Genomic DNA, 115,343 nt, shown 5'->3' on the forward strand with positions numbered 1-115,343 from the left:
CCTACTACAACCGCGGCAATGCCTATACAGATAAAGGTAACTTTGACCAAGCCATCGCGGATTACACCAAAGCGATTGAACTTGCCCCCAAGTATGCTAACGCCTACTACAATCGTGGCATTGCATATAAAGCCAAAGGCAACCTCGACCAAGCCATCACCGATTACACCAAAGCGATTGAACTCGACCCCAAATATGTGAATGCCTACAACAATCGCGGCAATGCCCATTCCGCCAAAGGCAACCTCGACCAAGCCATCGCGGATTACACCAAAGCGATTGAACTTGACCCCAAGTATGCAGGTTTCTACTACAACCGCGGCAATGCCTATACAGATAAAGGTAACCTCGACCAAGCCATCACCGATTACACCAAAGCGATTGAACTCGACCCCAAATATGTGAATGCCTATTTGGGGCGTGGGCTTGTTTATCGTCAAAAAGGAATGAAAGCCCAAGCCATTGTAGACTTGGAAACCTATCTTCGCCTTGTTCCCAACACGTTAAATCGCGCTCAAGTTGAGCAATTGATTCAGGAAATGAAAAAACCATAATCATATTTCTTACACACCATCACTTTTACCTTTTAGCTTTTCACTTTTAACTTGCTTCCAAAGGAGGAAGACACATGAAACCGATTGCCCTCACCATCTCGGAAAGATGACAACGGACAAAATCGAATTAACCGGACAAACCTTGCACCGCACTGTCCGTTAAATCCGCACTTGTCCGTTGTCATCATTCGCAATTCCTAATTCGCAATTCGTAATTCACATCACGCATCACGTTTTACGTTTTACCAATTCCCAATTACCTTTTTTCGGAGGAGAACATGAAACTGATTGACCTCACCATCCCGCTCGGCATTCAAACGCCGGCATGGCCCACGTACGAACCGCTGCAACTCAAGTATTTCAAGCGACTCGCACCCAACGGCGCGAACGGGCAACTGCTCACGCACTCGAACCACCTCGGCACACACCTTGACGGCGAGATTCACTTTTACACGCCGGGCAAGGACATTGCTTCGCTCGACCTCAACGATTTCCTCGTCGGTCCCGGCGTCGTCGTTGACCTCTCCGACATCGCCGGCGATTACGACATCTACACATCCCAGATGGTCGAAGAGCGCGTCGAGGTGCGCGAGGGCGACATCCTCATCATCCACACCGGCTATCATCGTTACGGCTGGGATCAACCGCTCGCCGACGAAGTGCGCTACATGGTCAAGCATCCCGGTCCCGATCGCGAATTTGCAGAATGGGCGAAGAAGAAAAAAATCAAATGGATTGGCGTGGACTGCGGAAGCGCGGACCATCCGATGAACACGATCATTCGCAATTGGATGCCGCGCCAAGCCGCCGAAGCCGATGAACATTTCAAGAAAAAGTACGGCAAGACGGTTGAAGAAATTTTCACCGGCGACAAGTATCAACTGATGCACATTGAAATGTTTCCCGAACACATCATCCACCTCGAATGCGCGGGCGGCGACCTTGATCTGTTGTTGAATCAACGCGCGACGATTGGCTGTTTCCCCTGGCGATTCGTGGATGGCGAATCCTGCATCTGCCGTCTCGTCGCGTTCGTCGAAGATGATCGCTACGCCGAGTTGATGAAGAAAAAGGAGGCGATGCAGAAAACCAAGTATGGTGATGGCGTCGCAACTTGTAAACAAGTTTAGAAATTGGAAATTGGAAGTTGGAGGTTGGAAAATGCCAGTCCAAAGTTACCGAGACCTCGATGTTTACCAACGCGCTCGCAAACTCATCTTGCCGGTTTATCGGATCGCAGAACAACTTCCGAAGGATGAAAAATTCGACTTGACCGATCAAATCCGCCGCGCGTGCAAATCGGTGGTGGATAATATCGTCGAAGGATACAGTCATAAGGATACGCCAGCCAAAGCCAAATCATTCTGGCGCATCTCAATGGGTTCAGCCAACGAAATGGTTGAACATTTAGAACAAGTCGTTTTATTGAGTTACGCGACTGCCGAAATCATTCAGCCGATCACGGATGAATACACGGTGATCGCCAAACAACTCAACAAGCTCATCAAAAACTGGAAAAAGTACTGACATGATCTAACTTCCAACATCCAACTTCTAACATCCACTTTGGAATAACCAAACAGAAGGAGAATCGAAAATGCCCTTCGACATGGAATTGGAAAGTAAACTGCGCCCACCGGAATTACCGATGGCGCCGTATCCGCCGAAACTGATTACGTTGGCGAACGGCAAGCACATGGTCGTGCGCGAGATCACACGCGACGAAGTGCCGCGCGTCCTCGAAGCCGTGCGCCCGATCACGACGTATGAGCGCGATTACTATGACATTGTCGCCTCGCGCGTGTACGCGGAATTGCTCGCGTGGTATCGCTGGCGCATCGTCAACGAATTTTGTTTGATCGCACAGATCGAGGGAATGCTCGTCGGGCTTGTCAACAGCCGGATGCTCAACGCAAAAACCGGGATGAGTCTGCACACGCTCACGACGGATCGCGGTCTCCGCATCGGCTCGCACATGTTCGCCGCGAAGATGGAGCATCACATCGAGTACTTAAATCAAGAAGAAGTGCTCATCGTCGCGGAAAGCCCGATCGGGTTTCGTCGCTGGATGATCGAGTACGGACTCGAACCGACCGACATTCCGCACGAACTCGGCGGCGCGCCCTCGTTCCGCCTTTCGAAAGAATTGTACTATGCGACGAAAGATCGTCTCGTCGTCGGTGATCGCCCGGTGCCGAAAGACATTCTCGACCAAGCCCTGGACGAGATCATTGTCGTTGACGAAAAAACGGTCGCCGAAAAAATCTGCGGCGTGAAAGGCAGGTAACGATGAACGTATCAATGAGAAGATCACCCCTCCCTCACCCTCCCCTTGCCAAGGGGAGGGCAGGGGTGGGGTCGGAGGTAACACGATGAGACCCGTCGCAATTGTTGGCGCAGGAATGATTCCGTTCGGTCGGCGCGACGATGACAACTTGATGGACATGCTCGCGTACGCGTCGCTAAACGCCTTGGACGATGCAGGGTTGGGCGACAAGGGCGTAGACGCAGTCTACGTCGCGAACATGGGCGCGGGCATGTTGAATCACCAAATGTCCGTCGCGAGCGCGCTCGTAGATCGCTTGAGTTTGTTGCCCGCCGCGGCGGAAGCGATTGAGAACGGTCCGGCGTCCGGCGCATCCGCGATCAAGAACGGCTTGCTCGCGGTCGCGTCCGGCTACTACGACGTCGTCCTGGTCGTCGGCGGCGAAAAAATGCGCGATGTGTCCGGTTGGCGCGCGACCGATTTCGTCGCTTCGATGACGCACCCAACCGCCGAGTACATTTACGGCGTCACGCTGCCTGGGATGGCTGGGATGTTCACGCGCTTGTACATGGAAAAGTACGGCGTCACACGCGAGCATCTCGTCCAGGTCGCGATCAAGAATCAAGAGATGGGCGCGCTCAATCCATACGCGCACGTCGAATCGCGCATCACGCACGAAGGTATCATGGACTCGTGGCACTCGCGCGTGAACAATCCGCCCGTCGCCGATCCCTTGCATCTGTATGACGTGTGCCCGGTCAGCGATGGCGCGGCGGCAGTCATTCTCGCGCCGCTCGATCTCGCCAAGCAATTCAAGAAAACGCCCATCGTCATTGCTGGGTTCGGTCAAGCGACCGATACGCACTCGTTGCAAGAACGCGAAGACCCCACCGATTTGAAAGCCGTCACGCTCGCCGCGCAAAAAGCGTTGGAGATGGCGAAACTCAAACCGAGCGAGATTGACGTCGCGGAATTGCACGACGCGTTTACGATCCTCGAAATCGCCGAGAGCGAGCATGTCGGTTTCTTCCCGAAAGGGCAAGGCGCACAAGCGGTCATCGAAGGCAAGACGCGACTCGGCGGACAAATCCCGATCAATGTGTCCGGCGGATTGAAAGCGCGCGGGCATCCGGTCGGCGCGACCGGCGTCGCGCAAGTGGTTGACCTAGTGTGGCAGTTGCGCCACGAATTGCCGGAGACGCGCCAAGTGAAAAACGCGCAAACTGGGCTCTCGGTCAACTTTGGCGGATTTGGCAATAATGTGGTATCGTTCGTTTTGCGGAGAGGTGAGCCATGAAGAAAATAAACATCGTCGCGTACAAATGCAAAGCGTGCGGCAAGATTCACTTTCCGTTTCACGACCGTTGCTTGGCGTGCAAGGGTCGCGCGTTTGAAGAGATCAGCCCGCAAGGCAACGCCAGACTCATCACCTTTTCGCAAATCTTTAATCTGCCCTGGGGTTTTGACAATCGTTTCATTTTCGTCGGCGTCGCCGAATTTGAAAACGGCGTCAAGGCGATGGGGCAAATCGTCGCGAACGCGCCGGAAGAATTGAAACTGGGCATGACGATGAAGCCAACCTGGGGACCCGTGCGCGTGATCGGCGGCGAGGATGTGTACGGGTTGATCTTCAAGCCGGTGGGGTAGAGGTTGGAAGTTGGAAGTTGGGTGATGTGAGTCATCGCCAAGCAACTCAACAAACTCATCCAGAACTGGAAAAAGTTCTAGCGCTCTAGAATTCCAAATCCAACTTCCAACATCTAATTTCCAACTTCTTTGTTAGAAAGGAGGATTCGCGCAAAACGCGTGCCTCGCGCGCACACCATTATTATCAATCGTGATCGCGTTTTCTTCAAGGTAGAGGAGAATTCCAATGTCTGCTGAAGCTAAATCCAAAATCCTCGGCTTTATGCCAGAGGACGTACCCGATTGGGGCGCGATGCTCAGTCTGGGCTTTCAACAAGTCCTGACCATGTTTCCTGCCACCGTGCTCGTGGCGATCTTGACCAAATTCGATGTGGGCGTCACGCTGACGGCAAGCGGGCTGGGCACGATTATCGCCTTGCTCGTGGCAGGTCGCAAAATTCCACTGTACTATGGTTCGAGTTTTAGTTACATCGCCGTGGTCATCGCCGCGATGAAGTTGTACGATCCCACGTGCTTTAACGCCAAAGACACCGTCTACTGCGCGCAAGGGGTGCAAATCGTGCAGGTTGGCATCATCGGCACGGCGATCTTTGAAATTCTGATCGGCTTGCTGATCATGCGCATCGGCAAAGCGTCGCTCGACAAGGTATTGCCGCCGGTCATTACCGGCAGTGTCGCCATCGTCATCGGCATCGCGCTCGCAGGCGCGGCGTTAGGTATGGCAGGCGCGCACTGGGGCGTTGCGTTCATCACGCTCATCATCACCGTCGCGTTCTCGGTGTACTTGCAAGGCAAGGGGCTGATCGGCATGTTGCCGATTTTGCTGGGCGCGGTTGTCGGCTACATCGTCGCGATTCCGTTTGGCTTGGTCAACTTTGATCGCGTCGCGCAAGCCGCGTGGATCGAAATTCCGAGATTCACGCTCCCAGCATTTGGCGATCCCCGCGCGTGGGGTTCCGTCATCGGCATCGCGCTGATCGCGATTGCGACGATTCCGGAATCTACCGCGCACCTGTACCAAATGAGTCTGTACATTGATCAACTGGCGAAAGAACTGGGGCGCAAGCCGCTCGAAATCAAAAAATTGATCGGCTTGAACCTCGTCGCCGATGGCAGCGATGACGTGGTCGTCGGTTTCCTCGGCGGTTGCGCCGGCACGAATTACGGCGAGAACAATTCGCTGATGGCGATCACGCGCAACTATTCCGTGCCGGTGTTGATGGCGGCGGGCGTTATTGCGATCCTGCTCGGCTTTGTCGGCAAACTCGCCGCGCTCGTCAACACACTTCCCGTCGCGGTCACCGGCGGGCTGGCGATCTATCTGTTCGGCGTGATCGGGATGCAAGGTATCGCGCTGATCCAATCCGAGCGCGTCAACCTGTTCGATCCGCGTCAACTCGCGGTCGGCGCGATCGTCCTGATCACCGGCATCGGCGGCAACCTGGCTCTGCCGAACGGCTACTTCCCGTTCAACGTGCCCGTGCTCTTCCCCGATGGCATCCCGGCAATTGTGTTCGCGGCGATTGTCGGTATCTTGCTCAACCTGTTGTTCCTCATTCTTCCGCCCAGCATGTTCGGCGTGGCGGAACGCGAGAATCTCAACTGATTGGAAGTTTGAAGTTGGAAGTTGGAGATTGGAGAACGCCTTCCAATTTCCAACTTCCAATCTCCAACATCTAATTCGCAAGGAGACACGATGCTCCCCACTCCCGGACTCCCTTCCTTCGATTACGTGCGACCCGCGTCGCCGGCAGAGGTGACGAAACTTTTATTAAAGAGCAATGGCGACGCGCGATTATTTATGGGCGGCACCGATGTGTTCGTCCGAATGCGTGATGGATTTTTCGCGCCGAAATTTTTGATTGATGTAAAACGCCTCCCCGGTATGGACGCGATCAAATTCAGCAAACGCGCCGGGCTGACGATTGGCGCAGGTGTGGATATGAACACGATTGCGCGACATTTGGCAGTCGCGGAAAATTATCCGATCCTGGTTGAAGCGATTGACTCGGTTGCATCGTACCAACTCCGCACACGCGCGACGATGGGCGGAAATTTGTGTAACGCCTCGCCCGCCGCCGATACCGCGCCTGCCGCGATGGTTCTCGGCGCGAATCTCGTTTTGCACGGACGGCGTGGTGAACGCGTCGTGCCGATTGCGAAATTTTTTGTCGCGCCTGGCAAGACGGCGATGAAACCCGGCGAGTTTCTACTTCGCATCGAAATTCCCCCGCCGCCCGCGCAGCGAGGCGCGGTCGGCAGATATTTGAAACTGGGTCGCAACGCGCACGGCGATCTCGCGATTGTCGGCGTCGCGGTGCTCGGCTATCCGGACAAGCGCGCCAAGTCCGGCTATGCGTTCCGCATCGCGCTCGCGTCCGTCGCGCCCACGCCCATCCGTTCGCCGAAGGCGGAAGCCGTTTTGTCATCGTCGCCCATCACACCCGAAACGATAGAAGCCGCCGCCGATGCCGCGATGGAAACCGCGAAACCGATTGACGATGTACGTTCTAGTGCGGAATATCGCAAAGCGATGGTGCGCGCGCTGGCGAAACGCGCGGTGAATGAGGTGTGGCGCGCGATCAGTGGTGCGTGAGACGTGATGCGTGGTGCGTGAAACGTAAAACGCAAACGATATGGCGATGGAGGAAAAATGCAAGTCAGCCGACGCATTGGGTGCAAAATGTTTCCGTGCGCGGGTGTGAATCACGACAATTACCTTGTTCCCAAAGTTGACATTGTGCCCGAAGCCGTCTCGATTGTGATGATCGCCGAAGCGTCGCCCGCCGATTCGCGCGATTACTTTTACGCGCGCGGCAAGCCGCTCTTCGCGCAGACCACGCTTCAAGCGTTCAACGATGCCGGTGCGGATGTTTCGTCCGTGCGCGACATTCTCAACCTGGGTGTGTACCTGACGACCGCGGTGAAATGCGGCAAGACCGGTTATGGCATCGCGACGAGTACGATCAAGGAATGTTCGCTCATTTTCGAAAAAGAGCTGGCGTTGTTTCCAAATGTGAAAGTATTTCTGCTGATGGGCGATGTTGCGATCAAGGCGGTCAATTACATCGCACAGCGAGCCGGCGAAGCAAGAGTGATTCCCGCCGGTTCGACGTACAAGATTCGCGGGGAGAAATATTTCTGGAACGGGAGACGCGCGTTCCCTTCGTACCTCCAAGCCGGTCCCAGTTTCTTCATCGAAAAGAGCAAGCGCAAGATGATCGCGCAAGATATTGCGGACGCGCTAAGGTTGGTGAAACGTGATGCGTGATGCGTGATGCGTCAAAAAATCAAAATTGGAGGAGACTGTGACGAAGTGTTTTCTAGTGTACTTAACGATTGTTCTGGTTCTTGCTACGGGTTGTGGAATTCAAATTGACGAACATGCAACTGAAACACGTGTCGCAGCAAAGATTTATGCTACTCAGACGGCAAACGCGCCTACAGTTACTCCGCAGCCGACAGTTACGTGTCCTACTCCATCTGTGGCGACTCGCCGGAGTACTACAGCCACACAAGTCTATCGGACGATCCTGACAGGCAAACACTTGAGCGAAGTTAGTCTTGGAGTAAGTCAATTAACCAATGTTCCTTACATTAGATTTTCCCTGACCCAGGATGGCACTGATATTTTGTCCGATTTTACACTCAAGCACACTGATGAATATTTGGGAATCACGGTGAACAAGATTGTAATCTCTTCGCCCATCATCCGTACGCCTATTCTGGAGAGTTCAGGCATCATCGAAGGAGCATACACACTGAAAGAAGCTCGAGAGATCAAAATGTTGCTTGAGTCTTGTCCATCTGTGTTGGAATTCGTTGAATTCGGCAACACACCATTGCCAATCGGCGAGATTATCCAAACCACCGGCTTTTAGTCACCACGCAATTTGAAATTGAGCGTATTACCCATTCAGCAATAGATATTCCTGGCAATTCACACATCACGCAATATGCCATTCGCAATTTGCAATTCGCCATTCACCATTCGCCCATTCAAACCAAGCGACCAAGCCCCAGTTCGCCGGCTAATTCTCGCCGGCTTGGGCGAACATTTCGGCTGGATTGACGAGACGCGCAACCCAGACCTGGACGACATAACTACTCACTACATCGCACGCGGCAACACTTTTCTCGTCGCAGAAAACAATGGAGAGATCGTCGGCACCGGCGCACTGATTGCCGAGAGCGAAAATACCGGACGCATCGTTCGAATGTCCGTTAGTCGGATGTGCCGACGCGAAGGAATTGGACGCGCGTTAGTCAAGCATCTGCTCGATGTCGCGCGCCAGGAAGGTTTCATCCAAGTCCGCGTCTCCACCGAACCCGATTGGCAAGACGCGATTGGTCTCTACAAACACTGCGATTTCACCGAATACAAGCACGATGAAATCGGCGCTTACTTTTCTCTCGCGCTTGACGAGTGATTCACGTGTCTCGCATCACGCAATTTGCAATTCGCTATTCGCCATTCGCAATTCGCCACTCGCAATTCGCAATTCGCATACGGAGTAACCCATGTCCCAACACGAAATCACCTTAACCGTCAACGGTTCGCACGAACGCGTAACCATCCCGTCGAACATGACCTTGCTCACGATGCTGCGCGAAGTACTTGTCCTTACCGGCACCAAGAACGGGTGCGCGGCAGGTGAGTGCGGCGCGTGCACCGTTCTGCTCAACGGCGAGCCGGTCAACTCGTGCATGATGCTCGCGGTCGAAGCCGACGGCGCAAACATCGTCACCGTCGAAGGTCTCGCGCGCGACGGCACACTCGACAAGATTCAACAAAAATTTGTCGAACTTACCGGCGTCCAGTGCGGCTTTTGCACGCCGGGAATGTTGATCAGTGCGCGCGCGTTGCTCGACCGCAATCCGCATCCAAGCGAAGCCGAAATCCAAGATGCCCTGCGCGGCAATTTGTGTCGTTGCACCGGCTACACGCGCATTGTGCAAGCAGTGCAAGAAGCGATATGAGGCGAAAAGCGAATAGCGAATAGCAAATAGCGATCTACTATCGGCTATTAGCCATCTGCCATTCGCTATCCGCCATTCGCCATTTGCGATACGCAAGAGGAGACGCAATGACTGAGATAATTGGTGAAAGCATTCCACGTGTTGATGCCGTTGACAAAGTGACCGGCGCGGCGAAATTCGCGGACGATTTTCAATTCGGACCTGGGTTGCTGTACGGGCGACTCGTCCGCAGTCCACACCCGCACGCGCGCATCAAAAAGATTGACGCGACCAAGGCGCTCGCACTTGCCGGCGTTAAAGCGATTGCAACCGGCGCGGACACGCCCGGTTATATCGGTTTGTATCTCCAAGACCGCCACATCTTTGCGACCAACCGCGTCCGCTACATCGGCGACCCGGTCGCGGGCATTGTCGCGACGAGTGAAGAGATCGCGGAGCAAGCGGTGAAATTGGTCGAGGTCGAGTACGAAGTTTTACCTGCGGTGACCGATCCGCTCGACGCGATAAAACCCGATGCGCCGATTCTGCATCCTGACCTCGGCGCGTACACCGTCGCGAATTTTATTTTTCCAAAACCTGGGACGAACATTTCGAATCACTTCAAGGTTCGCAAGGGCGACATCGAAAAAGGGTTCGCGGAATCCGATGTGATCGTCGAAGGTGAATTTCGCGTGCCGCACATTCAACACGTCCCCATCGAACCGCACATCGCGGTCGCGCAAGTGGATTCAGGCAAGGTGACGTTGTGGGGCAGTAGCCAGTCGCCGTTCGCGCAACGCAACTTGATCGCGAAAGCATTGCACATCAGTCAGGGCGATTTGCGCGTGATCGCGCCGTACATCGGTGGCGGATTCGGCAGCAAAGCCGGCGTTTCGATGGAAGCGTGCGGGGTCGTGATGGCGATGAAAGTTCCCGGTCGTCCAGTTAAATTGCGCCTCACGCGCGAAGAAGAATTTTTCACGACGTTCGTGCGCCAAGGTCTCGTCGCGCGCACCAAGGTCGGCGCGAAAAAAGACGGAAAACTCGTCGCGATGAAAACCGAGTACTACTGGGACGCGGGTGCGTATACCGAGTACGGCGTGAACATGACGCGCGCCGGCGGCTACTCGTCCACCGGTCCGTACGAAATCCCAAACGTCCACGCCGATTCGTACTGCTGTTACACGAATCATCCGGTCGGCGGACCGATGCGCGGATTCGGGATGCCGGAAATTCACTGGGGCATCGAGCAAGTGATGGATCAGGTCGCGGAAAAACTGGGCATGGATCCGCGTGCGTTTCGGTTGAAGAATTGTGTCAAGACCGGCGGCGATATCGTCACTGGTTGGAAGATGCACCCGATCGGTTTGGATCAGTGCATCGAAAAAGCCACCGCCGCGATTGACTGGGGCAAAAGAGAACCGGCGTCCGCGCCGCACAAGAAACGCGGCAAGGGTCTCGCGATCATGTGGAAAGCGCCGGCGATGCCGCCGAATGCTGGGTCGTCGTCGTACGTGCGACTCAACGAAGACGCGACCGTGACCCTGGGTCTCGGCGGACAAGAGATCGGGCAAGGCACGCACACCGTGATGGCGCAGATGGCGGCGGCGGCGCTCGGCGTGCCGATCAGTTGGATTCGCATCGCGACGCCGGTGGACACGCAGTACTCGCCGTACGAATGGCAAACCGTCGCGTCGCGTCTTACGTGGAGCATGGGCAACGCCGTCGCCGAAGCGGCGCGTCACGCGCGCCAACAAATTCTCGAACTCGTCGCGGAACACTGGAACGAGAAAATCGAAAACCTCGATATCAAAGATGGCAACGTGATATCGTACCAGTCCGAGCAATCGCTCCCGCTCAAAGACATGGTGATTTACGGTTTGCCGAAAGAAGGCGATTGCGGTTGGCGCGGCGGTCCGATTGTCGGGCGTGGCAATTTCATGCCGACGTACGTCACGCGTCTCGACCCGGAAACCGGGCAAGGTCCGCGTTCGGTTGTGCATTACACCGTCGGTTGCCAGGCAGTTGATCTCGAAGTGGACACGGAGACCGGGCAGATCGAAATTCTGCGCGTCGCCGCCGCGTTCGACGTCGGCAAAGCGATCAATCCCGACCAAGTGCGCGCGCAGATGGAAGGCGGCGTCGTGCAAGGCGCGTCGTCCGCGCTGTTCGAAAAACTTGATCTACGCGAGGGCAAGCCGCGCAATCCATCGTTCGTGGATTATCGCATCGCGACGAGTGTGGACATGCCGCACAAAATCATTCCGATCATCGTCGAGACCGCGCAGGACGATGGACCCTGGGGCGCGCGCGGCATCGGCGAGCACGCGATGGTGCCGACCGCGCCGGCAATTGCGAACGCGGTCTACAACGCGGTGGGCATTCGATTACCCAGCCCGCCGTTGAGTGCGGAGCGCGTGTACTTGGAAATGCAAAAATAGTTGGATGGTTGGATAGTTGAATCGTTTGCTGGTCAGGTCTCGCAATATCGGCACAGCCAATTTAATCGGCGCGACCGCGCGCGAGTTGCTCGCGCGTTCGGATTTTTCCGGGCGCGTGATTGCGGTTGTGTCGGGCGCGGTGTACGTGCAAACAGACCCCCACCCCAACCCTCCCCCGTTCGCCAAAAGCGGGCGAACAAGTGAGGGAGAAATTGTGTGGCTCGCGCAAATGCATTTGCCGATGCACGCGCGCGCGATCCTGGGTGCGTTCGATTTTTCCGCGTTGCGTGTGGGGATGGAATTGTATTTGGCTGTAGGGGCGACGCATGCATCACCTCTACACATCGCCAATGCACGCGTGTGGCAACCGGCGACTATTGACCTGGCGCGTGTTGCACCGCGCCAGGTTGTGATCGCGCGAATACAAGACCTGACAGGTTTTGGAAAACCTGTCAGGTCTTCGTTGTGCGATCTTATCGGCTTGGGCGAAGGATTAACACCAGCAGGCGACGATTTTGTCGGCGGATTCTTGTTCGCGCGGTGGCATTTGCACGCGGCGTATCCCGCTACGACGACCTGGGATCAACGCGCGGTGGATGACTTGCTCGAGTACGCGCGCACGCGGACGAACGACATCAGCCACACCATTCTGCGCGACCACGCGCGCGGGCAAAGCGTCGCGCCGATACACGATCTTATTGCGGCGTTTCTCGCGCCGCAAACGAAAACGCCGAACGCGATTCAACACCACGTTCAGCGTTTGCTTGCAATCGGCAGCACATCCGGCAAAGAAATGCTCGCCGGGTTGCTAAATGGAATTACGAATTACGAATTTTGATTTTCAACTTTCGATTTGCTCCACCTTCCTCTGCTCCGCCGACTTGAGCATCAAATAGGTCACGAGCATCAACCCCGCAAATAGCATCGTCACGCCGTACGTTTGTGAATGACGAATCGGATGCGCGAGCCGGATAAGAATATCCGCGAGAATGTTGTGCGGCTCGAAGAACACATCCCAGGAATTCCAATCGAGGAATCGCCCCAGGTAGATGCCGAATCCAGACGCGCCAATCGCGCCGAGTGCGAACAGCCAACCGATGACGCGTCCCAGAATTTTTTCGACGATGCTATGCATCGTGCGGAGCGACGCGACACCCAGGAACAACCCCATCCACGCGAACGACGCGAGCATGCCAACATCGTACCACAGCGGCACCGGCTTGCGTTCGTGCAAATGCCACCAATCGGTAAGGAGGTACGGCGCGTTCGGCAAAAAAAGCAGCCACACGAAACTGGGGATCACGATCAGCCAAACGCGACGCGGGTAGCGCTGATGCAAAATCGCGATCGTCAGCGCGCTGAGATACGGTACCCACGCGAGGAAACTGTCCCAAACGAGAAAGCGGAAATCCCATCGGCGCGTCAAGTAGAAACGTCCGAGCAACAGGGCACCGGCGAGCAACGCGGAGAGCACGAGCGGATAGACGAGGTGATTCACGCAAAAGCGGTGCAGGCGGCAAAGAGACGCAAACGGATTCGACATCACAGACCTCCCAGGTTGAAATCACAAACGAGCAGAGTGAGGCGGAACATTCGAAGATTGCTTTTGCGAAGACGCTCGCGAGTATAACCCAGCCATTTTGAAAAGTCAAACCCCGTTGACAAAATGTATCGCTTCGTGGTATCTTGGTAACAACTGACCTGGCACTTGATTCATCTGCAAGGAGGCAAAATGGACAAGCCCTGGCTCTCAAGTTACGAACCCGCTGTTCGTCCCAACCTCGAGTATCCCCCCGTGCCGATGCACCAATTCCTCGAAGACTCGGCGTCCAAGTACCCCGACCGTGCCGCCACCATTTTTGGTAATGTAGTCCATCAACTCGGCGGCGCGTTGATGGATGCGAAAATGTCGTATCGCCAACTGAATGATCTCGCGAATCGGCTGGCGAACGCGTTCATCGCGATGGGCATCAAGCAAGGCGACCGCGTCGCGATCTTTTTGCCGAACTGTCCCCAGTATCCCATCACGTATTACGCCATCCTCAAAGCGGGCGCGGTCGTCGCGCCGAACAATCCGCTCTACGTCGCGCGCGAACTCGAACATCAACTCAACGATGCTGGCGCGGAAACGATTGTGTGCCTCTCGCGCTTTTATCCGACCGTGCAAGCGGTGCGCGCGAAAACGAAATTGAAGAACGTCATCGTCGCAAACATCAAAGAGTATTTTCCGCCCGTGCTCAAAACGCTGTTCTCGCTCGCGGTCGAAAAGAAAGAAGGACACCGCGTCACGCTCGACCCAGGCGACAAGTGGTTTCAGGATGTACTGGCGAGCGCGCCCGCGACGAAACCGAATGTCACCGTGAAACCGGAAGATACCGCGGTGCTGCTCTACACCGGCGGCACGACCGGCGTTTCCAAAGGCGCTGAAATCACGCACAAGAATCTCGTTGCGAACACACTGCAGACGCGCGCGTGGATGACCGGTTCGCGCGAGGGACAAGACGCGATCATGACCGCGCTCCCCTTGTATCACTCGTATGCGATGACCGTCTGCATGAACTTTGGCATCGCGATTGGCGCGACGCTTATCCTGATCCCCAATCCGCGTGAACTGGAACACGTTTTGAAATCCATTGACCGGCATCAACCGACGATGTTCCCCGGCGTGCCGACGATGTACGTCGCGATCAACAATTTCAAAGACCTCGCCAAGTACAACGTTCGCTCGATCAAAGCGTGCATCAGCGGCGCGGCGGGGTTGCCAGTGCAGGTGCAACAAAAATTCCAGGAACTTACCGGCGCGCGGTTGGTCGAGGGGTATGGCTTGAGCGAAGCGACGCCGGTCACGCACGCGAATCCGATTTTCGGCGAGAACCGCATTGGTACGATTGGCTTGCCCTGGCCCGACACGCTTTGCAAGTTGATGGATATCGAGACGGGCACGAAAGAGGTGCCAATCGGCGAACCGGGCGAGTTGGCGATTCAGGGTCCGCAAGTGATGAAAGGGTACTGGAACAAGCCGCAAGAAACCGCGAACACGTTACGGAACGGTTGGCTCTACACCGGCGACATTGCGGTGATGGACGAGCAAGGTTATTTCAAGATTGTGGATCGCAAAAAGGATATGATCATCGTCGGTGGGTTTAACGTGTACCCGCGTGACGTTGAAGAAGTTTTGTTCAAGCATCCCAAAGTGTTAGAAGCCACCGTCGCCGGCATTCCCGATCCGAAGAGCGGTCAGCGCGTCAAGGCGTATGTCGTGCTCAAGCCAGGGCAGACCGCCACGGTCGAAGAGTTGATGGCATTCTGTAAAGAGAACCTCACCGGCTACAAACGTCCATCCGTCATCGAGTTCCGCGATTCGTTGCCCAAGACAATGGTCGGCAAAGTGTTGCGGCGCTACCTGGTCGAGGAAGATCAGAAGAAGGCGGCGCAGAATTAGCGCGAATGGCGGATAGCGGATAGTGGATAGCGAATGGCATGTTGCGTATGGCGTGATGCGTGATACGTGATTCGTAATGAAAGCACAACCCCCGCGATTTGCATCGCGGGGGTTGTTGTTTTCTCGCGCAGAAATATTGTTACTTTTTCTTGTACGGGATCGGGTGCGGGTCGTGGCACACGACACAATCTTCTTCGCCGCGAATGTTATTGCCAATCGCGTAATCCTTGCCGGTCGTGTGGCACACCGTACACCCAGCATCCACCGCCGCCGACTTGGCGACCGGTTTGAACGTGGTCGTATCGGCAAACTGGTTCAGATAGATGACCGCTTGCGCGGCGACATCGCCAGTCAATCTACCGCATCGCTCCGAACGTTCATCCGAGCCAGACGCGAGCTTTGACGCCAGACACCAATTCGTCACGGACACGTGGCACAGCGTCGAGTTCGACACGCTTGCCACCAGCACCTTGTCGGATTTGTACTTGTCAACCAGGAATTTGTGGTCTTTGGCGTACTGATTGCTCAGGTCGCTAGGGAATGGCGTTTTGGAATACCAGAGCGCCAATTCCTTGACGATTTTGCGCCAGGTGTCTTTATCCACTAACAAGTTGATCGCCGCGCCCGCGCCGTTCAGCGCGCCGCACAGACTACCCATCCCAGCAAAGCCAGTCTCACCGAACATCATCAGTTCACTCGGAACCTGGGTGTACGGAAATCCGACTACTTCTTTCAGCGTGTCCATGATCGCGCCAAACGCGCCATAGCAACACGCGCCGTTGTAGTAACCCAGGTGCCCTTTTTTTCGAACGAGTTCCGGATCAAGTTTTTTGTAGGGCCATGGTACTTTCGGAATCGCCTTGACCACCTCTTTCATCACTTCGACCGGAACTTCTTTGACGACTTCTTTGATTTTCTCGACCGGGACTTCCTTTGTGACCTCTTTGATCTTCTCGACCGGCACCTCTTTGATGATTTCTTTCGGCGCACAGCCCGCCAAGCCCAGAACACCGGCTCCCGTCACCACGCCCGTCGCGAGCGTACCTGCTTTGATCAAGAATCCTCGACGCGAAATTGTCTGCTCGTCCATTACTACGACCTCCTCATTGAAGTTAGGGCACTTGCTGGTCGTGAGTGTATAGGGAATCTGGGTTAGCGTCTATCGGGTAAGAACCGGAAATCCCCTAGAGTGATTTACCTATTTTGAAAAACCAAAGGGCGAGAATTGTCTTCTCGCCCCATGCCGGAAAAACCTGGATCATATTCAAAAAACTTTATCTTTGTGTGCGCCATTCGACGCCGACAAAGCCAGAGTCATATTCAAAAAGCATAATCCTTTGCCCGATCAATCTGCTCGCACGACCGCATCGCCCACGTGAATCGCGCCGCCTTCAACGACGCGCGCGAGCATCCCGCGCTGATTCTCCATCGCCGCGCGCAACCCAGGACGCAGGTCTTCGACAAACTCACACGGCACACAGAACTTGGTGATCTCGAACAGCGCATCGCCCACGCGCAAGCGCGTACCCAGCGCGAGCGAATGCAAAACGATGCCGCGCGTCGTGATATTCTCGCGCACCACACCGGCTTGCAATCCAAACGCACCGAGCGTCTCTTCGTCCATCAGCAAGACCTGCCGCGCGCTGCCCTGCCGCGCGTGCGCGTCGCCCTCCAGACCCAGGTCGGCAATCGCGCGCACGGATGTTTTGCTTTGCATCGGTTGACCGCGCGTCGCGCAGATTTGCAGATTGATTATCGTTCCCGTACTCAAGTTGCCCTCCTGTTGTGACCGCCGCTCTTGATTTGGCGGCGGTCGGCAGTCGGCGGTCTGCCGTCACCCCGGCAATATCTCCCAGCGATTCGCGCGCGCGTGTTCGGCTAGATGCGCGTCGGGGTACACCGCAACCGGATGCCCGACCATTTCGAACAGCGCCATATCGCTGATCGAATCCGCGTACGCGTAACTCGCGGCGAAATCAATTTCGATGCCGCGCGCGGCGAGAAACTCGCGGGTCAACAATTGCTTTTCGGTACCCATACACACGCGCGAACTAACGCGCCCAGACAGGTGTCCATCCTTCATTTCGATGGACGTGCCGATGACACCCGTCGCGCCGAGCGCCTCGCCGATCAACCGCAACGTCGGCTCAAGCATCGCGGAGACGAGAAAGACCGGATGATCTTGCGCGAGGTGTTCGCGCAACTTTGCAATGATGTCGTCGCGCGCGGTCGGGCGAATGTATTGCTCGGCGACCCAGCGAAACGCCGCGTCGCCCTGCGTCGCGCTCCACCCTTGCACGAGCGAACCCAGGTGCGTGACCCAGGGTTTGCGAAAATCTTCTTCACTGATGAGGCGCAACTTGCGGAAAAAGTACAGCGGCAACAAACCATAAAAGTACATGCGCGTGCGTGTCTTGTAGCCGTGCTCGGCAACGTACTGCATCAACCCGCGCCACATGTTCGCGGTGTAGAGTGTACCATCAACATCAAAAAAAGCGGCTGTTTGCATAGGGGTTGTTAGGTTTCAAGTTTCAGGTCTTGGTGGCGCGCCGTCGGTGGCGAGGCGAAAGTCCGGTAGCATTCGCAAGTGTTTCTTTCGCGGTTGTTTGTGCTTCGCTCGTCGAACCCAAGTAATCGGTGATGCGTAGCTCGTCGTTGATGGCGCATTTGTCCGGGTTCCACACGATCATTTGTTGGTCACGACTGATTTCGTACTTGACGCGCTCTTCTGCCGCGGCGTGATACACCGATGGAATCCAGCGCAACGGAATCGAAAGCACGCGTGCGTCAGTCAATTCAATGTGCACATAATCGGAATCGAAACGCGCGGTCTTAATTCGTGCTTCTTTTGGAAACGTGTATGCTGATGCCGGGTAAGGAATATCGTACCAAACGGCTTGGGCGGTTCTAGCCCGCTTGACGTTTGTGTACATGCCACGCTTGGAGTAAGCGTGTGCGATTCTTTTTGATGATTCTGAGCGCATCATTCAACTCCTTTTAATCCAGCGTGTGTCCGATTTGCGCAATTTCGATTTCAGGTTCTAGCCAAATCTTCGGGTCGCCAGCATCATTTTGCGATCCTTTGCCAATATGCACGCTCGCACGATCTTCATTCAGGGCGTCGTAACTATGAAACCAGAAAACGAATTGACCCTGCTTGAATACACGCGGACTCATTGGATTCTCCGTGAGCTAATTTTATCACCAATTTGGTAGAACGCGCAACGCGAAATGTGCCGGCTCGCGAATGGAACATCACAATACGCGAGTTACGCGACGGTGGCGGATCGGTGGTCAGGTGTTCCCAGACACGCATCTACTTGCGAAAGACGAGATTGAGTACGATGGTTGCGATGACAGCCAAAATGAAGAACGTAGCTGCCGATGCTACTGTCACGGCTGCGGTCATGAGGTATTTCACAGCACCGCTCTTTTGCGAGCGAAAAATACGCGCATTGATTGCAAAAGCAGTTGCACCGCATAACGCCCCTAGCCCACCGCCGATAAAAAGCAAGAGAATAGGAATTCCTGACCATAGTAACTGATACCATTTGAACGGTTCGGCGATGTGGATCGTCTTTCCATCGACCACAAGTTGTGGAACAGGGTCAAGCCCCAGTACCGCACTATGAATTTGCGCCACTATTTCGGTGCCGTCATTTCTGCGAAGTATGAACTGACCTCTCTTCTTCCCTTTGGGCGCCGGTTGACCGTCAACTAAGAGTTTAGACCCTGTGAAAAATCCTTGCGGAGTCAATGACAGATGTTGTCCTTCAAATCCTTCGATGGCAACTAGGTATTCCATGATGCTCCTTGAAAATAATGATTTTGAGTCTGGCGTGACTTTCCTTGTAGCTGAGCGTGCTACTCCACCGCAGCAGGATGTCTGGGAACCAGGGCTTTCCCACCCAGACGCGAGAAGCATCTCACCGTGGTACGCTTCGCGCACCCAGGATTCAGCAATCCACACTCTCACTTTGAACTTTTGACTTGCAACTTTTAACTTGACATCCTCTTCGCCCCCGCCATCATCAAACCCAGCTCGTCCACGGGTGTGGTCGGCGGAACGATGCCGACGATCTCGCCTTCGTACATCACCGCGATGCGGTCCGCCAACGCGAGCACCTCATCGAGGTCTTCGCTAATCAGCAAAATCGCCGTGCCCTGGTTGCGCTGTTCGATCAATCGCTTATGGATGTACTCGGTCGCGCCAATGTCCACGCCACGCGTCGGTTGCGCCGCGATGAGCAATTTCGGTTGGCGCGTGAGTTCACGCGCCATAATCAATTTCTGAATGTTGCCGCCGGACAATGCCTTGACCGGCGTATCGAGCGTCGGTGTTTTCACATCGTACTCGCGCACGAGTGTCGCGGCGTGCGCCTGGATTTTTCCGAAATCGAAAAACGTCGCGCGTGCGAGTGGCGCGTCCGCGTGCGTTTCGAGAATCGCGTTTTCCTGGACGGTGAAATCGCGAATCACGCCCATCGTCATTCGTTCTTCGGGAATGAACGCGACGCTTGCCGCGATGATTTCGGCGGGCGCATGATTCGTCAAATCGCGACCGTTGACGACAACCGTGCCGTTCTCCGCGCGACGCAAACCGGCAATCGTCTCGGCGAGTTCACGCTGACCGTTGCCGGACACGCCCGCAATGGCGACGATTTCTCCGGCGCACACGTCGAGCGCAAGATTCTTGACGGCGGGCAAACCCTTGTCGCTCAACGCGGTCAAGCCGCGCACCTGCAACACATTCGCGTTCGCGGTGACCTGGGGTTTGTCCCACGCGGTCACCACATCGCGCCCGACCATCATCCGCGCGAGTTCTTTCTGCGTCGTGTTCTTCGTCGCGACGGTGCCGACGACGCGACCATCGCGCAAGACCGTGACGCGATGGCTAATCTGCATCACCTCGTGGAGTTTGTGGCTGATAAAGATGAGCGCGTGCCCCGTGTCGGTCAATTTTTTCAGCGTGCCGAACAACTCATCCACTTCTTGCGGCGTCAGTACTGCGGTCGGTTCGTCGAGAATCAACACCGCGGCGTCGCGATACAACGCCTTGAGAATTTCGACGCGTTGTTGTTGCCCGACCGCAAGTTGCCACACGAGCGCGTGCGGGTCCACATTCAAACCGTACTGCGATGCCAGGTCGCGGATACGCGCACTCACCTTGTCGAGGTCGGTCATCGGTTCACGCGAGGAGGCAAGCCCCAGCGCGATATTTTCCGCGACGGTGAACGGCGGCACGAGCTGAAAGTGCTGGTGCACCATCCCGATGCCTTGCCGCAACGCGTCGGTCGGCGATTTGATTTTGATTGGCGCGCCATTGATGAGAACTTCGCCCTCGTCCGGTTTATACAAACCGTAAAGAATTTTCATCAGCGTGGACTTGCCCGCGCCATTCTCGCCAAGCAATGCGTGAATTTCGCCCGCGCGCACGTCGAACGACACGCGATCATTCGCGAGCACACCGGGAAAACGTTTCGTGATGCCGCGCAGTTCGACGGATTGAATAGTCGGTCGGGATGTGGACATAGAGTTCCTAAAGTTCCCTCAGTTCCCTTGCTTCCCTTTGAAGGAAATGAGGGAACTGAGGGTAATGTGTTCGTGCTTACTTGACGCCCGTTTGAATCTTGCCGTCAATCAAACCCTGGACGGTATCGTCCGCGAGTTTCTTGACATCGGCAGGCAAGGTGTAATCCTTGTTGTATTCGACGACGAGCACCTTGTTCTTGAGCGTGCCGATCATCACCTCGCCGCCCAGCTTGCCGGCTTTGGTGTTATCAATCATTTGCTTGACGAACGGCGTCCAATCGTAAACCTGGGTCGCGACGACGTTCTTGGGCGCGAGCGATGCTTGCGACGATTGATTGCCGAACCACGCGGCGTTCTTTTCTTTCACGACGCCGATCGCGCCGACGACCGCTTGCGACGTGCCGGTCAACATATCCGCGCCGTTCGCGATCATTGTTTGCGCGGCTTGCGACATCAACGCGACATCGCTGAACGATTGCGTGAACGTCTTGGCGATTTTGGCGTTCGGGTTGGTCGCTTTGACGCCGGCTTCAAAGCCGTTGATGTGCAACGCGCCATCACCTGCGGGAATGGGTCCGATGAGACCGAAACCGCCGGTCTTGGACAGTTTCGCGGCGATCACACCCAGCACGTAACCGCCCTGATCGGCTTGCACAGTGTAGGCGTTAATGTTCTTGACGCCCTTTGCCGCGAACGTGTCCACGGCGGTGCCCCACGCAAACGCGACTTTGGGGAAATCGGGCGCGATGTCCGCGAGCGACGCGCCGTATTGCGAACCGTGCGCGATCACGAGGTCAAAACCCTTGCCGGCGTAATCGCGAATCGCGGCGGCGGCATCCGGGACGTTGCCCAGGTTATCGGTGAAAACGAAATCAAACTTGTCCTTACCCATTTCGGTTTGGACTCTTTTCAACGCGTCTACCATGCTCTGGCTGAACGCGAGATCGTTCGCCGCGCTCGGCATAATCACCGCGACGCGGAACGGTTTCGCCGGCACCGCGGTCGGCTTGGGCGCTTCGGTCGGCGGCGCGGCGCACGCGACCAACGTAATCGTCGCGATGACCAGCAAAACAAAAATCAGTCGTTTCATTTTTTCTTCTCCTCCGGAAATAGTTGGTTAGTGCGTTAGTGCGCTAGTTCGGTAGTGCGATAGTTGGTTCCTGGGAACATCACCTCCTCGTCAGTGAACAGTGAACAGTCAGCAGGCAACTATCAACAGTCAGCAGTCAACTGTCAACAGTCCGCGCGATGTCTCCATCCACTTATCCGTTGCCATCCGCTTGTCCGTTTGTCTTCCGTTTTCACTCTCCCCGCTCGAACGGTTTCGTCAGCGCGGCGGGTTGCGCGATCACCTGGCGCGCCGCAAACATCAACGCGATGATCGTCAAAATATACGGCATCATCAACGCGAGATCGGAGGGAATCGGAATGCCGAGCGTTTGAATCCACAACTGCAACGCGTTGACCATACTGAACAGCAAACAACCCAGCATCACCCGAAACGGTTTCCACGCGCCAAAGTACACGAGCGCGACCGCGATGAATCCTTGCCCGCTGGTAATGTTTTGTTGAAACACATTCAGCAGCGCAATCGAGAGCGAGGCGCCAGAAAGACCGGCGAACGCGCCGCCGATGATGACGGTGATGTAGCGCACGCGCGCGACGCTGATGCCGAGCGTGTCCGCGGCTTCCGGGTTTTGTCCGACCGCGCGCACCTTCAATCCGAACGTCGTCTTGTTCAGCACCCACCAAGCAATTGGCACGAGCGCAAACGCGAGGTAGACCAGCAAATTCTGATTGAAGAAAATTGGACCGACAATCGGCAAATCGGTCAGCACCGGAATTTTGATGTCGGTGAAACCCTGGACGGTTTGCGGCGATTTGATCGTGATGCGATAGAGCAAATCGCTCAAGCCAAGCCCGAACAAATAAATGCCGATGCCGCTGATGCCTTGTTCCGCTTTGAGCGTGACACTGATGAACGCCGTGCCCAAGCCCATCAACGAGCCGACGACGAGCGCGGCAAGCAGTCCAAGCCAGGGATCGCCGGTTTGCAAAACGGTGTAGTACGCGGCATACGCGGCGACGAGCATAATTCCTTCGACGCCGAGATTTAGCACGCCGCTGATCTGCCCAAACGTTTCGCCAATCGCGGCGTAGAGATACGAGGTCGCGAGGCGCACGCCGGAAGTGAGAATGCCGATGAGGACGTGAAGAGAAAAGAGATCGCTAATCATCGAGTTTCCATTTTCGATTTTCGATTTGCAATTTTCGATTGCCGGGTTTCCAGTCGCAAATCGAAAATCGGCAATCGAAAATTACTGGGATGTTTCCGCGCTAGGTATTGCGACTCGCGTTTCGTCCACGCGTTTCACACTGCGGCGCTGCGCCCAGATTTGGCTCGCGACGACGAACACGACGATCAATCCGTCGAGCGTGATGACGAACGCAGAGGGAACCTGGACCGTGCGTTGCAAACTGTTCGCGCCGACGAGTAGCGCGCCGAACAAGATGGACGCGGGAATCGTGCCGAGCGGATGCAGCGAGCCGAACAACGCGGCGACGATGCCGTTGAACCCGGCGTTGCCGGTAAACCCGTGCGCCGAGCCGTCGCTGAAAACGCGATGCGTGACGCCGAGCAACTCGACCGCGCCACCCAGTCCCGCGAGCGCGCCGCTCAACAAGAACGCGAGTAGTTGATAACGTTGCACCGAAATCCCGGCGTACTTGGACGCGCGCGGATTGAACCCGACCGCGCGGATGCGATAGCCAATCGTCGTGCGCCACAACAAAATGTACGCGAGGATCGCGATGACGATACCAAGCGCGATGCCCGCGTGCAAACGCGTCGGCACCCAGCGCGCGAGATCGGACGCGTTTGGCAGACGCTGCGTTTGCGGAATCTTGATCGCGTTGTCGGCGGTCGTCGGATCAATCAAAACGCCGGTGAGGAGAAAGACCAGGAAAAATCCGGCAATCGAATTGAGCATGATTGTGCTCAACACTTCGTTGACGCCGAATTTCACTTTGAGCACACCGGCGATGCCGCCCCAAAACGCGCCGCCGAGAAATCCGGCGAACAAGCTGGCTGGGACGAGCAAGACCGCGGGCGTATCTTGAAACGTGAGCGCGACCGCGGTTGCGCCGAGCGCGCCCATCACGAGTTGCCCTTCGCCGCCGATGTTGATGACGCCGCACCGATATGCGATGCAGGTGCCGATGCCGACGAAGAGCAGCGGTCCGGCTTTTACGAGCGTATCGGCAATCGCGTTGGGACTGCCGAACGCGCCCTGCGCCATCGCCGCGTACGCTTCAAGTGGATTCGCGCCGAGCGCGAGCAACATCACCGCGCCGACAAGCAAGCCCAGTCCGCCGGCGACGAGCGGCACGATGATCGCGTTGAGTCGAGAGAGGTCGAATGATTTCATGGATGGATGAAAATGTCCTTTCGTTACTCGATATGCTTGGCAATGATTCGCTTGACGTATTCAGGAATCGGAGACTGATTTGCTTGCGCGGCTTGCTTCAATCGCTCGTAGGTTTGAACCTCGTTGCCTCTCCACAAAATATCCGTGCGCCTGATTTCTTGTAGAGCTACATGCAAGTAACGCTCTGGACTTGCCCAGTAACAATTCAAACAAACATCGGCGGCTTTGCCGGTCTTCCAGTTTTCGCAGTGCTCGCAAGACCATGACTTGGCGCGATTGCAAGAACCGCAGACCAACATCAAATCCTGGGGATTCCATATACCTGGTTTATCGTCACCTGCCACTTCGTATGGGACGCGATGATCTATCTGCAAATATCGCGACTCGAATTCTCCGCCACAAATCGCGCATTTGTGGCTACCTGTCTCGTACATTTCCTCTTTCAATTTCTTGGGAAACGTTTTTCTGCCCTGCAGTCGTTCCTTACGAATTTTAGTGAGATCGCCAAACCGATAACCCGCAATCGAACGACCATCACTGGAGCGAACGCGAAAAGTTTCCAATGGGATACCCGCTTCGCGGACATCACGTGCGGCTCTCGGTGGGTGATTGTACCCAGATTTCTTTTCCAATTCCTCCGTCGTAACAAACCCGCGCTTTAGAATGTGCTCAATCACAATTCGCGCGCGCTTGTTCGTGATGGATGCTAATTGTTGCTGGATTTTCTTGTTAGGCAATTTTAATGGCATTCGGTTTTCTCTGGATTAGCTGGTTACAAATGCGAGTTGCACTGCTGCAGGTCGTGCCTTGCTTCGATTTACTAGATCGCGTGGATGAAGGTCCAATCGTTTAGCCAGCGCCTTTGAAAGGTACACCGATTCGTACGTAATTGCATCTCCACCCAAGAGGGTAGATTGTGTCGAACGCCCCGCATCCACTTCGATTCTCAATAATCCAAGTTCGCGAGGAAGTTGCTTGCCAAATGCCTTGTCGCCGGTTCGCCCATCATAACTCAAAATGAATGACATCTGACGGCAATTCAGCAATTCTAGCTCACGCATCATTTCATCGAAACTCACACCGCCATAATAACGCGTGTCGCCGTTACTACACACACCTTGGTACGGCGGATCCATGTAGATCAAATCGCTTGGCGTGGATGCCTGCAAAACATCCTTGAAATCCTTGCTCGTGATTTTGGTTCTGCCGCGCAAGATGTTCGATACGGCAAAGATATCGTCTGCCATCTTCCGCGGCTCGCGCCCCAGACGTCGGTTATCCGGACTCTGGTTGAATTCACCCTTTGGGTTATAACGCACCGATGCCTTGACGCATCGCGCGAGCAAATAGAGCAAATACTCCGGTCGTTTTGTGCGGTTAAACTCGTCCCGAACCTGATCGTAATACTTGCGCTCATTCCCTTGCTGCTCTTTCCACAGACGCGCGTACCCCTCGGCAACGTTCTGTGGATTATTGATGATCTCATGCCACAATGTCATGAGCGGTTTGTTCAAATCGTTCAGATGAAAACGCGATGCCTTGCCATAACACGCCGCGGCAATCGAAATTGCCGCCGAACCGGCGAACGGCTCAACTAGTGTCGCAATGTCGTGCGGGAAAAACGGCAGAATGTACTTCGCGATGTTTCGCTTACTACCTTGATATGGAATCGGATGGGGCACTTTCACGATGCGCCTCGCTTCTCTCTCCACAACCAACCCACCTGAATCATCACACCGACGACGAACAACACAACAATCGCGATGATCGCCATCGCGCCGCGCGGCAACAGGACGTTCGTCAACGTGATTGCGCCCGCGAGCGACGACAGACCGATCAATGCCCAATCGAACAAGAGCGCGACCCATATCGCACCAATCACACCGCCGACGACAAACGCGATCAACGGGAGCGGCGTCGCGTCGAGGTTCAGCAAATCGAGAACACCTGCCGCGATGACTCCGCCCGCGACAAACCCGGCAATGCCGACGACGACATTCTGTAGAACAATCGCGAGCACCGCGCCCAGGATGCCCACGCTCAACGCGACGAGCAACGTCAGCCACTCAGGTTGGCGTTGAAACACGCGCGCGGCAAACACCGCGCCCGCTTCAAATCCGATCGCCGCGACAAAGACCCAGAACAACTTGCGTCCCAGCGTGAGGAGCAGAATACCTTCGAGCGCGCGGAACAGCGCAATCATCGTTTACGCTTTCTCTGGACACAGTGGCGCTTGCACGACGACCGGTCCGATCGAGTTCGGTTCTTGTTTATGCGTGCCGTCGCAGATTGGAAATTCCTTCGACTTGAAACAGCGGCACAGCGAAACCTTCTCACCCGGTTCCAAGTGCACCGTCGTTCTCAAATGCCCATTCCGATTTTCCGTCGAATAGGTCGCCACAATGCCTCTTCTCTAGACATCGCAAGTTAGAAACTTGCGCTACCTGATGCGCGTCAAAAAATCGAGCCACGCGTCTTGCGGCGGATTGATCGGCGGCAGCGCGTCGCAACGCGCCCAGAACGGTGTGAACATATGATTGTCCGTCTGCACGCGCCAACGATCCGGCGACGCGCCGCGAAATTCGAGATGAAAAAAATGTCGTCGGAGCGTGTCCGCGAGCGCGTCGTCCGCAACCCACGCCGTGATGTGAAACGTGATGTACTGCGGATTCAACGTGTCGTCCGATTCCTGATACGTCACCTGCGTGAATCCGTTCGCGCGGCGCTGCGCGGTCACTTGAATGCCGCGTCGGAATTGCACCCAGTTAAAGCTCGCCGCATCGGGACGCGCGTACGCTCTTGTTGTCCGCGCAATGAAAGGCAGATGATCCGGCAATCGTGTCTCTTGTGTATCGAGAAAGGCGCACACGTGCAACTCGTTCAAGCCGGATTCTTCGCGCGCCTCGCGTAACGCGGCTTGTGCGAACGGTTCGCCCTCTTCGACCGTGCCCGCCGGAATTTGGATCCCGGCATACGGATGTTCAAAGAGAAGCACTTCGTCGCCGTCATGCCGCGTGATGAACGCCGTTACTTTATCCAGGTGTCGCATCGCGTATCTACTCAGCCCATCCTTGCGAAGGTTCCCAGCCACTTTTCCGAGGACACGCGCGACGACAACAAATTCGATTCCTAGAGAATTACGCCTTCAAACCTTCGCAAGGATGACCGGTCACCGCATCGCTCAATAAAAAGCGGACGACTCGACCGCACGCGTCGCGTGCAACGTCGAAAGCCGTCCACACCTGTTCACATCCGATTTGATTAAACTGGCAACCATGCCGATTCATTCCTGTGCACGCGGCTCTGCGACGCACCACCTTGCGACACAGCGAGTCATCGCAAACCATCGCCCGTGACGGGTCAATGGGGTTTCGGTTGAACGTGGCAGTCGGCGCTTTTCGTCGAGCGAGGATACTCGACGCCGTCATGCGCGCAGGGAACAAGACTAACGCAGAACGACCGGCTTGCCAAAGCTTGTTCGTATTGTAACACGATTTGGCGGGCGAAGCAAAAAACCCGGTGCTGTGGCACGGTTTTATAAAGTCATTTGCAGACCCATCCCCCAACCCCCTTCCCTCATAGGGAAGGGGGTTGGAGGTTAGGTTGGCAAGTGAGTCAAGCGACTTTTGAAAAGTCGTGGCGCTGTAGGGGTTTTCCTTTATACGAATTCTTGATGAAAATTTCATTGACATACGCCGATGAATCGTTTATGCTCGTACTACCTTGGAGAGGATGCCGCGATGGGCGCGCATCGGTAAAACAAGATTCTGAAGGAGGAATCTATGCGACGTGTGATATTCGTTGCCCTTGCGTTGGTCATTCTGCTGATCGGCGCGGGGATTTTTGTTTTAACGGCAAACGCGTTGGCGACAACGGCAACAGCCAACACGACCATGCCGGCGACCAACTCAATCGCCGTCACCACGAGTAATACGACGATCCAAGAGCCGGTGCAAGCAATGCCCGCTTCGAGCGTGCCATACGGCAGCGATGCCGAGGAAGAGATCGCAACCTCAGCGCCAAAATCGCAAGGGCACTCGTGCGATTCGGGTTACTGACCGAGGCAAGCTGCGTGAACGAGCCGTTGGACAAATCGTCCGGCGGCTTTTTATTTTCGCGTTATCATCATTCCGCATTATACTGGGATTGCCTATCCCACAAGCAAAGGACTTGCCGTTGAGGCAAGTCCTTTTTTTCATCGCGATTTTTTTCAGCCACGTGATTACGGCACACCGGAGAACGAACGCTCGTAGATAATCACTTTCCACAGCGCATCTTCGCCGAGCGATTTCCACGGCGGCATTCCCGTGCCCGCCACACCTTCGGAGACCATAAAGAGATGGCATTCGGGTGAGATCGTTTGCATGAACGCCTTGTCCGCCAAATTCGCCGGCTTGGGGTTCAGCGACGCCGCGGTCGGTCCATCGCCGCGACCACGCGTGCCGTGACACGACGCACACAAATTATCGTACGTCGTTTTGCCGGCGGCGAGCGCCGCGCGATCATCCGGTTTGTACGGCGATTTTTTGCCGACGTACTCCGGTTTGATGTTCTGGCACTTGGGGTTCACGCCGGCAATGACCGGCGCAGGCGTCGGCGAAGGACCGGGCGTCGGGCTGGGTCGCGGTCCCGTCGCGAGCGGGGGGGGCCACGCATTCACTTCGGGCGCATCCTCACGCCAGTTCAGCACAAACGCCACGAGCGCATCCACTTGATCGGGACGCATCGGTCCGCCGTACTGATTGCCCCAGGTCGGCATACGCGCCGAGTACAAATCGGGACGCGAAGGAACCGGGCGACCGGCGGCAATCGTGTTCTTGAGAAACGCCGGAATGCTACCCGACCAACTGATTTCCTTTTCGCGCCGACCATCGAGCAAATCCATGCGGTTGATCGCCGGCGCAAGCGTGGGGATACCTTCGCCTTTGTTGCCGTGACAGCCCGCGCAGTACTGTCCATACAATTCAGCGCCCACTTCGATCTCGCGTCCTTGCAAGGACGCCTCGCGCTTTTGCATCACCGTCTGCGCGTCCGACGCGGTAAGATTGAAATCGCGCCCCATATCGTTCACGGCAATCGCCGCGAGCGGCACGCACGTGAGCAGGGTAAAAATGAATCCGACCAAGATTTTGAGTTGAGTGGACATGGTTTTCTCTTTGGCGCGTTATTCGTACGCAGATTCCTTGTGCAGGTAGATGATCTTTTCGTACACCCCGGCATCGGCGACGCTTTGCGGCGTCCAGGTAATTCGTAGCGTTACTTTTTTCAACCGCATCTGCCAATCCTCGACGACGAAAAATCCCTGCGCGTCCACCAAGCCGCTCTTGCCGCTCGTCTCTTTCCCGCGTTGCGATTCGCGCGCGACCGCGGTCTGCATCCGCGCAAGCATTCGATCGAATTCTTCGGCGTTCGCCGGCGGCGCGCCGTGTTGCGCCAATTCGTAACTGCCGACCGGCAATCCCTCATAACCAAGTCGGCGAACTTCGCCGCAGTTATCCAGCAAGAGTGGAATCGGCGGCAGCACGCATTCTTCCGGAATGAACTCTTGACCGATTTCGACGGCGGGCGGCGCGGACACGCCAAAGTACGGCGTGCCAAAGTACGAGAACACGACGAACAAGACGAGCGAGATGATCGCGACGCTGAGACCCAGTTTGCGATTCTTGCCCTGGCGACTCGGCGTGCGACCCCAGAAGCGTTCCCACCATTCGTCAATGTACGGAATCGCAAAGATGACGACGAAAATCACCGTCGGAAAAATCACGCCCTGCACCGCCGGGCTATCGTAGAATTGCACGAGGTCAATCCCGATGAAATCGCGCAGCGCGCGCAAAATCGGCAAGACGACCGGGTCTTTCAACATGCCTTGAATCCAGAGAAAGTACCACGGTGCGGTCGTGTGCAGCGGCGTGCGGTACGGATCGGCGTGATGTTCGAGCGGCGCGTGGAACGAGAACGCCGCGAACGCGACCATGCCGAACACCGCAATCGCGATCCACATCAATTCTTTCGTCAACACATCCGGTAAATAATCGAGCCGTTCCTTCGCCGCTTTGCGCACAGCCGGATCGGGCGATTCTTCCTCGCTCGCCGGCAAACTGATGCCGTGCAAACGCGAAACGCGATAATAGTGCACCGAGATGAACACAATCGCGAGGGCTGGGAACAAGATCACGTGCAAGAGATAAAAGCGGAGCAAACCATTTTGCCCGATTGTGTCGCCGCCGCGCAAAAGCAGGTTGGAGATGTACCCCATGATCTCTTTCGGCGGCGCGGATTTCGCCATGCTTGTGCCAATCGTCACCGCCCAGTACGCCAGTTGATCCCAGGGCAGCAAGTAACCGGAGTACGAGAGACCCAGCGTGACGATGAGTAGAATCACGCCGGTGACCCAGGTGAATTGACGCGGATGTTTGTACGAGCCGGTCAGATACACGCGCAACATGTGCAGCGCGACAAAGATCACCATCAACTCCGCGCCGATGCGGTGAACGTCGCGCATCAATTGACCGAACGGCACTTCGGCAATGATCTTGACCATGGATTGGTACGCGCGGTCTTGTTCGGGAATGTAAAAGACCATCAAGATCGTGCCAGTGACCACTTCGACGAAGAACGTCAGCGCGCTCATAAAACCCAGCCCGAACGTGTGCGTAAACTTGGTCGAGGATTTTTCGTAATAGCGCGGGCGAATGTGCGCGAAGAACGCGTTCGTGAACACTTTATAGCGCGGGTTCGGTTTTTCGACCGGCGGGTCGCCGCGAAAGAGCGCGCGCACATCCGCGATGCCCATGCCGGCGGACACTGCGCGCGTCGTATTGTCCGCCAACTCCCACGCTTTGCCGCGCATTTCTTGCGAGACGTTTGTGCGGCCTTCCTTCGAGCGCAACGCGCCGAGGATTCTCAGTGATTCTTTTGCGCCTACCGGCAAACGCGTGTAGACCTGTTCCGCGATGGCGGTAAGCGGGTTGCGGCGTCCGTTTCCGTTTCCTTCAAACATAGCAACGTGTCTCCTGCGATTTCACGATGGCGCGATCAACCGTGCGACTCGCCTGGTGTTACCTTGCCGGTGTCCACGATCACATTCAATTCCGGGTCCGCCGGGATTTTGACGGGTTGCGCTTGCGCGTTCGTCGCGGCAACCACCTGGTTGCTCGCGCTGACAAACGTCATCGCCATCCGATCGAGACTGCGTCCGGCGGGTCCTTCGATGTACGTGCCCTCTTTCGTGTACTTGGAACCGTGGCAGGGACATTCAAAACGTCCCGAGACCGGTTGCCATTCGTAGAGACAGCCCAAGTGCACACACACGTCGTACAACGCGACAATCGCGCCGTTCACGTTTGCCAACCAAAATTTGCCTTCGCGATTGTGAATCGGCGGATCGTCCGGTTTGGGGAGCGCATCGCCGGCTTTGCCGAGCGGAAAAACTCCGCCGAACTCGCCGACTTTGAAACGGGGAAATGAAAAGAAGAATGTGGCGCCGCCAAAGCCCACGACAAAAACAAACCCGAGCGAGGCGAGCCAGGCGTAATTGATAAATTCACGCCGAGTCAGCGGAGGCAGCGCTGCAATTGCCGCGCTAGTCTTTGCATCGGCCATGCTTTCGAATCTCCTTCCGTAGAGACAAACCCAACTAAACATCGGACAATGGACCACAGATTAACACGGATAAACGCAGATAGAAATAATCGGTGTTTATCTGTGTTTATCTGTGGCTTGTATTAGGGGCGTCAAAAGTGGGCGCATTATAGCACACGCTAAAAAATCGTGTCAAGGCACCCTTGAAATTTTCTTAAAATTTTAACGAGAAATTGACAAAAGCAAATGCGCGTGGTACATTTCGCTCAACGCTTCGTCGCTCGCTTGGCAAACTGCGTATGTCAAACTGGGTTTTAATTCCACTCCTCTTACTCGTCGCGGTCCTCCAAGCGACGCTCTTGCCACTGGTGCCGGTCTTTGGTTTTACGCTCGACCTTGCCCTTGTGCTCGTGATTGGCTGGGGTTTGGTCGGACCGGCGTGGCAAGCCGCGCAATGGGGATTCACGCTCGGTCTATTCCTCGATCTGATATCGGGCTTGCCATTTGGCGCGCATACCTTGTCGCTCACACTCATCGGATTGTTGATGAGCGCGGGTCAGTTGGTCTTTTTCCGAAGTAATCTTGCCGCGCCGCCCATCGCCGCGGTACTCGCAACGCTGATTCAACACCTCATCATTCTCAGTATCCTCGCCTTCACCGGGCAACCGATCGCGTGGGACGCGTTTCTATTACGCGTCACATTGCCGACCGCGTTGCTCAACACGCTCACACTCACCGCGTTGTTCCTGCCCCTACGCTGGCTCGCACAGCGCGTCGCGCCACAAATGGAATTTCATTAGCCGCCCGTCGTCAGCGCGCGCAAACTCAGCCCAAAGATAAAGAGCGACGCGAGCGCGTACATCCCCATCTCGACGCGTCCCGTGCGCGCGTGCGTGTACACGTAAACACTGGGCCACACCAATCCCACCAACGCGCCGTACAACACGTGAATCAGATCGGACGGCGGGCGCAAAGTCACGAGCATGATCACACCCAGCAACGCTTGAACCAACGCGACGATTTCGCCGATGACGAGCGCGCCCCAATAACTGGATGTGACACCCTGCCCGCGAAAATAATTCACCAGTCCCCACACGCCGAGCGCGAGCGCGAACAATATGACCGTCATCGCAAGCCGACTGTGAAGCAGAACGATAGGATTCATTTCAACTCCTGAGGAACGATTTGCACGCGGATTTTGTGGGGCAATTTTCCAAATTGCCTAACGCGATAGATGTTGCGATTCGCTTGTGGAAACCGTCGGTCAAGACCTTCGAGGTCTCGGAGACCTCGAAGGTCTGTCATTTCAGATCTTTTTCTCAACGTTTATAACGCTACCTCCGCCAAACGTGGACGTTGCTTGGCAATTTGGAAAATTGCCCTACGATTCTGTCTTCGGTTTTTGCTTGGCAAGAGAATTGGCTAACGGTTGCGCGCGCCACCACACCGCAAACGCGAGCGGCACGAACGACACGATTGCGCCAATCATGCCGATTGCCGCGTAATCGAGCGCGGCAAAAACCAAGCCACTCGACAAACTTCCCAACGCAGAGACCAAGCCGATCATCAAATCGTTAAAGCCCTGGGTGCGCGCGCGTTCGTCCGGTGAAAGTTGATCCGCGAGCAACGTCGAGCCGCCGACGAACGCGAAATTCCAACCCAGCCCCAACAAAAAAAGCGCGACGGAAATCGGAAATACGTCCGGCGAAAGCGGCGCGGCGAGACACGCGAGAATCAAGGCGAGGCTCCCCAACGCGATAACCGGCGCGCGCCCCCACCGATCCGCCAAGCGTCCCGACACAATCGAGAACGCAAACATCCCGAACGTGTGCGACGAGATCACCAACGCGATGTCGCCAAGCGCGTGCTGATGATTTTTCATGTGCAACGACGTAATCACCATCAGCATCACCATCGCCAACTGCCCGCCCGCCATCGCGATCATCGCGACGAACACACCGGGCACGCGCACAATCTCGCCAAGCGAACGCGCGGCGCGCGCGCGCGTCGTCGCGGGCGGGTACAAGCGCTCCAACGCGCGACCAAGGTCGCGCGGCTCGGGACGCAGAAACGCGAAAATCGCCATTGCGCCAAACGCAAACAAGACCAAACTCGCGCCGTAGGGTCCGCTCAACTTGTCCGCGCCGACCGATTGCGCGACATCACCCATCGGTCCTACCATCAACGGACCGAGCACCGCGCCGACGGTTCCGCCGAGCACGACATTCGAAATCGCTTTGCCGCGATCCGCCGGCAAATGCACTTCCGCCGCCGCAAATCGTCCAAGTTGCAGCGCGGCATTCGCCGCGCCCATCAACACCATGCCCGCGAGAAAACCTGGGAATGTGTTTGCGATGACCGCGCCGCCGGCGATTGCCGCACCGATGATTCCCAGGATCAAGCCGAGCGTGAGACCGCCGCGCCGTCCCCAGGCATCCATCGCGTAGCCCCACGCAAACGCCGCTAGCGCGCTACCGAGCAGATACACCGCGCTCGGCAATCCCGCGAGCGCAGGTTGGCGGCTCAGTTGCTCGCCGACAATGGGATTGATCGTTGATGCCGCGATGAACCCCGCCGAACCGACACTCTGCGCGAGAAAAAGCGTCGCGGTGATTTTTTGCGCGTGCCGCGCGCGAATCACGTCATCTTGCATTCGTTCTCTCAATATAAAATCGCCCACTGCGCTGAGGCACAGCGGGCGATACAAATAGCGCGCGACGCGCGTTCAACGCGGCGCGACACCGGTCTTGAATTCCGGCACAATCTCGACAATCAATTTCTGAAAGTGACTGTTCGTCGGCAAACTGGGATTCGTCGCGTAGATCAACTCGACGATGTGCGCGCTGATGCCGAGCGATTGCGTTTCCAGGTGAATCACTTTGCCTTTTTCCGCGAGCACCGCTTCGCCCTTGGTCTGTAATTTCGCGCGCAACGCTTGGTCCTTGAACGCGTGCTCGCTCATCAAAATCTGGGTCACGGTGCGGACATCGGCTTTATCGAACAACCACAGATCGAACGCGGTCACCTTGTCTGGCTTGCCCTCACCCAGACGTTCCGAAATGCCCATCCCACATTCGCCGAGAAATTCGCCGCGCGGCGTTTCGAGACTGTACGACGTGTCATAGTTATCGTTGCCCAGCGTATACGACGGCACGAATCGTCCCAGCCCTCCCGCCGCGACTGTCGGCGCGGCGGGCGCTTCGGGCATACCGAGCGATGGGACCGCGGCTTCAGCAACCGGCGCGGCGGACGGGGCGCGCGTTGCGCGGCGCGCGCGCAACTGCGGCAACACGCGCGTAAAGACGAGCACGCCCGCCAACGCGACCAATCCAATCGCAAAAACGGCAATGAGAATCGGAACGAAATCGAATCCACTCGCAGTCGGGGTCGGGGTACTCGGACGCGGTGTCGCGCCTGGGGCTGGCGTGGGCACATTCGAAGTTGGCGATTTTGAAAGACCCATCGCGAGCGAAAACGCCGTCAACCGATCGGCTTCAATCGTCAAGCCGCGTCTCTGCCGATCTTGAATCAGTTGATTGACGATCCGTTCTTGATCGGCTTTAGGCAAATTGGCGAGACGACGTTGTGCGGTGGGGACATCGCCATTCAGCGCAAACGAGTCGGCGACTGCCGCCACATCATCGGAACCGGGCGTCCAACTGACGGGCCACACGACCCAGCCGAACAGCAAACCGAGACCAAGTCCAACGATCAGTCCGATGACGAGACCAAGCCAAATCCGTTGAAACACTCCGACGATGTTATCCATTCCGCCTCCCGGTGTACGAAAAAAATGTCGCGTGCGATTGTGCCTGGTGGGAGCAGTGTCGGGACACTGCCTCACCTTTGAGGACTGTGATTATTCTATCACAAAACGCGCGCGCATACAAGATATGGACAAAAATTGCCAGGTGACAACTACGCGCCGTCCTTGTCTACGGCTTTCCACGATTTTTTGTCTTGCGCGATGACCATCCCGGTTACATTCGTCAACTCGGCGTAGGTGATGTCGAGATCGGTCGTGTCCGCGCCGGTGAAATCCGCGCCGTCGAGGTGACTCTTGGAGAAATTCGCGCCGCGCAGAATCGCGCCGGGCAGTTTCGCGCCGACGAGCACCGCGCCGCGCAGAATCGCGCCGGTAAGGTTGGCATTTTTCAGCCCCGCGCTTTTGAAATTCGCGTCGCTCGCATCCGCGTTGGTGAAATTCGCTGCGCGTAAATGCGCCGCGTTCAGTTTCGCATTTTTGAGACTCGCGCCTGACAAATCGGCTTCTTCGAAATTCGCCCAGCCGAGATTCGCCTTGTCGAGGTTCGCGCCGCGCAAAATCACGCCGCGCAAATTCGCTTCGCGCAAATCCGCGCCGCGCAAATCGGCATTCGAAAAATCGCGTTCGCCGGCATTGTATCGTTTGATGAGTTCTGGCGCGTTCATAATCCTACCATAATCGCTCGACCCAACCTTGCGAAGGTTACCAATCACTTGCCCGAGGTACCGCGCAACGGCAACAAATTCGATTACTTGAAAAATACACCTTCAAACCTTCGCAAGGTTGTGCTGAATGGCATTCTACGCGCGATGTCCCGGCGCGTCAACAGGGTTGAATGCTAGCCCACGGTTTTTCAAAAGTCATTTGCAGACCCATCCCCCCTGCCCCCTTCCCTTACAGGGAAGGGGGTTGGGGGGTTAGGTTAGCAAGTGAGTCAAGCGACTTTTGAAAAGCCGTGATGCTAGCCCACCAATTCGCCGCGTTCGAGTAACGCGCCGACGTCCGTTAGCGTACCGCGCCAATCCGCGGGCACATCGGTCGGCAAATGTCCATCGTTCGTAATCCAAAAAGTTTTCATCCCCGCGCGGCGCGCCGGCGTCATATCCATTTGCGGATCGTCTCCGATCATCACACATTCTTCCGGCGCCACATCCAATTGCGTCGCGATCTCGCGATAGTACGCCGCGTGTGGCTTGGAGGTGTGCATCGTTTCGTAACTGGTGACAAGCGCGTACGGAAAATCGCCGACGCCGCCCCACTCCAAGCGTTGCGTGATCGCGGTCAACGGAAAGAACGGTCCTGTCGCCAACGCAACCTTGCGTGTCGCGGCGAACGCGCGCGTCAATACCTCGCGCACGCCCGCCACGCGTCGCGCGTAGGTGCTCAGCGCGCGATACTCGGTCGCGTAGAAATCGTGGAACAGCGGTTCGAGTTGCTCGCGCGTCAGACCCAGTTTTGGAAAAAAGTCCGCGCTGAATGCGTCAACCAGCATGCGGGTCGGGTCGGAATTATTCATCATCACTTTGGTAGACGCGTGCAATTGCACGATCAATTTTTCCGGCGCGACGAGATGCGCGAGTTTTTTCGACAGCGCGCCAAAGTACTGTGGCAAAAACGTTTGCATCGAAATATCCACGAGCGTGCCGTCCATGTCGAAGAGAAGCGCCTTGATCATTCCATCTCCAAAATATCAAAAACATTGCTGTCGAGAAAAGAAAACACGTAGACCAGTAGACAGGCAACCAACCTCGCGCCCTGTTAACCTGTTCACCTGTTTCCTTGTCTACCGATTTACTAAACCGCATCGAACACGATCACGCCGCGCGCCACCGCGCCAGCTTCCATATCCGCAAACGCCTGCGCGACATCCGCGAGCGCGTACCGTTGCGTAACGAGCGCATCGAGCGGTAACCGTCGCGCACGATACAACTCGACCAGGCGCGGCAAATCCACTTGCGGTCGAATCGAGCCGACGAATGATCCGAGCAAACGCCGATTCTGAAACACGAGCGCGCCGACCGGGATCGGCACGTCGGTTTTTGCCGCGTGCATCCCGACGATGACCGCCGCACCGCCCGGTCGCGCGCCTTGCAATGCTTGCGGGATCGTGACGGCGGAGCCGACCGTATCGAATACGTAATCCACGCCACCGCGCGTGAATGCCTGGAGCGTTCCCGGCACATCGCACTGCAACGGATTCAACGTTTCGGTCGCGCCCAGTTGCTTGGCAAAATCCAAACGCGTTTCGAGCACATCCACCGCGAAGATCGGATGACAGCCGGCAAGCTGGCAACCCAGGATCGCGCTCAACCCCACGCCGCCGCATCCAATCACCGCCGCCGAACTCCCTGGCTCGACGCGCGCGGTGTTGATGACCGCGCCGACGCCCGTTGCGACCGCGCACCCAATGATCGCCGCGATTTCAAACGGCACGTCGTCGGGAAACGGAATCGCGCTGGCTTGATCAATCACGCAAAATTCCGCCATCGTCGCCGCGCCGAGATAGTGCTTGAGTTGAACGCCATCAAGCGTCTTTAATCGCGACGTGCCATCCGGCAACCAACCCGCCAATATCGTCTTGGGTAACCGCTCACACAAGTTCGGTTGACCGCGCAAACACGCCGGGCACGTGCCATCCGCCGGCAACCAATTCACCAGCACGCGATCGCCTGGCTCAAAACGCGTCACCTTCGCGCCCACCTGCTCGACGATGCCTGCGCCTTCGTGACCCAGCACGAGCGGCGGTTGGGCGCGCAATTCGCCGCGCAGCGTGTGCAGATCGGAATGGCACACGCCCGCCGCGCGCACGCGCACGCGTAGTTCGTTCGCCTGTGGCGGATCGAGTTCAATCGTTTCAATCGCGAGTTGATTGTAGGCGCGCACAACGGCGGCGAGCGTTTTCATATTCACGCAACCTTACCGTGACACTGTTTGTACTTTTTGCCACTCCCGCATGGACACGGGTCGTTGCGACTGCGCGGGGGGACGATTTTAACTTCCTCATCCTCGTCCGCGTCTTCATAATCCTCATCATCATAATTCTCGTCGTAATCTTCGTCCAACCATTCCGGCACGCGCGCCGGTTCGGCGCGCAGCACGAGAATCAAAACGCCAATGATGACAACCGCCGCGCCTAACGCGATGAGCGATGCCTGGAACGTGGTGAGGTCGCCAACCAAAGTCAACACACGCCCCACCAACACAATGCCCACACCTGCAACCAACGTCACCACGAACAAGAGCGCGAGTAAGAGCAAGGCGAATACGATTGTTCCGAGAGTTGAGAGTACTGCTTTCATTCATTGTCTCCAGTGTTAGCGTCTTACTAGCGAATTGTTTGCCTATCATCAAAGTTTTTCGGGATGCGGATAAAAATATCCGCGTTCATCCGCGTCCTAGACTTTCCGGCTTGGTTTCGGTATATCCAGGTAGAATGTTCAAATCTCATTTAAGCGCCTCTGCCAAAATCGCGTGCGTCGCCGGGTTAGCGAAATAATCGTGCGCGCTGGGCATCGCGGGCGCGACCTCGACAAAAATATCGTGAATGTGCAAATCGGGCGCGGGCAAAAACGATCCGATCACACCCGCGACAATGTCGTTCGTATCGTACACGTTGTACCAGCAAGACACGTGTGCGCGCGCGATTTCGCCGAGGTCGGACGCGCGGAGGCGCGTCATGATGAGTTTGCCGAGCGGACAACCGAGCGTGAACCAGAACGCGATCTTGTAACGATGCGCGAATTGTTTGAGCGCGTCAAACGCTACGACCGTACCGAGACTATGCGTCACGAGCACGATCTCGTCGAAATCCTGCGCGGCTTGGTCGAGCGCCGCGACGACGCGGTCTTGGATTTGGGACGCGGCGCTTTGGTCGAACAAATAGACGACGACTTCTTTGATCGTGTCGGTAATCGCGTTGTCAATCCCCAAGAAACTCGTCGTCACGATTCCGCGCGCTTGATTGTCGGATTGCGTGCGCGCGTGCGTCTCGCGCAATTGTTTTTCAAAGTCAGCTTTGAATTTCGCTTCGGCGGGCGATTCGACGCGCGGTGCGATGCTCCGCTCGCGATTCGTGATGACGTCGGAATAGTACGCCGAGATGAAATCGAACGGCTTGCTGTGTTGCGCTTGGACGCCGTTCACAAGTCCTTCATGATAATTTTCGGGGATGTCGCCGCCGCCGTGAACAATCACCATCACACGGCGCGGGGTTCGCTCAGGAGGTGTGGGTACTAACGCGTTCGATTTGCGACGCTTGCCGCGCGCGGTTCTTTGGCGCGGCTTGGCAAGACGCGCGTGCGCTTTTCCGAGGGATGCGCGTGAGGATTTCGATTTCTTGGCAGATTGCTTCCTAGTCATTGGCTCCTCCGTGAAAGACCGCGGACGGTCAGGTCAATTGCGATGCGCCTATTCTAATGCAAAACCAGGAATCTGCCAATTGGTAGAGACGTTGCAATGCAATGTCTCTACGCCAATTCAAATATCGCGGTGGTTGCGCGGAGGTTTTTGTCGCGACGCACTGGGATGCGCCGCGCGCCTTGGAGGTACATTTCTTTCGTAATGCGAATCTTGTGCTGCTCGCAAAACTCGCCGAAATCGCGCACGGTGAGCGGGCGCGCGCGTGGACTTGTGTCCCAGGGTTGCGGCAAACCGGGCGTCACCGGAATGCGCCCGGTCAACAGCAAACTCAAACGACAACGCCAGTGACCCCAGTTCGGGAAACTCACGATGGCGCGGCGACCGACGCGCAACATTTCTTTCACGATGAATTCCGGATCGTTGAGATATGGAATCGTATAACTCAGGATGACGGTATCGAACGACTGGTCGGGAAAATCGCTGAGACCTTCGTGCAGATCGCCCTGGCGCACGCTGACGCCTTTGCGGACGCACGTGAGGACGCCCTGCTCCGATAGTTCGACGCCACGTCCGACAATTTGGCGCGTGTCTTTGAGATGCTTGAGCAACGTGCCATCGCCGCAACCCAGGTCGAGCACTTTTTCGCCGGGCTGGATCAACTCGGCAATCGTCAGCAGGTCGGCGCGTAACGTTGTGTTTGCAGATTGATTCATATTTGACCGCGTGAATTGTAAACAAGGAAAGAGGTAAACAGGTGGACACGTAGACAGGTCTGCCCGTTTACTTGGACTCCCATTTGACCCCAAACTGATGCACAACGCGGTCGAGAAAATTCGAGAGGAGACCGGTCATCGTTTCGACTTCGAGCAGGAACGCGTCGTGTCCCCAACTGGATTGAATGTTCAAGTAACTCACATCCGCGCCGACCGCAGTGAGCGCGCTCACCAATTCTTTCGAGTGGTACGTCGGGTAGAGCCAGTCGGACGTGAACGACACGACAAGGTAAACGATGTTCGCACTGTTCGCAAACGCGGCGGCGAGGTTGTGATGCCCGTTCGCCAAATCGAAATAATCCATCGCCTTGGTGATGTAAAGATAACTGTTCGCGTCGAAGCGTTCGGTGAAACGGATGCCTTTGTGCTTGAGATAACCTTCAATCGCAAAGTCGGTGCTGAAATCGTAGCCGAAACGTTCGCGCGTTTGCAGGCGTCGTCCGAACTTGTGGTGCATGGATGCTTCGCTCAGGTACGTGATGTGTCCGATCATCCGCGCGAGCGCCAACCCAGCATTTGGTTTGACGCCATCGTAGTAATTGCCGTTGTTCCAGTTCTGATCGGCGTAGATCGCTTGACGACCGACTTCGCTGAACGCGATGAGCATCGGCGAGTGAATCGCCGTCGTCGCGATGGGCAACGCGGCGCGCACGCGTTCGGGATAACTCACGCACCATTGCAAGACTTGCATCCCGCCCATGCTCCCGCCCGCGACGGCGAGAAGTTTTTCGATGCCGAGATGATCCATCAGATATGTTTGTGCGCGCACGACATCGCCAATCGTAATGACCGGAAAATCCAAGCCGTACGGTTTCCCGGTCAGCGGATAAATCGAACCGGGTCCAGTCGAACCCTGACAGCCGCCGATGATGTTCGAGCAGATGACGAAAAACTTGTTCGTGTCGAACGCTTTGCCGGGACCGATGCAATCATCCCACCAGCCGACTTGTTCGTCGTCGGGCGCATGATACCCTGCCGCGTGCGCGTCGCCGGAGAGCGCGTGCAAAATCAGAATCGCGTTGCTCTTGTCCGCGTTGAGCGCGCCGTACGTTTCGTACGCCAACGTGATCGGTCCAAGCGATTCACCGCTATCGAGTGGCATCGGTTCGTTTTCGGCAAACGTAAAGTATTTGCGTTCGACGATGCCGACAGAGTGATTTGTGTTCATAAGACCTATTAGAGCCCCGAAGGGTTCGCTTCGCGGAAACCCTTCGGGGCTAACTTGTTACGCTTTTGCGAGCGCCTGATCGAGATCCCAGAGAATATCTTCGATGTCTTCCAAGCCGACACTCAAGCGCACAAAGTCGGGCGTGACGCCCGCGCTCGTTTGCTCGTCCGCCGAGAGTTGACTATGCGTCGTGCTCGCTGGATGAATCGCCAAACTTTTCGCGTCGCCGACGTTGGCGAGGTGGCTGAAAAGTTTAAGGTTGTTGATGAACGCGCGCCCCGCGTCGTGCCCGCCCTTGATGCCGAATCCCAGAATCGCGCCGGAACCTTTTGGCAGGTATTTTTTCGCGAGCGCGTAATCGGGATGGCTCTTCAAGCCAGGGTACGTCACCCAGCTCACCTTGCCGTGCGCTTCCAGGAATTCCGCGACGGCTTGCGCGTTCTTCGTGTGCCGCTCCATGCGTAGACTGAGCGTTTCGAGTCCTTGGACGAACAGCCACGAGTTGAACGGCGATTGCGATGCGCCAATGTCGCGCAGAATTTGGACGCGCGATTTGAGAATGAACGCCGGCGCGCCGAGCGACGCGTAGACGAGACCGTGATAACTGGGATCGGGCGTCGTGAAATTCGGAAAACGTCCGCTCGTCCAATCGAAATTGCCGCCGTCCACGATGACACCGCCAATGCTCGTGCCGTGTCCGCCGATGAATTTCGTCGTCGAGTGCACCACGATGTGCGCGCCCCACTCGATCGGACGGCAGAGGTACGGCGTAGCGAACGTGCTGTCAATCATCAGCGGGATGTTGTACGCGCGACCAATCGCGGCGACTTGTTCGAAGGGAAACACGTTGATGCGCGGATTGCCGAGCGTTTCGCCGTACAGGATTTTCGTATTGCCGCGAATCGCGCGGCGAAAGTTTTCCGGCTCGGACGGATCCACGAACGTCACGTCAATGCCGATGCGCGGGAAGGTATAATTGAACTGGTTGAACGTGCCGCCGTACAACGTCGAAGCGGAAACGATGTGATCGCCCGCGCCGCAGAGCGCGAGAATCGCCATCGTTTGCGCGGCGTGTCCCGAACTCGCGGCGAGCGCGCCGACGCCGCCTTCGAGATCGGCGATGCGTTGCTCGAACACATCGCTCGTCGGATTCATAATGCGCGTGTAAATGTTGCCGAATTCTTGTAGCGCGAACAACCGCGCGGCGTGTTCGGTATCTTTGAACACGTACGAGGTCGTTTGGTAAATCGGTACTGCGCGCGAACCGGTCGTGGGATCGGCTTGCTGACCGGCGTGCAATTGCCGCGTCGTGAAACCGAGTTTGCGTTCGTTCGTATCGTTGGACATGATCGTCTCCTTTTGAGAATTGGAAGTCGGATGTTGGACGTTGGAAATTGGATGTTGGAAGTCGGCATCCGGATTGTTCCGACTTGCACCATCTAATTTCAAAATTCTAATTTCTAATTTCCAATAAAAAACCTCCTCGGAAAAATTCTCAATCCAGAGGAGGTACGGGAAATAAAAACCTCTTCTACTGAAAGAAGAGGCGTTGACAACGCTGTCCTCTCATCTCCCAGAATCGTTCTCTGCCGGAATTGGCACCGAGTTTGGAAGTTGGAGTATGGATGTTGGAAATTGGTGTGTCCAATCTCCAATCTCTATGCTCCAACTTTTAATCCGGTTGCCGAGGCTTCACAGGGCCGGTCCCTCCGCCTCTCTGGATAAGAGTCAAACCTGCAAATATGAAATTGTTGGGGGCGTTTATAGCACAAGCGCACTGTTTTGTCAAACGGAATCAAGACGCGATTCGGACGCCGCGTGTGGCGGGAGTCTGGACAGAACGCGTTAACGCGATTTTTCTGACGCGTCGTCAAAGCCCAATACCTCGCGCGCGATGTAGAGTGGTCGCCCTTTCACTTCATCGTAGATGCGACCCAGGTACTCGCCGATGATGCCAAGCGTAATCAACTGCACGCCGCCGAGAAAGAGTACCGCGACGAGCGTCGTCGCTTGCCCAAAAAAGGGATGATCGCTGAGGAACAGCCGCGCGTAGATGACGAACACGCCGGCTATTGCGCTGACGCCCGCGATCAAAAAACCGAGATACGTCGCGACCTGGAGCGGCGCGTAACTGAAACTGGTGATCGCGTCAATCGCGAACTTGAGCATCTTTTTGAACGGATAGTGCGTTTCGCCGGCAAAGCGTTCCTGGCGTTCGTACTCGACGCCGGTCTGGCGAAAACCGACCCAGCTCGTCATCCCGCGAATAAAGCGATGCCGCTCGCGCAGCTGTTTGATCGCATCCACGACCTTGCGATCCATCAACCGAAAATCGCCGGTATCGAGTGGAATTTTCACGTCGGTGATGCGGTAGATGATGCGATAGAACAATTTCGCGGTGAATTCTTTGAACCAGGATTCGCCGCGGCGTTTGGTGCGCACGGCGTACACGACCTCGTACCCTTGACGCCACTTTTGAATCATCTGCAAAATCAGTTCGGGCGGGTCTTGCAAATCGGCGTCAATGATGATGACCGCGTCGCCGCGTGCATAATCGAGTCCGGCGGTCACCGCGAGTTGGTGGCTAAAGTTGCGCGCGAAATCAATCACCTTGACGCGCGCGTCCTGCGCGTGCAATTCGCGCATTACATCCGCCGTGCGGTCGTGACTCCCATCGTTGACGAGCACCAATTCCCAGGTTTCGCCGGTTTGCTCCATCACTTGGCAAATTCGCCGATGCAATTCGGGCAGTACTTTTTCTTCGTTAAAACATGGCGCAACAATCGAGAAACGCGGCTTGGTCACATTTGTTCTCCATTTTAAGTTCTCCTCAACCTTGCGACGGATTGCAGGCGCAATTCCTCGGAAAAGTGATTGATAACCTTCGCAAGGATGGGCTGTCCGTTTTCAAAATAATTGATCGGGTGGATGATAACGCGAGCGGGATTTTTTTGCAAGTAGGGGCGAAGCGTTTTTTTAATTGCGAAAAATGAATCGCCCCCTACTTGGCAACGCGTTGCTTTTGTGCTAGAATGGCAAGCGAGGTTGAGAATGTTCACGCTTCTATTTTGGATTCGCGGAATGACTATGCCGAGCGGCGCACCGTAAAGTGGGCGCGCGGTTCTCGCGTGTACCCGGTGCGCCACGCCGACTGATGTGAGGATTGCCTCATTGGATCAGCGGCGTTTTTGTTTTCAAGGATGAACGATGATGGCGGAATGATGAAAAAATCGCAATCCGTTTTCATCCTTCATCCCCCATCCTTCATCCTTTCTTCGGAGGTTACAATGACCAAGAAAATCCTGGTATCCGTCGCGTGGCCCTACGCTAACGGACCGTTACATCTGGGGCACATCGCCGGCGCGTATTTGACCGCCGACATTTTCGCGCGCTATCATCGTTTGATCGGGAACGACGTACTCATGGTTTCGGGGTCCGATTCGCATGGGACGCCGGTGACGGTGACCGCCGACGAAGAAGGCATCACCGCGCGCCAGGTGTTCGAACGGTCGCACGCGTTGTTTCTCGAAGCGTGGCAAAAACTCGGCATCTCGTTCGATCTGTTCACGCATACCGACACCGAAAATCACTGGGCGATCTCCCAGGATTTCTTTGCGCGCTTGCTCGATAAAGGATCCATCTACAAAGCGACCGAGAAACAACTCTATTGCGAAAACGACGCGCGCTTTTTGCCCGACCGCTACATCAGCGGCACGTGTCCGCACTGTCAGTTCCCGCGCGCGCGCGGCGATCAATGCGATAACTGCAGTCGCGTGCTCGACGCGATGGAATTGATTGACCCGAAATGTAAATTTGCCAAGTGGGGCACTCCGCCGCACAAAATCGCCGTGCGCGAGAGCGAACACTTTTACCTCGACCTGGGCAAGTTCGAAAAACGTCTGTTCGATTATCTCGCGGACAAGGACGGGTACTGGAAACCGAACGTCGTCGCGTTCGTGCGGAATTGGCTCAAGAGCGGTCTGCACGGTCGCGCGATCACGCGCGATCTCGATTGGGGCATCACCTTGCCGCTCACCGGTTACGATTCGAAACGCATCTATGTGTGGTTCGAAGCGGTGATCGGCTACTATTCCGCGTCGGTCGAGTGGGCGAAGAATCGCGGCACGCCGGACAAATGGAAAGAGTGGTGGACGAAAGCGGACGACGTGCGCGGGTACTATTTCGTCGGCAAGGATAACATTCCCTTTCACACGATCATTTGGCCCGCGATGTTGTTGGGCTATGACGAGAATCTACCTTTGCCGTACGATGTGCCCGCCAACGAGTTTCTAAATCTCGAAGGACGCAAGTTCAGCAAGAGCGAACATTGGGCGGTCTGGATCAACGATTATCTCAAAACGTACGATCCCGACCCGTTGCGCTATCTGCTCTCGGCGAACATGCCGGAATTTGCGGACACCGATTTCACCTGGAAGGAATTTGTCCGCCGCAACAACGACGAACTCATCGCGACCTGGGGCAATCTCGCCAATCGCGTGCTCACGTTCACGTACAAGAATTTCGAGCAACGCGTGCCGACGCCGAGCGAACTGACCGACGCGGATCGCGCGCTCATCGCGAAATCCGAAGCGGCATTTACGACCGTCGGCGACGCGCTCGAACGCGTGCGCTTTAAGGAAGCCATCGGCATCGCGATGGACCTCGCGCGCGAGGCGAATCAGTACTTGCAAATCGTCGAACCGTGGAAGACCATCAAGGTAGAGCGCGCGCGCGCGGCAACGTCGCTCTACGTCGCGCTCCGCGTGATTGATAACTTGAAGACATTGCTCTACCCGTTCCTGCCGTTCTCGTCGCACGAACTGCACCAGCAACTCGGCTACGAAGGCGATTTGCTCGGCGCCGTGAAGATCAAAACATTCCACGAATTATCGCGCGATCACACCGCCGCGGTGTACGAACCAGGCATCCACACGCAAGAGTGGAAACCATCACAACTCTTGCCGGGACAACGTTTGCGCGAGCCGAAAGCGTTGTTCAAAAAATTCGACGAAAAAATCGCGGAAGAAGAAAAAGCGAAATTGGGAAAACCTGGCTAAACGCGTCGGGGCGATGCATGTATCGCCCCGACATTTTTTGACACGGCATTGCATCGGTGTATAATCATTTCTGCATTAATCTATCGCAAAGGAGCAACACCTATGGCGAACGTGAACAAGAAAAAAGGCGTCATCGGAATTTTAACCGGCGGCGGTGATGTGCCGGGATTGAACCCCGCGATTCGTGCCGTCACGATTCGCGCCTTGCGCGAAGGGTACAAGGTGATTGGGATCCGCCGAGGATGGGGCGGAGCGATCAGCATCGTCCGCGACGAAAAAGCGGACAATAGCGAAAATTTCATGGTGCTGTCCGAGGAAATCGTCAATCGCGCGGGACGCACCGGCGGCACGTTTCTCCACACTTCGCGCACGAATCCCACCAATGTGAAAAAAGGCGATGTGCCGCCGCATCTGCAATCCACGTACAACGCCGACAAGAACGATCTCACCGATGAAGTGCTAAAGAATTTAGAGTTCTTGGGGATTGATTATATGATTCCCATCGGCGGCGACGACACGTTGAGTTTTGGCGTCAGGTTGTACAAAAAAGGCGTCAAGGTCATCGCGATTCCCAAGACGATGGACAACGATGTGCCAGGAACGGATTACTGCATCGGCTTTAGCACGTGCGTCAGCCGCACGATCGAACTCGTGAATCGTCTCCGCACGAGCGCCGGGTCGCACGAACGTTTTCTCGTCGTCGAAGTGTTCGGACGGTACGCGGGCTTTACCGCGATGTTGCCGACGATGGCAGGCGCGGCGCATCGGTGTGTGATTCCCGAATTCAAATTCAATATGGAGCACCTGACCGAACTGCTCATCAGTGACCGCAATTTCAATCCCAGCAAGTACTCGGTGGTGCTCGTGTCCGAAGGCGCAATGTTCGAAGAGGGTACGATGGTGTTTGAAGGTTCGACCACCGACGCGTACGGACACGCGAAACTGGGGGGCATCGGCGACGAAGTCTCCGCTCAACTAAAAGACTTGTCGGCGAAATACAACAACGGCAAGGCGATCAACGTGGTGAATCAACGGTTGGGCTATTTGGTGCGCGGCGGCGATCCAGACGCGATTGATTCAATCGTGCCGATGGCATACGGCAATCTCGCGCTCGATTTGTTGCTCGAAGGCATTCACGGACGCTTGGTCGTGCTCAAGAACGGTCGCTATGACAACATGCCGATTGACGTTGTGACGAGCACCAAGAAAAAGGTGAACGTCGAAAAATATTATAACACGGATCGTTTGCGTCCCAAGTACGAAAGTTTTGAAATGCGCCCGTTGTTCATTATGACGAGCGAATAGTGGAAAGGATGAAGGCGGAAGGATGAATTACCTCGTACTATTTTTTCATTCTTCACGCGAAGCGTTCTGCCTTCTGCCTTGAATTTTTCATGCGCTCTGTTGATCGCGTACGCGATTATTTCATTCAACGCCAATTACCGATTGAGGTACTCGAACTGCCGATCAGCGCGCGCACCGCGCAACTCGCGGCGGACGCGGTGAACACGCCGCTGGGCAGTATCGTCAAATCGCTTATCTTTATCGCGGACACGCGCGCGATTCTCGCGTTGGTTGCCGGGGATCAACGCGCGGACGCGAACAAGATCGCGCAGTGCGCGGGCGCGACGCGCGCGCAGATCGCGAACGCGGAGCAGGTGCGCGCCCATTCGTCGTACGCGATTGGCGGCGTGCCGCCGGTCGCGCATCCTGCGCAACTCGAAACGCTGGTGGATGAAACATTGCTGCGATTCGCGCGCGTGTGGGCAGCCGCCGGCGCGCCGAACGCGTTGTTTGAAATCGAACTGAAATTATTATTGGAACTCACGCATGGACGCGTGGCGGACATTGTCGTCACATCATCTTCGTGAGGAATGTTCTATGACTATCCGACGAATTGCAGTGCTGACCAGCGGCGGCGACGCGCCGGGCATGAACCCAGCCGTGCGCGCGGTTGTCCGCATGGGCACGAGTCTGGGTTTCGAAGTGTTCGGCGTCGAGCGCGGCTACCAGGGATTGATTGACAGCGACTTTCATCGTCTCACGATCCGTGAGATTGGCGGTCTGCTCAGCAAGGGCGGCACGTTCTTGCAAAGCGCGCGTTGCCTCGAATTCAAAAATCCGCCGGGACGACGCAAGGCGCTGCACAATCTGAACGGCGCGGGCATCGAAGGTCTCATCATCATCGGCGGCAACGGCACGCATCTCGGCGCGTACGAATTATCGCGCATGGGTTTTCCCATCGTGACGATTCCGAGCACGATTGACAACGACCTGTGCTTTACCGACATGACCCTCGGCGTGGACACCGCGCTCAACACTGTGCTCGACGCGATTGACAAGATTCGCGATACCGCGTCGAGTCATCAACGCGCGTTTCTCATCGAAACGATGGGGCGCGATTCCGGCTACCTCGCGTTGATGAGCGGCATCGCGGGCGGCGCGGAAATCATCGTGATTCCCGAAGCGCCGATGACGCCGGCGCAAATTCTCGAAGGCATCCAAGCGCAGTACGCGCTCGGCAAACCGCACAGCATCATCGTCGTCGCCGAAGGTCATCACCCCAGCACGCCAGAGATCTACGATTACTTGCACGCGCGCGAAGAAGAGATCGGGTTCACGGTCCGCATGACGATCCTGGGTCACTTGCAACGCGGCGGTCGCCCAAGCGCGTACGAGCGTTTGCTCGCGACGCGTCTTGGCGTGGCGGCGGTGCAACAGATGCACGCCGGGAATTATGGCGTGATGGTCGGCTTGGTGGGCAACAAAATCGTCACCACCGATTTGGCGCAAGTGGCAAACTGTCACAAAAAAGTGGACTTGGAGTTGTACGCGCTAGCCAACACGCTTGAATTCGGACGCACGCAGGTCAAACCGCCGGCAATCCCCGCGCTGCCCGCCGACGCGAGCGATGTGATCATTCCGAAAAAAGAAAACCTGCCGCCCGAAGTGATGGGGTAACGAGCGATAACCTTCGCAGGAATCCAGGTTTCTTCGAGAAACCTGGATTCTGTTTTCTGGCTCTGCGAAGGTTTACGAACATCCGCCGGGTTTTTCATTTTTAGGCAATTCGTCAAGAATCTGTTATAATGCCGCCAATGTCGTGGTCGAGCACGCTCCCCGATTCGTTTTCCGCGCGGCGCTTTTGGCAATCCTCGCTTGGTTTTCTCGCGTCGAGTGGTTTGGTGTACGCCGCTTGTATCGTTGCCGCAACGTTGACTCTGCACGCGTATTTCGCGCAGACCTGGGACGTGGCGACGTTCATTCAAGCCGGGCGCGCCTTGCTCGACGGCAATCCGTTCGATCTGTACGCGCAATCGCGCGCGGCGCAACACTGGCCCTACGCGTATCCGCCGTTGCACGCCATCGTCTCCGCGCTCGCGCTCGTCGCCGGCGACGCGTTGCGTGTGTTCCCGGAATCCGTGTGGGTGCGCGTGCCGCCGATGCTCGCGGATATTGGCGTTGCAGTCGTGTTGTATCGCATTATCGAGCGTAAGTCGGATGTGGCGACCGCGCGCGTTGCCGCGCTCGTGTGGCTGTTCAATCCGATCACGTTTTACGACACGGCGGTGCAGGGACATTTCGAGAGCGAGTGGTTGTTGTGCGTCCTACTCGCGTACCTGTGGTTCCAAGATTCGCGTGTGGTGATGGCGAGTGTCGCGCTCGCAATCGCGGTGCTGTTCAAACAAATCGCGATTCTGTTCGCGATCCCGATGTGGATTTTTGTATTGGTAGGGGCGACGCATCCGTCGCCCCTACCACAACGCGTGACCCGCCTCGCATTATCTGGAATCGTTTTTGCGATCATCGTCGGCGCGATATGTTTACCGTACCTGCTCTACTCGGACGATTTCTGGTACATGAACCTGACCTACGTCGAGAATGTGCCAGTGCAAACGCAATCGTGGATCGTGGCGTTGCTGGGTTGGACGCGCGATAAACCGAACGCGCTGACGAGCGATTTCTTTTTGCTCCGTTATCAAACGATAATCTCGTTGCTCGCGGCGGGTGTGCTTGCATGGGTCGCCGCACGGCGCGGCTGGAGCGTGTACCTAGCGGCGACGCTCATCGCGATTGCGTTCTTTCTTACGTCCCGCAAAGTGATGGGCTATTATTACGTGACGCTGTTTCCATTCTTGCTCGCGGAACTCGCGCCCAAACGTCGTTTCGATTTGATGCTCATCGCGGTTGCGGCGACGACGTACATTTCACTTTCGCCGTACTATGCCGCGTGGGTGGATCACGCGCACTGGTGGATTTACGCGATCCTGGGAACGCTCAATAGTTTGTTTTTCGTGTGGCTGTGTTTCGCGCTGATCGCAGACGGCAGACGGCAGACCGCCGACAAATTCGCGGTCGGCGGTCAGCGGTCAGCGGTCGTGATGACGCTCGGTTTGTTCGCGGGCGCGGTCGGCGCGGCGTTGCTCCAGCCGCTCGCGCAGAACAATACGAGTCCGATTCGCGCGCCGATCATCGCGCCGGGAATGGAGACGACTGCCGCGTTCGCGTTCGTCGCGCTCATCGCGTTCGTCGTCGTTGTGCTTGCGATGATCGCGTACACGACGCGCGGCGCGGAACGCATCTCGTGCGTCGCCTGGGGCATCGCACTCATTTTTGCGCCGTTGTTCTTTGCGGTGTATTATCTGACGAAAGAAACTACCGCGATTTTTGAAATCGCTTTGAAAGCATTGGGAGTGTAAATGACGATCCGTTGCAGTGTCGGCATCACCGCGCACAACGAACAAGCCAACATCGGCAAGTTGCTCGCGGCGATGCTCGCGCAAAAACTCGAAACCGTCGCGATCACCGAAATCATCGTCGTCGCGAGCGGATGCGACGACCAGACCGTGCCGATCATTCAAGAGTACGCGGCAAACGATGCGCGCATCAAATTGTTCGTGCAGGAAAAACGCGAAGGCAAAACATCCGCGATCAACGTGTTCCTGCAACACGCGCAGGAAGAAATCTGCGTGCTCGAAAGCGGCGACACGTTGCCGCGTCAAGATACCATCGAGAACCTGGTCAAGTTGTTCGCCGATCCCAAGGTCGGCATGACCGGCGCGCAAAAAGTGCCGGTGAATGTGCCGGAACACGTCGTCGGTTACATGTCGCACCTGCGTTTGCGAATGGAACACCAACTCTGTCTCGAAATTCCGCGCACCGGTGAACTCATCGCGTTTCGCCACGTGTTCAACCAACTCCCGCCCGATGTCGCGATGGATGAAGCGTTCGTCGAAGCCCTCGTGATTCGTCGCGGTCTTCAAGTCCAATATGCGCCGGACGCGGTCGTCTACAACATGGGTCCCGAAACGCTCGGCGAATTCATTATGCAGCGACGGCGCAATCATGCCGGGCATTTGCATTTGAGGAAAAAATACGGCTATCGCGTGTCGAGTCTGGATACGTGGCGCGTCCTCCGCATCGGCTTCGACGAAGTATGGAACGCGTTCCGCTTGATTTGGACGCTGGTTGCGCTCGCGGGCGTCGAGGCGCTCGCGCGCGTGCTGGGCATGTACGATTACTACGTCAAAGGCGACAAACAGGTCGTGTGGGACATCGCGTGGACGACCAAGCGCGTGGAACAATCGCCGGCGATCCAGGGCGTCGCGTCGAATTCTAAAACACCGAGTGATTCGAAATAGTTTTCAGTTTTCAGTGTTCAGTATTCAGTATGCCCTTCTGAATATCGAACACTGAATTCTGAATTCTGAATTCTGGGATGAAAAACCTCCTCTCCAACCTCCTCAAAATCGTCGTCACGCTTGCGATCATCGTGTTTCTCTTTTCGCGCGTAGACCTCGCGGCGATGGGACGCCAACTCGCGCGCGCAAATGGGGCGCTGTTGTTGCTGGCGCTCGCGTTGTATTTTCTCGCGATTGTCGTCGGCGCGGCAAAGTGGCAAGTGGTCGCGCGCGCGCAAAACGATTTGCGCGCGTCGCTGGGCGAATTGCTGACCTACTCGCTCGTCGGTTTATTCTTCGGCAATCTCTTGCCGAGCAACGTCGGCGGCGATGTGATCCGGGCGTACGGTCTCGCGCGCGCGAGCGGCAAGCATGAAGCCGCGGCGATCTCGGTGTTGGTGGATCGCTTGATGGGATTGACTGCGTTTCTCGGCTCGGCAGTCGTGATGGCGTTGATCGCGGCGGTCACGTTGACGCGCGGCGAATTGGAGCAAATCGAAATCGCGACGGTGATCGCGGCGACGGTGTTGATCGGCGGGTCGGCGCTGTTATTCAGTCGCCGCGTCGGACAACGCGTCAAAGGCATTTTCGATCATGCGCCGTTTTCACGCGTGCAACCGATCGCGCAACGCGTGTACCACGCGCTCCAGGTGTATCGCAATCGTTACGATGCGCTCGCGCTCAACCTGTTTCTTTCCACGTGCATCGTGCTTATCACGACGACGGTGTGGTACACCGTCGCCCTCGCGCTCGGCTCGGACGTGCCGCTGTTGTACTTTTTCCTCTTCAATCCGCTCATCGCGTTCGTGCTGTTGATTCCGATTTCGTTCAACGGCTTGGGTCCGAAAGAAGCGACCGCGGTGTTTTTCTTCGGACTGGTCGGGATGCCGAATGAAATCGCGCTCGCGATGTCGCTGGTCTTTCATCTATTGATCGTGTTGACGAGCTTGCCTGGTGGCGTGTTGTGGTGGCGCGAACGCGCGCTCGCGCCCTCGGCAAACGAAACACCCATCGTGCGCGGTTAATGGGAAAATGTTTGGTTGACTTGCATTTTGATTGCGGTTATAATAGCGCCGCAATCAAAACGGGCTGGCAAAATGGCGCTTAAAGGCAACCTTCGCGACGTTGGACTGAACCAACTCCTCAATTTGATCTACCTTGCCCACAAAACTGGCGCGCTCTCGGTGCAATCGGAAACGAGTCGCGCCGATGCGCGTCTCTTCTTCAAAGAAGGCAAGCTAATCCAGGCTTCGCTCGACAAACAAACTCCGCGCTTGACGGACATGATGGTCAAGGTCGGCAAACTCACGTCCGACCAGGCGCGCGCGGTGCAAGCGCGTTCGCGCGTGGACACGGACAAGGAACTGGGTTTGCTGATGATTCAAAACGGCATCTTGACGCAGAACGACATCATTCAGGGCGTCAAGAATTATTTGCTCGAAACGGTGTACCAACTTTTCACGTGGCGTTCGGGCATTTTTCGTTTCGATCCGAACATCTTGCCGCCGGAAGAACGCATCACCGTCGCCGTCACGCTCGACCATCTCATCATCGAAGGCACACGGCGCGTGCAAGAGTGGGAGCATTTGCAAGACGAATTGCCGGACCTCGACGTGCCGCTCAAATTCGCCGAGCGTCCCGATTTGAATTTGCGGAATGTGAGTTTGAGCGTCGAACAATGGAAGGTGGTTTCGTTCATCAACTCGCGCAACACGATTCGGCAGATCGCGAGTTTCCTCAAGATTGACGAATTTCAAATTCGGCGCATCGTGTATGGCTTGCAGACCGCCGGCTTGATTGATGTGCTCCCTTCGCCTATCGCCGTCGCGGCGACGGCGGGCGCGGCGCGTCCCCCGATGGCAGTCTCGCCTTCGCCGGTCGGACGCAACATTATTTCGCGCGTGATTGATCGCCTCAAGTCACTCTAATTCGTTGGAACATCATGCAAACCGTCAAGATGGTTGTAACCGGTCCGTTCAATTCGGGCAAAACTTCGTTCATCGGCAGCGTTAGCGAAATTCCGGTCGTGCGCACCGAGCGCAAGATCACGGATGATACGCGCAATGTCAAACAGCAGACGACCGTCGCGATGGATTTTGGGCGGATCACGATTGACAAAGATTTGGCGCTGTATCTTTTCGGCACGCCTGGGCAAAAGCGGTTCGATTTCATGTGGGAGATTTTATCCGAAGGGATGCTGGGATTCGTGGTGTTGATTGACAGCTCCCGTCCGGAAACCTTTCGCGAAGCGCGCCGCATCCTCGATACATTTCGTTCGTACAGCAGTACCCCCTTTGTCATCGCCGCGAACAAGCAAGACGACGACGATGCCTGGCCCGCCGAAGACCTCAAAGTCGCGCTGGGACTCGATTCGAACACCCGCGTGTTGCCTTGTATCGCGACGAGCAAAGAAAGTGTCAAGAATATCTTGCTCGAATTGCTCTACGTCATCCTCGAAAGTGCTCCTGAAGAAACCATGACGCGGAAACGCTAGGACGAAGGAGACCTCATGCCTGAAGAGCGAATGATGCCTAACGACGCGCTCCGCATCCTCATGCTTGCCGTCGAAGAAGTTTTGGGCGCGGATGGTTTGAAAACCGTATTGCACAAAGCCCGCCTCGAACGTTACATCGGCAATCCACCCCTCAAAAATCTGGAACTGGGCGCGCGGTTCGGCGAATATGGCGCGGTCGAGCAATCGGTCGAAGATGTCGTCGGCGGACGCGGCGCGCGCGCGGTCTTGTTGCGCGTGGGTCGGGCGACGTTTAACTATGGAATGAAGGAACAGTCCGCCGTCCTGGGTCTTGCCGGGCAAGCGTTGCGCGTGATGCCATTGCCAATCACCGCGAAAATGAAATTGTTGTTGGAGCAAATGGTCGCCGCCGCGAACCGCACCGTCAATCAACCGACGCGCCTCGAAGAAGATGCCGATAGTTTCACCTGGGTCGTGGATCACTGCATTTGTTTGTATCGCCCGCAACACACCGCGCCCTGCTGCGCCGTGACGGTGGGCGGATTGGTCGAATCAATGAAGTGGCTCACGGACAAGAGCTTTCCCGTTCAAGAAGTCACGTGCATGAATCTCGGCGCGGATGCGTGTCGCTTCCGCATTCCCAAAAATCCGGAATGAACCGAATCTAGTCCCGTTTTATTTTGCGAAACGCCGCGTAAAAATCGACGCGGCGTTTTTGATTGGCAATTTGGAAAATTGCCCCACGATTTCGCAGCCGGTTTTTGTCGGCTTGACGAGTGTGGTATAATCGCGCCATAGGGAAATGAAATGGCAAAACAAATCATTTTCGATTTCCACTCTGCGTCAGCCCATCTTGGCGAGGAAAAAACGCCCTTGTCACGCGCCGCACTCGGCGCGTTGAGCGGCGCGAGCAAAGAAAACATCCGCGCGTTCGCTCATACCTGGAGCGGCTTGTCTAACCAGCGACGTCAGGATGCCACGCAAATGCTCGTGCATTTGGCAGAAGACAACTTTGAATATGATTTCAACGCGATTTTTCGTCACTTGCTCGACGATCCCGACGCGCGCGTGCGTGAGTCCGCGATTGAAGGGCTGTGGGAAGACCAGGACCCGACCCTCGTGAAATCGTTCGTCGGTTTTTTGCGCAGCGATCCGAATGCGCGCGTACGCGCGACCGCCGCCGATGCGTTGGGACGTTTTCTCCTGCTCGCCGAGTACGGTCGTTTGCCGGAATCGTACGGCGCGATCGCGTACGAAGCCTTACTCGCTACGGTGCAAAGTCGCATCGAGGAAAGCACAGTGCTCTATCGTTCCATCGAGGCGCTGGGATTTTCGAGCCAGCCGCTCGTGCGCGATGTCATTCGCGTGGCGTACGATGACCCCGACGAGTACATGCGCGCGAGCGCGCTCGTCGCGATGGGACACAGCGCCGATACGTCCTGGCGCAAAACTGTCGAAGACGAACTCGAATCGCCCGACGCGCAAATGCGCTTTAACGCGGCGCGTGCCGCCGGCGAATTGGAAGACCGCAACGCGGTGCCGCGTCTCATCGAATTGCTTGACGATGCCGATCGCGAAGTGCAAGCCGCCGCGGTCGGGTCGCTCGCACAGATTGCGAGTAAGCCGGCGCAGCGCGCGCTGGCGCTCGCGGCGGAATCGGAGGACGAAATCCTGAGCGAACTCGCGCGCGATGCGCTCCGTGAACTCGATTTCACCAGTTCCGATTTTCTCATGCTCGACCTGGACGCGGAAGATGAATTGGACGAAGAAATCGAAGAGGAGGAAGAGTAGGCGCGTTCACTAAACGCCTGGCTATTCAACTGAACAATGAACCTCACCAATCTAGCTTCTATTTTGCTCAACATCATCACACCAATCGTGCTGGTCGCGCTCGCTGGTTTCGTCCTGGGTCGCACGATGAACGTGGATGCGCGCCCCCTCTCGCGCGCGACGCTCTACATTTTTTCACCTGCCCTCGTTTTCACTTCCGCCTACCGCTCCAAACTCGGCGGCGAGTTTATCACGATTGTCGTGTATACCTTGCTCATCACTTTGTTGATGGGCATTCTCACCATGATCATCGCCAAAGTGTTGCGCTACGACCGCGTCACGACGAGCGCGTTTCAACTGGGTGTCTTGTTTTACAACGCCGGGAATTACGGCTTGCCATTGATGCTCTTTGCCTTCGGCGAAGAAGGACTGGCGCGTGCCGTCGTGTTGTACACGATGGTCGCCGTGCAAACGCACACGCTCGCTGTGTTCATCGCCGCGCGCGGCTCCGCGCGGTCGCGCGACGCGTTGCTCAACGTGCTTCGCTTACCGCTCGCTTACGCGTACGCGTTCGGTCTACTTTTCAACCAGCTCGGCGTCACGCTACCCGATCCGTTCCTCAAAGCGGTCGAGTTGACCGGCAATGCGACGGTGCCAGTTTTGCTCACCGTGCTGGGCATCGAACTGTCGCGCATTCAACTGCGCGAGGATCGCGGCGTCGTTGGCGTCGCGACCTTTGTGCGACTCATCGCTTCACCGGTGGTTGCGTTCGCGCTCGCGGCGGCGATGAACCTGACCGGCGTCACGCGTGCGGTGTGCATCATCCAAGTCTCGATGCCGACCGCGGTCTTTGCCTCGATTCTCGCGGTCGAATTCAACGCGCGCCCCAACCTCGTTTCCGGTACCGTGTTCCTCTCGACGATTGGCAGCATCATTTCACTGACCATCCTCCTCGCGTTGCTGATGTAAAAATAAATCGGGACGTTCCGCGGAACGCCCCGACAAAATTTGGTCAACCACAGATTGCACAGATTTCACAGAAAAATAAATCTGTGTAATCCGTGTAATCTGTGGTTGCTTCTCCCCATCCTTACTTCACCACTTTGGTTCCCACCTGGTAGCGCGCGACCCAGGGTTCGTAGCGACTGAAGAATTTGTCGCGCTTGACGATTTGACCATTCACACTGATCTTGCGCCAGATGGTCACGTCCATGCCATCGTGCGCGAAATCCACTTGCTTGGTCGTCCCCTTTTTCAACGTGGGATCGTCGGTGTAGATCGCGGCGCCGTGTGGAATGATTCGCTCCTGAATCGGGTCTTCCATCTCGACCGTGCGATTCGGTTTCGTGCCGTACAAGTTGAAGGTCAGCGTGGTGTTCCGCAAATCCAACTTGGGTTGAATCAGCAAATACGCGTCGGTGTCGTTTTTGAATTTGAGATCCACCGTCGGCGCAAAGACGGTCGCGTCCAGTCCGACCGGCGGCTCGTAGTAGCCGACGCGGTACGCGTGCGCCCAGCGTTCGACAATCGGCAAGCCGGCGAAGAACGCGGCGCGAAACATCGTCGAAGAAACCTGGCACACCCCGCCGCCTGGACCCAGCACCGTGCGATCCGCAAAAATGATGTACGCGTCGTCGTACCCGTTCGCCTCGACGACATCACCCAGGTAGTAATCGAATGAAAAGATCGCGCCGGGCGGCACGACAATACCTTGGAATTGTTCCGTCGCGGTGCGAACATTTTGAATCCGCCCCGCCGATGAACCCTTGAAATTGCTGACGCCTTGCGCGACCAATTCCTTGATGCCAAATTTCGCCGCGTCCTCCATCGCGATGGTCGGCTTGGTGACGTTGACCGGCAACACAACCGAGCGCGCACTCGCCGCCTCGCGCGGCGCGGCAGACCCAGGTACGCGCGTCGCGCCATTGAGCATCTGCTGTTCGAGTTGCTTTGCCGCGTCGTCCACATTGAGCGTCTGTCCAAGCTGGCTTGTGACGATGGGCGTCAACGCGCCGGTCGTCGGATCGAAGGTGAAACGCGCGTCGCGCGGCGGTTGCGCCAGTTCGCGCGCAATCGGCTTGAGAAACGCGGCAAGTTGCGCGCGGTCAAGCGATACGGTGAGGCGCAGTTTCTCGTCCGCGCCTTGCGTCGGCTGAATGCGGATCATCCCGGCAAGCGCGGCTTGATCCACCGCCCACGCGCGTCCGCCATAGGTCAGCAACATCGGCGCGGCGATCAACGCTTCGACTTGCGTTTTCGCTTCCGACGCGTCCGCGATCAGCGGCTCGACTTCGCGGAACGCGAGCGTCAAATCGCCGCGCTCACTACCGATCACCCGCGCGCGCATCCGCTCGACCATCACTTCGAGATCGAGTTCGCGTCCTTTTTGCGCCGGGGTCGCGACGACGCGTATTCCATCAATGTGTACCGACGCGTCACGCGCGGGGAGTTCAACTTGCGTGGATAACCAATCGAGGTACGCGAGCGCGGTCTGTTCGTCGAATTGCGCTTCGCCGCTGAGATCGCAACCCAGCACCAAACAGCGCGTTTGCTCGACCCAGTTTTCGACGAACGAACCGCGATGACCCAGCAATAACGCGCTCCCGGCGACCGGCGCGAAATCGGTCCGCAAGCCCAGTTCCCAGGGATACGCGCGCCACGTCCGCGCGCCATCGCGCACAACCAATCGCTCGCCGCCATAGCGCGCCAGGATTGCATTCGGTTCGCCCAATTTTTCGACGAGGAATTTTTGCGCCTCCGCGTGCGTCAATCCTGCCATCGGTTGCCCTAATGCGCGGACGCCAAAAATCACGCGGTCGTGAAACGCGAACTGGTAGACGATCAAGAGCAAGATGCTAAAGACGATGAAGAAAACGAAGAAAAAGACCGCGAGGACGGGCAGAACATTGCCGCGGCGTCGGTGCGCCGCGCGAGGTATGGTTTGGTCTTGAGAGCGAATTTCGTTCTCGATAGTAACACTCCATACGTGTGCCGCGCCTGTGCGAACACAGAATACACGTCATTGCTTGGCAAGCATTGTAACCCAAATAGCACGAGTGGTCAAAAAATTGACCCGCGAATCACGCAAATCACGCGAATTAAAAATTAGCGTTATTCGCGTAATTCGCGGATAAAAATCAGATCGTCGAGATCAATTCGATTTCGACGCGCGCGTCGCGCGGCAAGCGCGCCACCTGCACCGTCGAGCGCGCGGGTGGATTCGCCGGAAAAAATTCCGCGTAGACCGCGTTCATGCGTTGAAACTCATTCATGTCCGCGAGAAACACCGTCGTCTTGACGACTTTGTCGAGCGAACTGTTCGCGGATTGAAGCACCGCGGATAAATTTTGCAGGACGCGGCGCGTTTGCGCTTCAATGTCCCCTTCGATCATCGTGTTGGTTGCCGGATCAATCGGCGTTTGCCCGGAACAAAAAATCAAATTGCCGACTTGAATCGCTTGCGAATACGGACCGATCGCTTTCGGCGCGTTCGTCGTGTGAAAGACCTGACGCTCCATGGTTTGTGTCTCCTCGTTTTTTATTTTCAATTCCAGATAAACGTGCGGGTCGCGCTGGGCGGGCTGACTTGCACCCGACTGGTCGAAGTGATCGGGTCAATCCCTTCGACGCGCACGACGCTGACTTGCCAGCGAAATGTGCGCGCGTCCGGCGCGGCATCGCTCCAGTACGCGCTCGGCACCGTCCAGCGTGTCTCTTTCGTCCAGCGCGTTTGCGTCGCGGGTTTGCCATCGCGCGCGGTGTACGCGACCGTAATCGCGTACCATTCGTTTTCGCGCAAGCCACTCGGCGAAACCGATTGCCACTCGAGTACGACTTGCGCGTCGCCATTCGGATAAATCAACGCGTTGAGCGGCGCGATCAATTGCGGCGCGCCATACCCAGGCAAGGACACAGTCGGTACGGGCAAGGGAGTATTGCGCGCGCCGCGCGGTGTGGCGCTTGGCGAAACGCGCGGCGTCGGGGCGAGCGTCGGAGGGAACACAATCGTCGGCGTTGGCGTCACCGGAGTCGCGACGACATACAACATTTGGACGATGGTCGGCGCGCGCGTCGGCTCAGGTTGACCCAGTGCGCGCGATAAAACGTCCGTCGTCATCGCGCGATACGCGACCCAGCCGATGCACACGAGAAGCATCAACCCGCCAATGACCAGCGCGCCGAGGCGCACCACGCGCGGGATCGGCTTGGGATGCGGGTCTTGCCCACAGCGCGGACAAACCCTCGCGTCAGCGGGGATGCGCTTTTTGCAGCGCGCGCAACGAATACGCACATGCCGCGCGATTAGCGCGTACCCGCAAGCCGGGCACACGCCAACGTCCGCACTCAGACGTTTGCCGCAACGCGGACAACGCGTTGCGTCGTCGTCGAACACGATGAGTTTTTCTGGCGGATTCAACACTCGTTCTATCGAACCGGTAGAATGGGCTGACCTGAGATGAGACGCAAAATATCAAAGTACGAAATGATGATCATCAATCCGATGAGCACCGCCGCGCCGATCAAATGTACCATGCCTTGCTTTTTTGGATCCACGCGCTTGCCGCCGCGCAACCACTCGATCAAAATGAAAACGAGTTGCCCGCCGTCGAGCGGCGGGAACGGAAACAGGTTGACAATCGCGAGGTTGAGACTCAACAACGCCAGCCAATTCAACAGACCGATCGCACCCGCCAAGCGCGCCACTTCGCTCGTCGCCTGGTAAATGCCGATCACGCCGACAAACGAATTCGCGGGCACCGAGCCGCGCAGCATTTGTCCGAACAAGGTTGGAATCGCGATGGCGATCTGCGCCATTTGCATCGTCGCGACGCGCGGCGTATCCCAGATCGGCGTGCGGAGATCGAGACCCAACGTCGCATTCGATGCACTCATTTGCGCCGGAATCGTTACGATGATCGGATCGGAGAGTTGCTCCCCGCGCGCGAGACGAAATTCGAGCGATGCGCCCGCGTGAGCTTGCGTAAACTGCGCCAACATGTTCTGATCGTACAACAAACCTTCGGTCGGATCGCCCATCAAGATAACGACATCGCCCGCGCGCACGCCGGCGCGCTCCATCACCGAGCCGGCTTCGACATTCGTCACGCGCAAGCCACCCCGCGCGAGCGCGATCCCGAGCGGACCTTCACCCTGCGGTGGTTCGGCGCGCGGAGTCACTTGGACTGGATCGAGCAACTGCTTGCCGCGCAATGTCGTGAGCATAATCGGTTGCCCGGCATGTTGGCGCGTCAGTTGAATCAGCAAATCGGGATCGTCTTTGATCTCGCGATCATTCAACTTGACTATGATGTCACCCGCGCGCAAGCCCGCCTGCGCCGCGGGCGAATTCTTCGCGATGCCCGCGAGCGTCGTCGTGTCGAGCGGCACACTCGGCGGCAACAACGCGGCGACGAGCATCATCAACACATACGCGAGGATGAAATTCATCGTGACGCCGGCGAAGAGCACGGCGACACGCACGCGCATCTTGGCGGAACCAAAACCGCCGGGCACGTTGGGGTCTTCTTCGCCAAGCAGACGCACAAAGCCGCCCAGCGGAATCCAGTTGAGCGTGTACTCGGTGCCGCGATCCAGGTTCTGCACCTGGCTCACCATCACCAAGCCCTGGTTTTCATCGTCCACCAACGCGAGCGCGGTCAACGTTTCGCGTCCCTCGCGCGTTTCGGTGCGGTACGTGACGCGCGAGCCGACCACGATATTATCGGGCAACGAGAATTCACGCGGGACATGGATGCGGCGTCCCTGAATCTCAAGCCAGCCATGGTCTTTCCAAAAACGCCAGAGACGCGGAGGAAAACCAAAACCGAATTCGAGCACCGGCACCTTGAGCCGTTTGGCAACGGCAAAGTGTCCCAACTCGTGGACGAAAATCAGAATCCCCAGCATCACGGCGAAAATCAGTAAATTCATGCTACCTTCCAAAACATTCTCTTGTTGCGAAGCAAGTGCGCGTATTATACTCGCGCGCGGTGAATCTGGCAATCGGAGAAAATAAAAAGGGTGTTAATGCTCATGCTCGTGCGCCGCGCGATGCAAGTGATGATGAACGTGCTCCGTCTCCTCGTGTTTGTGACGATGCTCGTGAATCAAGTTGCACTCGATCAGCCGCTCGCGATTCGAAAGCAACTCGCGCGCCGCACCGTCGCCGGTGATTTCGTGGTTTTCGCAAAACATCACGACACGATCCGCGATTTCTTCCACGATGCCGAGGTCGTGCGTCGCCGTGATGATCGTCTTGCCTTCACGCGTCAGTTCGCCGATAAAATCGAGCAAGCGCGTTTGACTGCGCGGATCAAGCGACGCGGTCGGCTCGTCGAGCAGCCACACGTCGGGACGCAGCGACAACACGGACGCAAGCGCGACTTTCTTTTTCTCCCCACCACTCAACCGATGCGGCGCGCGGTCGCGTAGTTTCGAAATGCCCAGCAACTCCATCGCCCACTCGCTTCGTTCGATCACCTCTTGCTTGGGCAAACCCAGGTGCAACGGCGCAAACGTAATTTCGTCCCACACCGTCGGCGAAAAGAGTTGCACGTCCGGGTCTTGGAACACCAAGCCGACGCGCCGGCGAAACGCGAACGCGCGCTCCTCGTCTTGCAGCGCCTCTTCCGTCATCACATCGCCAAACGCGCACGCTTTACCGCTTGTCGCAAAGTACAGCGCGTCGAAAATCTTCAACAAGGTGCTCTTGCCCGACCCATTCGCGCCGAGAATCGCAATGCGTTCGCCCGCGCGCACCGTGAGCGATATATCTTTCAGCGCGATTTGGTTATTGTAGGCGTAGGAAATTCGATCCAGTTCAAATATCGGTACGTTGCTCATATGTTTTTCATAAAACCTGAATGGGACGCGGATGAACGCGGACAATAAAAAAATCCGCGTTCATCCGCGTCCAAATATCATTGCGCCTAATGCGACCGCGACGAACACAACAAGCCACACCCCATCGCGCGCGCGCCACGCGATCTCGTCTATCACCATCGCTTCGCCGCGAAACCCGCGCGATTGCATCGCGAGGTATACGTCATCGCTCAACGCGTACGATTTGGCGAACAGCGCACCCATACTCGCCGCAAGCCAACGCCGGTCGTCTGCCGAGGACACGCGCCCGACGACGCGGCTCTTGCGTGCGAGAAACATATTGTTGACCGCGTGAAGCAAAACGTAAATGTAGCGATACGTCATTCCCAGAATCAATACGAATGCTTGCGGCACGCGGAGCACGCGCAACGCTTTGAGCAAGATCGCCCAACGCGTCGTCAAAATCAACAACACCGCAATCGAGACGGACGCGCCGACACGCAACAACAGGAACGCGGCGGTGATAACGCCGGGTTGAGTGATCGCGAGGTACACGCGCGGCGAGGCGAGATCAATGAGCGTCACGAGCGGCGCGCCGGGCGTGAACACGTTGAAGAGCGCGGGCAACGCGACGATGCCGGTAAAAAACGGCATGAACACCCAGACGCGCTTGAAATAAAAACCCATCGGCACGCGCGAGGCGTACGCGAGCGGCAACGTCAAGGCGTACAGCGCCGCGATGACGACCAGGTTTTGCGACGCGCTGATTGCGACGAGCACCGCAAGCGCACCGAGCAATTTCGCGCGCGGGTCGAGCGATTGGAGCAAACCATCCTGCCGCGCGAGTTCCTCGGCGAACAAGGTTTGCTCCAACGCGCCAGTAATGTCCGCGAGGGTCTTTTCAATAAAGCTGCGCGAGGTTTTGGCGCTACTCATTCAATTTCTTTTCATGGGGTTGGCGTCGCTTCGCGCGCCATCACACGTTGTGCGATCCACATGACCGCGAATACGATTGCGAGAACGAGCGCAACGCCGACCACCGCGGAGATGATGTACGCGACCGTTGGATTGTCGAGCGCGGGAATGTCATAATTCGGCAGTGGCGAGATCCAAAAATTCGACCACTGATCGAACCCAACCGGGATGTAACCCAATCCCAGTTGCTCCAATTCGTCGCGCCCCCACTCGCCCCAGGCGGTTCCCGGCGCGAGCAAACCGATCGGCGTCAGCACGACGAGCGCGACCAAGCCGCCCCACGCCCAACGTGGCACGCGCGTCGTCGTCGCGCTCGCGGCAGCGCCGCTGAATTTTTCGAGCAGTTCGGGATTAGTCTTTTGCATCCACGCAATCACCAGCCCGGTGACAAACGCCTCCACCGCGCCTGCAATCGTGAGATGTCCCAGCATCATCGCGGGAATCGCGACATCGAGTCCGTACGGAAAGTACATCGCCTGCCCTGCCGCGTCGCGGAAGAACAACGGTTGGATACCCAGTTCGAACGCGGTCAGCAGCGCGGCGACATTGATCGCGATAAAGCCGGCAATCGCGGCGGCAACGACGCGGCGCGATGAAGTAATCGCCGCGTTGCCGCCGATCCAACGATAGAGATAGAACGCGACGAACGGCATCGCAATCGCCATGTTGAACACGTTCGCGCCAATCGCGAGAATGCCGCCGTCGCCGAAGAAAAATGCCTGGATGATGAGTGCGACAGAAACCGCGAGCACCGCCGCCCAGGGACCCAGGACAATCGCGGCAAGCGCCGCGCCGACCGCGTGTCCGGTTGTGCCGCCGGGTAATGGCACATTGAACATCATGATCACGAACGACAGCGCCGCGAAAAGCGCAATGAGGGGTACCGTGCGTCCGGCGATCAACATTTTTATTTTTTGCGATGCGCGATACCAAAACGGCACGGACGCGGCATACATCACCGCCGCCGCCGCGGGACTAAGATAACCATCGGGAATGTGCATCGGATCCTCCTTCGATCAAATACGAAATCTACTTGCTCGCGAGAAATTGCATCGCGAGGTCGGCGCTTTGCTTGGCTTTGACTTTGATTTGCGCGTCTAGAATTTTGCCGCGTTCGTCAATGACAAAGTGACTGCGAATGATCCCCATATAATTTTTTCCCAGGAATGATTTTTCACCCCAGACGCCATATTTTTCAGCGACGATGTGATCGGGATCGCTCAGGAGAATAAAGGGCAGGTTGTATTTGGTCCGGAATTTTTGATGCGCCTTGGCATTGTCGGGACTGATGCCAATGACCACGCCATTCTTTTCTTCGATCTCGACAAAGCGATCGCGAAAGTTGCACGCTTGCGCCGTGCATCCCGGCGTATCGTCCGCCGGATAAAAATACACTATGACGCGTTTACCGCGAAAACTCGCCAGTGAAACCGACTTGCCGTTTTCATCCGGCAAAGAAAAGTTGGGGGCGGTCCTGCCAATTTGAATCTCTCCCATTTTGTTCCTTTCTGATGTCACGCCGCTTTTTTCTTCGCGCGCGGGCTGGGCGAACTGCACTTGCGGCACAATCCCCAAATCGCAAAGTGATCGAGGTCGGCGACAAAGCCATAGTCATCGAGCAATTTCTTTTCGAGCGACGCAAATACGCGCTCGTCCACCTCACTCATCGTGTGGCACTTGCGACAGATGAGATGGTGATGATGGGGATCGCGATGCATCTCGTACAACGCGCGCCCTTCGCCAAAATCGGTTACGTTGACCAAGTTGAGTTGCGCGAGCAAATCGAGCGTGCGATAGACCGCCGACTTGTTGAGGTACGGATAGCGCGCCCGCACGCGTGCGAGAATATCGTCCGCGCTGATGTGCCCTTCGCTTTCGCAGATCACTGAGAGCACCATTTCGCGTTGCGGGGTCAAGCGATGTCCGCGTTGGCGCAGATTGGTGAGCATGGCAGTATGATGGTGTGACAACGCAAATACTCCTTATTGCGACTAGTTGCAACAAGGAGTATAGCGCGTGCAGGGCGAAATGTCAACGGGGCATTGGCGAGCATATCCCGCCCATTTTTTATCCGCGAATTACGCCACGTGTAGCAAATTCGCCAACACCCCGTGTTGGAAAATGAGCAGAAATTGAGCACGATTTAGTCTGGTCAGCGAACATCAACATTGGATAATGAGCGTAACCTGTCAGAGCATACGGAAAGGGGAATAAACCATGTCAACCGAACTGAACAAAACCGTCATACGCCGTTACTTTGAGGAACTCTGGACTCGGAACAATCTCGGCGTGATTGACGAGATTATTGCGCCGAATGTCGTGGGACACGTCGCGGGACAAACTTTTCACGGCGCGGATACATTTCGGCAACGCGCTAAAAACTTGCGCGCGATCTACTCCGATGTGCGTTTTACCGTCGAAGACCAGGTTGCCGAAGGCGACAAAACGCTAGTGCGCTGGACGTTTCGCGGGCGACACATCGGCGAATACCTGGGCGCCAAGCCGACCGGCAAAGAGATCGTTTCCACAGGGATGAATCTTTTTCGTCTTGCCAATGGCAAGATCGAAGAGCTGTGGGTCGAGTCGGACGATCTCGGCGAACTGCGGCAATTGGGCGTGATCACATTGCCCACATAGCGGATAAATGCCCGCGATTCCTGGGTCGCGTGGAGCCGCGGGCATGGCTCGCGAAACGCGCTAGTCCGATAAACCACGGTGACACACGCGCGCTACGGTCCGCGCGGGTGTGCATCAAGTTTTTGGTGAAAAAACCTTGCGAAGATTGAAAGGCAATTGTATTTGATTTGTCGTCAAAACCTTCGCAAGGTTGAGTGTTCCAAAATTTTGACGGACACCCGGTCCGCGCAAGTTGTTTGTTTCACGCGGGAATCTGTGCTAGAATGGCGTCCGCTATGCCTGACTGGATCGTAATTCTACCCGTGCTGGTTCCGCCCGTCATCGCCCCCGCGTTCGCGATGATCACACGTCACTACCAAGCCGCACGACCTGGGTTGGCAATCGTCCTTCTCGCGCTTGCGCTCGCCGCCGTGGGATTGAACATCGCGCCGGGCACTCATCGCTGGGTCGTCGCCGATTGGCAAGCCGCATCGTTCGTCCTCGCGTTTCGCGCCGACGGCATCGTCATCGCCTTGTGGTTCACGATGCTGATTCCGCTCCTCGCGTTGTGGCTTGCCGCGCCGCCGCGCGCGCCATTCGATCCGACGCGCACGCTCGTGCTTTCCGCCGCGCTTTTGCTTACCGCCGCCGACAACCTCCTCTCGATGTGGTTCGCGTGGTCGCTGTTGGACCTCGCGATCTTTGCATGGCGCTTGGCGCACGATGCCGAACGCGAAAGCGCCGCGCGCGGCTTGGTCATTGGCATGTTTGCCGGAGTCGGACTGTTCAGCGGCGCACTACTCCTGGGTACACCGCGCGCCCAGGACGGCGCGCGCTTGCTCGCGGTCGCGTGGTGGGCGCGGCTCGCGCTCTTTCCCTTTCAACCCCTCTTGCCGCGCCGCGGCGCGGATGCCGCCGATTTTTGGTTCGCGCGCGCGTTGCCGATTCTCGCCGCGTCCGCGCTGTGGTCGCGTGCGGGTGATTGGGTCAACGCGGCGAGCGATTGGCTCGTGCTGTTGGCGATCCTGGCATGGCTCGTTGCGTTGATTTGGATTTGGCGCGAAGAAGACCCGGTGCGCGCGGTGACGGTCAGCGCATCGCACGCGGTTGCGCTCGTGCCGCTCGCGATGGCGTTCGGCGGCGATGCCGGTCCGGCGTTCGTGTGGTGGCTGGCGGCGAGTTTCGCGTTTGCGTTTGCCTTCTTCGAACTCGCGTTGCGTTGGCGCGCGGAGAATCGCAATCGGTGGGCGCGCTTGTCATGGTTTGCCGGCGTCGTCACACTCCTCGCGCCGCCGCTCTCGCCGGCATTTCTCGGACGCGTCGGCGTGTACATCTCGTTGTGGGAAGCCGGGCAAGGACTCGCGTTGTTGCTCGTCGGTGCGGCAACGAGTTTGCTCATCGCGCCGTTGTGGAATTTCGCGTTCGCGGTGCGCGGCGCAGAAGAACGCGCGCCGCATCGTCACGAATCCGCCGCGCTGATCATTTTGGCGCTGACGTTTAGCGCGCTCACCTTTGCGCCGCTGCCGATCGTGCAAGCCCTGGGTGAGACGATGCGCGATGCGAGCGAGGCGGCGATGGTGCGCGTGATCTGGACGAATAATGCGATTGGCGTCATCAGCAGTTTTGTCATCTTGTTCGTGCCAATGATCGTGTCGTTCTTTTTATCCGACATTGTGCGTGGGTGGCATTTGCGCGTGAATTCCCGGTGGATGCGCCTCGCGCGTGTGTTCGATCTCTACTGGCTCGAGCGGATTACGCTTCGGGGTGGAACGCAAATCGGCACGTTGGCGCGGCGCGTTTCGATCATCGCGGAAGAAAATCCGACCGTGTGGCTGCTCCTCGCTGGGTTGTGGGTCGCGATTTTAATACTCGTTTTACGATGAGCGTGGAACCTGATTGACCCGCGATGCGTCTTGCAAGTGAAAAATAAATCTGACCGCTGACCGCCGACGACCAACCGCGCATGTCTTGCGGCGGTCGGTCGTCGGTCGTCGGCGGTCTCTCCAGGAGGAACCATGTTCAAGCGAATTATTCTCGCGATCGTCGCGATGTCGCTCGTGATTGCGACTGGCGTGTTTGCCTACGTCGCCGCGACCCCGCAACTCACGCCGACCGCCATCCAAGCCGCGCCGAGTTTGCAAACGACGCAGAACGATGCGGGCATTTTCGTTTCGGGCACCGGACGCGTGAGTGTCAAACCGAATATGGTGCTCGCGAGCATCGGCATTGAAATTACCGCGAGCAATTTCGCGGAAGCGACAAGCCAGGCGAACACCAAAGCAAACGCGATCATCGAGAAAATCAAAAGTATGGGCGTCGCGGACAAGGACATTCAAACGACCAACTTTAGCGTGCAACCGATCACGCAGCAACGCCCTAACACCACGCCGACCATCACCGGGTATCGCATCAACAATCAACTGAGCGTCAGGATTCGCAAGATGGAAGACGCCGGCAAAATTCTCGACGCGGCGATGACGGCAGGCGCGAATAACATCTACGGCGTGTCGTTCACCGTGGACGATCCGACGCCGTACCAACAGCAAGCGCGCGCGGCAGCGGTCAAGGATGCGATGGACAAGGCGGGACAACTTGCCAAAGCCGCGAACATTCAACTCGGCAAGGTGTTGACGATCAGCGAAGGAAGCGCGGCGCCGCGACCGCTCATTCGAAGTTTCGCTGCACCAGCCGCGATGGACGCGGCGGCGGTTCCACTCGAAGGCGGCGAATTGGAAATCAGCGTGACAGTTGAAATGAAGTTTGCCGTACCGTAATACCGCGTGGCAACAACCACCATCATTTTGGACGCGGATCGCTTCGCGCGCGGATGAACGCGGATTTTTTCTTATCCGCGTTCATCCGCGTCCTAGCCAGTTTTACGGACATGCGTCGCGAATCACGGTGACGGTGCCAGCCGAGTAATTCGAAATGTAAACGCGATTGTTCATCACCGCGATGCCGTCGCCGCCATCCAGACTTTGAGTGCCCAGCGCGAGCGTTCCCAGGTCGGCGAGCGATGTGCCATCGCGGATGTTGACCTGGTTCACTTCGGCGAGAACGACGTAGAGATGATTCGTGTTCGCGTTGTACGCGAGCGCGTATGGCGTGTTCGCCAACGTGATACTCGTCACGTTCGCGCCCGTGCTCGCATTGAGGATCGCAAGTTTGTTCGTATCGCGGCTCGCCACGTACAGCCGATTCGCCGACGCATTGAACGCGACGCCGAACGCGCCGGCATCCCAGCCCCAGTTGTTCAGTTGATTCCCCGCGCCATCCACATCCACGATGCCGCCACTCATCAGCGCGACAAACGCGTGCGAACCCGCCGGCGCAACCATGCTGGGACTAACGCCCGTGCCGAGCGTCTTGACGACATTGTTCGTCGTCGCGTCGAGTGTGCTGACCGAATTCGAATTGAAATTCGCGACCCAGACCGCGTTGTTCGCCGCGCCAAGCCCCCAGGGTTGCGAGCCGACCGCCTTGTTCGCCAACACACTCCCCGACGCATCAAGAATCGCGACGCTGTTCGTATCGCGCAACGCGACGAACAAGCGATTGTTCGCAAAGCCGATGCCATTCGCGTGCCCCGCCGTGCCGGTGCCCCAGGTCGCGGTGACCTGGTTCGTCGCCGCGTTGACGACCGCGACGCTCGAACCGCCGAAGAGACTGACAAATGCGCGATTCGTTCCTGGGTCAGTTGTGATGCCTTTCGGTTGCGCGCCAACCGCGATGTTCGTAAGCACGCTCGGCGCAACGCAACCGGCTTCGCTGGGCGACACTTGGACGAGCGGTAAAAAATTTGTGCTGGGAGTTGGCGAGGTCAATGGCGGCGGCGAAGGCGACGGCGTCAGGTCGGGTCGCGCCTCCATGCACAGCGCGTCAATCCACACGCGATTTTCGCCGCCGTCGTTCTGCGACGCAATCGCGCGCAAGAACATGGTCGCGCTCGTCGCGCGCGCGGTGAACACGATTGTCATTTCCGGACGATTCAACGCGGCGTTGCCATCCCACAAAATCGGTCCCCAAATCACGCGCGCGTCGTGCGGATCAGTTCCGCCGTACGGAATCACGCCGAACTGACGACCAATCGTGTTGACGCGCACGTTGCCGCCGCCGTACGATTTCGCGGCGAGACTATAACCCCAACGCATCCAATAATTTGTGCCGATCTGGAGATTGTTGACCGTTTGCTGAATCCCGGCATCGAACGTGTTCACCTCGTAAATTTGTTGCGAAATCGTGTCGTCAATGCCTTCGTTGTTGACGACGTTGAATTGAGGCGCATTGCCGGAAAAAATAAATGGCGTCCATCCGTTGGCAATCGTGCCGTACGGACTGCTCCATCCGGGCAACATCATTCCATTCGTAAACAAATTGTTCGGATCATACGCGCACGGGTTGGTAAGCGTCGCCGGACGCGCGTATGCGATGTACGCGGCGGGAGTGAACGAATACGCGAGGAGCGCGATCAACGTGACGAACAAGACGCACAAGTGAATCGGTCGCACGGGGCGAGTTTTCATGCCAACACCTCTTGGATTTTGCACGCGGATTCTAGCACGCTTTCTCGCGCGGGGTCAATGGACAATCTTTCCCACGTGCGCGTGCGATAAATCGCACGTCTGCAGTAGCACAAGCCCGATAAATCGGGCTAAAATCGAAGACTGTAGCATTGTCGCCGGTGAGATCAAAGAGTTCACCGCAGAGTCGCAGAGAATACAGAGTTTTTAGGAAGAAAATCCTCTCCGCGACCTCTGCGTTCTCCGCGTCTCCGCGTTGAATCCGATTTGCGGTTGCGATCCTACAGCGTCTAAAATCGTACACGATAAAACCGGGCATCACGCGAGGACACCCGGTTTTACTGTTGACTGTCTACTGTGGACAATCTACTTGCGATCTTCGTACTGTTTTTTGTAATACTCGCGGTACTCGCCGCTTTTGATCTTGCGCCACCACCATTCGTTTTCGACGTACCACTGCACCGTCTTGGTTAATCCTTCTTCAAAGTTGTGGGCGGGTTCCCAGCCGAGCGCGCGCAGTTTGTTCACATCGAGCGCGTAGCGGCGGTCGTGACCGGGTCGGTCGGGTACGTGTTGGATGAGCGATTCCGGTTTGTTCAACAATTTCAGAATCAACCGCGCCATATCAATGTTGAGTGTCTCAGTGCCGGTGCCGACGTTGTAGACCTCGCCGAGTTTGCCTTGATGCGCGACCAAGTCAATCGCTTCGCAGTGATCGAGCACGAATTGATAATCGCGCATCTGCTTGCCATCGCCATAGAGCGGAATCGGCAAATTGTCCATCGCGTTCGTCACGAACAACGGCACGGCTTTTTCCGGATACTGGTACGGTCCGATATTGTTCGCGCCGCGCGTGAGCGTAACCGACACTCCATAGGTGACGTGATACGCGTGTACCAACAAATCGCCGCCGGCTTTCGCCGCGGAGTACGGACTGCGCGGCAAGAGCCGGTCGTCCTCGCGTGAGGAACCTTGCTCGACCCAGCCGTACACTTCGTCCGTGCCGACTTGATGGTACCGCAAGCCGAATTTCTTCGCAGCTTCGAGCAAAACGTACGTGCCGTAGACATCTGTTTGGATGAACGCGTCCGGCTGCATGATCGAGCGGTCTACGTGCGTCTCGGCGGCAAAGTTGATAATCGTGTCAATCGCGTGCTCGCGCACCGCACGCTCGACGGTCGCGGCATCGCAAATGTCGCCGCGCACGAACGCGTAACGAGGATTCGTCGCCAGGTCGCGCAGGTTGTCGAGATTGCCGGCGTAGGTTAGCTTGTCGTACACGACGATACGGTACGCCGGATACTTGCCGAGCATGTAGCGCGCAAAGTTCGAACCGATAAAGCCCGCGCCACCGGTGACTAACAAGTTCTGCATTGATTTCTCCAAGAGGGGGGTTACATTCGAGTGATGCGTTGGGCGCGCGCGTCGCGCAGTAAATCCCAAACTTCTTGCGTGCTCAACTGGTACGTATCGCGTTCGCCGGCGCGTTCGCCCAGCATCACGAGACCTTGTAGGATCAATCCTTCATCGGTCTCGATGATCTTGACTTCGGTAAGGTTACTGCGGTCAATGAACGCGCCAATGACGCGCATAACCTCCGAATACGGTAACGTGATTTCGCCGCGCATGGTGCGTTGCATGTTAGCGCTCCTTTACTAGTCGTTTCAAATCGTCGTGCGACAAAATCTTGGTTTCGAGGCGACGGTTGAACGATTCGCCGGTTTCGTACAACACCGAACCGGTAATGATGATCCCGTTCTCGAATTCCATCACGCACACATTCGAGATGCCGAGCTTTGCGATATAGCGACCCAAAGCGGCAAACAACTCTGGATACTGAATCTGCAAACTGCCCATCGTGACTCCTTTCGGGCTACAAGATTCCGACTTTGCTGTGATCGCCAATCATCAGGGTGAGCGTTTTCGTGCGCCCATTCGCGCGGACGACCTGGGTGTGCCGACCGATGAGACTGTCCGCAATCCGCGCGGGCGCATCGGTGATTTGGCTGTGTTCCAAGACAACACTATGTTCGATTTCGCAATGTTGAATCGCGCAATCGTGATAGATCGAAGTGTAGGGACCGACGAACGCGTTCTCGATGCGCGTGCGCTCGCCGATGATCGCGGGACCGCGAATCGTGCTGTTGACGATCACTGCGCCCGGTTCGATAATGACGCGTCCTTCGATGGACGACTCGGCGTCCACCTGTCCTTGATTGCGCGGTTCGACGATATCGAGCACGAGCCGATTCGCATCGAGAATATCCGACACCTTACCGGTGTCAATCCACCAACCATCCAATTGATGCGCGCGCACGTTCAATCCGCGATCAATCAGCCACTGGATCGTGTCGGTAATTTCAAGTTCGCCGCGCGCCGAGGGCTTGATCGCGTTGACCGCGTCGAACACGTGCTTGTCGAACATGTAAATGCCGATGACCGCGAACGGCGAAATGAATTGCTTGGGCTTTTCGACCAAGCGCGTGACACAACCGCGTTCGTCGAGCACGGCGACGCCTAACGAACTGGGATCGTCCATTTTGTAGAGAATGATCTGCGCGTGCATCGCGTTGTCGCGGAACGCCGCGACCTGGGACACGATGCCATCGCGAATGAAATTGTCGCCGAGGAAAAGCACGAACTTGTCGTCGCCGATGTACTCGCGCGCGATCTTGATGCCGTGCGCGATGCCACGCGGCATGTCTTGTTCGATGTAACTCACGCGCGCCCCGAAACGCGATCCATCGCCGACGGCTTCGCGCACTTGATCGCCGGTGTCGCCGACGACGATGCCGATGTCGGTGATGCCGGCTTCGACCAAATCTTCAATCGCGTAGAACAGGACCGGTTTGTTCGCGACTGGCACCAGTTGTTTCGCGCCCGTGTACGTGAACGGACGCATGCGCGTGCCTTTGCCGCCGGAAAGAATCAGACCTTTCACGCCGCCTTCTCCTCGCTCGCATAGTATTGATACAAGCTCGCTTCACCCTTGACGTTGTTGAGCACAGTGCCGATCAAGCGCGCGTTCACTTTATCGAGCAATTGCTTGGCTTTGCGCGCGTGCTCGCGCCTAGTCTTGCCTGCGCTCAACACGAGCAGCACCGCGTCCACTTTGGACGCGAGCACCGCCGCGTCGGTCACCGCGATGATCGGCGGCGCGTCGAACAGAATCACATCGGCGTGTTGTTGCAACGCGGCGATCACATCGCTCATCCGGCGCGACGCGAGCAATTCGGAGGGATTCGGCGGAATCGTGCCGCTCGCAAGCAAACGCAATGCCGGCACCTGGGTCTCTTGCAGAGGCGGATTCTTCATCAACGCGTCGTCGCGCATCATGTCCGTAAAGCCGGGCGCGTTCTTGGCGTCGAAAACGCGATGCAACGACGGGCGGCGCAAATCGCAGTCCACTAAAATCACGCGCTTGCCGGCTTGGGCAATCGTCACTGCGAGATTCGCGAGCGTCGTAGATTTGCCTTCTTCCGGCGCGGCGGATGTCACGACCATCGAGCAGATCGGTTTGTCGAGCGACGTAAATTCAAGATTCGTGCGGAGCGTGCGGTACGCTTCGCTGATCGGCGAGCGCGGGTTGGCGAGTGTAATCAACGTGTCGGTCATTCAAGACTCCAGTGAACAGCGGTCAGTTGGATTTAGCGGATGCTTGGGCAGTCGTCGCGCGTTGCCAGAATCGGCGCGTGGAAGATTCGGACGCGTTCGCGGTGATCGTTGGAATCGCGCCGAGCACGGTGACTCCGATGTACCGTTCGACATCGTCGGTCGTCCGCACAATATCCGATTCGAGCCATTCGAGCGCGAGCACGATCAGCACGCCGATCAACGCGCCGAGCACCGCGCCGGCGGCGACGTTGACCGACGTCTTCGGCGAAAAGATTTCCGGCGATGTCGCGTTGCGGAGGATGCTGACGAGAATCCGGTCGCGTTGATCAATTTGCAAATTCGCTTGATTGCGAAACGCGACGAAATTTTCCGCGAGCGTTCGCGCCATGTTCGCGGCGACTTCGGGCTTGGGGTGGCGCGCTTCAATCGTAATTTTTAGTGTGGACTCGTCCGCGCTAAAGTTGATTTGGCTGTTGAATTTGTCCGACGACACATCGAGTTGCAACTTGTCAATGACTGGTTGCGTCAGCATCGGCGCTTGCATTTGCTCGACGTAGAGACGCAACAGATTCTTGATCGCCTGGCTCTGTCCCCAATCCGCCGGGCGCGACGGTTCGGCGCTGAGCGTCACCGTAGATTTGTAGATTGGCGTTTGCACTTTGCTGAACACGTAGGCGCTGCCCGCCGCGATGATCGCGAGCAAAACGATGATCCAGCCGCGTTTGATCAAGACGCGCGCGTACTGTTGCAATTGCATCACTTTCTCCTAATGAAGCGTTCGTGTGGCATTTTACCACAAGTGAGAGAAACCGGGAAACAAGTGGCAAATAAAAAAAGGAAACAAGAAAACAGGTAATCAGGTAGACAACGGTAAACCTGTCTACGTGTCTATGTGTCTACGTGTCTACGTGTGTACGTGTGTACTTGTCGCTCACCGACCGCGCGGGATTTCTCCGAGCACACGAATGCCAAGCGATTCGACATCGCGCGTGTCGCGGATGGAAGTGTCGAGATAGTCGAGGATGAAGGCGAGTGCGAGCGCGGCGAGGAGCGCGAGCGCGGCGCGAATCGGAATGTCGAGTTGCTCGCGCAACGACACGCCGACGCGCGCGACGACCGGCTTGTCAATCACCGCGACGGTCGCGCCGACCGCGCCGAGTTGCGCGAAATACTTGGCGTTGTTTTCGCTGAGATTTTTTACCGCCGCGTCCGCGATTTTTTGCGCTTGCTCCGCGTTGCCCCACGCAATCGTCAGCGACATCAAGCGCCGTTGTTTTTCGATGGACGCGCCGATGTTCGCCTTGCCGATTTTGAGATCGCTCGCGCCGGCTTTGGCGAGGAGCGCGTTCACATCATCGGCGAACACGTCGCTGCGAATGATCTCGACGAAATCATCGCGGATGTACTCGGATGCTTGAAACGAGGTGAGGATCGGATCGAACCCGGTGACCTGGCTCGCCGGCGGCGCGCTCACGCCAATCGTAAACCGGACGCTGGCGGTGTAGACCGGCGCGGGTTGCGGACGAAAAATCCAACTGCCGATGCTGACAACTGTCGGCAATGCCACGATCAACCAAAGAAAGCGTCGCACGACGCGGAGGTACTCGCGCAGTTCCATACTCACTCCAAAAAAGTGTCCGGATACGTGACGAGGGTGCTCAATGAGCACCCTCGCCAATGAAGTATATTCGATTTAGTGCGCCATGCAAATTACATTGTCGCGGGCGCCGTGCCTTGACCCTGCGCGGTTCGCCAGAATTGACCGAACATGTATGCCGCAACCATGTACGACCAAAATGCCGTGAACAAGATACCGACCCCGCACAAAATGATACCAAAGCTACCGATAATCGAGGCGACGATGCCGATCAACAAGGCGATGATGTAGTTGCTCAGGTTCTTCATGATGAAATCAAAGTTCGCGCGGAAATCCCAAAAGAGCGAGAGTTGATTTGCACTCATCGCAAATCGGGTCATCGGCGCATAAAGCGTGATGCCCGCGACCAAACCATACAGACCGGCAACGCAATTCAAACACAAGGTAAGGATACTAACTACACTTGCAACTGCATCACCGGCATTGCGCCCAGCCGTGCTGCCCACTGCGCCGCTCGCAACCGCGCCCAACACACCCACGCAGCAAGAAACAACGATCAACGGCGCAAAATAGACCAGCACACCGACGAACGCGTACAAACCCTTCATAAAGTGCGCCCCGAATTCGCCCCATTCCGGCAACGGATATTGCTGTCCGTCTGCCACGTTCTTTAACGTGGTCAGCATATAACCGAGCACAGCAAAATTGACGATGGGCACAAGCCCGACAAGTCCGCCGATGAGAACTTTCATCATCCATTTGGGGTCTTCGAAGACGTAAGTAAATGCCTTACCGATGTCCATAATGCCTCCTCGTAATAGTTGGTTTTTCAAGTGCGACCTGATTATAGCAAAAGTTCGACAGGGTTGCAATAGGGCAATTCACCTTTCGAGTCTTGGTGCGCGTCGCGTTCCAGGACACAATCAGGTAATCCCAGAAAAAACGAAACCCGCCGACGTCATCGTCTTTGGGTTTCACGGTTCATCCACCCAAATTGAATGGATTGAAATCGGTGTAGTAATCGTAATAGTCCTCGCGCTCCGCGCGCTTGAGGAAATTGACCACTTGATACGTCACCGGCGTCGCGACGAATTCGTACAAACATTTGAGTGTCCACTCGGTCACGGTAATGTTCACCATCGCGCCTGGCTCAAGTGCGCCGGTGAACGCGATGAGCGTAAAGATCACCGTGTCGAACGCCTCGCCGATGAGCGTACTCCCGATGGTGCGCGACCAGAGCCAGCGTCCCCGCGTAACGATTTTCATCTTGGCAAGCACGAACGAATTCATAAACTCGCCGACGAGGTACGCAATCAACGACGCGATCAAAAAGCGCGGCGTCGTGCCGAGCATTTGCTCGTACGCGGCTTGCCCGGTCCAGAAATCCGCCGACGGCAACGCCGCCCCGATTTGAATCGCCACGACCGCGAGCGCGTTGCATGCGAAACCAATCCAAATAATTTGCCGCGACCGCGCATAGCCGTACACCTCGGTGAGAATATCGCCAAAGATGTAACTGACCGGAAAAATAATGATCGCCGCCGACATCACCACATCGCCGATCCCAACAAGCTTGGCGACGATAATGTTCGAGATAATCAAACAGGTGACGAAAACGCCGGTCACCAAATTCAAATAGCGATAACTCGGTTTGGGCGCGCGTCGCAGCCCGACTTCATCTCCCCGCAATTTCCTTCTCCATTTCGCGCAAAATTTCGCCGACATCCTCGCCCGCGCGGACGCGATAGTTGACGATGGTCACTGCGTTTTGCTCGACGAATACCTGGTATGCGCGTCCGGCATTCGACGCGCGCGTTTCATTCCGCGTGTCGCCGAGCGCGCGCGTGACGATCAAGCGCACCTGGTCGTCGTTCACGAACACGTCCACCACATCGCGCGTGGCGTACTCTTTGCGCGCCTGCAACGGCTCGCGCCGCACGATGTCGAATCGTTGCGCTTCAAGCGCGCGCGCCCATTGCTGTTTCAATGCGTCGCGCATCTCACTGACCTACGATGACAATTCGGTCTGGGCTATTGATCACCATTTCCGGCGCGTCCTGATACTTGACGACCTTGCCGGTCACGCGAATCACCTTGTCTTTGTACATCAGATCGGGACGTTGCGGAAATTTGCCCCAGTCCGATGGAAAGATGACGACCTTCATATCGGTCCGCCAATCCTCGCTGAACTGCAACCACATCACGCGCCCGCTGTTGTAGATCGTCGTGATCTTACCTTCAATTGTCACTTCGCGATTATAGTACTTGGCGGCATCCTTCCAATTCACCACGCCACTCGCCGGAATCGGTTCGTCCGTTTTGGGAAACGGCTCGACGGTCGCGAGCGTCCAATCTTTCTCAAACGTTTGGCGCAGCACCTGAATCGCGTCCGGTTGATCGAAAATAATGCCGAGTTCGCGATTGTTGTCGAGCGAATTGTCCGAAACATTTTCCGAGCCGACGAACGCGCGCGCGCCATCCACGAGAAACATTTTCGCGTGGATGTACGGCTGGCTCATGTATTTGACCTGCGCGCCGGCGCGACGAATCAAATCGCGCTGCGGCTCGGCGCTGTCGGACTCGATGGGGTCGCGCGGCGAAAACAGCGCGCGCACCTTGACCCCGCGCTGGACGGCATTGACGACGTGCAACACAATCTCCGGCGCGATCCATTCGTTCTGTTCGAGATCAATGCTCGTCTTGGCGCTATCAATCAACTCAACCCACTTTTGCCGCGCGTTGACCGGACTCCACACGAGACGCGCGTTCTTCAAATCCACCGGCACCTTGTCCCAGTCCGCCTCGAACACCTTGACGATCTCCGCTACGTCGTCGGCGCGCGGCGTGATGATGCCGTACTCGCGATTCGAGGTGAACGACGACGTGGTGATATTGTGCGTCATCACGAACGCGATCTGATCGTCAATGACCAAACTCTTTTCGTGCGTGAAACGAAAGTCATAACTCGCCCAGCGAAACTTGATCGGCGTCCCTTTCATCGCGTTGTAAATATCCACGTTCGTCGCGCCCATCCCGTACGGATTCAATTCCATCAAGACGCGCGCGTCCACGCCGCGCTTGGATGCGGCGATTAACGCATCGCGCACCGCGTCGCTCGTGAACAAATACATTTTGAGCCGAATGGATTTTTTCGCGCTCTGAATCGCTTTGAGAATGAGATTCGCGCCGGCGTCGGGCATCGTGTAAGCGACCAGGCAGTTGCAGGTTTGCGCGCGCTGCCAGAGTTCGTCCGCGCTCGGCAACGGCGCGAACGTTGGCGGCGGTAATGTCGGCGTAGCCGTTGCCGGTGCGCGCGTCGCGGTTGACGGCGGCGCGGTCGGCGGAATCGCCGTGCGCGTCGCAGTATTCGTCGGCGGTGGGGGCGGCGCCAGTGTGGGTGTCGGCGTCGCGGCATTGCACGCGATCAACGCGAGCGTCAATCCAAATAACACGAGAAAAAATACGGTGTGCTTCATTGCATTGTCCTTTTCACTGAGCTGAAAAAATTATACCACGACCCGCGCACACACGCAAAGATTTGATTTTCCGCGTTGCCAGTGCTACAATCTCTTTGACCTTGCGAAGGTTTCGCGAAGCGCCTTCGCAGGGTTGGATTGGAGTCATCCATGAATCTGACGCACCTTACGCTCACCAACTTTCGCAACTATGCCCATCTCGAACTCGACCTCGCGCCGGGTGTCACATTATTGCAAGGCGAGAACGCGTGCGGTAAAACCAGTTTGCTCGAAGCGATCTTTTATCTCGCGACCGCGCACTCGCCGCGCGCCGGCGCGGAACGCGAGTTGATTCGCTGGGGCGCGAGCGACGAACCGATCCCATTCGCGCACGTCGAAGCGGACGTGGAAAAGAGCAACGGCACGCGCACGCAGTTGGAAATCGTCCTCGTGCAACCCGGCGAATCGGCGGCAAGGGTGGACAGCGCGCGCGCCGCGAATGGACGCGTCACCAAACGCATCAAGGTCAACGGCGTCGGCAAACGCGCACTCGACTTGCTGGGAGAACTGAACGTCGTACTCTTTCTGCCCGAAGACCTTGACCTGGTTTTCGGATCGCCCGGCGACCGGCGACGCTATCTCGACGTGACGCTTTCGCAGATTGATCCGCGTTACGGGCGCGCGCTCTCGAAATATAATCAGGTGCTCGAACAGCGCAACGGATTGTTGCGCGAATTTCGCGAGCGGTCATTCAACAATCCGACCCAGCTCGCAGTCTGGGATCAGCAACTCGTCGCCGAGGGGACGTACCTCATCGCGCGGCGCGGCGACACTATCGCGCGCTACAATGATCTGATCGCCGAAATTCATCCGCGCCTCACCGGCGCGCGCGAAGAGTTGCGTCTGGTCTATCAGCCAAGCGTCGCGTCGAACGGCGAACACGCCACCGCGACTGGGAAAGAGTTGCGCGTCGCCGGCATCGCGCGCGCGTTCAACGAACAACTCGCCGCGCTGCGCCCGCGCGAACTCGCGTCCGCGCAAACGCTCGTCGGTCCGCATCGCGACGACGTGCGCTTTATTGTTCAGCGCGCGAACGGCGCGCCGCCGATGGACGCGAATACGTTTGCCTCGCGTGGGCAGGGACGCACGATTGCCTTGTCGCTCAAACTCGCCGAAGTTGCGTTGATGCGCGCCGAGACCGGCGAAACGCCCGTGCTCTTGCTCGACGACGTAATGTCCGAACTCGACGCAGCGCGCCGCGCCGCGCTCGCCGACACGATGCTTGATTCGACGCAAGCCCTCATCACCACGACCGACCTCAGCGACCTCGCGCCAGAATGGCTCGAACGCGTCCATGTCCTCCATGTGTGCGACGGGCAAGTAATTTCCGACCTCTAACTCAATTCCCCAACTCGAACAAACCAAAGTGGGGCAATTTTCCAAATTGCCTCACCGAAATTTGCATTCGGCAAAGTGGGGCAATTTGGAAAATTGCCCCACGCTTTTGTTGGACGGATCACAACGGCTTGCGTTCCGGAATGCCGGCGCGGCGCGGGAACGTTTCCGACGTCGGCGCGATTTTGGCGATGACGACGAGATGTCGCGGCTCCAACCCAGGCAACTGCACGGGCGTGATCGCGCTCACTTGACCACCCAGGATTCGCAGCGCGCGCGTGGCGCGTTGTACCTCGTCATCAATCGCGACACCCTTTTGCGCGATGAACACGCCGCCGACGCGCACGAACGGTAGTGCGTACTCGGCAAGCACAGCCAGGTCTGCAACGGCGCGCGCGACGACGACATCATATTTGTCGCGGTGCGCCGCCTCGCGCGCGAGGTCTTCGGCGCGCGCGTGAATCGCCGCCGTGTCGCGCAGATCGAGTCGCGCGATGAGGTGCTGGAGAAACGCAACCTTTTTACCGACCGATTCAAGCAAGGTTACGCGCAACTCAGGACGCACGATTTTCAATGGCACGCCGGGAAATCCCGCGCCGCTTCCCACATCGAGAAGTGTGCGCGCGTCGGTCGGCAATGCGGGAACAACCGACAATGAATCCAAGAAATGTTTGAGTACAACTTGATCGCGTTCGATGATCGCAGTGAGATTGACGCGCGTGTTCCACTCGGTCAACTCGCGCAGATAAATTTCAAACGCGTCGAGTTGCTGGGTAGTCAGCGCGACTTGAAACGCGCGCGCGGCATCGGTTAGATTTTTCATCGGCGGGATTATACCACAACCGGGTAACTAGCCAGTTGCCGTATGTGTCATTGCGGGCGAAGCGAAGCAATCACCCCTCCCTACCCTCCCCTTACCAAGGGGAGGGTTAGGGTGGGGTTGGAGATTGCTGCGGGCAAAATCCGCCCTCGCAATGACATAGGCGCAACTGATTGCGTGATTCGCCAAGTTGTCCTATAATCTGGGCGCGCCAGAGATGTGCTCTCGGCGCGAGGAGACAAGCCAATGGCGACTCCGCAAGCATCCCCGATAGCAGACCTGGGTCAGGTCGCGTTCAGCCCCCGCGCGCAACAATTCTTCGACCAGGTTTTCAAACCGCGCTATACCGCGTTGCAACAAGCCGTGCGCCAAACTCCGCTCGTTATTCTCGTGTGGGGTCCGGGCGCGAGCGCCGGCGATTTGTACCGCAAGCGTCTGCAAATTCGCGATGAACTCCGCCGCCTGGGTCACGCCGCGGTGTTTAGCGAAGAACTCGCCGGCGGCTCGCCGGCAGAAATGTCCCAAAAGGGCATCGAGTTTCTCCAAGCCCAAGCCGCCGATCTCATTGTCGTGATGCAGACCTCGTACGGCTCCGTCGCCGAAGTTCACGACTTTGCGAGTTATCGCATCGTCAATTTCAAAATGCTGATCTTTATTGACGAACGCGCGCAAGACGGCTATTCGTATCGCGGCGCATTGACCGAACTCAAAACGCTGTACAACAATGTCGAAACGTTCAAGTATCCCGACGACATTACGCAGTGCCACTTGCTCCGCAAAGTGATCGAAAAAGTCAACGTGCTCCAGATGGTCAAGTATCGCGATCAGCAAAACGTGGCGAGCTGGGCAGGCGTCAATCCTGGGGAGCCAACGCGATGAACCCGCCCTCCCACGATTCGTACGCGCGCAATCTACTCGAACTGTACCGCACGCATCGCGACGAGATTGACTCACTGTCCGATCCAACCGTGTTCTTCATCCTGGGATTGGTCAATCACGTCGGCAAGGTCACGCTCGACGATCTCGCGCGCGATGTCAACCTCGCGCCGAACGAACTGCGCGTCAAGCTCGTATCGCTCTTGCGCGGCAAACTGATCCAGGACGCCAAAGGCACGTTGACCGTAACTGCCCTGGGCGCGCAATTACTCAAGGAACTCGGCTTTCCGATACAGCCCGTCCCAGCATCCACTCAACCGCGTTCTCAACCGCGACCACAAACTCTGCCGCGCGGTGCTCCACAGCCAGTGCCCGCGCGCCGAATCAATTGGGGCATGTGGATTGGTGTCGCGGCAACAATCGTTTTGTTTTTCGCGATTGGCGGAGGCGCGGTCCTCATCGCGCTGAGTCGAACGCCAATAGCCATGATCACGGCAACACCCATTTTGATATCTACGCCCACGAGCACCAGCACGTCATTGCCAACGGATACGCCAATCACACCAGTCACGGTCGCGCCATTTGTGCCATCGCCAACGCCGACCCCATCGAGCGCGCCATCGCCAACGCTCACCCGAACTCCGTCGCTGACCGTGACACCATCGCGCACACCAACGCGCACGCGCACACCGACGATCACACTGACCGCCGTACCGACGACGATCACGCTGCCGGCAGTCGAAGATGCATTCGTCACTTCGACCTGCGGCGCGAGCAGTCCGAACAACACGACCCAGCTCAACGTGGCGTCCAACTCCGGCGATCCGGATTGTCCTGGCGCTAAACAACGCGCACTGCTGCGATTCGGACTCAAACTGCCGGCGAATTACGCGATTCTGCAAGCCAAATTGAATGTCCATGTGATGACCGCTACATCCGGCACGACCCGCATCGGCGTGCATCGCTTGACGGGCGCGTGGTCCCAAACGGCTGTCACCTGGAACAACCAACCCGGGCGCACCGCGATGTACGACAATGTGAGCGTGGGCGGCGAAGGGTGGTACACCTGGGATGTGACCAAAATGGTGGAGGAGTGGCACACAGACGCGCAACCGGACAATGGATTGGTTTTGATGAACACGAGTGAAAATCTGAGCACGATCAACTATCGCGCCTTTAACAGCAACGAGCATCTCAATCGCGCGTTGCGTCCGTACTTGCAGATCACGTATCGTCCCAGGTAACGATTCGTGGTATAATGCCGAGCACTGGAAAGGAAGCGCGTATGCTTGAACCGCAAGTCGCCGCTGCGCCGACGCGCACGCCGGCAAAATCGCAAATGACGTTTGAAGAATTTCTCGATTGGTGCGACGAAGACACTCACGCCGAGTGGGTCAACGGAGAAATTGTGATGACTTCACTAGCCAGTGCACAACATCAGGACATCAAAAGATTTCTCTTTGTTCTATTGCGTCAGTTCGTGCGACGCAATAAACTAGGAAAAGTTCTCGACGCGCCCGTCTTGATGCGCCTGCCGCACGTACCCAGCGGACGCGAGCCGGACATTCTATTTGTGCGCGCGGAGAACACGAATCGTTTGCGCGACACGTACCTCGATGGTCCCGCCGACCTCGTCGTCGAAATCATTTCGCCGGAAAGCATCGCGCGCGATCGCGGCGACAAGTTCGTCGAATACGAACAAGCCGGCATTCCCGAATACTGGCTAATTGATCCGATTCGCCGTCGCGCCGAGTTTTACGTACTCAACGCGACGGGGATGTACGAACTCATCAACCCAGACCCGCGGGGCATTTTTCAATCGCGCGTCGTTGATGGATTCTGGTTGCGCGTCGAATGGCTCTGGCAAGACCCGCTTCCACTCGAAGAAGACCTGCTCGCCGAAATTCGCAAGCGCGCGTAAAATCTAAACCCCGTTTTCCCCACCTGGCAGAAAACGGGGTTTTAGCGCAAGAGGAAAAATGCCCAACTTTCAACTCGTTTCTCCGTTTCAACCGACCGGCGATCAACCCGCCGCGATTGACAAACTCGTACAAGGCATTCAGCGCGGCGACAAGTACCAAACCTTGCTCGGCGCGACCGCCACCGGCAAAACGTTCGTGATGGCGGCGATCATCGAAAAAGTTCAAAAGCCGACGCTCATCATCGCGCACAACAAAACGCTCGCCGCGCAGTTGTACTCCGAGTTCCGCGAATTCTTTCCGCACAACGCGGTCGAGTACTTTGTATCGTACTATGATTACTACCAACCCGAAGCGTACGTGCCGCAACACGATCTCTACATCGAAAAGGATTCGAGCATCAACGAAGAGATTGATCGCCTGCGCCTCGCGGCAACCGCCTCCCTGCTCTCGCGGCGCGATGTCGTGATCGTCGCGTCCGTGTCGTGCATCTACGGTCTGGGTTCGCCCGAAGAGTACGCGCGCGTGTCGGTGAAACTTCAACGCGGCGAGACGCGCAATCGCGACAAGGTTCTGCGCCAACTCATCGAGAATCACTACGAGCGCAACGATCTCGACCTGGGTCGCGGCAAATTTCGCGTGCGCGGCGACACGCTTGAAATCGCGCCGGCGTACGGCACGACCGCGTATCGCGTCGAGTTCTTCGGCGACGAGATCGAACGCATCACCGAGGTGGACACGACGACCGGCGAAGTCCTCTTTGAACATCCCAACGTCGAAGTTTTTCCGGCGAAGCATTTCATTACGCCGCAAGACAAGCTCAATGCCGCGCTGCAAGATATTGAAAAAGAACTCGCCGATCAAATCGCCAAGTTCAAAGACCAGGGCAAATTGCTCGAAGCGCAACGCATCGAACAACGCACCAAGTACGATCTCGAAATGTTGCGCGAGGTCGGCTATTGTTCCGGCGTCGAAAACTATTCGCGACCGCTCGCGCAACGCGCGCCCGGCTCGCCGCCGTGGACGCTGTTCGATTATTTTCCCGACAACTTTTTGCTCTTCATTGACGAATCGCACATGACCGTTCCGCAAATTCACGGCATGTACAACGGCGACCGCGCGCGCACAGAAACGCTCATCGAGTACGGCTTTCGCCTGCCGAGCGCGCTCGACAATCGTCCGTTGCGTTTTGAAGAATTCGAAAAGGAACTCAACCAAACGATTTTCGTCAGCGCGACGCCCTCCGAGTACGAAATCAAATCGAGCGCGCAAGTCGTCGAACAAATCATTCGCCCGACCGGTTTGGTGGACCCCGAAGTTTCCGTGCGTCCGATCAAAGGTCAGGTGGACGATTTGGTCGCCGAGATTCGCAAACGGCTCGAACTACACGAGCGCGTGCTCGTCACAACGCTGACCAAACGCATGGCGGAAGATTTATCCGAGTACCTCCACGAACTCGGCATCAAGGTGCATTATCTCCATTCCGAAGTGCAAACGCTCGAGCGTGTCGAGATTCTGCGCGATCTCCGTCTCGGCGTGTACGACGTCATCGTCGGCATCAACCTTTTGCGCGAAGGACTCGATCTGCCTGAAGTGTCGCTCGTCGCGATTCTCGACGCGGACAAGGAAGGATTTTTGCGGAGCGGCACCGCGTTGATTCAAACGATCGGGCGCGCGGCGCGGCACGTCAGCGGTCAAGTGATCATGTACGCCGACGTGATGACCGATTCGATGAAGCGCGCACTTGAAGAAACGAATCGTCGCCGCGCGATTCAAGTGGAACACAACACCACGCACAACATCGTGCCGCAAGGCATCGTCAAGCAAGTGCGCGATCTCACCGACCGCGTGCGCGTCGCCGCGGAAGGGAGAGAAGAATACAAGGCAGGCGGCATCGGCAAGCTCGAAAAATCGGAAGGCGCGAAATTGATCGAGGAACTCGAAAAGCAAATGAAGCAAGCCGCGCAGAACTGGGAATTTGAAAAAGCCGCGCTCTTGCGCGACCAGATCATCGAACTGCGGCAGATGCTCGACGCGCAAGATACGCGACCCGAGTGGAAAAAAGTGATGGACGACGAGAACCGTCACGAACTCGAAGAACTGCGCGCGCAGAGACCCGCCGCCCCCGCGCGCCGCAAACGATGAAACCACGCGCGCGAATCGTTGCGCTACTCGTCGTCTTGGCGCTCCTCGCCTTGATCTACGCGCCGACCTTGCTCGCGCAGATCAACGGCTCGTCCGATGATTTCATGGCGGACGTGGGCGAGACGCAAATCGTTCTCAACGTGTGGGGCACACTCCACGCGACGGGCTATCCGCTGTTTGTCATCTTGGGTAACTTGTTCGTCGGCGCGCTGCGACTCATCGGAATTGCGCCGACCGTTGCGCCGTCGATCGTCTCGTTGATTTTTGGATTCGCCGCGCTCGCGATTTTTTACGCGCTCGCGCTCAATCTCACCGGACGCGTCGCGCTTGCCGCGATGGCGACCGCGTTACTCGGCGTCACACGCTACGTCTGGATTCACAACGTCATCCCCGAAGTCTACTCGTTCGCGTTGTTGCTACTCACGATCTTGTTCGCGTTCGCGTTGTGGCGCGGCGAGGTGTCCCATCGCATCGAGTGGCTCGCGTTCGTCGGCGGCATCGCGCTCGCGCATCATCGCGCGTTCATCCTCGCGATTCCGCCACTCGCCTTCGCAGTGTGGCACGAATTGCCCGCGTTGAGTTGGCAGCGCACGACGCGCTTGATCGCGCTCGGCTTGATCGGGTTTGTGCCTTATGCGTATCTGCCCGCGCGCGCGAACCTGGGCGGAATCTGGGTCTATGGCAATCCTGGTACGTTGAGCGGTTTCTGGGACCAATTCATCGCGCGCGAGAACCCAGCCATCGTGCGCGTGCCTACCTCATTCGACATCGTGCTCGACAAGTTCAACACCGTCAACGATCTACTCGTCGCCGAGTTAACCGCGCCGGGCATCGCGCTCGGCATCCTGGGTCTGACGTTTGCCGCGATGCGACTACCCACGCGCCGCGAGGCGATCACCTTTCTCGTCAGTGCGATCACGGCATACGCATTCGTCGTGATTTTCTTCGACGACATTCTCGCACCGGTGATTTTTCCAATTTCGCTCGCGCTCGTTTTCGGCTGGATTTTTCTCAGCGACGCGCTCGTCGCCGCGCGAAAATTCGGGTACGCAGTACTCGCGCCTGCCGCGCTCGTTTGTGGTGCAGTGCTCGTCATACAGAACGCGCCCGTTATCGCCAGACTCACGCACGACCCGACCGGCGTCGAGACTATGGCGCTCGCGCAGAACACACCTACCGGCGCAACGCTGATGCTCACCTGGGGCACGCGCTATTTCGCGATTGGATTCGCGCAAGACGTGCTCGAACAATTGCAACATTTCCGCCGCGTGGATGACAAAGCTGATGTCGCCGCGATTCTCAAACAGGGAATGCTCGTGACGCCGGAATTTATTTTGACGGATCGCCCACCGCCTTGGTTTGAAAAACAGCTCAAGCAACGCGTGTACGTGCGCGCGGTCGCGCCGCGCCTCATTCAGATTGACACCGCAATGGAGCGCGTTCCGCCGGGTGCGAACATCCAATCGCGCGATGGTCTGCCGGTTCCATTTGCGACTCAAGCGCATTGTGCACGACGCGAAATTGATCTGTACGTGAGTTGGGCGGCAATCACACAACCCGCGCGCGACGCGAGTGTGTTCGTGCACTTGCTCGATGCCAACGGTCACGTGCTCGCGCAAGACGACCAAGCCGCGCCGGTGTATGGTTGGCGACCATTGACGAGTTGGGATGCCGGCGAAGTCGTACGCGATGTTTACACGCTCGCGCACGCGTCAGGCGCGACCCAGATTCGATTTGGCTGGTACGAGAAATTATCGAACGGCGAGTTCAAGAATTACGACGCGGTCACGATGCCCGTGTTGTGCAACCCGTAGGGCAATTTTCCAAATTGCCCCACTGGCAAGGGAGAGACCATGAACAAGATCGAACAAACATACATCATCGCCGCGTCGCCCAAAAAGATTTGGCGCGCGTTGACCGACGCGCGCGTCATTCGCAAGTGGTCGGGCGCGGACGCGGTCTTTCCGCTCAAGCCCGGCGCGGCGTACTCGTTGTGGGATGGCAGTATCACCGGCGAAGTGCTCGCGATTGTGCCGGAGAAAAAACTCGCGCAGTCGTGGAAGCCGGACAATTGGACGATCACGAACTCGGTCGTGACGTTCACGCTGACGCCGACGCGCGAAGGCACACGCGTGGACTTGCTGCACGAGAACATCGAAGAATGGGATTACGAAGGCACGGAGACGGGCTGGGACAATTACTATCTTGGTGCGATCAAGCGGATGTTTAGCGCGGAACCCGCGAAACCCAGGATCACGAAAACCGCGAAGTCTGGGAACACGAAAACCGCGAAGAAAGTGAAAACCGTGAAGGGGAAAAGGGTGGCGGGGAAGAAAGAACCGGTGAAGAAGCCAACTGGGCGCGCAAGAGCCAAATCATAAATGATTTGGCAACACTGGTACAAGGACGCTAAAGCGTCCTGAGAATTCGGAATTCAAAAAGCATGCGATTCTTCAGACAAAAAGGCGAATCGTTTACAACTCGCTCTTGCTCGTATAAAACACAAATAACATAGAGGCACCATGGCGTACTGGCGATTGTTCTACCACATCACGTTCGCTACCAAAAATCGCGGGGCGATGATCACGCCCGACATCGAACCCGAATTGCATGGTTACATCGTCGGCAAGGCGCAAGCATTAGGCGCGATAGTGTACGCCGTAAATGGAATCGCGGAACACGTTCACGTCGCCACATCGGTGCCACCGAAAGTCTCCATCGCGGATTTTGTCGGGCAGATCAAGGGCGCGGCGTCGCATCACATCAACCATTTGCCCAAGCCACCCGAACGACTATTCGATTGGCAACGCGGGTACAGCGTCGTCTCGTTCGGGCAAAAAGATTTGGGGCGTGTGATCGAATATGTTTGCAATCAGAAGGAACACCACAAACGCGGGACGATCATCCAGGCAATGGAACACGCGGACGAACTGGACGACGCGCCGCAAATCACAGCAAGTGAATAACCCGGCAGGACGCTTCAGCGTCCTTGAATTCTCGTAGCATTGTTGCAAACGACAATGCGCTATTGAACTCCTGTAGCATTGTTGTTCACAACAATGCGCCCGTACACCACCGTCAACTCGCGCAACCGCGCGGCACTCTGGTCGTCGAGCGCGCCGGGTTGGACACGCCAGCACCAATTCGGCGCGCCGCTCGTGCTCGGAAAATTCATCCGCGCCTCGTTCCCCAGCGACAACAAATCTTGCGCCGTCGTCATCGCCGTGTGCGCGACCGACGACCACGCAAGCCGAATCAAATCCCACGCGATATCCGACCCATCGCGCGCAAGATAACGCCGCGCATAATCGCGCGATTTTTCATCTGCCGATTGATACCAGCCAACCGTCGTGTCATTGTCGTGCGTGCCGGTGTAGACCACGCCATCGCGTTGTAAATTGTGCGGCAAAAAGTGATCCGTCGCATCACTCCCAAACGCGAACTGCAAAACGCGCATTCCTGGGAAACCGAACTCGGCTTGGAGCGCGTCCACGCCTGCGCGCGAAGCGGGATCGAACGTTCCCAGGTCTTCGGCGATAATCGCCAGGTCGCCGAGCGCCGCGCTGACCGCGCGAAATAGTTTCGCGCCCGGCGCGCGTTTCCACGTACCATTGACCGCGGTCGTTTCATCCGCGGGCACTTGCCAGTAATTGTAAAATCCCCGAAAGTGATCAATCCGAATCACATCCGCTTGCGTGAACGCGAGACGAAACCGCGCGATCCACCACGCGAATTTCTCCTTCGCCATCACATTCCACTTGTAGAGCGGATGTCCCCACAATTGCCCGGTCGTGCTGAAATAGTCCGGCGGAACGCCTGACACCGCAATCGGTTTGAGTTCCTTGTCAAAGTAAAATAGATGCGCGTTCGCCCACACGTCCGCGCTATCGCGCGCGACGAAAATCGGAATGTCGCCGATGATCTGAATGCCGCGCGAGTTGGCGTGGCGTTTGACCGCGCGCCACTGGTCGAAAAATTGCCACTGGCGATATTTGACATTCTCGATTTCGGTCGCGAGCGACCGGCGCGCGCGCTTTAGTGCACTCGGTTCGCGCGTCATCAAATCGCGATCCCACTCGTACCACGGCTGTCCTTGTCGCGCGGTCTTGATCGCCATGAACAACGCGAAATCGTCGAGCCAGTCCGCGTGCGCGCGACAAAACTTGACGAACGCGTCGCGTTGCGTCGCCGGCGCGTGCGCGGAGAAATGCGCGAACGCGCGATCGAGCAACTCATTCTTGAACGAAATCACCGCGCCGAAATCCACGCGCTCCGCAGGAAAATCCGGCACACTCTTCAAATCGGGCGCGACGAGGTGACCGACTTCGATCAGACGCTCTGGGCTGATGAGCAAGGGATTGCCCGCGAGCGCGGAGAGACCTTGGTATGGCGAATCGCCAAAGCCGGTCGGACTGAGCGGCAGAATCTGCCAGTACGTTTGTCCCGCATCCGCGAGAAAATCCACAAAGCGAAACGCGTGCTCGCCCAGATCGCCGATGCCATAACGACCAGGCAGTGAAGTCGGATGCAGGATCACTCCGCTCCGTCTTGGAAATGTCATTGGCAACCCCCTTGATTGCGCGACTGTGGGGCAATTTTCCAAATTGCCAAACAAAAGGAGACTGTAGCATGCCCGCCGGTAAAATGGCAATTGAAATTGCCCCGCGTGAGCCGTTGGCTGGTCGCGCGCCTACGCGGGCGAATTTCGCGTCCACGTAGGCAATTGTCCCGAATGCAATGAGGGATGGACGCCCGGCGGAACGCCCACCAAAGGCGATTTCAATCGCCCCTGTCGGTCGCCATGCGACATTGTCAACAAAAGGCAATTTTGGAAAATTGCCCTACAAAATTCGCGCGTGTCGAAAGTGCTGATTCATGGCAATGCGAGTTGCCACGTCGCCAGCCACACCGAGTCGGTGCCCACGCTCAACGGCAATCGTTGCAAATCGTCGCGCGTGTAGACGCCGAGCGCAAACCGATACGCGCCCGCGCGCAAATCCGCCGGCAGTTTAAGCGCGTGCAGTTGCGCGACCACATCCCCCGGCGCGAGGTCGTCCGTCACCGCGCCGAATCCATCGAACTGCGCGACGACGCGTTGCTCGGCATCGAGCAGATGCACGAACGCGGCGATATTCGGAGGACGTTGCAGGACGCGCCAGTACGTCAACACGTTGAGATCATCGCCGGGACGCGCGTTCACATTGAGAATTTCGTAACCCACGAATTCGAGCGCATCACCCGCGCGCACCGACGTCGTGATCGGCGTGTTCGTGTTCGGCAAAAAGATCGTTCCCACGCGCGCGCGCGATAGTCGCGCGTCAAGTCGCGCGCGCGGAATCGCGTACACGCGCAACAGCCGTCGTCCTTCTGAATCCACGCGCGGGTCAATGTGAATTGGCGCGTCGAGGTCAACGAACGCGTCGAGCAACGGACGCACCGGCGCGCCCAGGATTTGAAACGCGATGCGTGACCCGCGTGGATCGTCGGGAAATACAATCGCATCGAGCACCGACCAACGGAGCGCGACCTCGCGGCGTTGAATCGGTCGTTGGATGTTTGTTTTGCGCCACGGCGTATACACATCGAAGATGTAATTGAAGGGCGTCGTGTCGGATGATTGATTCACGTACTTTGCCGCGCCATCGTAAAACGCAAGCGACATCCAATAGACACCGGGCGCTTTCATCCACACTTGAAACAAATCGAACGCCGTCCGCGCATAAATCGAAATCCCCAGCACTCCCACCACTACGGCGTACGTAGACAGCACCAGCCGCATGTTCAAGAGTCTGGCTCGCCGGTCATTCTTCATCGCTTCCAGTTTTTTCCATGCCCATTCAATCGGCAGAACCGTGATGACGATCAACGCCGGCATCATGCCAAGCGAACGCCCCCAACTTGGCGGGTGCTCGGTGATAAAACTGGGAACGAGATGCGCCGCGACGACAATCAGTTGCAAACCGTATTCCGGTTTTTTCAATCGCGCGACGCAGAGTAAAACACCCAAATAAAATAGGATTCCTTCGGGACCAACGAACACAGGACGCTCGGAGAGATTGTTCACCCAATTCGGTTCGCCGCGCACGGTGAACATCGCCACTGTTTCGAGCAATGCCTGCGGCGCATTACTCCACTCGCCGCGAAAAAACCAACTCAGTTGAGCCATCTCGCGGATCCGCAGATCGAATTCGGGATGCGCGCGCAAATAGATGTACAGCCAGAGACTGACGACGCCCATCAAGGCAATGTAGACGAGCATGGTGCGCCAATGCTTGAAGAGGAGTTCGCGTTGGATGATGACGAGGTAAACGAGGAACACGGCGACAATGACCGGAAAACCGCGTCCCGATGTGTACGTGTAAGCCGCCAGTCCCGCGAAAATGCCGCCGACCACGCCCGCCTTAAGCGTACTCTGATTAGATCGCGAACGCACGCTCAACACGAGTCCGATCAGCGCGGGGATCGTGATCGCCGACAAGGTGACGACGCGCAGACTCAGGTGCGCGAACATCGCGGACCAGAAAAGCCCGGCAAACAATCCGGCGGACATGACGCCGACGCGGCGACTCTGAAAGAGGCGTTGCCCGTACACGTACATCAACGCGACCGTGACCATCGTCCACGCGACCGAAGTCCAGCGGCTGGCGATTTCGCTCTCGCCCAGCACAATGAAAAAAGGCGCCATCGAAAAATTGTACAGCGCCTCATGTCCGTCGCCATCGGGAAAGAAGGGAACGAGTTGTCCCTGCAAAATTTTGGCGGTGACATCACCGCCATCGACCTCGTCGCCGTAATACGGAAATTCTAAGAGCTGATATTGATAGAGAAAAAATGCGGCGAGCAAAATGACGATCAATACAAGCCACGTGGTTTTTCGATTCATTGCAGGGGCAAACAAAAAATCGCAAATTTTTTTGGGGCGCGTTCGGCAACGCGTCGCCAGTATAGCATCGTCATAATCGGAACGCAAATCGAATTTTGTCCGCGCATCCCGGTATCCCCCAACGGTACTCCCATTGCCCCGGTACTATTGTTTATCCTCGCTAGAAATGTTAATTTATTGTTAGTTAGAACAACACAACTCCGCGCCAGTCATCACCGCCCCATCGCTATCTTCCAGCCCACGATTGGCTGTTCAACGCCTCGCTTGCGAATTAGTCCGATTTCCACTACTCCCCCAAAGGCAATGTCGCCGATGACCGCAGGCAATCCGGTACGATCCAGACCTGCCCGTTTTAGCGCGTTGGCGCACGGTCAGTGATCGAAATACAAAACGGCTTTAGGATTCGAGGGATGAAAAAAAGCCATGTCTTTTTGACGCTCGGCATCGCCGGCGCGCTTGTCGTCGCGCTCCAAACACCTCCGGTCTCTTCAGCGCCCGGACACCTGCTCGGCACACCCACACCTACTTTGCACCCCTACTCGCCGCTCTTTTTACCGCTCGTTATCAATCAGAATAATTCACCGGTCGCAACGGCAACACCTTTACGCACACCCACTCAAACGACGACGGCGCCATCGCCCACAGCAACGCGAACCTCCGCCGCGCCCACGCCGACCACGGTACCGGGATTGCCGGCGAACAGCGAGTGGACGCAAGACGCGCACGACGCGCAACGTACCGGTTATTCACCCGTCGAGCCAGCCGAACCCTGGACGTTCTTGTGGTCGTGGAACGGCGCGGACGCGAATGGCGGCACGGGCAATCACTTTTACAACGCGCCCCGCGAAGCGCGCACCGTGACCGGCGGCAACAATGTGTACGTGCCGGCAGGGACGCAAGGGTTGTACGCGCTAGCAAAAACGAACGGCGCGCAAGCTTGGCGCGTAACAACAACCGCATTCAACGGTACGCCGGCTTTTGACGCGAGCACGAACAGTGTTTTCGCCGGCGGTGCGGATGGCAAACTCTACAAAATCAATGCGACGACCGGCGCGGTGATTGCGACGTACACCGCCGACGCGCCATTGAATCGCGCCGTACTATTGACGAGTTCGCACGCCTACGCCATCTCCGATTCAGGGCAATTGCACAAGGTGAGTATCGCGAATCTCGCGAAAGCGTGGTCGTACGCGGCAGGATCGAACGCGAGCACCGGTTTGGCATACTCGGCATCGCGCGATGTGATCGTGTTCGGAACCGATGATTTGTACGTCCACGCCGTCAACAATTCGAATGGCGTTGTCAAGTGGCGCGTCAAGCCAACGCCAAACACCGCTGGCTTTCCGAACGAGTATCGTTACTATTTCCCGGTCGTCGCCGACCAACACGGCGTCGTGTTCTTGCGAATGCGGCTCGAGCACAACGCGGGGCTGTGGGGTTATCCCAGCACTGGCAATATCTGGCCCAATACGAATGCCGCCGCGCGTACCTTTTTGCAAGACAATCCTAGCAAGAAAAACTTGTTCGCGCTAAACCTGGATAATGGCGCGGAAAAATTCATTCCCGCCGTCGGCTACACCGGCACGGAAGATTTGTACAACGGTTCGGCATACCTCACGACCGGTCCGGTCCCCGTCGTCAAAACATTTACCGACGGCACTGAAGTCGCCTACATTCAATTCCGCAACGGGCAAGGCGCGCCGCCCGATGGTCGTTGGGATTCGAACATGGGCGAGATGGTACTCGACAATACGACCATCGCCGGTCTCGTCGCAGGCGATTTGCGCTTCGTCAAGATGAATCGCTGGAACGGACAAGGCGGCAGCGCGTACACCTTCGTCACCGATGAGCAGAATCTGATCACCCTGGCGGGCAATTCGTTGTTTCACGCGCACTGGGGCGCGAGCGAAAGCGTCAAGATTACCAACCGCGCCAGCACCCTGGGTTTGAGTTACCTCAACCCCATCACCGCGGTAAATCATCCGACGATCATCCGCCGCCAAACGAGTTGCGGCAACTTTAATCCGACGACGCACGCGACAACTTGCGGCTTGACGCTCTTTAACGACGGACGTTACTGGGATGGTCCAGGATGGTGGACGTATTGGAACGTGCTCGATCCGCCGACCATCGCCGCCGGCACGTACAGCGATGGCGTGCGCCCGCGCTACACCTACGTCAGCGGCAATCTGATGATCGTCGAAGGGAATGGCGGCGATCTAATGATCTTTAGGCACAGTGGACCCTAGCGCCGCTTTCAACGCACGACCCTGCGAAATTCGACAGACCTGCACAACGATGAGCCACCCAGAATTCGGCATAGAAAGATGAGAGAAACAGAAATGACCAGACATGACTTTCGAACGCATCGTGTATTCACTCCAATTCGACTGCTTGTAACGAGTATCGTGCTCCTCATCGCTTTGGCGCGCACGCCGCAGACCGTGTTCGCCGCCACGCCCAGCGTCACTTCGCTTTCCACCAACGGCGCCCAAATCGGACGCTATCAAAAATTCGAAGCCACCTTCCAAATCTCCAAAACATTTCCGACCACATCGTTCCTGCCGTACTATTACTACGACGCGACGGATACGCCCGCGTCCGACCCAGGTCGCACATCGCCCTATGGCGTGGACGGCATCAGCATTGACGCGCACTTTACCGCGCCCTCCGGCGCGGCGCTCGTCGCGCCGGCGTTCTACTATCAGGATTACATCCGGGGCGGCACGAGCACCGAGACGATGACGCCGACCACCAATTACATGTGGAAAGTCCGCTTTGCGCCGGAAGAACTCGGCACGTACACCTATTACCTGACAGTGCAAGACAAAGAGGGGACGACGCGCTATCCCGCGTCCGGCACGCTTGCCTTTACCGCGATCGCTTCCGCGTCGAAAGGTTTCGTACGCGTCGCGCCAACCGATTCGCGCTTTATGGCGTTTTCGAATGGACAGAGTTTCATTCCGCTGGCAGGCGCGCGTCAATGGTGGCAATGTTGCGGCAAGCGGACGTTCGACTACGAAAATCTCTTTGACGACTATGGACGCAATGGCATCAATCTCACCCGCGTGTGGGACCAAGACGACGGCTGGGCGCTCACCGTCGAAGGTCACTTTGACACGTACGCCTATCCCGATGATTTCAATCCCGTAGATCGCGGCGTCAACATTGGCGCCATGCCCAAGGGCACGCAGATGAATCAGCGCGGCAACTATGAAGAAGACAAGATCATCGAAGCCGCCGAACGCAACGGCGTGTACATCGAACTTTGTTCGCACAGCGATCCGTATTGGATTTGGGATGCGTCGGTTCACAACGAACCGTGGAATCCCAGCCCCACCACGTTTGACGATCCGCAGCATCTCAATTATTGGAAACGCAACTTTCGCTATCGCGTCGCGCGCTGGGGCTATTCAACGGCAGTCCTCGCATGGGAAGTGTGGAACGAACATGGTCACATCCCGCCCGGCACCAACGTGTACAACTTTTATCAAACGTATGGACAATATCAAAAAGCGACCGACCCATACCGCCATTTGCGTACAACCTCGCAAGGTTCGCAGGCGTACAGTCCGGCATTTTGGTCGTCGAGCGCGATGGACATTGCGAACTATCACGATTACATGATGTCGTCGCGGTACCCCGCCGCCTTGGTGAACGACGAAGCGAACTTTGTGCAAAAGTTTGCGTGGTGTCTCGGCACGAATGGAACGTACTGTTCCGGCTTGGGGTTGGGCGATGGCACGACCTGGAGCGGCGCGAACAAACCCTGGATTTGGGGCGAAATTGACGTCGGCACAACCGTGTGGAATGAAGTGCATCCCAACGCCGCCAAAGGCGAAGGCAGACTGCGAATGCTCCACAACACAACCTGGGCTGGTCTCTTCACGCCCATTGGCACATCGCCGATTGATTGGTACTGGGATCAAGAAGATCAAGCCACCATCACCGCGCGCTATGCCGACCGCAAAATCACCAGGAACTTTTTCGCGAACGTGGATTACGCCGGCGCACGCTTTGTCTATCTGATGACGAGCGCCGATGCGCCGACTGGTTATTCCGGTGAAACAGTCACGGCATCGAACGCCAAAGCGCGCGTGTACGCCATGCGGCGCAACGACAAAACCGCGGCGTACCTGTGGGTGCACCATCGCGACTATACCTGGGCGAATTTCGCTTCGACCCCGGCGGCGATTTCATCGAACGTCACAATCGGCAATCTGTTGAACGGCGTCACGTACACCGTTAGCATTTGGAATACACACACCGGCGCGCTCATCAGTTCCACGCCGATGACGCCCGCCGGCGGCGCGATCACGTTCGCCGTCAACAACCTGACGAACGATGTCGCGGTGAAAGTTGAATCAAGCACGGGGGGAACACCCACACCGACCCGCACCGCGACGCCTACCCGGACTAGCACACCCAGACCGTCGAGCAGCTGGATCTTCTTGCCTCTGTCGGTACGGTAATTCTCAAAAAAACGTGACGGCTCATCCTTGCGAAGGTTTGCAAGAATTGACACGCTAGAAACCCAAAAAACAAAAACAGCCCGAGTACATCCGGGCTGTTTTTATTTGCGCGATCAATAAGCCATCAGAAATTCTCAAACGCGCGCACGATCTGCGCGCGTTCGTCGTCGCTCACGTTGGGATGCACCGGCAACGAGACGACCTCACGTGCGAATTGCTCACTGCGCGGAAATGCCAACCCGTCGGCAATCACGCCGCGCAGCGCCTGTTGTTGATGCACCGGCACCGGATAATAAATCCCCGTGCCAATGCCTGCCTCGCGCAACTTGTCCACGAGTTGATCGCGCGTCAGCGGAAACGCCGGCGTGACGCGAATCGTGTACTGGTGCCACACATGCGTGCGATGCGGCGCAACCGTCGGCGCGAGAATGCCCCGCACGCGCGCCAAATTCTCGGTATAAAACTCCGCCGTCTCGTTGCGCCGCGCGTTCAAGTCTGGCAGTTTTTTGAGTTGCTCCACGCCAATGGCGGCGGCAATATCGGTCATGCGAAAATTATAACCGATCTGTTCGTGATAATAGCGCACGCGCATTCCGTGCGCGATCACGAGTCGCGCGGCATCGACAACGCGATCGTCGTTCGTCGTGATCATCCCGCCTTCGCCAGTTGTCATGTTCTTCGTCGCGTAAAACGAAAAACACCCCGTGCCAAACGAACCGACCCGCTTGCCATCGAACCGCGCGCCGTGCGCCTGGCACGCGTCTTCGACCACGACCAATCCATGCGCGCGCGCGATGTCGCCGATGCGCGCAAGATCGGCGGGCTGACCGTAGAGGTGAATCGGCATGATGGCTTTGGTGCGCGGCGTGATCGCGCGCTCGATTTGCGCGACATCCAGGTTGAACGTGTCGTCCACGTCCACGAACACCGGGCGCGCGCCCGTGTACAAAATCGAATTGACCGACGCGATGAACGTGAACGGAACCGTAATCACTTCATCGCCCGCACCGATTCCATGCGCGAGGAGCGCCGCGTGCAATGCGGTCGTCCCGTTCGACGTGGCAATCGCGTGCTGGACGCCGATGAATTCGGCGAACGCGCGCTCGAACTCGGCGACGCGCGGACCTTGCGCCAACATTCCGGACGCGAGCACGCGTGCAACGGCTTCTTGTTCTTCAATGCCCATGACAGGTTTGGAAATAGGAATCACATTGTCCTCACGAGATTTCCGTTTTCAGCGCGCGTGTATCGCAAGTGGTCGTGCGCGCATTCCCAGATCGTCGCGCCATTCTCGACGCGTTCCTCCACGCGTCTGCCGCACGCGCAGACGTACCCAACCAGACGCGCGGGGTTGCCCAATACGAGCGCATAGTCCGGCACATTGCGCGTGACCACCGCGCCGGCGGCAACCAACGCGAATTCACCGACGGTCACGTTCGGCAGGATCAACGCGCCGCCGCCGATAGACGCGCCGCGTCGAATCAACACTGGACTCACTTGCCAATCCGCGTCCGTTTTGAGCGCGCCGTCCGGTGTGATCGCGCGCGGATTCTTGTCGTTGAGCACGCACGCTTGCGGTCCGAGAAAGACACCTTCTTCAACCGTCGCGCCGTGATACACCTTGACGCCGTTTTGCAATTTACACCGGTCGCCAATCTGCACGCCCGCGTCCACGTAAACATCCTTGCCGAGGATGCACTCTTTGCCCACGCGCGCGCCTTGACGGATGTGAACATTGTGCCAAACCTTGGTGCCTGCGCCGATCTCGACGTTCGCTTCCACGAGCGCCGTTGGGTGAATCATCCTGCCTCCATCGTTTTACGGTGTGGTTAGCCCGTTTCCATTTGCGGGCGTTGATAATTGATGTTCATCGAACTCTTGGCGCGATCCACCACCGCGAGCGTGTTCATCGCGTCTTCACCGGTGACGATTTTTCCATCGCCACCCGACGCGGCTTTGAGAAATTCTTCCAACTCGATCTGGAGTGGTTCCTGACGCTTGAGGTCCACGGTGGTCTTGGAAGGCGTACCGAAACTGACCACAAAATCGCCAAAGTCGTCGAACTGGCGCGCGACATGACTCTCGAAAACTTCCAATTGCTGAGTCACATAATTGACCTCGGCATGTCCCGCCGAACCGGTTACCGAGAGCGTGCGAATTTTGATGGGCGTGATCCAATTCGCCTGCACGAAACAGCCGATGTCGCCAAACCGCATAAAAATTTCGCTGTGGTCGAACCGATCCAGGTTCAGCGCGGAGCTTGCGCTCGCGGTCACGCTGTTGGGCATGCGCCCCAGCAAAAACAAGATCACATCAATGTCGTGCACCGCCATATCGAGGATCACATCCACATCCTTGACGCGCGGCGGGACCACGCCCACGCGCCGCGTCACGATAGAAGTAAGCGTGCCCAACTCGCCCAGTTGGATGCGGCGTTTGAGTTCGCGCACCGCCGGATTGAACCGCTCGATGTGCCCCACGGCAAACGTCAAACCGCTCGCGCTCGCGGCGCTGACCATTGCCGCCGCTTGAGCCAGGTTCGCGGCAATCGGTTTTTCGACGATGGTATGCACCCCGGCGCGCAACGTCTCCAACACGACGCGGTGATGCAGTTTGGTCGGCACGACGACAGACACCGCTTCGAGCCGTTCGTTCTGTAACATCTCAGCATAATTGGAATACGCTTTGCAGTGAAAACGTTCCGCCACTTGCGTTGCGCGTGTCGGATCCGTATCCGACACCGCCACCAATTCCGCATTGGGAATGTCGGCATAGTTGCGCGCGTGATGGAAACCCATATTTCCAACGCCGATCACACCAACACGACTTTTGTGGATCGTGGACATTGTGTCTTCTCCTCAAGGTAATCGTCAACGTGCTCGGTTTATTGCGAAGGTCGCGTCCTCCGCTCGAAAAATCTTGCGCGGTCGAACTATTCGTCGCGACGCGCGCTCAGGCGGCGCAACCACAAGGTCACGCCCACCACCACCACCCCAGCCCCTAGTCCCATCAACATCGGGATCGTCGAGCTCGATCCTGGGCTAGGCAACGGCTCAACGTTCGTCGAAGCCGGGGGCACAAAGCGCGTGGGCGTTGGCACGGGTGTCGTCGTCGGGGGCAGGATCAACGGCGTCGCCGTTGGAAACGCCGGCACCGGCGTGTAGGCTTGCGCGTTCATCGTTTTGGTGCTGTGCCAAATATCCATCGGCGCGATACTAAACAGCGCGCTGCGCGTGAACCAGACGACATGCAATTGATTGCCCAGCGCAATCGCGATGCGCGGATATTCTGGATACAACGCCTCACGTTCAAAGATTGTTTCGGGTTGCCCCCATTCTCTGCCATTCCATTCGAGGTGAGTCACCGCCCACAAATCGCTTTTCGCTTGCCGCCGTGTCACCAACACGAGATGCACCACCCCGCGATCATCGCGCGCCATAGCGTACTGATCGAACGGCGGCGAAATCCAGGAACGCGGCAGAATGCCGGGAATCGGCGCAGGGGAGCCCCAATTCTTGCCGTTGTCGAATGACGTTTGATAGTACACCGCTTCGTCGGTCGTCGTGCGCCACACGGCGATGCGGCTGTCCGGCGTCGGACCCGCCGTCACCACGAGTTGCGCCGCCGCCATTTTCGGGTTGCCGAAGGTCACCGGCACCGACCAATCACGTCCGCCAGTCGTCGAGAAAACGTAACGCACGGTTTGCGCCGCGCCCTCCCCGCTGCGCCGATCCCAGCCCTCGTCCCAACTGGCGTGCAACGTGTCGAACTGGTCAATCAAGATTTGTGGTCGGCTCGACCCGACGCGGGGCGAGTTGGAGAGATTGAGCGGCGATGTCCACAGAGCACCCTCGTTTTCGGAACGACGATAATAAACATCCGCGAGGGTTGAATCCAATGACGGGTTGACGTAGACGGCATGCAAATGATTTTTCTTATCTGCCGCGAGCGCGGAATAGTAACCCTGCCCGCGTGCGCCCATAATTTGGGGCGCTTCCCACGCTTTGAATACGCTCGCCTCGCTCGACGGCGCGCGCGTAAAATATCCGATGCCCTCCGTCAAATGATAGTAGAACAAATTTAGATAACCAGTCTGATCGGTGGTGATCCCGAAACGAAACACATCCGCAATGGGTCTGCCCGTCGCGTCCGGCGCAATCGCGATTTCGCTCATCGCACTCCAACCGCGCCCGTCCCACACGCGATAGTTCAACGTGTCGGATGACCAAACGACATGCACTCGCCCGGTCGCGTCCGCGGCAATGTCGGGAAACCAGGACATGCCATCGAGCGACAGGCGGAACGGACTGCTCCAGCCGGCAGTTTGCGCGATCACCGCACGCGCCGGCACAAACCCCAGCAACACCGCGAACAAAGCCAGGAATCCAAGCCAACTATTTTTTAATTTCATACAATTCGTACGCTCCAAAACTTGTGACCAATGTGTAACGCGCCAACGCCTCCGGCGGATACATCTGCACCCAAGTCGCAAACTCGCCGACGAGCACGAACGGCGGCGAATGCGTCATCAAGAAATCATAGTCGCGCGCAGAGCCGGGCTGATCCAACCAAATATATCCCACGGCTTTCGGTAGATAGGACGGCGGCGGATAGTGATAGTTGTGATCGGTGAGCAAGCCCATTTCCGGTTCCCAGGTCTCAATCAACGCGTCGAGCGGAACGTGCGCGTTGAGATACTGCGCCATTGCCGCCGCGTGGTTGGGCGGAGGGAATACGATTTCGCGGAGGTCAAGCGCGAGCGGAATCACAATGTTTCCCGCGAGCCACACCGCCATCGCACCGCGCCACAGATGATCGCGCGCAAACGGCGCGCGTCGCCAGGCAGCGAGGTTCAGCCCGCGCGTCAGGTCGGCAAAGAAACGCGCGACGAACAGACTGCTGAACGCGAGACCGAGAAACGCATAGCGCAACCAACTGACCGACGCAAACACGTACCACACCAGGTTCACCGCGACGAGCGCCCAGACCGCGCCCCACTGCTGTCCCGCGCGGTCACGCGGCAAGACGAGGCGCACACCGTACAGCAACGCGGGAATCAACGCGAGCAAGTACACTTTGAGACTAAGCAACTCGGCGAGTGAACGCAACATCAAGTCCGGCGAAAAGACGAGCGCCGCGCCGGCGGTTGCTTCGCGCAGAATCACAAAATTCTCCGCAATCGTCGAGGGACCCAGATACACGAGCAAGTACAACTGCCACGCGCCAAACACGAGCGCGGTGAGAATGCCCGGCACGAGAAACACGCGTTGCGGCGCGGCGCGATAGTAAACCAAATTCAAGACCCAGGTGATGAGCAACGCCGGCGCGAGCGCGACGAGGTACTGATACTTGGTGACTGCCGCCAAACCGAGCAACCCGCCCACCGCGAGCAAGCGCAACCAACCTGCTTTTTCCCACGCGCGAAACCACAGCACGAGTCCGCACACCAGGAAGAACAATCCCGGAATTTCGCCGAGCACTTGGCGACCGTAACTTGACACATCCACCGCGCGCGAGGTAATCAGCAACCCGGTTGCGATCGCGGCAAAGCCAGCGTCGCCGAAATTGCGCGCGAGTTGATAGAACACGCATAGCATCGCGAGCAAGTACACTGCCATCACCACGCGCGCTTGCAACAACCCAATCCCAAATAGTTTGAACACGCCCGCGATTGGCAACAACACCGTCGGACCGACCCCCATCGTCGGACCGAAATGCCGGAATCCCTCGCTACTGTAGTCGGCATAGACGCCAAAGCGCACGAGGGTTTTGGGCACGTGCAAGTGCGACCCTTCGTCGAACCACGTCGGCGGAAACTCGGTGAGGTTGTAGAACGCGAGAAACAGAATCAACGCGAGCACGCCGATGCGCGCGATGTTTTGCGTACGGGTAGACACATTCAGCATGGTGATTAGACTTGCGCCCTCTTTTTCTTAAAACGTTCGCTGTACTGTTCTTCGCTCGCGACGATCACCTTGACCGGCACTTGGAAGCGTTGTAGTTTTTCCGCGCAGTAGCGCTTGACGCGCGTAACGACTTGACGCGGCTCTTCTTCACGTGCAATGCGCACGCGCGCGCAAACGATGTTGCCCATGATCGGGTTCTTTTCGCCATAGACGGTCACTTCGGCAATGTTCTCGATTTCCTGAATCACGCTTTCGATTTCGGCGGGGTACACTTTTTCGCCGCCGACGTTGATGATCTCCGAAACGCGACCCAGGATGCGCATGTACTCGCCGTCCACAATCACCGCGTCGTTCGTGTTGAACCAACCGTCCGCGGTGAACGGACTCGGCGCGTTCAAATAACCCAGCATCGCCGAACGCGCCTTGATGTGCAGAATCCCATCCACGATGCGCGTCTCGAATCCCTCGCCGCCAATCTTGACCCAAAGTGAATCGGAGCTTTTGGATTTGGCGCGCAGGATGCCGACCTCGGACAAGCCATACGTTTGCGCCAGTTGAATCGCGGGAAACAATTCGTGAAATCGTTTGAGCGTACTTTCCGGCATCGGCTCGGTACCGTACGTCACCGACTTGAGTGAACTCAGATCGTGCCGCGCGTACGCCTCGCTCAACAAAATCAAATTGATGAACGTCGGCGACGTGGGCAACAATTCGACGCGATATTTTTCAATCGCGGCAAGCACGTCGTCCGGTGCGCGGCTCGCCGCCGTCACGAGGCATCCGCCGTTCGACAAGGTGTAGAGCATCGTGTTCACGCCGCCGATGTGATCGTACAGCAAAAATGGAATCGCGCGTTGTTGGTGGCGCGGCACGCGAAACTTATCGAGGATGCCCGCCATATCGTGCACCGCCGCTTTATTTTTGCCGGTCGAGCCAGACGAAAATAGAATCAACCCAGGATGCCGACGTTCGCGCAAGATCGCGTAGAGCGCGTGCTCGCCTGCATACGGCAAGCGCGCGACCGTCACTGCATCGTCCGCCGCGATCTGGAACGTCACCTGCCCCTGTGCGATGGCGATGAACTCGTCGCGTTTCGCCGCGACGGAACTGGTCAGCGGCACGAGAATGCACTGCGCGTCGAGCAACGCGAGAAACAACGCCACCGCGTTCGGCGAGAAATCCGCTTCGATCAAGGCGACTGTACCCGGCGCAACCTGCTCGGCTTGGATCCGCGCGCGCCAGAATGCGACGCGCGCCAACAACCACGTGTACGAATAGGCGCGCTCGCGCCACACAATCGCCTCGCGCGCGCCATTCGTCTCGAACACCTTGAGCAAAAAATCAATCACGCCACACCACCCAAGTAAATCACCTGGCTCGTGACGAGATCGCTTTCCGGGCGAATGAAAAAATCAATCACATTGACTACGTCGCGGAATTCGCCCAACCGGTGAATCGCTTGGCGTTGCACGAGCGCGTCAATTCGCTCGGGCGGCACCGCGCGAATCAAATCGGTTTGCACCGGCGTGGGACCGACCGCGTTGACCGTGATGTTGTACTCGGCGAATTCGCGCGCGAGAATGCGCGTCAGCGTTTCGACCGCCGACTTGGACGCGGCGTAAATCGCTTCGCCTTCCAAGTTGAGCGGCACGGCGACCGTCGAGAAATTCACGATCCGTCCCCAGCGCCGCTTTTGCATCAACTTGGCGGCTTCGCGACAAAACAGAAACGTACCGACGACGTTCGTGTTCAACACACTGTGCACCGAAGCGAGCGGCGTGAGCAAGGCGTGATTCATCGCGGCGATCCCGGCATTGTTGACGAGCACATCGAGCCGTCCGTACGTTTTACGAATATCTACGAACATCGCCTTGACTTTGGTTTCATCCGCGACATCGAGATTATAGTGGCGATAGTTTTCCATCGTCGCGTCAAACGGCTGACGACTGCACCCGATCACTTGCCAACCGCGCGTGCGATAGTGCTCTGCCAAAAATCGTCCGATGCCTTTGCGCGTGCCGGTGATCAGCATCACGCCGGTCTCAGTCATGCGCTTGCTCCTGAATCCGCGCGAGCACATAGTCCACCAACGCTGGCACGTTGCGGAACGGACTATTCTTTTGCGCCATCGCGCGTTCGTCGGCGAGCACCAGTGCGACGCCTAGTTCGTCTTCCAACCGTTGTTCGATCTCGACGATCAAATTGACCAAGCCCAGCGAATCGAGCGCGCCGCCGATGCCAAAGAGCGCGGTCTGTTCCGACACTGCAAAATGTTTGTGCGGTGGCGCTTGCTGGTTGATCTCGATTAACGCGCTCAACACGACCGCTTGAATTTGCTCACGAGTTGCCATTCGTCTCCTAGATTCACCGCAGACACGCGTATTGTCGCCGCGCTACTTGATTGTATAACAAAACGCCAAAGATTGCTAGGGCGGTCGTTAGAGGCAATCCTCCCACACGCAACACCACTCCCACGCAAATAAAACAGGGTGATTGTGCGCGCGTTGTCGCGCCACAACCACCCTGGCTATTGCATAGCTCAGTGGTTACGGACCAACTATCTGCACTTGCGCCGGCACACGCACGTAAATCACCGGATCGCCTTGATACCATTCGATCGTACCGGTGACGCGAACGCGTTGCCCAACTTGGAACAATGTTTCGGGCGGCGCATCAAAGTTGTTCCAGTTTTCTTTAAGAACGCGCGCCTTGAACTCGCCTTGATGCGGGTTCTTAAATCCCAGGTACGCCGCCACGCCATTGTTGAACACGAACTGGAGCGTACCTTCGACCGTCGCCGTTTGTCCGGCATAGCGTCGCGCGTCGGTGTACGGAATGACAGAAGGCGTATCGTTTACGTTGAGCATGGCTTGCGCCAATTTCATCGCGGCAGGCGTCGTCGTTGCCGGCGCGAATAACGTGTTCGCCACCGGCGCGGCGGGTGCGCCGCTTTCGAGCGCCACGATTGCGCCGTCGGCGCTGACAAAGTAGACGATGCCATTGCTGACGACCCAGGACGCGTACTCGCTCCAATAGCGATCATAGACCGTGCCTTGGTTGTAGTAGATGTAGAAACCGCCGGGAATCGTGCGCGGGTCGCCATCCTGGATTAGACTGCTCCCGCAATAATGACTGGCGCTGAATCCGCAATTGCTCGCGGAGGTGATGATGTGCGGCAAGTCGGTCGTCTGGATTCTGTTCGACGACGTGCCTCGACTCGCCGAGCGGTCGGTGATCGCGTGCGCCAGACCGAACATCCAGTGACCGCCGAGCAAATAGTCGCCCGACATCGAGAGGTTCGCTTGTTCGTCGGTCGGGAAAAAGGTGTTGCGGATATATCGCACATCGCCGGCTTGATAACCACTCACCGTGGTGCTGTCCAACTCCATCTCGCCGAGGTGCGAATCCCAACGTCCATCGCACGGCGAGGCATCGCACGGCGCGCCGCGCATCACGATGTATGCCACTTCTTGACCATTTGCGAATCGCTTGACCACGGGTTGCGGTCCCATCGGGATGTACCCGCCATCGCCATAGCCGCCGTTACCCACGTTCGCGATAAACGCGCTCGCGCCGGTATCCAAACTCAACGCAAAGATCGCTTGCTGATCAGGGCGATTGGTTAGATTCGCGCGCATCGCGCTGTTCGTGCTGGGCCACGGATTCCACGTCCAGAGGGTTTGCCAATCCAAGCGATAACGCACCAAGACCAAGCCGTGCGCTTCGGCAATCACGGGCCAACCATATTTCGATTCGGCAGAGTTGCTATCTTGCCCGGGATCGCCGGCGGTTAACGGGGTGGGTTTGATGCTCCACACACGCGTACCATTCGCGTTGTTGATCGCGTGAACCATCAGGTCTTCCGAAATGGCAATCACGCGATTGCGCGAGGGCGAGTACGCCGGCGGCGTATGCACTGCCGAACCGGCATCGTATGCCCACAATTGCGCCATCGTCGTTTTGTTGATCGCATACACCTTCGTACCCATCGAAATCAAAACGCGATCGCTGAGCACGCTCGGCGGCAGCGGCAACGTGCTGGATCCGCCGGTCGCAAACTGACCTGACGTGTTGCCAGTCGCCGCATCAAGTTTGTACAGCGTGCCATTGCTCGATAGAACGAACACGGCGTTCGTCCCGCTGTCATACGCCGGCGTCGAATTGATGTTGCCGCCCGGTCTGGTATTCCACAACGGTGAGCCATTTGCGCTGTTGAGCGCGTACACGCCATTGCCTCCCGCCGCAATGTACACCCGTCCACCACCGGTCACCGGCTGGCTGTTGCGCGGCAAACCGAATTTGCCGGTCGCAATTCCGCCCGAGGCGTTAGCGCCATTCCACACCCATTTCCAACGCCAGGGCGCGGCAACAACTTGATCGGTATAACCGGTATGTTGCGCGTCATGGGCGTGTTGCGACCATTCGCCCGTTGAAGGACCCAAAGTCGCTGTCCGCGTTGCAGTCGGATTGATTGCGGTTGCGGTCGCGGTCGGCACCAACGTGCCAGCCGCGCGGACGAGCAACGGCAAGAACAACTTTTCAGCAGCGTTGGGTGCTGCCGCGGTCTGATCCGTTGGCGGTGCGATGAATGATTGTGATTGCAGTGTGACTTTTGGATTTGGAATGTAAGCGGTCAAGTCTGATTCGGTGGATGTTTGAGAGCTAGCAGCGACATCAAGTGGGGAGGGGAGTGATTGTGCGGCGCAGTAGAGGATGAACAGAAATGCGCCCAAGTAGGCTAGCACTCGAGTTTTCGATTTTTTTAAACGCACCATAGTCCCCCTCGCGTCAAACTTTGTCTTTGCCGAACTAGCGCGTTCTCCAGTTGCCTTTGTGGATCGTTTTGTTGGGCGAAAGTGAACGCCTCCACAAACACTAAAATTGCTTTGGAATTCGCTCTAAACGGCATGACCGATCAACTATGATTGTCAGCGAGAATGGCTTGAGCGTCCATGACCCAAAAGGGTCATCGCAACTTGACGTAATCTTTGCGCTTTTTCCGTGCGTTGTGAGTGGGCAGACGACAACCTACCAAGAATAAATGAGCCGTACCATGCAACGGCTCTGGAAAATTTTAGAGATAACGCAAAAAACTTTGCGGGTGGCGTCGCTTGAGCCGGCGATAATAGTACGCGAGTGGAATCAAAAACGCCAGTCCAGTGAACCAAATGATGAACGTGTAAATGATCGGCGGACCGGGGAGGTTGAGCGAGATGACGAATTGCGTCATCGGTCCATAAACCAAGATGTGCGCGACAAAAAAGAACAACGTCGCTTGACCGCACACGGACAGCCACTGCAACGGCGGACGCGATAACCAATCGCCGGCGGCATAAAGTGCCCCAAGCGCCCACGCCGACAAACCCAAGTTCAACATGAAAAAACTCAAACTCGGTGGAGTCTTGCTCATAATCAGAAAATCGCGCCAACCTTCGCTCGGCACGAACGGTGTCGGCTCGTTCAACACATTCGTCACGCGCAGCGCGAACCACGCGACGATCATCGCTGCGCCGATGAACACCCACGTGCGCGGTCGGCGCATCACTGGCTGAGAAACATACTGCCCTAGCACAAAACCTAGAATCGGCAAAGGGAACCAGCCGAACACCGAAAACTCGGTCGCGGGGCGCGTAAGTGTGCTGTACGAAAATAACAACGCCATCAAGAAATCTTGCGTCTCGCTGAACTGCGGTGTAATCACCGGCAAAAAGAGTTGATACCCCAGCACGAGGATCAACGCAAACCCGGTGAGCACGCCAAGCGGCAACCAACGCGCCACACTCAGAAAGAGCATCGCAATCGCGATACTCAGCAATACATGCGTGTACGGGCGCGGACCCGCCCATGCCCAGTCACAAATCGTTACATCAAGCAAGAACACGACGATTGCGCGCGTGGCTAAAAACCGGGTGATCGCCCACTCATCCTCGCCGGCGCGCCGCCGACCGTTGACGTACAACGCGAGACTGAGACCGAACAGAAAAAAGAACGTCGGCGCGGTCGCATTCGCAAGCAACCCGGATACCCAGTAGGGCCAGCCCAGCAATTTTGCCGGCGCGCCGCCATACGTTTCCGCTTGGAGCGGAAAACGCAAAAAATACGCCGTGTGCCGCAAAGACATTCCCAGGATCGCCAGCCCGCGCAGTGCGTCTATGCCCACCAACCGGTCGGACGCGGCTTTTGCCTTCTGCGCGATTGAGTTCGACTTGGCAGACGCGAGCGACATCGCCGGCGCGACCTCGTTTGAAAGATCAGCCATTCGCTCTCCCGCGTTCAGCAATCATCTTCGAATCGAATTCCATAGTATCTCAGCATGAACATCCGCAACGCGGTGTGGATCGGATCCGCGAGATAGCGCGTGCGCTGCGCGCGGCAATCGAACACCCACGCGCCGGCTGGCGCCGACCAGTCCGCGCGATTGACGAGATAGATTTGGCGCGGGGCGGTCAACGCGCACGCGGCGTCGTTCGTCGCGCGCACGAGCGCGATCTCGTACAGTGCGCCGCGCCAACGCGCGCGCACGTACCCCTCGCGTTCTTCGATCTCCGTCACCCCGAGTTCACGCCGCAAACCGACTTCGACAAAATCGCGCAAGACGAGCGCCATCGCGGCATCGAGGCGCGCCGGCGTCATCTTTCGCTTGATGCGCTCTATCGGATAAACCACCTGCGCCGGATTGCCTTCCACCACCGACCCGCCGGGAATGGATTGCATGACAACCGACCGCGAGTTGACGAATGTGTCATCGCCAATTTCAACACCGGGATGCAAGAATACACCTGCCGCGCACCACACCTTGTTGCCAATCGTTACCCCGGCGCGGCGCGCCCAGTATCCTTCGTTGTACGGCAAAAATGAGCCGTGTGTAAAAACCATGCTGCGCGGACCCAACGCCGACCCATTGCCGATCTGCACCGTCTCCTCCGCGTTGATGATACACTGCGGTCCGATGTACGTCGCATTACCCGCACTGAAGGTGGACGAACCGTAAATCAAATTAAAGATGCTGATCTCGCCATACGCGCCGAGTTTGAAATCGCCGTTCAAACGAATAAGCGTGCCCATGCGAATCGCACTATGATCACCCAACTCGATGTGGCGCGCAGCAATACTGGTTAACCAATCTAACTCGACGTGTCGTCCAATTTTGGCGTTGAAAAACCACCGCAACAGAATTTTCTTTAGAAACGGCGGCGCAAGAAAAACGAGTCCCAGCAACAACGTGTTCACGCCATTCCTTGCTGCAAGCCGCGACTTGCCGCCACGAGACGCGCGTAACGCGCGCGCCAATGTTCCGCGATCTGCGCAGGCGTCGCAAACCAGACATCACCGCGTCGAGCCAGATACTCCCAGAGTTCGCGGTACGCCGCCGCCCAACCCGGAAACAACGCGTCGTCGAAAACGTACTCGTGAATGTCAATCATCAAACTACCTTCGTGTGCGTTAACCGTGTCTGCCAGCGTCTGCAAAAGCCGGGTGCGGTCGCCGGGATTCGCATCCTTTTGTCCAAACAACTGATCGTCCATCCAGCCAGTCGGAATCTGGAGCGTCTTCAACTCGCGGCGTAGTGTCTGATGAAACGGAAAGAACGGATGCAACAACCCGCGTCGCCAGCCGAGGTAATGATCGTGCGTCAGCGAGGCGTCGTAGCGCAAACCGATCTGCTCGTGAATCCACAAGGTTTCTTCCGGGTCGTTCGGATTGAGATGCCAATAGTGATGGCGATTACCGACAACCGGCACACCACTCGCGTTTTCGATTTGCGTTTTTTCCGCGCCGAATTTTTCGCGGCTGGTGTACGCAAGATAACTTGCTTGCATACCGACTTCGAATCCTTCGCCATTCAGTGTACGAAAGAGTTCGCGAAAACGCGGCGCGGTCACATCGTAAAACGGATCCGGCGTGCCGGTGCCGTACTCGCGAAAGGAGCCGCGCCGCGCGACAAAATAAAATGCCGAGCGCGCGCCGAGGCGTTTCTCCAATTCCATCCAATTGCGAAACTGCCAATGATGCCGCGCCCCGAACAACACTTGGAGCGCGGTACCGAGCGCGCCCGCACCTTGTCGCCGCATGATGCGCGCCGGTTCGAGCCAGCGAATCACTTCGGGATAATCTACGTCGTGCCCGGCGCACGCGGCGACGCGTTTGCCATTGCCCCAGCACGGCTCGCCGGCGATGATCCCGCCTTGCGCGAGTCGCACTTCAAGCCACTGCACCACGCGCGACGCGACGGCTTGTTGCAACACCTGTTGCTTCTGCAACGGCGTGCCGGTCAAATCGAAAAAGCCATGCTTGATCCTGGTCAAGTCGCGCTCGCCTTGTCCCGTCGCAAACCAAAACAGATCGAACAACACATCGCGCGAACACACCCAGCGTCCCGTCGTCGCGCGATACAGAGCGAATCCGCCGTCGTTTTGAAATACCGGGTATGTCAACCCTTCCGCCTGCGCGAGCGATTGCAAGTGATGCGCGCCGGGATTCGCCCACGCGGCGCGATTCGCTTGGATAACGAACTGGGCATGCGGCGCGTCGGCAAGGTTCGCAACAAAGGCGACGTCACACGGCTCGGCAGGTGAGACTTGCTCCCACGTCAACCCCATCGTCGTGAGCGCCAGCCGCCACGTCCATTGAATTTCGGGCGCGTGAGTTTCGTTCAATTGTGGATCGAGCGCAATGCGTATCATGTTCACGTTTCTCTCGCCGGTTTAATTTCGATGCCGCTACGTTACGCTAGAGCAGATTCCTTTCGGATTGAGGGCGTCCAGATTTCTAAAGTTTCCAAAAACTTTGGAAATCTGAATAGCGCAATCATCAACTCGAGTGGAGTCTGCTCTAGAAAAATACATGACAAAGAACGCCAAGGGGCTTGGCGTTCTTTGGGTTGATTTTGTACACTATGCTATTCTGCGAACAAAGCAGACTAGCGTCGCCGTGTGCGCGCGCCAAGCGCACCGAATACGATAACACCCGCCGCAACCGCCAACAGCCACCGCCAATCGTTCCAGGGTTCAGCGCGGGCTTGCAAATCGGTCAGAGTGACCGCCGTCGGAGTTGTCAGGCGCGTAATCGAAATAGATTGCGCCTCGGGCGAAGCCAGCACCGTAGACGAACTCATTTCCACGCGGTATTGCAAATAACGAGTATTCGATTCGGACGTAATGCTGACCGGACTGGTAGACCCTTGCGATGTCCACGCGCCCCAGGTCGAACCATTGGGCGATGAGCGCGTGCTCATGACCATACCCGTACTCCCTGGCACCGTCGAAGTCCACGACAACGTGTTCCAATTAGCGCCCCTGCCATCAATCGCGCACGACACAAACTCGCCGCTTGAGGGATACTGCCCAGCACGCACCCAGTCCACCGTCAAAGGTGTTGTACCATAAGGATTACTAGGGCTTTGATGATACAAGAACGCCCAGCCCGTGATAACATTGGTATTGATGATCGCCGTATCTGTTAACACATCATCAATATAATAACGAGCCTGTGCCGATTCCCATTCCACACGCCACAGGTGGTACTGGGAATTATCAGGATCGCCGATATTGTTTAATATGACGGTAGCGCCATCCCGTGATCCTGTAAAAAGGTCATTTGCAGCAGAAGTATTAGGATCTCCGAGGATAAACACACGCGAACCGCCAGCATTTTCATCAGGAGTATATCGCGGTCCCAAAGTCCCATGACGCCAATAGCCCACATCAGGGCGCCCAGATGTACCGAGTGTTTGAACCAAGCGCGCCCGCGCTTCATAGAAACGAGGCACTTGGGTAATGGCAGCGGTAGACAGCAAATATGTGCCATCCAAGGTCAGTATTCCACCCGATATAGATGTGGCAGGAGAACCGCCAGCAACGGGATCAGAAATATTCGAGTACCATCGTGTCGCGTCAATCGTCGTTCCCTCAAAATAATCCTCAACGGTCGCGGCGAGACGCAGTTCGCCGCCGTTCGCATTCGCGATAGTTGTGTTGGTGATCGCCACCGTACAACCTTGCCAATCCGCCAACGTCGAGTGAGTCGTCGTTAGCGTGGAACCTTGCGCGTACGCCGGGCGCGGCGTTTGTAAAAACAATTGGATCACCAAGCCAGCCGCGAGCAACCCGAGCAATTGGATTATCCACAAACTCACCGCCCAACGCCATGGACTGTGCCGATCAAGTGGTTTATTCTGATAGTCCATTCTTTCCTCCATTTGAGCGGCGCATCACCAAGTTCCGCGGACGCTCAATATTTTCAAACCTATATCAAAGAATCACAATCTAGCCGGCTTGGCAACATTTACACATCACCGATATGCGCCTGACAAAGCCGGTGGTTATTTTGGTGCGCGGGTTGGCGCGCAGAGATTCCGTTATGACCGCGACGGGAGCAAACACCCACGCATAACCGCGCGGCGGTGAACTGCCGCGCGGTAAGCCGCGAGC

The 115,343-nt window shown here is 57.1% G+C and carries 108 protein-coding genes, 1 pseudogene and 1 riboswitch; of the genes and pseudogenes, 42 read left to right on the plus strand and 67 right to left on the minus strand.

The window, feature by feature from the left end:
* From HY868_09085 to HY868_09150, 14 genes are all read left to right on the plus strand, one after another.
* A partial coding sequence (locus tag HY868_09085; protein MBI5302279.1) for a tetratricopeptide repeat protein occupies positions 1–554 on the plus strand: 554 nt, incomplete at its 5' end.
* A 278-nt stretch (positions 555–832) separates the two neighbouring features.
* Positions 833–1,684 (plus strand): cyclase family protein, encoded by an 852-nt coding sequence (locus HY868_09090; protein ID MBI5302280.1) that lies wholly within the window; start codon positions 833–835, stop codon positions 1,682–1,684.
* Between the two features lie 31 nt (positions 1,685–1,715).
* Complete coding sequence (locus HY868_09095) at positions 1,716–2,081, plus strand: four helix bundle protein (protein ID MBI5302281.1); 366 nt, start codon at positions 1,716–1,718, stop codon at positions 2,079–2,081.
* 70 nt (positions 2,082–2,151) lie between these two features.
* Positions 2,152–2,841, plus strand: a complete 690-nt coding sequence (locus HY868_09100; protein MBI5302282.1) for a hypothetical protein — start codon at positions 2,152–2,154, stop codon at positions 2,839–2,841.
* Between the two features lie 85 nt (positions 2,842–2,926).
* The gene (locus HY868_09105; protein ID MBI5302283.1) at positions 2,927–4,117 is read left to right on the plus strand and encodes a thiolase domain-containing protein; all 1,191 of its coding nucleotides are present in this window, start codon (positions 2,927–2,929) and stop codon (positions 4,115–4,117) included.
* Entirely contained in the window at positions 4,114–4,467 is a 354-nt protein-coding gene (locus HY868_09110; protein ID MBI5302284.1) for a hypothetical protein, read from the plus strand. The genes HY868_09105 and HY868_09110 overlap by 4 nt, the downstream gene beginning before the upstream one ends.
* Before the next feature lie 226 nt (positions 4,468–4,693).
* Positions 4,694–6,073, plus strand: coding sequence for a xanthine permease (locus tag HY868_09115; protein ID MBI5302285.1), 1,380 nt, complete (start codon positions 4,694–4,696; stop codon positions 6,071–6,073).
* Positions 6,074–6,163: 90 nt separating this feature from the next.
* A complete protein-coding gene (locus tag HY868_09120) occupies positions 6,164–7,063 on the plus strand; it encodes a xanthine dehydrogenase family protein subunit M (protein ID MBI5302286.1) in 900 nt (299 codons plus the stop codon).
* 168 nt (positions 7,064–7,231) lie between these two features.
* Positions 7,232–7,738 carry a uracil-DNA glycosylase gene (locus tag HY868_09125; protein ID MBI5302287.1) on the plus strand — a complete coding sequence of 169 codons (507 nt, stop codon included), beginning with the start codon at positions 7,232–7,234 and terminating at the stop codon, positions 7,736–7,738.
* 37 nt (positions 7,739–7,775) lie between these two features.
* Positions 7,776–8,348: a hypothetical protein gene (locus HY868_09130; protein MBI5302288.1), complete on the plus strand. Its 573-nt coding sequence runs from the start codon at positions 7,776–7,778 to the stop codon at positions 8,346–8,348.
* A 75-nt stretch (positions 8,349–8,423) separates the two neighbouring features.
* Positions 8,424–8,897 carry a GNAT family N-acetyltransferase gene (locus HY868_09135; protein ID MBI5302289.1) on the plus strand — a complete coding sequence of 158 codons (474 nt, stop codon included), beginning with the start codon at positions 8,424–8,426 and terminating at the stop codon, positions 8,895–8,897.
* A 91-nt stretch (positions 8,898–8,988) separates the two neighbouring features.
* Complete coding sequence (locus HY868_09140; protein ID MBI5302290.1) at positions 8,989–9,447, plus strand: (2Fe-2S)-binding protein; 459 nt, start codon at positions 8,989–8,991, stop codon at positions 9,445–9,447.
* A 107-nt stretch (positions 9,448–9,554) separates the two neighbouring features.
* Positions 9,555–11,867, plus strand: a complete 2,313-nt coding sequence (locus tag HY868_09145; protein ID MBI5302291.1) for a molybdopterin-dependent oxidoreductase — start codon at positions 9,555–9,557, stop codon at positions 11,865–11,867.
* 16 nt (positions 11,868–11,883) lie between these two features.
* Complete coding sequence (locus HY868_09150) at positions 11,884–12,705, plus strand: DUF2877 domain-containing protein (protein MBI5302292.1); 822 nt, start codon at positions 11,884–11,886, stop codon at positions 12,703–12,705.
* A gap of 3 nt (positions 12,706–12,708) precedes the next feature.
* On the opposite strand, the gene HY868_09155 is transcribed toward HY868_09150, so the two are convergent.
* Entirely contained in the window at positions 12,709–13,410 is a 702-nt protein-coding gene (locus HY868_09155) for a DUF1361 domain-containing protein (protein ID MBI5302293.1), read from the minus strand.
* A 189-nt stretch (positions 13,411–13,599) separates the two neighbouring features.
* Here HY868_09155 and HY868_09160 point away from each other — a divergent pair, with 189 nt between their 5' ends.
* The gene (locus HY868_09160; protein ID MBI5302294.1) at positions 13,600–15,309 is read left to right on the plus strand and encodes a long-chain fatty acid--CoA ligase; all 1,710 of its coding nucleotides are present in this window, start codon (positions 13,600–13,602) and stop codon (positions 15,307–15,309) included.
* Positions 15,310–15,448: 139 nt separating this feature from the next.
* On the opposite strand, the gene HY868_09165 is transcribed toward HY868_09160, so the two are convergent.
* From HY868_09165 to HY868_09230, 14 genes are all read right to left on the minus strand, one after another.
* A complete protein-coding gene (locus tag HY868_09165; protein MBI5302295.1) occupies positions 15,449–16,399 on the minus strand; it encodes a C_GCAxxG_C_C family protein in 951 nt (316 codons plus the stop codon).
* A gap of 255 nt (positions 16,400–16,654) precedes the next feature.
* Positions 16,655–17,080, minus strand: coding sequence for an MOSC domain-containing protein (locus HY868_09170; protein MBI5302296.1), 426 nt, complete (start codon positions 17,078–17,080; stop codon positions 16,655–16,657).
* A gap of 63 nt (positions 17,081–17,143) precedes the next feature.
* Entirely contained in the window at positions 17,144–17,818 is a 675-nt protein-coding gene (locus HY868_09175; GenBank protein MBI5302297.1) for an HAD-IB family hydrolase, read from the minus strand.
* Positions 17,819–17,840: 22 nt separating this feature from the next.
* A complete protein-coding gene (locus tag HY868_09180) occupies positions 17,841–18,296 on the minus strand; it encodes a DUF2442 domain-containing protein (protein MBI5302298.1) in 456 nt (151 codons plus the stop codon).
* A 329-nt stretch (positions 18,297–18,625) separates the two neighbouring features.
* Positions 18,626–19,114 carry a hypothetical protein gene (locus tag HY868_09185; protein MBI5302299.1) on the minus strand — a complete coding sequence of 163 codons (489 nt, stop codon included), beginning with the start codon at positions 19,112–19,114 and terminating at the stop codon, positions 18,626–18,628.
* 194 nt (positions 19,115–19,308) lie between these two features.
* Positions 19,309–20,841 (minus strand): ABC transporter ATP-binding protein, encoded by a 1,533-nt coding sequence (locus tag HY868_09190; protein ID MBI5302300.1) that lies wholly within the window; start codon positions 20,839–20,841, stop codon positions 19,309–19,311.
* Positions 20,842–20,917: 76 nt separating this feature from the next.
* Complete coding sequence (locus HY868_09195; protein MBI5302301.1) at positions 20,918–21,931, minus strand: BMP family protein; 1,014 nt, start codon at positions 21,929–21,931, stop codon at positions 20,918–20,920.
* 211 nt (positions 21,932–22,142) lie between these two features.
* Positions 22,143–23,078: an ABC transporter permease gene (locus tag HY868_09200; protein ID MBI5302302.1), complete on the minus strand. Its 936-nt coding sequence runs from the start codon at positions 23,076–23,078 to the stop codon at positions 22,143–22,145.
* An 81-nt stretch (positions 23,079–23,159) separates the two neighbouring features.
* Positions 23,160–24,269 carry an ABC transporter permease gene (locus tag HY868_09205; GenBank protein MBI5302303.1) on the minus strand — a complete coding sequence of 370 codons (1,110 nt, stop codon included), beginning with the start codon at positions 24,267–24,269 and terminating at the stop codon, positions 23,160–23,162.
* A 23-nt stretch (positions 24,270–24,292) separates the two neighbouring features.
* Positions 24,293–25,018, minus strand: a complete 726-nt coding sequence (locus HY868_09210) for an HNH endonuclease (GenBank protein ID MBI5302304.1) — start codon at positions 25,016–25,018, stop codon at positions 24,293–24,295.
* 15 nt (positions 25,019–25,033) lie between these two features.
* Complete coding sequence (locus HY868_09215; GenBank protein MBI5302305.1) at positions 25,034–25,957, minus strand: DNA adenine methylase; 924 nt, start codon at positions 25,955–25,957, stop codon at positions 25,034–25,036.
* The gene (locus HY868_09220) at positions 25,954–26,472 is read right to left on the minus strand and encodes a DUF4203 domain-containing protein (GenBank protein ID MBI5302306.1); all 519 of its coding nucleotides are present in this window, start codon (positions 26,470–26,472) and stop codon (positions 25,954–25,956) included. Before HY868_09220 ends, HY868_09215 begins: the two co-directional genes overlap by 4 nt.
* Positions 26,473–26,475: 3 nt before the next feature.
* Positions 26,476–26,670 carry a CDGSH iron-sulfur domain-containing protein gene (locus tag HY868_09225; GenBank protein ID MBI5302307.1) on the minus strand — a complete coding sequence of 65 codons (195 nt, stop codon included), beginning with the start codon at positions 26,668–26,670 and terminating at the stop codon, positions 26,476–26,478.
* Positions 26,671–26,709: 39 nt separating this feature from the next.
* Positions 26,710–27,318 carry an NUDIX domain-containing protein gene (locus HY868_09230; GenBank protein MBI5302308.1) on the minus strand — a complete coding sequence of 203 codons (609 nt, stop codon included), beginning with the start codon at positions 27,316–27,318 and terminating at the stop codon, positions 26,710–26,712.
* Between the two features lie 733 nt (positions 27,319–28,051).
* Between HY868_09230 and HY868_09235 the strand changes: the two genes are divergently transcribed.
* On the plus strand, positions 28,052–28,327 hold the full coding sequence (locus HY868_09235; protein MBI5302309.1) for a hypothetical protein: 276 nt from the start codon (positions 28,052–28,054) through the stop codon (positions 28,325–28,327).
* 164 nt (positions 28,328–28,491) lie between these two features.
* Here the strand turns inward: HY868_09235 and HY868_09240 are convergent, their stop codons facing one another.
* Genes HY868_09240 through HY868_09250 form a run of 3 tightly spaced genes read right to left on the minus strand, consistent with a single transcriptional unit; the run spans position 28,492 to position 31,913 of the window.
* Entirely contained in the window at positions 28,492–29,415 is a 924-nt protein-coding gene (locus HY868_09240; GenBank protein MBI5302310.1) for a c-type cytochrome, read from the minus strand.
* Positions 29,416–29,433: 18 nt separating this feature from the next.
* A complete protein-coding gene (locus HY868_09245) occupies positions 29,434–31,269 on the minus strand; it encodes a cytochrome b N-terminal domain-containing protein (GenBank protein ID MBI5302311.1) in 1,836 nt (611 codons plus the stop codon).
* Positions 31,270–31,304: 35 nt separating this feature from the next.
* Positions 31,305–31,913, minus strand: a complete 609-nt coding sequence (locus HY868_09250; GenBank protein ID MBI5302312.1) for a Rieske 2Fe-2S domain-containing protein — start codon at positions 31,911–31,913, stop codon at positions 31,305–31,307.
* 236 nt (positions 31,914–32,149) lie between these two features.
* Between HY868_09250 and mreD the strand changes: the two genes are divergently transcribed.
* Entirely contained in the window at positions 32,150–32,650 is a 501-nt protein-coding gene (gene mreD / locus HY868_09255; GenBank protein MBI5302313.1) for a rod shape-determining protein MreD, read from the plus strand.
* On the opposite strand, the gene HY868_09260 is transcribed toward mreD, so the two are convergent.
* The 12 genes and pseudogenes from HY868_09260 to HY868_09315 all read right to left on the minus strand — a co-directional run bounded on the left by HY868_09260 (position 32,647) and on the right by HY868_09315 (position 44,763).
* Positions 32,647–33,015: a hypothetical protein gene (locus HY868_09260; GenBank protein ID MBI5302314.1), complete on the minus strand. Its 369-nt coding sequence runs from the start codon at positions 33,013–33,015 to the stop codon at positions 32,647–32,649. The genes mreD and HY868_09260 overlap by 4 nt on opposite strands.
* Before the next feature lie 216 nt (positions 33,016–33,231).
* The gene (locus HY868_09265) at positions 33,232–34,503 is read right to left on the minus strand and encodes an MFS transporter (protein ID MBI5302315.1); all 1,272 of its coding nucleotides are present in this window, start codon (positions 34,501–34,503) and stop codon (positions 33,232–33,234) included.
* A 72-nt stretch (positions 34,504–34,575) separates the two neighbouring features.
* Positions 34,576–35,619: a hypothetical protein gene (locus tag HY868_09270; protein MBI5302316.1), complete on the minus strand. Its 1,044-nt coding sequence runs from the start codon at positions 35,617–35,619 to the stop codon at positions 34,576–34,578.
* A 149-nt stretch (positions 35,620–35,768) separates the two neighbouring features.
* Complete coding sequence (locus HY868_09275; protein ID MBI5302317.1) at positions 35,769–36,281, minus strand: pentapeptide repeat-containing protein; 513 nt, start codon at positions 36,279–36,281, stop codon at positions 35,769–35,771.
* A 296-nt stretch (positions 36,282–36,577) separates the two neighbouring features.
* Complete coding sequence (locus HY868_09280) at positions 36,578–37,291, minus strand: HAD family hydrolase (protein ID MBI5302318.1); 714 nt, start codon at positions 37,289–37,291, stop codon at positions 36,578–36,580.
* 119 nt (positions 37,292–37,410) lie between these two features.
* Positions 37,411–38,520 (minus strand): Zn-dependent alcohol dehydrogenase, encoded by a 1,110-nt coding sequence (locus HY868_09285; GenBank protein MBI5302319.1) that lies wholly within the window; start codon positions 38,518–38,520, stop codon positions 37,411–37,413.
* A 2-nt stretch (positions 38,521–38,522) separates the two neighbouring features.
* A pseudogene (locus HY868_09290) lies at positions 38,523–38,588 on the minus strand (SEC-C domain-containing protein).
* Positions 38,589–39,060: 472 nt separating this feature from the next.
* Positions 39,061–39,975, minus strand: a complete 915-nt coding sequence (locus HY868_09295; protein ID MBI5302320.1) for a hypothetical protein — start codon at positions 39,973–39,975, stop codon at positions 39,061–39,063.
* Between the two features lie 107 nt (positions 39,976–40,082).
* Positions 40,083–40,688: a methionine biosynthesis protein MetW gene (gene metW / locus HY868_09300; GenBank protein MBI5302321.1), complete on the minus strand. Its 606-nt coding sequence runs from the start codon at positions 40,686–40,688 to the stop codon at positions 40,083–40,085.
* A 67-nt stretch (positions 40,689–40,755) separates the two neighbouring features.
* Positions 40,756–41,916, minus strand: coding sequence for a homoserine O-acetyltransferase (locus HY868_09305; protein ID MBI5302322.1), 1,161 nt, complete (start codon positions 41,914–41,916; stop codon positions 40,756–40,758).
* A 57-nt stretch (positions 41,917–41,973) separates the two neighbouring features.
* A complete protein-coding gene (locus HY868_09310) occupies positions 41,974–43,263 on the minus strand; it encodes an O-acetylhomoserine aminocarboxypropyltransferase/cysteine synthase (GenBank protein MBI5302323.1) in 1,290 nt (429 codons plus the stop codon).
* Between the two features lie 216 nt (positions 43,264–43,479).
* Positions 43,480–43,644: riboswitch (SAM riboswitch) on the minus strand.
* A gap of 117 nt (positions 43,645–43,761) precedes the next feature.
* A complete protein-coding gene (locus tag HY868_09315; protein MBI5302324.1) occupies positions 43,762–44,763 on the minus strand; it encodes a glycosyltransferase family 2 protein in 1,002 nt (333 codons plus the stop codon).
* Between the two features lie 440 nt (positions 44,764–45,203).
* Here HY868_09315 and metG point away from each other — a divergent pair, with 440 nt between their 5' ends.
* The 12 genes from metG (at position 45,204) to HY868_09375 (ending at position 57,866) form a co-directional block, all read left to right on the plus strand.
* Positions 45,204–46,973, plus strand: coding sequence for a methionine--tRNA ligase (gene metG / locus HY868_09320; GenBank protein ID MBI5302325.1), 1,770 nt, complete (start codon positions 45,204–45,206; stop codon positions 46,971–46,973).
* 102 nt (positions 46,974–47,075) lie between these two features.
* A complete protein-coding gene (locus HY868_09325; GenBank protein MBI5302326.1) occupies positions 47,076–48,278 on the plus strand; it encodes an ATP-dependent 6-phosphofructokinase in 1,203 nt (400 codons plus the stop codon).
* A gap of 89 nt (positions 48,279–48,367) precedes the next feature.
* Positions 48,368–48,844, plus strand: a complete 477-nt coding sequence (locus HY868_09330) for a YbaK/EbsC family protein (GenBank protein MBI5302327.1) — start codon at positions 48,368–48,370, stop codon at positions 48,842–48,844.
* Between the two features lie 16 nt (positions 48,845–48,860).
* A complete protein-coding gene (gene pfkA, locus HY868_09335) occupies positions 48,861–49,934 on the plus strand; it encodes a 6-phosphofructokinase (GenBank protein ID MBI5302328.1) in 1,074 nt (357 codons plus the stop codon).
* Between the two features lie 128 nt (positions 49,935–50,062).
* A complete protein-coding gene (locus tag HY868_09340) occupies positions 50,063–51,673 on the plus strand; it encodes a glycosyltransferase family 39 protein (GenBank protein MBI5302329.1) in 1,611 nt (536 codons plus the stop codon).
* Complete coding sequence (locus HY868_09345) at positions 51,674–52,615, plus strand: glycosyltransferase (protein ID MBI5302330.1); 942 nt, start codon at positions 51,674–51,676, stop codon at positions 52,613–52,615.
* A 77-nt stretch (positions 52,616–52,692) separates the two neighbouring features.
* Entirely contained in the window at positions 52,693–53,679 is a 987-nt protein-coding gene (locus HY868_09350; protein MBI5302331.1) for a flippase-like domain-containing protein, read from the plus strand.
* A 72-nt stretch (positions 53,680–53,751) separates the two neighbouring features.
* On the plus strand, positions 53,752–54,582 hold the full coding sequence (locus HY868_09355; GenBank protein MBI5302332.1) for a DUF4388 domain-containing protein: 831 nt from the start codon (positions 53,752–53,754) through the stop codon (positions 54,580–54,582).
* 14 nt (positions 54,583–54,596) lie between these two features.
* On the plus strand, positions 54,597–55,148 hold the full coding sequence (locus tag HY868_09360) for an ATP/GTP-binding protein (GenBank protein MBI5302333.1): 552 nt from the start codon (positions 54,597–54,599) through the stop codon (positions 55,146–55,148).
* 15 nt (positions 55,149–55,163) lie between these two features.
* On the plus strand, positions 55,164–55,784 hold the full coding sequence (locus HY868_09365; GenBank protein MBI5302334.1) for a hypothetical protein: 621 nt from the start codon (positions 55,164–55,166) through the stop codon (positions 55,782–55,784).
* Between the two features lie 150 nt (positions 55,785–55,934).
* Entirely contained in the window at positions 55,935–56,918 is a 984-nt protein-coding gene (locus tag HY868_09370) for a HEAT repeat domain-containing protein (GenBank protein ID MBI5302335.1), read from the plus strand.
* A gap of 36 nt (positions 56,919–56,954) precedes the next feature.
* Positions 56,955–57,866 carry an AEC family transporter gene (locus HY868_09375; protein MBI5302336.1) on the plus strand — a complete coding sequence of 304 codons (912 nt, stop codon included), beginning with the start codon at positions 56,955–56,957 and terminating at the stop codon, positions 57,864–57,866.
* 121 nt (positions 57,867–57,987) lie between these two features.
* Here the strand turns inward: HY868_09375 and HY868_09380 are convergent, their stop codons facing one another.
* The 9 genes from HY868_09380 to HY868_09420 form a co-directional block, all read right to left on the minus strand.
* On the minus strand, positions 57,988–59,742 hold the full coding sequence (locus HY868_09380; protein MBI5302337.1) for a VanW family protein: 1,755 nt from the start codon (positions 59,740–59,742) through the stop codon (positions 57,988–57,990).
* Between the two features lie 292 nt (positions 59,743–60,034).
* Entirely contained in the window at positions 60,035–60,415 is a 381-nt protein-coding gene (locus tag HY868_09385) for a RidA family protein (protein ID MBI5302338.1), read from the minus strand.
* 26 nt (positions 60,416–60,441) lie between these two features.
* The gene (locus tag HY868_09390) at positions 60,442–61,317 is read right to left on the minus strand and encodes a zinc ribbon domain-containing protein (protein ID MBI5302339.1); all 876 of its coding nucleotides are present in this window, start codon (positions 61,315–61,317) and stop codon (positions 60,442–60,444) included.
* Positions 61,318–61,322: 5 nt separating this feature from the next.
* Complete coding sequence (gene rseP, locus HY868_09395) at positions 61,323–62,828, minus strand: RIP metalloprotease RseP (protein ID MBI5302340.1); 1,506 nt, start codon at positions 62,826–62,828, stop codon at positions 61,323–61,325.
* A gap of 93 nt (positions 62,829–62,921) precedes the next feature.
* Positions 62,922–63,740 (minus strand): ABC transporter ATP-binding protein, encoded by an 819-nt coding sequence (locus tag HY868_09400; GenBank protein MBI5302341.1) that lies wholly within the window; start codon positions 63,738–63,740, stop codon positions 62,922–62,924.
* Positions 63,741–63,800: 60 nt separating this feature from the next.
* Positions 63,801–64,655 (minus strand): cobalt ECF transporter T component CbiQ, encoded by an 855-nt coding sequence (cbiQ, locus tag HY868_09405; protein MBI5302342.1) that lies wholly within the window; start codon positions 64,653–64,655, stop codon positions 63,801–63,803.
* Positions 64,656–64,666: 11 nt separating this feature from the next.
* Entirely contained in the window at positions 64,667–65,695 is a 1,029-nt protein-coding gene (gene cbiM / locus HY868_09410) for a cobalt transporter CbiM (protein MBI5302343.1), read from the minus strand.
* Between the two features lie 28 nt (positions 65,696–65,723).
* Positions 65,724–66,191 carry a thioredoxin-dependent thiol peroxidase gene (gene bcp, locus HY868_09415; GenBank protein MBI5302344.1) on the minus strand — a complete coding sequence of 156 codons (468 nt, stop codon included), beginning with the start codon at positions 66,189–66,191 and terminating at the stop codon, positions 65,724–65,726.
* Positions 66,192–66,208: 17 nt separating this feature from the next.
* The gene (locus HY868_09420; protein ID MBI5302345.1) at positions 66,209–66,643 is read right to left on the minus strand and encodes a transcriptional repressor; all 435 of its coding nucleotides are present in this window, start codon (positions 66,641–66,643) and stop codon (positions 66,209–66,211) included.
* A 268-nt stretch (positions 66,644–66,911) separates the two neighbouring features.
* Between HY868_09420 and HY868_09425 the strand changes: the two genes are divergently transcribed.
* The 3 genes from HY868_09425 to HY868_09435 all read left to right on the plus strand — a co-directional run bounded on the left by HY868_09425 (position 66,912) and on the right by HY868_09435 (position 70,084).
* Positions 66,912–67,331, plus strand: a complete 420-nt coding sequence (locus HY868_09425) for an ester cyclase (protein MBI5302346.1) — start codon at positions 66,912–66,914, stop codon at positions 67,329–67,331.
* Between the two features lie 275 nt (positions 67,332–67,606).
* Complete coding sequence (locus HY868_09430; protein ID MBI5302347.1) at positions 67,607–69,193, plus strand: hypothetical protein; 1,587 nt, start codon at positions 67,607–67,609, stop codon at positions 69,191–69,193.
* A 132-nt stretch (positions 69,194–69,325) separates the two neighbouring features.
* On the plus strand, positions 69,326–70,084 hold the full coding sequence (locus HY868_09435; GenBank protein MBI5302348.1) for an SIMPL domain-containing protein: 759 nt from the start codon (positions 69,326–69,328) through the stop codon (positions 70,082–70,084).
* Positions 70,085–70,186: 102 nt separating this feature from the next.
* On the opposite strand, the gene HY868_09440 is transcribed toward HY868_09435, so the two are convergent.
* The 12 genes from HY868_09440 to HY868_09495 all read right to left on the minus strand — a co-directional run bounded on the left by HY868_09440 (position 70,187) and on the right by HY868_09495 (position 80,518).
* Positions 70,187–71,833, minus strand: a complete 1,647-nt coding sequence (locus HY868_09440) for a YncE family protein (protein ID MBI5302349.1) — start codon at positions 71,831–71,833, stop codon at positions 70,187–70,189.
* A gap of 363 nt (positions 71,834–72,196) precedes the next feature.
* On the minus strand, positions 72,197–73,204 hold the full coding sequence (gene rfbB, locus HY868_09445; GenBank protein MBI5302350.1) for a dTDP-glucose 4,6-dehydratase: 1,008 nt from the start codon (positions 73,202–73,204) through the stop codon (positions 72,197–72,199).
* A 20-nt stretch (positions 73,205–73,224) separates the two neighbouring features.
* Entirely contained in the window at positions 73,225–73,470 is a 246-nt protein-coding gene (locus tag HY868_09450) for a hypothetical protein (protein ID MBI5302351.1), read from the minus strand.
* Between the two features lies 1 nt (position 73,471).
* A complete protein-coding gene (locus HY868_09455; protein ID MBI5302352.1) occupies positions 73,472–73,687 on the minus strand; it encodes a hypothetical protein in 216 nt (71 codons plus the stop codon).
* Positions 73,688–73,703: 16 nt separating this feature from the next.
* On the minus strand, positions 73,704–74,771 hold the full coding sequence (locus tag HY868_09460; GenBank protein MBI5302353.1) for a glucose-1-phosphate thymidylyltransferase: 1,068 nt from the start codon (positions 74,769–74,771) through the stop codon (positions 73,704–73,706).
* Complete coding sequence (locus tag HY868_09465; protein ID MBI5302354.1) at positions 74,768–75,445, minus strand: CpsD/CapB family tyrosine-protein kinase; 678 nt, start codon at positions 75,443–75,445, stop codon at positions 74,768–74,770. Before HY868_09465 ends, HY868_09460 begins: the two co-directional genes overlap by 4 nt.
* Before the next feature lie 22 nt (positions 75,446–75,467).
* A complete protein-coding gene (locus HY868_09470) occupies positions 75,468–76,202 on the minus strand; it encodes a hypothetical protein (GenBank protein ID MBI5302355.1) in 735 nt (244 codons plus the stop codon).
* Positions 76,203–76,376: 174 nt separating this feature from the next.
* A complete protein-coding gene (locus HY868_09475) occupies positions 76,377–77,063 on the minus strand; it encodes a hypothetical protein (GenBank protein ID MBI5302356.1) in 687 nt (228 codons plus the stop codon).
* A gap of 92 nt (positions 77,064–77,155) precedes the next feature.
* Entirely contained in the window at positions 77,156–77,845 is a 690-nt protein-coding gene (locus HY868_09480; protein ID MBI5302357.1) for a DUF4013 domain-containing protein, read from the minus strand.
* A 178-nt stretch (positions 77,846–78,023) separates the two neighbouring features.
* Positions 78,024–78,767, minus strand: coding sequence for a queuosine precursor transporter (locus HY868_09485; protein ID MBI5302358.1), 744 nt, complete (start codon positions 78,765–78,767; stop codon positions 78,024–78,026).
* Positions 78,718–79,041, minus strand: coding sequence for a hypothetical protein (locus HY868_09490; GenBank protein ID MBI5302359.1), 324 nt, complete (start codon positions 79,039–79,041; stop codon positions 78,718–78,720). The genes HY868_09485 and HY868_09490 overlap by 50 nt, the downstream gene beginning before the upstream one ends.
* A gap of 1 nt (position 79,042) precedes the next feature.
* Positions 79,043–80,518 (minus strand): hypothetical protein, encoded by a 1,476-nt coding sequence (locus tag HY868_09495; GenBank protein ID MBI5302360.1) that lies wholly within the window; start codon positions 80,516–80,518, stop codon positions 79,043–79,045.
* Positions 80,519–80,668: 150 nt separating this feature from the next.
* Here HY868_09495 and recF point away from each other — a divergent pair, with 150 nt between their 5' ends.
* A complete protein-coding gene (gene recF / locus HY868_09500) occupies positions 80,669–81,895 on the plus strand; it encodes a DNA replication/repair protein RecF (GenBank protein ID MBI5302361.1) in 1,227 nt (408 codons plus the stop codon).
* A 118-nt stretch (positions 81,896–82,013) separates the two neighbouring features.
* Here recF and rsmG read toward each other — a convergent pair whose 3' ends face one another.
* Positions 82,014–82,715: a 16S rRNA (guanine(527)-N(7))-methyltransferase RsmG gene (gene rsmG, locus HY868_09505; GenBank protein MBI5302362.1), complete on the minus strand. Its 702-nt coding sequence runs from the start codon at positions 82,713–82,715 to the stop codon at positions 82,014–82,016.
* 243 nt (positions 82,716–82,958) lie between these two features.
* Here rsmG and HY868_09510 point away from each other — a divergent pair, with 243 nt between their 5' ends.
* The 7 genes from HY868_09510 (at position 82,959) to tnpA (ending at position 90,618) form a co-directional block, all read left to right on the plus strand.
* On the plus strand, positions 82,959–83,591 hold the full coding sequence (locus tag HY868_09510; protein MBI5302363.1) for a hypothetical protein: 633 nt from the start codon (positions 82,959–82,961) through the stop codon (positions 83,589–83,591).
* Positions 83,588–84,832: a DNRLRE domain-containing protein gene (locus HY868_09515; protein ID MBI5302364.1), complete on the plus strand. Its 1,245-nt coding sequence runs from the start codon at positions 83,588–83,590 to the stop codon at positions 84,830–84,832. The genes HY868_09510 and HY868_09515 overlap by 4 nt, the downstream gene beginning before the upstream one ends.
* A 41-nt stretch (positions 84,833–84,873) precedes the next feature.
* A complete protein-coding gene (locus HY868_09520; protein MBI5302365.1) occupies positions 84,874–85,509 on the plus strand; it encodes a Uma2 family endonuclease in 636 nt (211 codons plus the stop codon).
* A 58-nt stretch (positions 85,510–85,567) separates the two neighbouring features.
* Positions 85,568–87,652, plus strand: a complete 2,085-nt coding sequence (gene uvrB, locus HY868_09525) for an excinuclease ABC subunit UvrB (GenBank protein ID MBI5302366.1) — start codon at positions 85,568–85,570, stop codon at positions 87,650–87,652.
* Positions 87,649–89,466: a DUF2723 domain-containing protein gene (locus tag HY868_09530; GenBank protein MBI5302367.1), complete on the plus strand. Its 1,818-nt coding sequence runs from the start codon at positions 87,649–87,651 to the stop codon at positions 89,464–89,466. The genes uvrB and HY868_09530 overlap by 4 nt, the downstream gene beginning before the upstream one ends.
* A 39-nt stretch (positions 89,467–89,505) precedes the next feature.
* Positions 89,506–90,033: an SRPBCC domain-containing protein gene (locus HY868_09535; protein ID MBI5302368.1), complete on the plus strand. Its 528-nt coding sequence runs from the start codon at positions 89,506–89,508 to the stop codon at positions 90,031–90,033.
* Positions 90,034–90,174: 141 nt separating this feature from the next.
* Positions 90,175–90,618, plus strand: coding sequence for an IS200/IS605 family transposase (tnpA, locus tag HY868_09540; protein MBI5302369.1), 444 nt, complete (start codon positions 90,175–90,177; stop codon positions 90,616–90,618).
* 59 nt (positions 90,619–90,677) lie between these two features.
* Here the strand turns inward: tnpA and malQ are convergent, their stop codons facing one another.
* Complete coding sequence (gene malQ, locus HY868_09545; GenBank protein MBI5302370.1) at positions 90,678–92,213, minus strand: 4-alpha-glucanotransferase; 1,536 nt, start codon at positions 92,211–92,213, stop codon at positions 90,678–90,680.
* A 312-nt stretch (positions 92,214–92,525) separates the two neighbouring features.
* On the minus strand, positions 92,526–94,535 hold the full coding sequence (locus HY868_09550) for a glycosyltransferase family 39 protein (protein ID MBI5302371.1): 2,010 nt from the start codon (positions 94,533–94,535) through the stop codon (positions 92,526–92,528).
* 410 nt (positions 94,536–94,945) lie between these two features.
* Here HY868_09550 and HY868_09555 point away from each other — a divergent pair, with 410 nt between their 5' ends.
* A complete protein-coding gene (locus tag HY868_09555; GenBank protein ID MBI5302372.1) occupies positions 94,946–96,784 on the plus strand; it encodes a PQQ-like beta-propeller repeat protein in 1,839 nt (612 codons plus the stop codon).
* A 93-nt stretch (positions 96,785–96,877) separates the two neighbouring features.
* Complete coding sequence (locus HY868_09560) at positions 96,878–99,007, plus strand: DUF5060 domain-containing protein (protein MBI5302373.1); 2,130 nt, start codon at positions 96,878–96,880, stop codon at positions 99,005–99,007.
* Between the two features lie 124 nt (positions 99,008–99,131).
* Here the strand turns inward: HY868_09560 and HY868_09565 are convergent, their stop codons facing one another.
* The 13 genes from HY868_09565 to HY868_09625 all read right to left on the minus strand — a co-directional run bounded on the left by HY868_09565 (position 99,132) and on the right by HY868_09625 (position 115,099).
* Positions 99,132–100,217 (minus strand): DegT/DnrJ/EryC1/StrS family aminotransferase, encoded by a 1,086-nt coding sequence (locus HY868_09565; GenBank protein MBI5302374.1) that lies wholly within the window; start codon positions 100,215–100,217, stop codon positions 99,132–99,134.
* A complete protein-coding gene (locus HY868_09570) occupies positions 100,214–100,810 on the minus strand; it encodes an N-acetyltransferase (protein MBI5302375.1) in 597 nt (198 codons plus the stop codon). Before HY868_09570 ends, HY868_09565 begins: the two co-directional genes overlap by 4 nt.
* A gap of 26 nt (positions 100,811–100,836) precedes the next feature.
* Positions 100,837–101,853 carry a Gfo/Idh/MocA family oxidoreductase gene (locus tag HY868_09575; GenBank protein ID MBI5302376.1) on the minus strand — a complete coding sequence of 339 codons (1,017 nt, stop codon included), beginning with the start codon at positions 101,851–101,853 and terminating at the stop codon, positions 100,837–100,839.
* An 86-nt stretch (positions 101,854–101,939) separates the two neighbouring features.
* Entirely contained in the window at positions 101,940–103,418 is a 1,479-nt protein-coding gene (locus HY868_09580; protein ID MBI5302377.1) for an exo-alpha-sialidase, read from the minus strand.
* Positions 103,402–104,904, minus strand: a complete 1,503-nt coding sequence (locus HY868_09585; GenBank protein ID MBI5302378.1) for a glycosyltransferase family 39 protein — start codon at positions 104,902–104,904, stop codon at positions 103,402–103,404. Before HY868_09585 ends, HY868_09580 begins: the two co-directional genes overlap by 17 nt.
* A 14-nt stretch (positions 104,905–104,918) precedes the next feature.
* Positions 104,919–106,262: a long-chain fatty acid--CoA ligase gene (locus HY868_09590; GenBank protein ID MBI5302379.1), complete on the minus strand. Its 1,344-nt coding sequence runs from the start codon at positions 106,260–106,262 to the stop codon at positions 104,919–104,921.
* The gene (locus tag HY868_09595; GenBank protein ID MBI5302380.1) at positions 106,259–106,963 is read right to left on the minus strand and encodes an SDR family oxidoreductase; all 705 of its coding nucleotides are present in this window, start codon (positions 106,961–106,963) and stop codon (positions 106,259–106,261) included. Before HY868_09595 ends, HY868_09590 begins: the two co-directional genes overlap by 4 nt.
* Positions 106,956–107,264, minus strand: coding sequence for an acyl carrier protein (locus HY868_09600; GenBank protein MBI5302381.1), 309 nt, complete (start codon positions 107,262–107,264; stop codon positions 106,956–106,958). The genes HY868_09595 and HY868_09600 overlap by 8 nt, the downstream gene beginning before the upstream one ends.
* Positions 107,265–107,459: 195 nt before the next feature.
* Positions 107,460–109,658, minus strand: coding sequence for a PQQ-like beta-propeller repeat protein (locus tag HY868_09605; GenBank protein MBI5302382.1), 2,199 nt, complete (start codon positions 109,656–109,658; stop codon positions 107,460–107,462).
* Between the two features lie 329 nt (positions 109,659–109,987).
* Positions 109,988–111,172, minus strand: coding sequence for an OpgC domain-containing protein (opgC, locus tag HY868_09610; GenBank protein MBI5302383.1), 1,185 nt, complete (start codon positions 111,170–111,172; stop codon positions 109,988–109,990).
* 14 nt (positions 111,173–111,186) lie between these two features.
* Positions 111,187–112,143 (minus strand): acyltransferase, encoded by a 957-nt coding sequence (locus tag HY868_09615; GenBank protein MBI5302384.1) that lies wholly within the window; start codon positions 112,141–112,143, stop codon positions 111,187–111,189.
* On the minus strand, positions 112,140–113,597 hold the full coding sequence (locus tag HY868_09620; GenBank protein ID MBI5302385.1) for a hypothetical protein: 1,458 nt from the start codon (positions 113,595–113,597) through the stop codon (positions 112,140–112,142). Before HY868_09620 ends, HY868_09615 begins: the two co-directional genes overlap by 4 nt.
* A 236-nt stretch (positions 113,598–113,833) precedes the next feature.
* Positions 113,834–115,099 carry a hypothetical protein gene (locus HY868_09625; protein ID MBI5302386.1) on the minus strand — a complete coding sequence of 422 codons (1,266 nt, stop codon included), beginning with the start codon at positions 115,097–115,099 and terminating at the stop codon, positions 113,834–113,836.
* Positions 115,100–115,343 lie beyond the last annotated feature (244 nt).

The sequence above is a fragment of the Chloroflexota bacterium genome (assembly GCA_016219275.1).
Classification (GTDB): Bacteria; Chloroflexota; Anaerolineae; order UBA4142; family UBA4142; genus JACRBM01.

Excerpts from the sequence above, each read along its gene's own strand:
- HY868_09155 (MBI5302293.1), bottom strand. The coding sequence starts at position 13,410 with ATGTCGAATCCGTTTGCGTCTCTTTGCCGCCTGCACCGCTTTTGCGTG.
- HY868_09570 (MBI5302375.1), bottom strand. The coding sequence starts at position 100,810 with ATGATTCACCCAACGGCGCTCGTGGAAGCGAACGTCGAGATCGGCGCA.
- uvrB (MBI5302366.1), top strand. The coding sequence starts at position 85,568 with ATGCCCAACTTTCAACTCGTTTCTCCGTTTCAACCGACCGGCGATCAA.
- HY868_09455 (MBI5302352.1), bottom strand. The coding sequence starts at position 73,687 with ATGGGCAGTTTGCAGATTCAGTATCCAGAGTTGTTTGCCGCTTTGGGT.
- HY868_09350 (MBI5302331.1), top strand. The coding sequence starts at position 52,693 with ATGAAAAACCTCCTCTCCAACCTCCTCAAAATCGTCGTCACGCTTGCG.
- HY868_09555 (MBI5302372.1), top strand. The coding sequence starts at position 94,946 with ATGAAAAAAAGCCATGTCTTTTTGACGCTCGGCATCGCCGGCGCGCTT.
- HY868_09510 (MBI5302363.1), top strand. The coding sequence starts at position 82,959 with ATGGCGACTCCGCAAGCATCCCCGATAGCAGACCTGGGTCAGGTCGCG.
- HY868_09220 (MBI5302306.1), bottom strand. The coding sequence starts at position 26,472 with ATGATTGCGCTGTTCCGCGCGCTCGAAGGTATTCTGCTCCTCACGCTG.
- tnpA (MBI5302369.1), top strand. The coding sequence starts at position 90,175 with ATGGCGTACTGGCGATTGTTCTACCACATCACGTTCGCTACCAAAAAT.
- HY868_09365 (MBI5302334.1), top strand. The coding sequence starts at position 55,164 with ATGCCTGAAGAGCGAATGATGCCTAACGACGCGCTCCGCATCCTCATG.
- HY868_09550 (MBI5302371.1), bottom strand. The coding sequence starts at position 94,535 with ATGAATCGAAAAACCACGTGGCTTGTATTGATCGTCATTTTGCTCGCC.
- HY868_09240 (MBI5302310.1), bottom strand. The coding sequence starts at position 29,415 with ATGTCCACTCAACTCAAAATCTTGGTCGGATTCATTTTTACCCTGCTC.
- HY868_09205 (MBI5302303.1), bottom strand. The coding sequence starts at position 24,269 with ATGAAATCATTCGACCTCTCTCGACTCAACGCGATCATCGTGCCGCTC.
- cbiQ (MBI5302342.1), bottom strand. The coding sequence starts at position 64,655 with ATGAGTAGCGCCAAAACCTCGCGCAGCTTTATTGAAAAGACCCTCGCG.
- HY868_09295 (MBI5302320.1), bottom strand. The coding sequence starts at position 39,975 with ATGACTAGGAAGCAATCTGCCAAGAAATCGAAATCCTCACGCGCATCC.
- recF (MBI5302361.1), top strand. The coding sequence starts at position 80,669 with ATGAATCTGACGCACCTTACGCTCACCAACTTTCGCAACTATGCCCAT.
- HY868_09465 (MBI5302354.1), bottom strand. The coding sequence starts at position 75,445 with ATGACCGACACGTTGATTACACTCGCCAACCCGCGCTCGCCGATCAGC.
- HY868_09235 (MBI5302309.1), top strand. The coding sequence starts at position 28,052 with ATGCGACGTGTGATATTCGTTGCCCTTGCGTTGGTCATTCTGCTGATC.
- HY868_09420 (MBI5302345.1), bottom strand. The coding sequence starts at position 66,643 with ATGCTCACCAATCTGCGCCAACGCGGACATCGCTTGACCCCGCAACGC.
- HY868_09480 (MBI5302357.1), bottom strand. The coding sequence starts at position 77,845 with ATGGACATCGGTAAGGCATTTACTTACGTCTTCGAAGACCCCAAATGG.
- HY868_09450 (MBI5302351.1), bottom strand. The coding sequence starts at position 73,470 with ATGCAACGCACCATGCGCGGCGAAATCACGTTACCGTATTCGGAGGTT.
- HY868_09340 (MBI5302329.1), top strand. The coding sequence starts at position 50,063 with ATGCCGCCAATGTCGTGGTCGAGCACGCTCCCCGATTCGTTTTCCGCG.
- HY868_09210 (MBI5302304.1), bottom strand. The coding sequence starts at position 25,018 with ATGCCATTAAAATTGCCTAACAAGAAAATCCAGCAACAATTAGCATCC.
- HY868_09195 (MBI5302301.1), bottom strand. The coding sequence starts at position 21,931 with ATGAAACGACTGATTTTTGTTTTGCTGGTCATCGCGACGATTACGTTG.
- HY868_09385 (MBI5302338.1), bottom strand. The coding sequence starts at position 60,415 with ATGGAGCGTCAGGTCTTTCACACGACGAACGCGCCGAAAGCGATCGGT.
- HY868_09115 (MBI5302285.1), top strand. The coding sequence starts at position 4,694 with ATGTCTGCTGAAGCTAAATCCAAAATCCTCGGCTTTATGCCAGAGGAC.
- HY868_09175 (MBI5302297.1), bottom strand. The coding sequence starts at position 17,818 with ATGCAAACAGCCGCTTTTTTTGATGTTGATGGTACACTCTACACCGCG.
- HY868_09430 (MBI5302347.1), top strand. The coding sequence starts at position 67,607 with ATGCCTGACTGGATCGTAATTCTACCCGTGCTGGTTCCGCCCGTCATC.
- HY868_09370 (MBI5302335.1), top strand. The coding sequence starts at position 55,935 with ATGGCAAAACAAATCATTTTCGATTTCCACTCTGCGTCAGCCCATCTT.
- HY868_09435 (MBI5302348.1), top strand. The coding sequence starts at position 69,326 with ATGTTCAAGCGAATTATTCTCGCGATCGTCGCGATGTCGCTCGTGATT.
- HY868_09355 (MBI5302332.1), top strand. The coding sequence starts at position 53,752 with ATGGCGCTTAAAGGCAACCTTCGCGACGTTGGACTGAACCAACTCCTC.
- HY868_09200 (MBI5302302.1), bottom strand. The coding sequence starts at position 23,078 with ATGATTAGCGATCTCTTTTCTCTTCACGTCCTCATCGGCATTCTCACT.
- HY868_09485 (MBI5302358.1), bottom strand. The coding sequence starts at position 78,767 with ATGTCGGCGAAATTTTGCGCGAAATGGAGAAGGAAATTGCGGGGAGAT.
- bcp (MBI5302344.1), bottom strand. The coding sequence starts at position 66,191 with ATGGGAGAGATTCAAATTGGCAGGACCGCCCCCAACTTTTCTTTGCCG.
- HY868_09160 (MBI5302294.1), top strand. The coding sequence starts at position 13,600 with ATGGACAAGCCCTGGCTCTCAAGTTACGAACCCGCTGTTCGTCCCAAC.
- HY868_09345 (MBI5302330.1), top strand. The coding sequence starts at position 51,674 with ATGACGATCCGTTGCAGTGTCGGCATCACCGCGCACAACGAACAAGCC.
- HY868_09275 (MBI5302317.1), bottom strand. The coding sequence starts at position 36,281 with ATGAACGCGCCAGAACTCATCAAACGATACAATGCCGGCGAACGCGAT.
- HY868_09305 (MBI5302322.1), bottom strand. The coding sequence starts at position 41,916 with ATGAACACAAATCACTCTGTCGGCATCGTCGAACGCAAATACTTTACG.
- HY868_09280 (MBI5302318.1), bottom strand. The coding sequence starts at position 37,291 with ATGATCAAGGCGCTTCTCTTCGACATGGACGGCACGCTCGTGGATATT.
- HY868_09360 (MBI5302333.1), top strand. The coding sequence starts at position 54,597 with ATGCAAACCGTCAAGATGGTTGTAACCGGTCCGTTCAATTCGGGCAAA.
- HY868_09110 (MBI5302284.1), top strand. The coding sequence starts at position 4,114 with ATGAAGAAAATAAACATCGTCGCGTACAAATGCAAAGCGTGCGGCAAG.
- HY868_09600 (MBI5302381.1), bottom strand. The coding sequence starts at position 107,264 with ATGGCAACTCGTGAGCAAATTCAAGCGGTCGTGTTGAGCGCGTTAATC.
- HY868_09490 (MBI5302359.1), bottom strand. The coding sequence starts at position 79,041 with ATGCGCGACGCATTGAAACAGCAATGGGCGCGCGCGCTTGAAGCGCAA.
- cbiM (MBI5302343.1), bottom strand. The coding sequence starts at position 65,695 with ATGCACATTCCCGATGGTTATCTTAGTCCCGCGGCGGCGGCGGTGATG.
- HY868_09575 (MBI5302376.1), bottom strand. The coding sequence starts at position 101,853 with ATGTCCACGATCCACAAAAGTCGTGTTGGTGTGATCGGCGTTGGAAAT.
- HY868_09135 (MBI5302289.1), top strand. The coding sequence starts at position 8,424 with ATGCCATTCGCAATTTGCAATTCGCCATTCACCATTCGCCCATTCAAA.
- HY868_09440 (MBI5302349.1), bottom strand. The coding sequence starts at position 71,833 with ATGAAAACTCGCCCCGTGCGACCGATTCACTTGTGCGTCTTGTTCGTC.
- HY868_09285 (MBI5302319.1), bottom strand. The coding sequence starts at position 38,520 with ATGAAAACGCTCGCCGCCGTTGTGCGCGCCTACAATCAACTCGCGATT.
- HY868_09100 (MBI5302282.1), top strand. The coding sequence starts at position 2,152 with ATGCCCTTCGACATGGAATTGGAAAGTAAACTGCGCCCACCGGAATTA.
- rsmG (MBI5302362.1), bottom strand. The coding sequence starts at position 82,715 with ATGAAAAATCTAACCGATGCCGCGCGCGCGTTTCAAGTCGCGCTGACT.
- HY868_09250 (MBI5302312.1), bottom strand. The coding sequence starts at position 31,913 with ATGTTTAGTTGGGTTTGTCTCTACGGAAGGAGATTCGAAAGCATGGCC.
- HY868_09535 (MBI5302368.1), top strand. The coding sequence starts at position 89,506 with ATGAACAAGATCGAACAAACATACATCATCGCCGCGTCGCCCAAAAAG.
- HY868_09470 (MBI5302355.1), bottom strand. The coding sequence starts at position 76,202 with ATGCAATTGCAACAGTACGCGCGCGTCTTGATCAAACGCGGCTGGATC.
- HY868_09270 (MBI5302316.1), bottom strand. The coding sequence starts at position 35,619 with ATGGATAACATCGTCGGAGTGTTTCAACGGATTTGGCTTGGTCTCGTC.
- HY868_09560 (MBI5302373.1), top strand. The coding sequence starts at position 96,878 with ATGACCAGACATGACTTTCGAACGCATCGTGTATTCACTCCAATTCGA.
- HY868_09475 (MBI5302356.1), bottom strand. The coding sequence starts at position 77,063 with ATGGAACTGCGCGAGTACCTCCGCGTCGTGCGACGCTTTCTTTGGTTG.
- HY868_09140 (MBI5302290.1), top strand. The coding sequence starts at position 8,989 with ATGTCCCAACACGAAATCACCTTAACCGTCAACGGTTCGCACGAACGC.
- HY868_09580 (MBI5302377.1), bottom strand. The coding sequence starts at position 103,418 with ATGAAATTAAAAAATAGTTGGCTTGGATTCCTGGCTTTGTTCGCGGTG.
- HY868_09400 (MBI5302341.1), bottom strand. The coding sequence starts at position 63,740 with ATGAGCAACGTACCGATATTTGAACTGGATCGAATTTCCTACGCCTAC.
- metG (MBI5302325.1), top strand. The coding sequence starts at position 45,204 with ATGACCAAGAAAATCCTGGTATCCGTCGCGTGGCCCTACGCTAACGGA.
- HY868_09165 (MBI5302295.1), bottom strand. The coding sequence starts at position 16,399 with ATGGACGAGCAGACAATTTCGCGTCGAGGATTCTTGATCAAAGCAGGT.
- HY868_09520 (MBI5302365.1), top strand. The coding sequence starts at position 84,874 with ATGCTTGAACCGCAAGTCGCCGCTGCGCCGACGCGCACGCCGGCAAAA.
- HY868_09530 (MBI5302367.1), top strand. The coding sequence starts at position 87,649 with ATGAAACCACGCGCGCGAATCGTTGCGCTACTCGTCGTCTTGGCGCTC.
- HY868_09245 (MBI5302311.1), bottom strand. The coding sequence starts at position 31,269 with ATGTTTGAAGGAAACGGAAACGGACGCCGCAACCCGCTTACCGCCATC.
- HY868_09425 (MBI5302346.1), top strand. The coding sequence starts at position 66,912 with ATGTCAACCGAACTGAACAAAACCGTCATACGCCGTTACTTTGAGGAA.
- metW (MBI5302321.1), bottom strand. The coding sequence starts at position 40,688 with ATGAATCAATCTGCAAACACAACGTTACGCGCCGACCTGCTGACGATT.
- rseP (MBI5302340.1), bottom strand. The coding sequence starts at position 62,828 with ATGAATTTACTGATTTTCGCCGTGATGCTGGGGATTCTGATTTTCGTC.
- HY868_09495 (MBI5302360.1), bottom strand. The coding sequence starts at position 80,518 with ATGAAGCACACCGTATTTTTTCTCGTGTTATTTGGATTGACGCTCGCG.
- HY868_09325 (MBI5302326.1), top strand. The coding sequence starts at position 47,076 with ATGGCGAACGTGAACAAGAAAAAAGGCGTCATCGGAATTTTAACCGGC.
- HY868_09090 (MBI5302280.1), top strand. The coding sequence starts at position 833 with ATGAAACTGATTGACCTCACCATCCCGCTCGGCATTCAAACGCCGGCA.
- HY868_09330 (MBI5302327.1), top strand. The coding sequence starts at position 48,368 with ATGCGCTCTGTTGATCGCGTACGCGATTATTTCATTCAACGCCAATTA.
- HY868_09515 (MBI5302364.1), top strand. The coding sequence starts at position 83,588 with ATGAACCCGCCCTCCCACGATTCGTACGCGCGCAATCTACTCGAACTG.
- rfbB (MBI5302350.1), bottom strand. The coding sequence starts at position 73,204 with ATGCAGAACTTGTTAGTCACCGGTGGCGCGGGCTTTATCGGTTCGAAC.
- mreD (MBI5302313.1), top strand. The coding sequence starts at position 32,150 with ATGTCAAACTGGGTTTTAATTCCACTCCTCTTACTCGTCGCGGTCCTC.
- HY868_09190 (MBI5302300.1), bottom strand. The coding sequence starts at position 20,841 with ATGTCCACATCCCGACCGACTATTCAATCCGTCGAACTGCGCGGCATC.
- HY868_09185 (MBI5302299.1), bottom strand. The coding sequence starts at position 19,114 with ATGGAATACCTAGTTGCCATCGAAGGATTTGAAGGACAACATCTGTCA.
- HY868_09375 (MBI5302336.1), top strand. The coding sequence starts at position 56,955 with ATGAACCTCACCAATCTAGCTTCTATTTTGCTCAACATCATCACACCA.
- HY868_09095 (MBI5302281.1), top strand. The coding sequence starts at position 1,716 with ATGCCAGTCCAAAGTTACCGAGACCTCGATGTTTACCAACGCGCTCGC.
- HY868_09310 (MBI5302323.1), bottom strand. The coding sequence starts at position 43,263 with ATGTCCAACGATACGAACGAACGCAAACTCGGTTTCACGACGCGGCAA.
- HY868_09595 (MBI5302380.1), bottom strand. The coding sequence starts at position 106,963 with ATGACTGAGACCGGCGTGATGCTGATCACCGGCACGCGCAAAGGCATC.
- HY868_09620 (MBI5302385.1), bottom strand. The coding sequence starts at position 113,597 with ATGATACGCATTGCGCTCGATCCACAATTGAACGAAACTCACGCGCCC.
- HY868_09265 (MBI5302315.1), bottom strand. The coding sequence starts at position 34,503 with ATGCAAGATGACGTGATTCGCGCGCGGCACGCGCAAAAAATCACCGCG.
- HY868_09105 (MBI5302283.1), top strand. The coding sequence starts at position 2,927 with ATGAGACCCGTCGCAATTGTTGGCGCAGGAATGATTCCGTTCGGTCGG.
- malQ (MBI5302370.1), bottom strand. The coding sequence starts at position 92,213 with ATGACATTTCCAAGACGGAGCGGAGTGATCCTGCATCCGACTTCACTG.
- opgC (MBI5302383.1), bottom strand. The coding sequence starts at position 111,172 with ATGGCTGATCTTTCAAACGAGGTCGCGCCGGCGATGTCGCTCGCGTCT.
- HY868_09125 (MBI5302287.1), top strand. The coding sequence starts at position 7,232 with ATGATCGCCGAAGCGTCGCCCGCCGATTCGCGCGATTACTTTTACGCG.
- HY868_09230 (MBI5302308.1), bottom strand. The coding sequence starts at position 27,318 with ATGCGACACCTGGATAAAGTAACGGCGTTCATCACGCGGCATGACGGC.
- HY868_09260 (MBI5302314.1), bottom strand. The coding sequence starts at position 33,015 with ATGAATCCTATCGTTCTGCTTCACAGTCGGCTTGCGATGACGGTCATA.
- HY868_09625 (MBI5302386.1), bottom strand. The coding sequence starts at position 115,099 with ATGGACTATCAGAATAAACCACTTGATCGGCACAGTCCATGGCGTTGG.
- HY868_09180 (MBI5302298.1), bottom strand. The coding sequence starts at position 18,296 with ATGATGCGCTCAGAATCATCAAAAAGAATCGCACACGCTTACTCCAAG.
- HY868_09145 (MBI5302291.1), top strand. The coding sequence starts at position 9,555 with ATGACTGAGATAATTGGTGAAAGCATTCCACGTGTTGATGCCGTTGAC.
- HY868_09120 (MBI5302286.1), top strand. The coding sequence starts at position 6,164 with ATGCTCCCCACTCCCGGACTCCCTTCCTTCGATTACGTGCGACCCGCG.